The organism is Clostridium sp. AM54-37XD (assembly GCF_003478225.1).
GTDB lineage: Bacteria > Bacillota > Clostridia > Lachnospirales > Lachnospiraceae > Coprococcus > Coprococcus ammoniilyticus.
The window spans coordinates 1-115,343 of sequence record NZ_QUEV01000005.1; the positions used below are offsets into that span (position 1 = coordinate 1).

88 protein-coding genes, 1 tRNA gene, 4 pseudogenes and 1 other annotated feature (1 of these 94 running past the window's edge) are annotated in these 115,343 nt (G+C 42.1%); of the genes and pseudogenes, 14 read left to right on the forward strand and 79 right to left on the reverse strand.

The features are described from left to right. Nucleotides 1-333 precede the first annotated feature (333 nt). The 6 genes and pseudogenes from radA to purM all read right to left on the reverse strand — a co-directional run bounded on the left by radA (nucleotide 334) and on the right by purM (nucleotide 7,757). Nucleotides 334-1,684, reverse strand: a pseudogene (gene radA / locus DXA07_RS05790) (DNA repair protein RadA). A gap of 8 nt (nucleotides 1,685-1,692) precedes the next feature. Beyond that, the gene (locus tag DXA07_RS05795) at nucleotides 1,693-2,109 is read right to left on the reverse strand and encodes a hypothetical protein (RefSeq protein ID WP_021944051.1); all 417 of its coding nucleotides are present in this window, start codon (nucleotides 2,107-2,109) and stop codon (nucleotides 1,693-1,695) included. A gap of 128 nt (nucleotides 2,110-2,237) precedes the next feature. After that, nucleotides 2,238-4,691 (reverse strand): ATP-dependent Clp protease ATP-binding subunit, encoded by a 2,454-nt coding sequence (locus DXA07_RS05800; protein WP_117808362.1) that lies wholly within the window; start codon nucleotides 4,689-4,691, stop codon nucleotides 2,238-2,240. A 134-nt stretch (nucleotides 4,692-4,825) separates the two neighbouring features. Further along, on the reverse strand, nucleotides 4,826-6,097 hold the full coding sequence (gene purD / locus DXA07_RS05805; RefSeq protein WP_117808363.1) for a phosphoribosylamine--glycine ligase: 1,272 nt from the start codon (nucleotides 6,095-6,097) through the stop codon (nucleotides 4,826-4,828). A 14-nt stretch (nucleotides 6,098-6,111) separates the two neighbouring features. Then, nucleotides 6,112-6,738 (reverse strand): phosphoribosylglycinamide formyltransferase, encoded by a 627-nt coding sequence (purN, locus tag DXA07_RS05810; RefSeq protein ID WP_021944048.1) that lies wholly within the window; start codon nucleotides 6,736-6,738, stop codon nucleotides 6,112-6,114. Further along, nucleotides 6,732-7,757 (reverse strand): phosphoribosylformylglycinamidine cyclo-ligase, encoded by a 1,026-nt coding sequence (purM, locus tag DXA07_RS05815; RefSeq protein ID WP_021944047.1) that lies wholly within the window; start codon nucleotides 7,755-7,757, stop codon nucleotides 6,732-6,734. The genes purN and purM overlap by 7 nt, the downstream gene beginning before the upstream one ends. A gap of 284 nt (nucleotides 7,758-8,041) precedes the next feature. On the opposite strand from purM, the gene DXA07_RS05820 reads away from it, so the two are divergent. Then, a complete protein-coding gene (locus tag DXA07_RS05820; RefSeq protein ID WP_118483828.1) occupies nucleotides 8,042-10,342 on the forward strand; it encodes a GGDEF domain-containing protein in 2,301 nt (766 codons plus the stop codon). A 134-nt stretch (nucleotides 10,343-10,476) separates the two neighbouring features. Here DXA07_RS05820 and DXA07_RS05825 read toward each other — a convergent pair whose 3' ends face one another. The 15 genes from DXA07_RS05825 to DXA07_RS05895 form a co-directional block, all read right to left on the reverse strand. After that, on the reverse strand, nucleotides 10,477-12,603 hold the full coding sequence (locus tag DXA07_RS05825; RefSeq protein ID WP_117808365.1) for an aminopeptidase: 2,127 nt from the start codon (nucleotides 12,601-12,603) through the stop codon (nucleotides 10,477-10,479). Then, entirely contained in the window at nucleotides 12,600-13,196 is a 597-nt protein-coding gene (locus DXA07_RS05830; protein WP_021944044.1) for an HD domain-containing protein, read from the reverse strand. Before DXA07_RS05830 ends, DXA07_RS05825 begins: the two co-directional genes overlap by 4 nt. 4 nt (nucleotides 13,197-13,200) lie before the next feature. Beyond that, nucleotides 13,201-13,512, reverse strand: coding sequence for a hypothetical protein (locus DXA07_RS05835; RefSeq protein WP_021944043.1), 312 nt, complete (start codon nucleotides 13,510-13,512; stop codon nucleotides 13,201-13,203). After that, nucleotides 13,499-13,975 (reverse strand): VanZ family protein, encoded by a 477-nt coding sequence (locus DXA07_RS05840; RefSeq protein ID WP_242996126.1) that lies wholly within the window; start codon nucleotides 13,973-13,975, stop codon nucleotides 13,499-13,501. The genes DXA07_RS05835 and DXA07_RS05840 overlap by 14 nt, the downstream gene beginning before the upstream one ends. A gap of 20 nt (nucleotides 13,976-13,995) precedes the next feature. Further along, complete coding sequence (coaBC, locus tag DXA07_RS05845) at nucleotides 13,996-15,222, reverse strand: bifunctional phosphopantothenoylcysteine decarboxylase/phosphopantothenate--cysteine ligase CoaBC (RefSeq protein ID WP_021944041.1); 1,227 nt, start codon at nucleotides 15,220-15,222, stop codon at nucleotides 13,996-13,998. A 66-nt stretch (nucleotides 15,223-15,288) separates the two neighbouring features. Continuing rightward, entirely contained in the window at nucleotides 15,289-16,140 is an 852-nt protein-coding gene (gene panC / locus DXA07_RS05850; RefSeq protein ID WP_117808366.1) for a pantoate--beta-alanine ligase, read from the reverse strand. A gap of 66 nt (nucleotides 16,141-16,206) precedes the next feature. Continuing rightward, complete coding sequence (gene panB, locus DXA07_RS05855) at nucleotides 16,207-17,034, reverse strand: 3-methyl-2-oxobutanoate hydroxymethyltransferase (protein WP_117808367.1); 828 nt, start codon at nucleotides 17,032-17,034, stop codon at nucleotides 16,207-16,209. Between the two features lie 116 nt (nucleotides 17,035-17,150). Continuing rightward, nucleotides 17,151-18,035 (reverse strand): Rossmann-like and DUF2520 domain-containing protein, encoded by an 885-nt coding sequence (locus tag DXA07_RS05860; RefSeq protein WP_118483829.1) that lies wholly within the window; start codon nucleotides 18,033-18,035, stop codon nucleotides 17,151-17,153. 216 nt (nucleotides 18,036-18,251) lie between these two features. Further along, nucleotides 18,252-18,740: a 5-(carboxyamino)imidazole ribonucleotide mutase gene (gene purE, locus DXA07_RS05865; RefSeq protein WP_021944038.1), complete on the reverse strand. Its 489-nt coding sequence runs from the start codon at nucleotides 18,738-18,740 to the stop codon at nucleotides 18,252-18,254. A gap of 78 nt (nucleotides 18,741-18,818) precedes the next feature. Beyond that, nucleotides 18,819-23,030, reverse strand: coding sequence for a hybrid sensor histidine kinase/response regulator (locus DXA07_RS05870; protein ID WP_242996128.1), 4,212 nt, complete (start codon nucleotides 23,028-23,030; stop codon nucleotides 18,819-18,821). 7 nt (nucleotides 23,031-23,037) lie between these two features. Next, a complete protein-coding gene (locus DXA07_RS05875; protein WP_021944036.1) occupies nucleotides 23,038-24,417 on the reverse strand; it encodes an aminopeptidase in 1,380 nt (459 codons plus the stop codon). A gap of 11 nt (nucleotides 24,418-24,428) precedes the next feature. After that, on the reverse strand, nucleotides 24,429-26,093 hold the full coding sequence (locus tag DXA07_RS05880) for a hypothetical protein (protein ID WP_226801091.1): 1,665 nt from the start codon (nucleotides 26,091-26,093) through the stop codon (nucleotides 24,429-24,431). Between the two features lie 7 nt (nucleotides 26,094-26,100). Then, nucleotides 26,101-26,823, reverse strand: coding sequence for an ABC transporter ATP-binding protein (locus tag DXA07_RS05885; protein WP_117808372.1), 723 nt, complete (start codon nucleotides 26,821-26,823; stop codon nucleotides 26,101-26,103). A gap of 206 nt (nucleotides 26,824-27,029) precedes the next feature. After that, a complete protein-coding gene (addA, locus tag DXA07_RS05890; protein WP_118483831.1) occupies nucleotides 27,030-30,734 on the reverse strand; it encodes a helicase-exonuclease AddAB subunit AddA in 3,705 nt (1,234 codons plus the stop codon). 5 nt (nucleotides 30,735-30,739) lie between these two features. After that, the gene (locus DXA07_RS05895) at nucleotides 30,740-34,132 is read right to left on the reverse strand and encodes a PD-(D/E)XK nuclease family protein (protein ID WP_117808374.1); all 3,393 of its coding nucleotides are present in this window, start codon (nucleotides 34,130-34,132) and stop codon (nucleotides 30,740-30,742) included. Between the two features lie 164 nt (nucleotides 34,133-34,296). Here DXA07_RS05895 and DXA07_RS05900 point away from each other — a divergent pair, with 164 nt between their 5' ends. Next, nucleotides 34,297-34,752, forward strand: coding sequence for a hypothetical protein (locus DXA07_RS05900; protein WP_118483833.1), 456 nt, complete (start codon nucleotides 34,297-34,299; stop codon nucleotides 34,750-34,752). 672 nt (nucleotides 34,753-35,424) lie between these two features. Here DXA07_RS05900 and DXA07_RS05905 read toward each other — a convergent pair. From DXA07_RS05905 to DXA07_RS05940, 8 genes and pseudogenes are all read right to left on the reverse strand, one after another. Next, complete coding sequence (locus DXA07_RS05905) at nucleotides 35,425-36,105, reverse strand: UDP-N-acetylglucosamine pyrophosphorylase (protein WP_008403088.1); 681 nt, start codon at nucleotides 36,103-36,105, stop codon at nucleotides 35,425-35,427. Between the two features lie 135 nt (nucleotides 36,106-36,240). After that, nucleotides 36,241-38,211, reverse strand: coding sequence for a DNA topoisomerase (locus DXA07_RS05910; RefSeq protein WP_118483835.1), 1,971 nt, complete (start codon nucleotides 38,209-38,211; stop codon nucleotides 36,241-36,243). Nucleotides 38,212-38,400: 189 nt separating this feature from the next. Continuing rightward, nucleotides 38,401-40,509: a glutamine synthetase III gene (locus tag DXA07_RS05915; RefSeq protein ID WP_118483837.1), complete on the reverse strand. Its 2,109-nt coding sequence runs from the start codon at nucleotides 40,507-40,509 to the stop codon at nucleotides 38,401-38,403. A gap of 590 nt (nucleotides 40,510-41,099) precedes the next feature. Then, on the reverse strand, nucleotides 41,100-42,269 hold the full coding sequence (locus DXA07_RS05920) for a YARHG domain-containing protein (protein ID WP_118483839.1): 1,170 nt from the start codon (nucleotides 42,267-42,269) through the stop codon (nucleotides 41,100-41,102). A gap of 77 nt (nucleotides 42,270-42,346) precedes the next feature. Beyond that, complete coding sequence (locus tag DXA07_RS05925) at nucleotides 42,347-43,120, reverse strand: hypothetical protein (protein WP_147352430.1); 774 nt, start codon at nucleotides 43,118-43,120, stop codon at nucleotides 42,347-42,349. Between the two features lie 53 nt (nucleotides 43,121-43,173). Further along, entirely contained in the window at nucleotides 43,174-43,713 is a 540-nt protein-coding gene (locus tag DXA07_RS05930) for a CinA family protein (RefSeq protein WP_118483843.1), read from the reverse strand. A gap of 99 nt (nucleotides 43,714-43,812) precedes the next feature. Beyond that, nucleotides 43,813-45,920 (reverse strand): annotated as a pseudogene (locus DXA07_RS05935) (glucose PTS transporter subunit IIA). A gap of 76 nt (nucleotides 45,921-45,996) precedes the next feature. Continuing rightward, on the reverse strand, nucleotides 45,997-46,677 hold the full coding sequence (locus DXA07_RS05940; protein ID WP_117808394.1) for a LytTR family DNA-binding domain-containing protein: 681 nt from the start codon (nucleotides 46,675-46,677) through the stop codon (nucleotides 45,997-45,999). Nucleotides 46,678-46,840: 163 nt separating this feature from the next. Here DXA07_RS05940 and DXA07_RS05945 point away from each other — a divergent pair, with 163 nt between their 5' ends. Then, nucleotides 46,841-47,164 carry a helix-turn-helix transcriptional regulator gene (locus DXA07_RS05945; protein WP_117808395.1) on the forward strand — a complete coding sequence of 108 codons (324 nt, stop codon included), beginning with the start codon at nucleotides 46,841-46,843 and terminating at the stop codon, nucleotides 47,162-47,164. Nucleotides 47,165-47,386: 222 nt separating this feature from the next. Here the strand turns inward: DXA07_RS05945 and tyrS are convergent. From tyrS to DXA07_RS06000, 11 genes and pseudogenes are all read right to left on the reverse strand, one after another. Beyond that, a pseudogene (gene tyrS, locus DXA07_RS05950) lies at nucleotides 47,387-48,627 on the reverse strand (tyrosine--tRNA ligase). Nucleotides 48,628-48,847: 220 nt separating this feature from the next. Then, nucleotides 48,848-50,449, reverse strand: a complete 1,602-nt coding sequence (locus tag DXA07_RS05955) for an O-antigen ligase family protein (RefSeq protein WP_117808397.1) — start codon at nucleotides 50,447-50,449, stop codon at nucleotides 48,848-48,850. 21 nt (nucleotides 50,450-50,470) lie between these two features. Further along, on the reverse strand, nucleotides 50,471-52,000 hold the full coding sequence (cls, locus tag DXA07_RS05960) for a cardiolipin synthase (protein WP_117808398.1): 1,530 nt from the start codon (nucleotides 51,998-52,000) through the stop codon (nucleotides 50,471-50,473). An 82-nt stretch (nucleotides 52,001-52,082) separates the two neighbouring features. Next, nucleotides 52,083-54,707 (reverse strand): heavy metal translocating P-type ATPase, encoded by a 2,625-nt coding sequence (locus DXA07_RS05965; RefSeq protein WP_173783955.1) that lies wholly within the window; start codon nucleotides 54,705-54,707, stop codon nucleotides 52,083-52,085. A gap of 149 nt (nucleotides 54,708-54,856) precedes the next feature. Further along, the gene (locus DXA07_RS05970) at nucleotides 54,857-55,159 is read right to left on the reverse strand and encodes a metal-sensing transcriptional repressor (RefSeq protein WP_008401532.1); all 303 of its coding nucleotides are present in this window, start codon (nucleotides 55,157-55,159) and stop codon (nucleotides 54,857-54,859) included. A 236-nt stretch (nucleotides 55,160-55,395) separates the two neighbouring features. Further along, a complete protein-coding gene (locus DXA07_RS05975) occupies nucleotides 55,396-57,030 on the reverse strand; it encodes a DUF6034 family protein (protein ID WP_117808399.1) in 1,635 nt (544 codons plus the stop codon). 150 nt (nucleotides 57,031-57,180) lie between these two features. Continuing rightward, nucleotides 57,181-58,365: an ABC transporter ATP-binding protein gene (locus tag DXA07_RS05980; protein WP_347470678.1), complete on the reverse strand. Its 1,185-nt coding sequence runs from the start codon at nucleotides 58,363-58,365 to the stop codon at nucleotides 57,181-57,183. Beyond that, nucleotides 58,343-59,020, reverse strand: coding sequence for an ABC transporter ATP-binding protein (locus DXA07_RS05985; RefSeq protein ID WP_117785052.1), 678 nt, complete (start codon nucleotides 59,018-59,020; stop codon nucleotides 58,343-58,345). The genes DXA07_RS05980 and DXA07_RS05985 overlap by 23 nt, the downstream gene beginning before the upstream one ends. 3 nt (nucleotides 59,021-59,023) lie before the next feature. Beyond that, nucleotides 59,024-61,843 (reverse strand): ABC transporter permease, encoded by a 2,820-nt coding sequence (locus DXA07_RS05990; protein WP_117808400.1) that lies wholly within the window; start codon nucleotides 61,841-61,843, stop codon nucleotides 59,024-59,026. Between the two features lie 14 nt (nucleotides 61,844-61,857). After that, nucleotides 61,858-64,329, reverse strand: a complete 2,472-nt coding sequence (locus DXA07_RS05995; RefSeq protein ID WP_118483845.1) for a biotin/lipoyl-binding protein — start codon at nucleotides 64,327-64,329, stop codon at nucleotides 61,858-61,860. Beyond that, on the reverse strand, nucleotides 64,326-65,351 hold the full coding sequence (locus DXA07_RS06000; protein ID WP_118483847.1) for a biotin/lipoyl-binding protein: 1,026 nt from the start codon (nucleotides 65,349-65,351) through the stop codon (nucleotides 64,326-64,328). The genes DXA07_RS05995 and DXA07_RS06000 overlap by 4 nt, the downstream gene beginning before the upstream one ends. A gap of 412 nt (nucleotides 65,352-65,763) precedes the next feature. Between DXA07_RS06000 and DXA07_RS06005 the strand changes: the two genes are divergently transcribed. Beyond that, nucleotides 65,764-65,847, forward strand: a tRNA-Leu gene (locus DXA07_RS06005). Nucleotides 65,848-66,168: 321 nt separating this feature from the next. Here the strand turns inward: DXA07_RS06005 and DXA07_RS06010 are convergent. The 12 genes from DXA07_RS06010 to DXA07_RS06065 all read right to left on the reverse strand — a co-directional run bounded on the left by DXA07_RS06010 (nucleotide 66,169) and on the right by DXA07_RS06065 (nucleotide 77,299). Next, nucleotides 66,169-66,474 (reverse strand): hypothetical protein, encoded by a 306-nt coding sequence (locus tag DXA07_RS06010; protein ID WP_008401521.1) that lies wholly within the window; start codon nucleotides 66,472-66,474, stop codon nucleotides 66,169-66,171. A gap of 223 nt (nucleotides 66,475-66,697) precedes the next feature. Next, nucleotides 66,698-67,054, reverse strand: coding sequence for a 50S ribosomal protein L20 (gene rplT / locus DXA07_RS06015; RefSeq protein ID WP_008401519.1), 357 nt, complete (start codon nucleotides 67,052-67,054; stop codon nucleotides 66,698-66,700). A 21-nt stretch (nucleotides 67,055-67,075) separates the two neighbouring features. Continuing rightward, the gene (gene rpmI, locus DXA07_RS06020; RefSeq protein WP_008401518.1) at nucleotides 67,076-67,273 is read right to left on the reverse strand and encodes a 50S ribosomal protein L35; all 198 of its coding nucleotides are present in this window, start codon (nucleotides 67,271-67,273) and stop codon (nucleotides 67,076-67,078) included. Between the two features lie 37 nt (nucleotides 67,274-67,310). Next, entirely contained in the window at nucleotides 67,311-67,805 is a 495-nt protein-coding gene (gene infC / locus DXA07_RS06025; RefSeq protein WP_008401517.1) for a translation initiation factor IF-3, read from the reverse strand. Nucleotides 67,806-67,832: 27 nt separating this feature from the next. Continuing rightward, nucleotides 67,833-67,962 (reverse strand) — a sequence feature (ribosomal protein L20 leader region). A gap of 104 nt (nucleotides 67,963-68,066) precedes the next feature. Further along, nucleotides 68,067-70,196, reverse strand: coding sequence for an RNA degradosome polyphosphate kinase (locus tag DXA07_RS06030; RefSeq protein WP_117823522.1), 2,130 nt, complete (start codon nucleotides 70,194-70,196; stop codon nucleotides 68,067-68,069). Beyond that, a complete protein-coding gene (locus tag DXA07_RS06035; protein WP_117823520.1) occupies nucleotides 70,197-71,732 on the reverse strand; it encodes an HD domain-containing protein in 1,536 nt (511 codons plus the stop codon). Nucleotides 71,733-71,764: 32 nt separating this feature from the next. Then, nucleotides 71,765-72,754, reverse strand: a complete 990-nt coding sequence (locus DXA07_RS06040; protein ID WP_226801090.1) for a prephenate dehydratase — start codon at nucleotides 72,752-72,754, stop codon at nucleotides 71,765-71,767. 112 nt (nucleotides 72,755-72,866) lie between these two features. Then, a complete protein-coding gene (gene folK / locus DXA07_RS06045) occupies nucleotides 72,867-73,691 on the reverse strand; it encodes a 2-amino-4-hydroxy-6-hydroxymethyldihydropteridine diphosphokinase (protein ID WP_117823518.1) in 825 nt (274 codons plus the stop codon). 126 nt (nucleotides 73,692-73,817) lie between these two features. Then, nucleotides 73,818-74,624: a dihydropteroate synthase gene (gene folP, locus DXA07_RS06050; protein WP_021943710.1), complete on the reverse strand. Its 807-nt coding sequence runs from the start codon at nucleotides 74,622-74,624 to the stop codon at nucleotides 73,818-73,820. Then, nucleotides 74,624-75,103: an HD domain-containing protein gene (locus tag DXA07_RS06055; protein ID WP_226801089.1), complete on the reverse strand. Its 480-nt coding sequence runs from the start codon at nucleotides 75,101-75,103 to the stop codon at nucleotides 74,624-74,626. The genes folP and DXA07_RS06055 overlap by 1 nt, the downstream gene beginning before the upstream one ends. 39 nt (nucleotides 75,104-75,142) lie before the next feature. Continuing rightward, nucleotides 75,143-76,417: a folylpolyglutamate synthase/dihydrofolate synthase family protein gene (locus DXA07_RS06060; protein WP_117823514.1), complete on the reverse strand. Its 1,275-nt coding sequence runs from the start codon at nucleotides 76,415-76,417 to the stop codon at nucleotides 75,143-75,145. Nucleotides 76,418-76,468: 51 nt separating this feature from the next. Beyond that, entirely contained in the window at nucleotides 76,469-77,299 is an 831-nt protein-coding gene (locus tag DXA07_RS06065) for a polysaccharide deacetylase family protein (protein WP_117808407.1), read from the reverse strand. Between the two features lie 117 nt (nucleotides 77,300-77,416). Here DXA07_RS06065 and DXA07_RS06070 point away from each other — a divergent pair, with 117 nt between their 5' ends. Further along, nucleotides 77,417-77,932, forward strand: a complete 516-nt coding sequence (locus DXA07_RS06070) for a ubiquinone biosynthesis protein (RefSeq protein ID WP_117823512.1) — start codon at nucleotides 77,417-77,419, stop codon at nucleotides 77,930-77,932. 341 nt (nucleotides 77,933-78,273) lie between these two features. On the opposite strand, the gene DXA07_RS06075 is transcribed toward DXA07_RS06070, so the two are convergent. The 5 genes from DXA07_RS06075 to DXA07_RS06095 form a co-directional block, all read right to left on the reverse strand. Further along, nucleotides 78,274-78,552 carry a DUF308 domain-containing protein gene (locus DXA07_RS06075; RefSeq protein WP_117785061.1) on the reverse strand — a complete coding sequence of 93 codons (279 nt, stop codon included), beginning with the start codon at nucleotides 78,550-78,552 and terminating at the stop codon, nucleotides 78,274-78,276. After that, the gene (locus DXA07_RS06080; RefSeq protein WP_117823510.1) at nucleotides 78,553-78,915 is read right to left on the reverse strand and encodes a hypothetical protein; all 363 of its coding nucleotides are present in this window, start codon (nucleotides 78,913-78,915) and stop codon (nucleotides 78,553-78,555) included. Nucleotides 78,916-78,925: 10 nt separating this feature from the next. After that, a complete protein-coding gene (locus DXA07_RS06085; RefSeq protein WP_117823508.1) occupies nucleotides 78,926-79,537 on the reverse strand; it encodes a hypothetical protein in 612 nt (203 codons plus the stop codon). A 123-nt stretch (nucleotides 79,538-79,660) separates the two neighbouring features. After that, nucleotides 79,661-80,008 carry a P-II family nitrogen regulator gene (locus DXA07_RS06090; RefSeq protein WP_008401503.1) on the reverse strand — a complete coding sequence of 116 codons (348 nt, stop codon included), beginning with the start codon at nucleotides 80,006-80,008 and terminating at the stop codon, nucleotides 79,661-79,663. A gap of 25 nt (nucleotides 80,009-80,033) precedes the next feature. Further along, on the reverse strand, nucleotides 80,034-81,278 hold the full coding sequence (locus DXA07_RS06095; protein WP_117808410.1) for an ammonium transporter: 1,245 nt from the start codon (nucleotides 81,276-81,278) through the stop codon (nucleotides 80,034-80,036). A gap of 385 nt (nucleotides 81,279-81,663) precedes the next feature. Here DXA07_RS06095 and DXA07_RS06100 point away from each other — a divergent pair, with 385 nt between their 5' ends. Further along, on the forward strand, nucleotides 81,664-83,199 hold the full coding sequence (locus tag DXA07_RS06100; RefSeq protein ID WP_117823506.1) for a sodium/proline symporter: 1,536 nt from the start codon (nucleotides 81,664-81,666) through the stop codon (nucleotides 83,197-83,199). Between the two features lie 545 nt (nucleotides 83,200-83,744). Continuing rightward, nucleotides 83,745-84,281 (forward strand): hypothetical protein, encoded by a 537-nt coding sequence (locus tag DXA07_RS06105; protein WP_117823504.1) that lies wholly within the window; start codon nucleotides 83,745-83,747, stop codon nucleotides 84,279-84,281. 3 nt (nucleotides 84,282-84,284) lie between these two features. Here the strand turns inward: DXA07_RS06105 and DXA07_RS06110 are convergent, their stop codons facing one another. From DXA07_RS06110 to DXA07_RS06125, 4 genes are read right to left on the reverse strand one after another with little or no spacing between them, the layout of a single operon-like run. Beyond that, a complete protein-coding gene (locus DXA07_RS06110; protein WP_117785066.1) occupies nucleotides 84,285-85,679 on the reverse strand; it encodes a nucleobase:cation symporter-2 family protein in 1,395 nt (464 codons plus the stop codon). A 19-nt stretch (nucleotides 85,680-85,698) separates the two neighbouring features. Further along, nucleotides 85,699-87,999 (reverse strand): molybdopterin cofactor-binding domain-containing protein, encoded by a 2,301-nt coding sequence (locus tag DXA07_RS06115; RefSeq protein ID WP_118483851.1) that lies wholly within the window; start codon nucleotides 87,997-87,999, stop codon nucleotides 85,699-85,701. Next, the gene (locus DXA07_RS06120; protein WP_118483853.1) at nucleotides 87,980-88,465 is read right to left on the reverse strand and encodes a 2Fe-2S iron-sulfur cluster-binding protein; all 486 of its coding nucleotides are present in this window, start codon (nucleotides 88,463-88,465) and stop codon (nucleotides 87,980-87,982) included. Before DXA07_RS06120 ends, DXA07_RS06115 begins: the two co-directional genes overlap by 20 nt. Beyond that, nucleotides 88,456-89,256, reverse strand: coding sequence for an FAD binding domain-containing protein (locus tag DXA07_RS06125; protein WP_117823498.1), 801 nt, complete (start codon nucleotides 89,254-89,256; stop codon nucleotides 88,456-88,458). The genes DXA07_RS06120 and DXA07_RS06125 overlap by 10 nt, the downstream gene beginning before the upstream one ends. Before the next feature lie 130 nt (nucleotides 89,257-89,386). On the opposite strand from DXA07_RS06125, the gene DXA07_RS06130 reads away from it, so the two are divergent. From DXA07_RS06130 to DXA07_RS06155, 7 genes are all read left to right on the forward strand, one after another. Continuing rightward, nucleotides 89,387-90,484, forward strand: coding sequence for an ABC transporter substrate-binding protein (locus DXA07_RS06130; protein ID WP_118483855.1), 1,098 nt, complete (start codon nucleotides 89,387-89,389; stop codon nucleotides 90,482-90,484). Then, a complete protein-coding gene (locus DXA07_RS06135; RefSeq protein ID WP_118483960.1) occupies nucleotides 90,468-91,445 on the forward strand; it encodes an iron ABC transporter permease in 978 nt (325 codons plus the stop codon). The genes DXA07_RS06130 and DXA07_RS06135 overlap by 17 nt, the downstream gene beginning before the upstream one ends. Then, nucleotides 91,442-92,020 (forward strand): ABC transporter ATP-binding protein, encoded by a 579-nt coding sequence (locus DXA07_RS06140; RefSeq protein ID WP_243013911.1) that lies wholly within the window; start codon nucleotides 91,442-91,444, stop codon nucleotides 92,018-92,020. Before DXA07_RS06135 ends, DXA07_RS06140 begins: the two co-directional genes overlap by 4 nt. Before the next feature lie 68 nt (nucleotides 92,021-92,088). Further along, nucleotides 92,089-92,238, forward strand: coding sequence for a hypothetical protein (locus tag DXA07_RS13420; protein ID WP_243013913.1), 150 nt, complete (start codon nucleotides 92,089-92,091; stop codon nucleotides 92,236-92,238). Next, a complete protein-coding gene (locus DXA07_RS06145) occupies nucleotides 92,235-92,570 on the forward strand; it encodes a LysR family transcriptional regulator (protein ID WP_008401492.1) in 336 nt (111 codons plus the stop codon). The genes DXA07_RS13420 and DXA07_RS06145 overlap by 4 nt, the downstream gene beginning before the upstream one ends. After that, entirely contained in the window at nucleotides 92,503-93,600 is a 1,098-nt protein-coding gene (locus DXA07_RS06150; RefSeq protein WP_243015421.1) for an NTP transferase domain-containing protein, read from the forward strand. The genes DXA07_RS06145 and DXA07_RS06150 overlap by 68 nt, the downstream gene beginning before the upstream one ends. A gap of 72 nt (nucleotides 93,601-93,672) precedes the next feature. Next, entirely contained in the window at nucleotides 93,673-95,016 is a 1,344-nt protein-coding gene (locus DXA07_RS06155; protein ID WP_118483859.1) for an MATE family efflux transporter, read from the forward strand. A 26-nt stretch (nucleotides 95,017-95,042) separates the two neighbouring features. On the opposite strand, the gene DXA07_RS06160 is transcribed toward DXA07_RS06155, so the two are convergent. From DXA07_RS06160 to DXA07_RS06240, 18 genes and pseudogenes are all read right to left on the reverse strand, one after another. Beyond that, on the reverse strand, nucleotides 95,043-96,389 hold the full coding sequence (locus tag DXA07_RS06160) for an MATE family efflux transporter (RefSeq protein ID WP_117823494.1): 1,347 nt from the start codon (nucleotides 96,387-96,389) through the stop codon (nucleotides 95,043-95,045). Beyond that, nucleotides 96,382-96,831: a MarR family transcriptional regulator gene (locus tag DXA07_RS06165; RefSeq protein ID WP_021944748.1), complete on the reverse strand. Its 450-nt coding sequence runs from the start codon at nucleotides 96,829-96,831 to the stop codon at nucleotides 96,382-96,384. The genes DXA07_RS06160 and DXA07_RS06165 overlap by 8 nt, the downstream gene beginning before the upstream one ends. Before the next feature lie 283 nt (nucleotides 96,832-97,114). Continuing rightward, nucleotides 97,115-98,490, reverse strand: a pseudogene (locus DXA07_RS06170) (sodium-dependent transporter). A 105-nt stretch (nucleotides 98,491-98,595) separates the two neighbouring features. Then, complete coding sequence (locus DXA07_RS06175; RefSeq protein WP_118483861.1) at nucleotides 98,596-99,681, reverse strand: SpoIVB peptidase S55 domain-containing protein; 1,086 nt, start codon at nucleotides 99,679-99,681, stop codon at nucleotides 98,596-98,598. 144 nt (nucleotides 99,682-99,825) lie between these two features. Then, nucleotides 99,826-101,511, reverse strand: coding sequence for a DNA repair protein RecN (recN, locus tag DXA07_RS06180; RefSeq protein ID WP_243013914.1), 1,686 nt, complete (start codon nucleotides 101,509-101,511; stop codon nucleotides 99,826-99,828). A 38-nt stretch (nucleotides 101,512-101,549) separates the two neighbouring features. Beyond that, on the reverse strand, nucleotides 101,550-101,642 hold the full coding sequence (locus DXA07_RS14025) for a hypothetical protein (protein ID WP_348980759.1): 93 nt from the start codon (nucleotides 101,640-101,642) through the stop codon (nucleotides 101,550-101,552). Beyond that, a complete protein-coding gene (locus DXA07_RS06185) occupies nucleotides 101,642-101,992 on the reverse strand; it encodes an arginine repressor (protein ID WP_348980760.1) in 351 nt (116 codons plus the stop codon). The genes DXA07_RS14025 and DXA07_RS06185 overlap by 1 nt, the downstream gene beginning before the upstream one ends. A gap of 1 nt (nucleotide 101,993) precedes the next feature. After that, complete coding sequence (locus DXA07_RS06190; protein WP_226801086.1) at nucleotides 101,994-102,842, reverse strand: NAD(+)/NADH kinase; 849 nt, start codon at nucleotides 102,840-102,842, stop codon at nucleotides 101,994-101,996. 16 nt (nucleotides 102,843-102,858) lie between these two features. Beyond that, a complete protein-coding gene (locus DXA07_RS06195) occupies nucleotides 102,859-103,653 on the reverse strand; it encodes a TlyA family RNA methyltransferase (protein WP_021944754.1) in 795 nt (264 codons plus the stop codon). Between the two features lie 2 nt (nucleotides 103,654-103,655). Further along, nucleotides 103,656-105,518 (reverse strand): 1-deoxy-D-xylulose-5-phosphate synthase, encoded by a 1,863-nt coding sequence (gene dxs / locus DXA07_RS06200; protein ID WP_181983931.1) that lies wholly within the window; start codon nucleotides 105,516-105,518, stop codon nucleotides 103,656-103,658. A gap of 14 nt (nucleotides 105,519-105,532) precedes the next feature. Beyond that, on the reverse strand, nucleotides 105,533-106,417 hold the full coding sequence (locus tag DXA07_RS06205) for a polyprenyl synthetase family protein (RefSeq protein ID WP_242997365.1): 885 nt from the start codon (nucleotides 106,415-106,417) through the stop codon (nucleotides 105,533-105,535). Continuing rightward, on the reverse strand, nucleotides 106,404-106,622 hold the full coding sequence (gene xseB, locus DXA07_RS06210) for an exodeoxyribonuclease VII small subunit (RefSeq protein ID WP_117823484.1): 219 nt from the start codon (nucleotides 106,620-106,622) through the stop codon (nucleotides 106,404-106,406). Before xseB ends, DXA07_RS06205 begins: the two co-directional genes overlap by 14 nt. Nucleotides 106,623-106,624: 2 nt before the next feature. Next, nucleotides 106,625-107,830, reverse strand: a complete 1,206-nt coding sequence (gene xseA, locus DXA07_RS06215; RefSeq protein WP_118483865.1) for an exodeoxyribonuclease VII large subunit — start codon at nucleotides 107,828-107,830, stop codon at nucleotides 106,625-106,627. An 8-nt stretch (nucleotides 107,831-107,838) separates the two neighbouring features. Then, nucleotides 107,839-108,273 (reverse strand): transcription antitermination factor NusB, encoded by a 435-nt coding sequence (gene nusB / locus DXA07_RS06220; RefSeq protein WP_021944759.1) that lies wholly within the window; start codon nucleotides 108,271-108,273, stop codon nucleotides 107,839-107,841. A 10-nt stretch (nucleotides 108,274-108,283) separates the two neighbouring features. After that, nucleotides 108,284-108,670, reverse strand: coding sequence for an Asp23/Gls24 family envelope stress response protein (locus DXA07_RS06225; RefSeq protein ID WP_008401476.1), 387 nt, complete (start codon nucleotides 108,668-108,670; stop codon nucleotides 108,284-108,286). Between the two features lie 624 nt (nucleotides 108,671-109,294). Continuing rightward, a complete protein-coding gene (locus tag DXA07_RS06230; RefSeq protein ID WP_118483867.1) occupies nucleotides 109,295-111,376 on the reverse strand; it encodes an Ig-like domain-containing protein in 2,082 nt (693 codons plus the stop codon). A gap of 58 nt (nucleotides 111,377-111,434) precedes the next feature. Continuing rightward, complete coding sequence (locus DXA07_RS06235; RefSeq protein WP_118483869.1) at nucleotides 111,435-113,516, reverse strand: Ig-like domain-containing protein; 2,082 nt, start codon at nucleotides 113,514-113,516, stop codon at nucleotides 111,435-111,437. 20 nt (nucleotides 113,517-113,536) lie between these two features. Beyond that, nucleotides 113,537-115,343 carry the 3' portion of an Ig-like domain-containing protein gene (locus DXA07_RS06240; RefSeq protein WP_118483871.1) on the reverse strand. The gene runs 269 nt beyond the window's last position, so the window shows 1,807 of its 2,076 coding nt (coding positions 270-2,076); the start codon falls outside the window, past its right edge; the stop codon is at nucleotides 113,537-113,539.

Genomic DNA, 115,343 nt, shown 5'->3' on the forward strand with positions numbered 1-115,343 from the left:
TTTGTATCAGACTTGCGTCTGTTACGTTCTTTTTGAAATTCTTTATTTGGAATTTCAGGGTTGTCATGTTGTTAATTTTTCAAGGTTCTTTGTTGTCGAACTCATCAGCGACAACTTCTATATGTTATCACATTCAGTGTTCTTTGTCAACAACTTTTTTACTTTCTTTTTTGATGTTCTGCATGCTTTCCAGATGAGAATCATCATGAAATATGTAAGTTGTGATCTTTGTTCGTTCGGTGTTTCGTACCGCGAACAGTTGATATAATACTAAATCAGACGTCAGATGTCAACACTTTTTTTGACAAAAATTGTATTAAAATAAATACAATCTTATATATACTCTAACGCCTGACTGATATTCGATACTCCTACTACTTTTATGCCCTCTATACTCTTAAGATGCTCTGCATTTGTCTTTGGCATAATACATGTCCGGAAACCCATTTTCACAGCTTCTCTTACACGCTGCTCTGCTGCGGATACGCCACGAACTTCTCCTGAAAGTCCTACTTCACCGAATACGACCATACTCTCATCCAATGGACGATTACGAAAACTGGAAACAAGTGCAAATACAATTCCAAGATCTGCTGCCGGATCATCAAGCCGCATACCACCGGCTATATTGACATATGCATCACTTCCTGATAACACCATCCCCGCTCTCTTTTCAAGTACCGCAAGAAGAAGGTTCACACGATTATAGTCCAAACCAACTGTTGTACGTCTCGGTAGATTAAAGCTGGTCTGGCAGACCAGTGCCTGGATCTCCAACAGGATCGGTCTGGTTCCTTCTAAAGAACATACCACAACCGAACCGGATGTCTGAAGCGGTCTGCCTGCCAGCATAACCTCGATGGATTATTCACCTCTGATAAGCCGGTTTCAAGCATTTCAAATACACCGATCTCATTCGTTGATCCAAATCGGTTCTTTACCGCACGAAGAATACGGAAGCCTGCATTACGATCGCCTTCAAAATACAACACCGTATCTACCATATGTTCCAGATTTCTCGGGCCTGCTACCGTTCCTTCCTTCGTAACATGTCCAACGATAAAGATCGCTATATCCATCTGTTTTGCCATCTGCATCAAACGTGCTGTTACTTCTTTTACCTGAGATACACTTCCCGGTGCCGAAGCAATATCTTCTACTACTATTGTCTGGATCGAGTCGATAACAATAACCTTCGGTCTGTCCTTCTTAACATATTCTTCTACATCTTCCAGATATTTACGCACAAAAGCAGCATATTCTTCTGAAATGTACCAATTCGTTCCGCGCGCATCTTGATCTGTGACAAAGATTCCTCGCCTGAAACATAGAGGATCTTATGACCGTCCGCTGATAGATTTCTGCACATCTGAAGCAGGATTGTCGACTTACCGATACCGGGATCTCCCCCTACCAAAACAAGAGAACCGTTTACGATTCCTCCTCCAAGTACTCTGTTCAATTCTTCCAGTCCTGTGGAAAATCTTGTCTCATCAGCCGTTTTTACTTCTAAAATACTTGTAGGCACCACAGCAGTCCGTCCTCCGGACTGTTTTCTGGCGCCTACCGTTACTTTTTCTTCACAGAACGTATTCCAGGATCTGCATCCCGGACACTGTCCCATCCATTTTGCTGACTCAAATCCACATTCCCGGCAAAAAAAGATCTGTTTTTCTTTTGCCATATAAACTCCTAGTCAAATGCTTTTCTGACGTCTACCTTTACTTCTCTGCCCGGTTCAAGATCTACACTGATGCTTAACTTGCCACCGAGATTTGTTTTATTCTTTCCTACATATATATCATCAATATGAATCTTGTAATCTGTTTCCGGTTCCAGCTCCAGTGTAATAGATGAGGTCTCTGTTCCTTCTACTATAAATGATACATCTTCTTCTGATGAACGGAAGCCATGTACTGCTGTACCCGGTACTGATTCATATACAAACATACCATTCTTCTCAAGCTTGGTGATCTCATTGAAAGTCTTGATCTTATAGATATCACCTTTATATTCAATACCATCTTTCTTTGTCTTTGTTGCTAATTCATAATTTCCGAAATCCAGTGAATCGGACTCTATGTTAATTAAATCGTTGATTACTGACATTTTTATCCTCCTGTACATTATACTCATGCCTTACCCGGCACTTTTATAATCTGATTATACAATAATGCTCCGGCTTTTGCCACACCAAATATAATCAGTTCACAATTATTTTATAGAATTGGAAGCAACTACTTTTCAGGTTCATTTTTTACTGCAAACTTCACCTTATCGTTGCGCACAGTCACCTGAACGGTATCTCCCCGTTTAATCTCACCTTTTAAGACTGCTTCTGCAAGCACATCTTCTATATTCGTCTGAATCGCACGTTTCAACGGTCTTGCTCCGTATTTCTTATCGTAGCCTTTCTCAAAGATCAGTTTCTTAACTGCATCTCCAAACTTCAACTGAATCTCCATCTGCGATGCAACACGCTGCTTTAATTCTTTTAATAGAAGATTTGAAATATTTCTTACATCATCCTCTGTCAGTGCTCGGAATACGATAATGTCGTCAATACGGTTCAAGAACTCCGGCTTGAAGTTCTGTTTTACCTCATCCATAACATTCTTCTTCATATCTTCGTGCTCTGTATCTGCATTTGACGCAGTAACAAATCCAAGCTTCTTCGGATCAATAATCCTCTGTGCGCCAGTATTCGATGTCATGATAATGATCGTGTTCTTAAAATCTACTTTTCTGCCCTGAGAATCTGTAATATGTCCATCATCCAGTACCTGCAATAATATATTAAACACATCACTGTGTGCCTTTTCTATCTCATCAAACAATATAACAGAGTACGGATTGGAACGAACCTTCTCACTAAGCTGTCCACCTTCCTCAAAGCCAACATAGCCCGGAGGTGACCCGATCAGCTTCGACACACTGTGTTTCTCCATATACTCCGACATATCGACACGGATCAGCGCGTCCTCGCTGCCGAATACCGCTTCTGCAAGAGCCTTCGACAATTCAGTCTTACCTACGCCGGTAGGCCCAAGGAATAAGAACGAACCAACCGGACGTTTTGGATCTTTTAAGCCTACACGACTTCTCTTAATCGCCTTTGCTACCGCATCAACTGCTTCATTCTGACCGACAACTCTCTTATGCAGCTCCTCTTCCAGACGTTCCAGACGTTTGGATTCCTGTTCGGTCAGTTTATTTACCGGAATCTTCGTCCATACAGATACAACATCCGCAATATCCTCTGCATCTACTACAACACTTTTCGCATTTTTATTCTGCTTCATTTTATCGAGCTTTGTTTCCAGTTTTCTCTGTTTCTTTAACAGTTCTGCCGCTTCATCGATATCTCCAGCCTCTAAAAGGTTCTCAATATCATCGGAAAACGCCTGTATCTCAAGCTCCAATGGCAGAGTCTTCTTTGCTTTCTTTCCAAATCCCAGACGTTTTCTGGAACATGCTTCATCCATCAGATCAATGGCTTTATCCGGCAGGAAACGGTCACTGATATATCGAACCGATAATGATACCGCTGCTTCCAGTGCCTGATCACTGATCTCTACATGATGATGTTCCTCGTATGCAGAGCGAAGTCCCTTTAAGATCTCTACTGTTTCTTCATTGGTCGGCTCTTCCACATAGACCGGCTGAAATCTTCGCTCCAACGCTGCATCCTTTTCTATATATTTTCTGTATTCTGCACGTGTCGTCGCTCCGATCATCTGGATCTCTCCGCGCGATAAGGATGGTTTTAAGATATTAGATGCATCGATTGCTCCCTCTGCTCCACCGGCTCCGATGATCGTATGAAGCTCATCCACAAACAGAATGACGTTTCCGGCATTTTTTACCTCTGCGATCACCTTCTTGATCCGTTCCTCAAATTCTCCACGGTACTTGGAACCCGCTACCATACTGGATAAATCTAGCGACAACAGTCGCTTATCCCGTACTGTATCCGGCACATCTCCTGCAGCGATCAGGTAAGCAATCCCCTCTGCTACCGCAGTCTTACCTACACCCGGTTCTCCAACCATACATGGGTTGTTCTTCATACGTCTGCTTAAAATCTGAAGCACACGCTCTATCTCTTTCTCTCTGCCTATAACCGGATCTAGATTTCCCATACGGGCATCCATCGTCATATCTCTGGAGAACTGATCCAACGTCGGTGTTGCCGATGCCTTGGATTTATTCTTTCCCTTTTTCAGACTTACAAATTCTTTTTTTGCCGTACTGCCATCCACTCCACATGCAGACATGATGTCTACATATATTTTCTGTATATTTGCCTTTAATGACAGTATGATTTTTACCGCCGTACAATCCAGATGCTTCAAAATGGCAATCAGAAGATGCTCGCTTCCTACCTCTGTACTTTCCAGACGTTTTGCTTCATTTCCCGCAAGCTCCAGGATCGACTCTGCGGATTTTGTATATTTGCTTTTCTCTGCGCCAAAGGTTCCTCCGGCTAATGGTATCTGGCTTAAGATATTAATGATCGACTGTATCGTTACTCCATTTTCCTGTAAAACAACAAACGGTGCCGTATCACTGACAAAGGTAAGTGCCATCAACAGATGTTCACTTCCTATATAGTTCTGCCCCAGCTTCTTGGATATCCGTTTGGCTTCTTTTAATATTTCCTGTAATTTTTCACTGTTTGGAAGTTTCAAATTATGTCACCTCTTTTTTCATAGTATATGACATTTTCTGCCTACTATCTTCTGTTATGATACAAAAGTCCCCGGCTCCCATATATTAGTATGTTCCCCAGAGACTTTTTCTTTCGTATATCTTTCAATAATAATTAACACTCATCAATCGCTTTACCGATATCATGGCGCATATATTTATTCTCAAATGTGATCCACCCGGTTGCCTTGTATGCATTTGCACGGGCTTCATGAAGATCCTTTCCTGTAGCTGTTACTCCAAGTACACGACCGCCATTTGTTACAACCTTGCCGTTTTCAAACTTGGTTCCGGCATGGAATACATAGTATCCTTCCTTGTCTTTGAACGTCTCAAGGCCTGAGATCGGATAGCCTTTCTTATAGGAAACCGGATAACCGTCAGATGCAAGTACTACACATACAGCAGCGTTGTCTTCAAATTCAAGTTCTACCTGATCCAGTGTTCCGTCAATACAAGCCTCAAATACATCAATGATATCATTCTTCATTCTAGGAAGAACAACCTGCGCCTCCGGATCTCCAAATCTTGCATTATATTCCAGTACCTTTACGCCCTGTGGCGTGATCATAAGTCCGCAGAATAACACGCCTTTGAATTCTCTTTTCTCTGCCTTCATGGCTGCCATTGTAGGCTTGTATATATTCTCCATGCAGTAATCTGCAATCTCATCTGTATAGAATGGGCTTGGTGAAAATGTTCCCATTCCACCGGTATTCAATCCTTGATCACCGTCCTGTGCACGCTTATGATCCTGTGCGGAGGTCATAGGTTTGATCGTTGTACCATCACAGAATGCAAGAACAGACACCTCACGTCCTGTCATGAATTCCTCGATAACCATAGTATTTCCCGCATTTCCAAAATGCTTATCCAGCATGATCTCTTTTACACCGGCTTTTGCTTCTTCCAGATCCTTACAGATCAGAACACCTTTACCAAGTGCCAGTCCATCTGCCTTTAATACGATCGGGAAGCTTGCCGTTTCAAGATATGCAAGTGCTGATTCTGCATCTGTAAAATTCTCATATGCGGCTGTAGGTATATTGTATTTTTTCATAAGATCCTTGGAAAATGCCTTTGAACCTTCGATGATCGCTGCATTTGCTCGAGGACCGAATGCACGGATGCCCGCTGCTTCAAATGCATCAACTGCGCCGGCAACCAACGGGTCATCCGGAGCTACAACTGCAAGATCAACTGCTTCCTTCTTTGCGAAATCAACCAGTTTATCAAATTCCATAACACCGATATCCACACATTCTGCCAATTCTGCAATACCTGCATTTCCCGGTGCACAATAGATTTTTGTTACTTTACTGCTCTTTGCAATACTTGTAATAATAGCATGCTCTCTTCCGCCGCCACCTACAACTAAAATCTTCATTTGTTTTCCTCCTGTCAGTCTTCTACAACTGTTATGCCGTCTTCGATCCGAACCTTTCCATGTGCAATCTTATCAATAGCAGCAGGTAGAATATTCCACTCTGCCTGCTCCATGACTCTCTGCTGAAGCACCTTCGGAGTATCTCCGTTTTGTACCGCAACCGCTTTCTGCATAATGATCGGACCGGTATCGGTTCCTTTATCTACAAAATGTACTGTAGCACCTACTACTTTTACACCTCTTTTTAACGCTGCCTCATGAACCTTGAGTCCATAATAGCCTGTACCACAAAAAGCAGGAATCAGAGAAGGATGGATATTGATAATCCGGTTCTCAAATGCATCAATCACAATCTCCGGAATAACTACAAGGTATCCCGCAAGTACGATCAGATCCGGATTCACTTCCTGTAAAATCTTCAACAGGTTCTCATTAAATACATCTCTTGTTTCAAAATCCTTTGGTGATACTACGATATCTTTTATACCTGCCTGTTTTGCACGTTCCAGTGCATAGGCATTTCTATTATTACTGATAACTGCTGCGATCTCGGTGTCTGTGATCTTTCCTGCTGCGATTGCATCAATGATCGCCTGTAAGTTCGTACCGCCACCGGAAACCAGAACTGCTATTCTTAGCATAAATCTACTCCCTTTTCACCGGCTACTACTGTACCGAGAACAAATGCCTTGTCTCCGGCACTCTCTATAGCTGCTATTGTCTTATCTGCATCTGTAGGATCTATTGCAAGGCACATACCAACTCCCATGTTATACGTATTGTACATCATATGCTCATCTATATCGCCCTTCTTTGCAAGGAGCTTGAATATAGCAGGCACTTCATATGAGTCCTTCTTCACCTGCGCACGAGCTCCGTCCGGAAGCATTCTTGGAATGTTCTCATAGAAGCCACCGCCTGTGATGTGGCTGCAACCCTTAATCATTACACCGGCATCCTTTACTGCCTTTAATGCTTTTACATAAATTCTTGTCGGAGCAAGAAGTGCTTCGCCAAGTGTTGTTCCAAGTTCATCATAATATGTATCCAGAGATTCCTTTGTCATCTCAAATACTTTACGAACCAGTGAGAAACCATTGCTGTGTACACCGCTTGAAGCGATACCGATCAATGTATCTCCGGCTTTGATATTCTCTCCTGTGATAAGTTCATCCTTCTCTACGACACCAACAGCAAATCCTGCAAGGTCATACTCATTCTCCGGCATAAGCCCCGGATGCTCAGCTGTCTCGCCGCCAACTAAAGCTGCGCCGGACTGGTTACAGCCTTCTGCAACACCACTTACGATCGTAGCGATCTTTTCCGGATAATTCTTACCACATGCTATATAATCCAGGAAGAAAAGAGGTTCTCCACCAGAACATGCAATATCATTCACACACATAGCCACAGCATCGATTCCGATCGTATCGTGCTTATCCATGATATATGCAAGCTGTACTTTTGTACCGCATCCATCTGTTCCAGACAGTAATACAGGCTCTTTCATCTCTTTGATCTTTGCAAGACTGAACGCACCAGCAAAACCTCCGATACCACCTAATACCTCTGGTCTCATGGTTGTCTTGATGTGCTTCTTCATAAGTTCTACTGACTTATATCCTGCCTCAATATCAACGCCGGCATTCTTGTAATCCATTGTAAAATCCTCCTGTTTTATCCATTATAAAGTGCATTTTCATGCCAATTGATTCTTATAAATTATACGGGATTAATTTCTGTTTGTAAAGAAGCCATTCTCACAAATATAGCAGTCCAAAACAGGGCTCTGTTCGGCACAATTTTGTTTATCAGCAAGGCGTGTTTTCTTTTTTTGAAAAATACTATATAAATATCAAATATAATTTGATAATGATTCCCATTTATGGTAGTATAATGTTATATGCAGAGTAACTGTTTTTTTCGTTAACAAGAGGTAGTTGTATGACAAATAATAGATTAAACATCGGATTATTCATATGTCATCTCGACAATGAATATGCAAATGAAATATGTAAAGGAGCTGAATACGCAGCGAAAGAGCTGGACGTGAATCTTATCGTCTTTCCGGGCATGTTTTTAAATGCTTCATTTAACGATCCTGAAAACGAAATTTATGATTATCAGTACAACTCTGTTTTTTATTATGCTAAAAAAGAAAATCTGGATGCCCTGATCGTGTCCGTTGGTACGATCGCATCTTTTATATCACAAAAAAGTATTGAAGCATTTTTGGATACTTTTAAAGATATTCCAATCCTTACTCTGGAATCTAAGGTTTCAGGTTATCCTTGTTTACAGACCGACAGTACTGCCGGTCTTCGAGATGCCATCGAACATCTGATTATTCATCACAACCGAAAGCATATCTGTTTTGTTGCCGGAAGAAAGACAAATGAAGATGCTCTGGAACGTTTGAATGTATACCGAACTACAATGAAAGCTCACAACATTCCGGTCACTGAAGATATGATCGTATACGGTGATTATTCTGAATACAGTCGTGAGATTGTCGGTAAACTGCTTGATGATAACCCAGATGCGGATGCTATTATTTTCTCTAACGATCAGATGGCTATCGGTGGCTATCAGGAATTGAAAAGCCGTAACATCCGAATCGGAGCTGATATCAGTGTAATCGGTTTTGACAACTCTCCCGGTTCCGTAACTATGGTTCCACCCCTTACAACCGTAAACGCGAACACCCCTGCATTGGGCTATCGTGCCGTTGGCAAGATCATTCAGGATATTAAGGCAGGCGAATTCTGTTCTTCTGTCTTGGATTCCCACTTTGTAAAACGATTATCATGTGGGTGCAGTCTGCATGAAAATACCGAACATATGCCGATTGACAGTTTCTCTACTGTATCAGATATTCTGGAATACTGTGACGATTCTATTTTAGGCAATATTAAAAACAGCTTTTTTGGTACGATTGTTCTTGATCAGATCAATAGCATCTGGAAGGATATAATAGAAATTGCCATTTTACCAAAGGCTAAACCATATCCAAAGAATCTGATCGTAGACAAACTGATGACATTATTGTCATCTCCTGTCACAAGTTTCTTTTCAGTAACCAATATTGCATTTTCATTCCGTTGTTTTTCCGGTGTCATCATAGCATTAATCAACGATCCGGATAAACGGTCTGAATACTATCGGCTAAATTCTCATATTACAAGTGCTATCGCACAGTTTTTGTCAACTTCTTTGTACCAACAGGAACATGACAGCAAAACGGGATCATGGTCTTCAATCTATATTACAAGAGATACTCTTACATATGGAACCGATACAGCAAAAACCTTTTCATCTATGCTTGCTAAATTAAAAGACCTTGGATTTGCAGCATCTTATTTATATGCGTATGATGAACCCGTCGCCATTCAACCGGACGGAAGCTGGAAAACGCCGGATACTTTGTATCTTCAAGCTTTTTACAATCCAAAACATACAGCTGTTTTATCAGGTGAAACACGTCGTATTGCATCTACCGATATCTTTGACAATGAATATACCGGTTTTGAAGATAGATTTACCGCTGTTATTGTTCCTATTTTTACAAATGAACAACATCATGGTCTGTTTGTATGCAATACAGATGTAGATCACTTTGGACACATTTATACAACTTCTCTTCATCTTGGGGCTTCTTTTAAATATTTATCACTTTTAAAAGAACAGATCCAGACAAAAGAACAATTAGTAATGTCCTTAAGTGAGATCCATGAAAAAAATGAGCTGTTAAATCACCTGTCTACCTCCGATGAACTGACCGGCGTCAATAACAGACGTGGATTAATGGAAAAAGTGGAATACCTGATCAATAAACCTGCCAATCATGGACGTAAGGCAATGCTACTGTTTGCAGACATGGACAGCTTAAAGATCGTAAACGATAAATTCGGACACAACGATGGAGATTTTGCTTTAAAGAATATTGCAAATATCCTGATGACAAGTTTCCGGGCGAGTGACATTGTCGGTCGAATCGGCGGTGATGAGTTTGTATGTTTTGCTTTCATTGATGATCTTGATTTTCCTAAGACTGTACAGGCAAGGATTCAGGAATTGTCCAATGAATTAAATGAAACCTGTGACAAACCATATTATATCGAAATGAGTGTCGGTGTATCGGAATTTTCCTGCGATCCGAATATCAAGATTGAGGATCTGTTAAGCCAGGCAGACAGCGCACTGTATTCAAATAAACGATATAAGCGAATGTCTGTTTTAAAATAATAAAATACGATACGAATACTAACTTCTTTATAAAAGCACAGCTAAACGCTATGAAATAAAATAAACCATATAAATGACAGCTTCTCTCCCATGTTCAGGATGATGAATCTACTCTCATTTATATGGTTTATTTTTTATTCCGCCTCTTTAAACGGCTCATTTAACATCTCGGTTCCCGGAAGAACAAATCTGCCATTTTCGATAATGGCAACTCTCGTTCCATCTGCATGAACCGAATAAATGCCTCCGATCTCATCATATGGTATCGTAATATCGGTATGGCAGTTAAAATATGCCTTGCTGATATCCGTCTTTCGAAGGATCGAGCACTCATTATCCTTTGCAACGATTTCCTTGCCGTCCGGATTATGAAGGATATTTTCTTCGCTCCAGCTATAGCAGGTATCACCGACTGCAAAATGCGGTCCCATCTTCTCTACGATCAGTATCGGCAATTTATATACCATGTTATATTTATTTGCAAGTACATATGCGGTCGTATTCGTTCCGATCGCAAACTCTCCGATCGGCAGTGTATCCCGTCCGCCCAAAAGATTATCCTTTACAAATTTTACATTATCTTCTTCTCTGTCAAAGTTCTTACAGGTGTAAGTTTTGATCTTTCCATCTTCAAAGGTCAGCTTGAGATCAACATATTTCAGATCATTCAGATAGACCTCACTCACATTTAAAACTCCATGCGTTCCGGTAAGCCTCGGCGATGTAAAAACCTCGCCAAGAGGAATATTCACATCCGCCAGACAGTTCTCAAAATTTGTCTCTATCTCCGGGTGCTCTAACACATGCAGCATTACCTTCATATCAGTCTGATTACCATTCTGTCCGATCACATGTACCCATTCTGCCTGATCCAACTCATTGATGATCATCTGGTGAATCGGACGGTATACATTACTTTCCAGATTGTTGATCCGGATGATCTGTTCAAATATATCTTCATAATCATCTCCGATCTCAGGCATTGGATATGCGATGATCGTAAAGCTGTACTCATCTCCCGGTATATATTCGTTCACAATCTGTGACAGTTCATTGGTATATTCCACACCAAGCTCCTGCTGCTTCTTGCTAAGCGTAAGCTGTCCCGGCTTGCTCACCGGTTCAAACGGTGTCTCACCAAATATCTCGATACACGCCGGTCCTGCATATACGGACGCCTCATATCTGTATTTCTCATAAGCGCCACGCATTATCTCTAATTTCCGTTCCATCAGCTTGCGATCAAGAAATAACGCCTGGTCCATCTGATGGTCGTAATCCATCTGCTTATTTACCGGAGTACCTACATAGCCGATCCGGTTCATTCTGGTCCGGTTGATGCGGTTCGTATCATAACGGAAACATAACGGTTCCAATCCCATATCACGGAACTGGAGGATCGCAGCTTTTACGATGCGCTCCATACCAATCGAATACCGGATATTTACATGCTTCTTTTTTGACATATCAATTCCGGCCGCTACAAAGCCCTGTCGAAATCCTTCTGTATAAGTCCGGGCAATCGACGCCACTTTTTCTGATGACATCCTGCGAAGAAACGCTTCCGTTTCCAATTCATTCTTTCCGATGTATTCTCCATATTCATATAAATAGCTGTTATCTCCGTCTTCACATTTCATGACAATATCTGTCGCAAAGGAAAGAATCGGATCCATCTTCTCACGCACACGATAATCCATGAAGAACTCCGCATAATCATGTTCAAAATAATAAATGGCATCTTTTACTGCTTTAACAGATGGAAAATCCTCAAAGATCCCATATACCTCCACAAACAATTCAAACCATACAGTAAGGTCTACAACTCTTCCTTCAAATGCTGCCGCGATCAGTCCATGGAATTCATAACAAAGAAATGTCAGATAGTCAGCAAATAAATATTCCCGCTTGTCTATGTCTTCAATCTCGTTCTCTGCTATTTTCTCACCAAACATCTGTCTGGTGTATTCATAGTTGCAATAACTCGTTTCGTAATTTTCAGGCATAACATCCTGATAAAGTGCTGCATTTATCTGCTGTAATTCGCCCGCTGTACAGCTCTCCGAAATGGGCATCCCACTTTTTACCTTTTCGATCACTTTATCTAACTGCAGTAAAAATTCTCCGGTTCTTACAAAATAATCCCGATACCGCATGTCCACTGTTTCTTCTTTTGTGATCGAACGGATCCGCTCAACCATCAGTTCGTAACGATCTTCGATATCTTCATATTCTGCTGTTATATCCTTATAATATGTCATTTATTGTCTCCCTTTATGTTTCCAAGTTGAATGTTCTTCCGGAACACCTCATCAATCACCTGATATAACGTCTCTGATCCCTCTGGTGTCCGCTTGTTTCTACCATACACCTGGTTCTCGAAAACGCCATGCTCTTTCCAGCTTTTTCCTCCAACGGCATCACTTAACATAACCGGCGCCAGATTATCCATTACATGTGCAAATTTGGCTTCCGGCGTCTGATACTCCTCAAATTCATCCCAGAGTCCACGAAGCTTCTTCGCCTGATCTTCCGGCAGGATATTAAATATCCGGTCAGCAGCCTTTAATTCCCGTTCTCTTTTTGTTGCATTTGCATTTTTATCATATGCATATGTATCACCTGCATCTATCTCGATCAGATCATGAACCAGCAGCATGGAAACCACTCTTAATACGTCAACCGGTTCATTTGAATATTCCGCCAGTAAGATTGCCATAAGTGCAATATGCCAGGAATGTTCTGCATCATCTTCTTTTCTGATTCCATCTGTCAGATACGTCTGTCTGACTACAAATTTGCTCTTGTCAACCTCCAGTATAAAATCCAGTTGTTTTTTCAGTCTCTCATCCACACTCTTATATTCCCTTCATAAAAAAGATGCCTGATATAATAAAAACTATGATATTCAGATAAACCGCCATTTTCTTAGATGTAACCCCACCTTCTTCTGCATGATACCCGATCACGCCGAATACAATTCCGGTAAATGCCATCAAAAAAGCACTGATCATCAATACCCCATAGATACGTTCTACCGTACCTCTTGATATAATGGATTTGATCACGGAAAGTATTATAAAGATTCCGCCCAAAATTCCCAATATATATGAAATGATCGTATCTCCTGAACTTCCGGGTGGAGAAACCCTGAAATCACTGTTTTTCAATCTTTTTACTCCTTTTTCTGTCAAATCGTGCCAGAATATAATATATGATATATCCAAGCATGCCGCCAAAGGTATTCATGATAATATCATCAACATCAAACACCCCAAGTTTTGTTATCAACTGTACCAGTTCAATACTTAACGAAAACGCAAATGCCGCCAGAGTCGCTGTAAAAAATCCGGTTTTTTTACCTCTGACCCAACGGATCAACATTCCAAATGGTACAAAAGCAAGAACATTTCCAACCAGATTCAACATCACGCTTGTGGTCGTCATATAACTTCTGTACTTTACGAAACGCTTAATCTCGAGAAACGGTGTCAGATTGTACCGCATCTCTTCATATCCATGTCCCCTTCCAAACATATCGCTGAATATCAGGAAATAAACAATGGATATACTGTATAAAATGAATAGCACCAGGCATAACACCCGCAGCTTTTTCTTATTTTCTATGCTCAACGCCAGCCTCCAGGTTAATATTATTTCCTCATTTTTATTAACTGGGTAAGAAGTCTGTCTGCACACTCCTCTTTACTCATCTGTGGCAATTCAATATCTTCATCCTGTGTGATCAATGTCAGCACATTGGTATCTGTTCCAAATCCAGCCCCCGCTGTCTTTAAGTTATTTGCTGCGACTATATCGATCTTCTTCTTTTCCAGTTTCTTTCTGGAATTCTCCAGCAGATTCTGTGTCTCCATCGAAAATCCGCATATAATCTGTCTGGCAAGTCTGCTGTCCCCATCTGTCTTTCTTGCCTCTTCTCTCTGCATTCCAAGGAATGCAAGAATATCTTTTGTTCTTGTAAGTGGAATGCTCATATCAGCATCCGATTTCTTGATCTTGTTATCTGATACTTCTGCCGGTTTGTAATCTGCAACGGCGGCAGCCTTGATAATGATATCCTGATCTGCACTGGCAGCCGTTACTGCTTCATACATATCCTGTGCAGAGGTAACCGGCACTACTGTTACGAATTCTGGCGGTGTGATCGCTACCTTTCCTGTTACAAGTGTCACATCCGCCCCACGAAGCATCGCCTGTCTGGCGATCGCATATCCCATTTTACCAGTTGAATGATTGGAAATAAAGCGAACCGGGTCGATTGCTTCCATCGTAGGACCTGCAGTAACAAGTACTTTTATTCCCTGCATATCCTTCTCTGCTGCAATATACTTTAATATATAATCAACTAACAACTGTTCATTCGGAAGCTTCCCCTTGCCTGTATCTCCACAGGCAAGGTATCCGCTTGCCGACTCTATGATCTCATAGCCGTAGGACTGTAATTTCCTGATGTTATCCTGAACGATCGGATTCTCTAACATATTCGTGTTCATTGCAGGTGCGATCAGTTTCGGACATTTTGCAGCCATGATCGTAGTACTCAACATATCATCGGCAATGCCGCCTGCGATCTTCCCAATAATATTTGCCGATGCAGGAGCAACCATAAAGATATCTGCCCGTTTTGCAAGTGCAACGTGTTCTACGTTAAACTGAAAATTACGGTCAAAGGTATCCACCAGACACTTATTTCCTGTTAAGGTCTCAAATGTGATCGGATTGATAAAATTGGTCGCATTTTCTGTCATGATGACATTTACATCTGCATGCAGTTTTACAAGCATACTGGCAACATTTGCCATCTTATATGCTGCTATACTTCCTGTTACACCTAAAACAACGGTCTTATTCTTTAACATCATTTTCTCCATTCTGCATCGTATCATTGAAAATCATTCTGTTCGGGACGAATGCTGATCCGGCTGTTATTTGTTCATATCAAGGATAAAGTTATCGATCAATCTTGCCTTGCCAAATCTGACTGCCATAGCACAAAGGACATGTCCCTCTACTATATCGATTGACTTCATGGTATCCATATCCACCATCTCAACATAATCAATATCTGCAAGTGGCTCTGATCCGATCAGGTCTTTCATTGCTGCTACAATCTTCTTCGCATCTCGCTCACCATCCGCGATCATCTGCTGTCCAAGCTTCACAGACTTGCTTAAGATCACTGCTGCCTGACGTTCTTCCGGCTTCAGATAAATATTTCTGGAACTCTTGGCAAGACCATCTGCCTCACGGATGATCGGACATCCAACAATCTCAATATCCATGTTCAGATCTATAACCATACGCATGATGATCGCAAGCTGCTGTGCATCCTTCTGACCAAAATAAGCACGATCCGGCTGAACGATATTGAATAATTTATTTACAACTGTACATACACCTTTGAAATGTACCGGACGAGTCAGTCCGCATAATGCATCCGGAAGCCCTGTCATATTGACATAAGAACAAAATCCCGGCTTATACATTTCTTCCGGTTCCGGATGAAAAATCACATCTGCACCTGTTGTCTCGCATAACTTTGCATCTGCATCAAGATCTCTTGGATAACTCTCCAGATCCTCTGTTGGTCCAAACTGCATCGGATTGACAAATACAGATACAACGGTTCTGTCATTCTGTTCTACGGATTTCCTGATCAGACTCTGATGTCCCTCATGGAGATATCCCATTGTTGGTACAAGTCCAACACTTAAGCCTTCTTTCTTCCATGCCTTAACCTGACTTCTTACTTCATCTACTGTTTTTAAAATCTTCATTTCTGATTTCCAGTCCTTTCCTGATCCTGTCTCCCGGTTTTTACCGGTTCAGGCAGCTTCTATCTCTTAGTATAATTTATCGATTACTTCATCATCAATTTTGTAGCAGTGTTCTTCTGCCGGAAATGTTCCATCGTCAATCTCTGCTATATAAGTCTTTACTGCTTCACGAATCACGTCTCCTGCATTAGCAAAATGCTTTACAAACTTCGGCTTGAAATCACTGAACATGCCAAGCATATCGTAAATTACAAGAACCTGTCCGTCGCATCCTGCTCCTGCTCCGATTCCGATCGTAGGAATGTTGATGCTCTCTGTTACAAGCTTTGCAAGCTTTGCAGGGACACACTCCAGTACCAGTAAAAACGCACCTGCTTCTTCTACTGCCTTGGCATCCTCGATCAGCTTCTTAGCTGCTGTTTCTGTCTTCCCCTGAACCTTAAAGCCACCAAAAGTATTGATCGACTGCGGAGTCAGTCCCAGATGTGCAACAACAGGGATTCCTGCTGATACGATTGCTTTAATCTGTGGACAGACTTCTTTACCACCTTCTAACTTTACAGCTCCGGCTCTGCCTTCCTTCATCAGACGACCTGCATTTACGACTGCGTCATATACACTGGTCTGATAGGACATAAATGGAAGATCAGTTACAACCAGTGCATTCTTGGCTCCTCTTGCAACGGCTGCGCTATGATGGATCATGTCTTCTACGGTTACAGAGATCGTATCCTCATATCCAAGGATTACATTTCCGAGGGAATCACCGACAAGGATCGTGTTGACTCCTGCTTCATCCAATAATCTTGCTGTCGTATAATCATACGCTGTCAGCATAGAAATCTTATGCCCGGAATTCTTCATCTGCATAATTGATGTTGTTGTGTTCTTCATACGTCTTATTCTCCTATTCTGAAATCATTTCATTTTTTGTTCATTTCAAAATCCAGCATTGCCATAACTTACTGCTTTCCCTGCCATTGTTCCAGACATTGCAGTATTCCCATTTCTCATTCCTGTCCTGAAAGAATTTTCTTCATCTCAGAATAATCACGGTCGGAATATTTCTGCTCTGCTAAAGCAAGTACAGCTTCTGATACGCTGATATAAATATGTTTCTCATTTGCATCAAGAACATTCAGATGTTTCTTTACTGTCGTTGTGTCATTTCTCTCGATCGGTCCGGTCAGACCTGCCACCGGGCCATCTTCTGCTATATGCGATGCATTTCCCATAAATAACGGAACAAGTGCCTGCTCTGCCTGTTTCTCTTCAAATCCGCAGTCTTCCAGTAATGAAACTGCCGATCCATACAGACCATTCACCAGATTGCTGGCAAATACTGCAGCCGCATGATATTTTGTTTTATTTTCTGTTGAGAGAAGTACACAGTCATTTCCTAAAAGACGAATAAAGCGGCAAAGTTTATTTCCCCACTCTTCAGCACCTTCCACGGTAAAAAAACATTTCTGCATTTCCCTGTAGGATTTTGTCGTTGAACTGATTGCATACATAGGATGAATCGAATAACCAAAAGCTCCTGCCTCTGTTATACCTGAAAAAATATTAGATGTCATTGCACCACTACAATGACAGATCAGTTTGCCCTTGATATCAAAGGCTTTTATGCTGTCCCATACTGCTTCTATCCTTCCATCCGGAACGGTAAGCATCAGGACGTCACTTGCACAAACGATCTTCTTCAGATCATCAAATGCTTCGGTATTGGTAAATGCTGCAGCTTCTTTTGCACTCTCCACCTGTCTGCTGTAATATCCGGATACGGCTACTGTCTCCGGAAGGTTCTTTTGTATCTCTTCTTTATTCAGCTTCTGTTCAAGATACTTTCCAAGTGTAAAGCCTACTTTGCCTGCACCGATAAATCCAATCCTCATATGATCACCTGCTATCGCCTGTTCTATCTGTGGTGTACAATCAGGTATAGTTTCTTTCGAATACCATCCGTCATTTACAATACCATTTACAAGATAAAAAGTAAAGCAGGAGGACTTGAATTTATCATCATTTTTTCTCCTGCTTTTCTTATGTTTTTCATTCCATACAGATCATGGATCCATATCGGAAATCATCATTTTTATAATACATAAAAATTAATTATATTTTGCAATTACCTCTGCATTCGCCTTCATGGCTGCAGCTTCCATGGACTCACGCTCTGCCAAAAGTTTCTTCCTTACTTCTGCATTGCTGTTTCCTATGATCTGAAGTGCCAGATATGCTGCATTCTTGCTTCCGTTTATTGCTACAGTTGCTACAGGGATACCGGATGGCATCTGAACGATAGAAAGAAGTGCATCCATTCCATCTAATACAGAACCGGAAATTGGTACTCCGATAACCGGGATCACTGTCTGGCTTGCTACAACACCCGGAAGTGCTGCTGCCATACCTGCGGCAGTAATGATAACCTGTGTTCCATTATTATTTGCTTCTTCAATAAACTCTGAAAGTCCTGCATGTGCTCTGTGTGCAGACAGACATCTTACATCAACTGCTACTCCATACTCCTTTAAAATGCCGATTGCAGGCTCAACCTTTGGCAGGTCACTTGTTGATCCCATAATGATCGCTACTCTCATGTTTTTATCCTTCTTTCTTCCTTTTTATGTGTCATATCCCTGTGTCATACATGGCTTCATGCATGACACAATGGTATTTTACTTACTGTTCAGATACTGATCGATAATCTCACTTGCCCCTTCATAATCCATGGCATCCACCGTCATCTTCAGTGCATTTAAGAACTCAATATCAGCATCATTATACTCGTATCGGTCGATTTCTGCCAGTATTTCTTTTACAGCTCCAACATCGGCATCCCGTAAAAATGTACGCATATCTTTGAGCTGTCCACGATCCACTGCATCCCTGACTGTCTTTTCCTGCTGTTCAACCGGATTGATCTTCGCCAGATATAGTCCGATATCCTTAAACATACGCTTCAGCATGGATACAAATTCATGCGTATTTTCCTTTGCATACTGCATATTTCCTATATTGATCGCCGACTCCAGATTTGCAGCTTTCCGTTCGATGCTGTATGCGCCGATATTTCCACTGCTGCTCTTGATATCATGAATGATATTCCGATACCGTCTGACATCATCATCAATATATTCTTCCAGACGATCTACATCCGGCTCATAGTCTTCCTTGAATGCCGCAATAAAACGGTTAAAGGTATCAAAATTGCCTCCGATCATCTTCAATGCATTTTCAACTACAATGCTGTTCTCCAGAATATAAACATCATCCTTAAATCTGGATTCGCTGATATACTGTCTGATATTGCTTGTCTTTTCCTTGATCTTGTCCTCCGGAAGGAACAGACGGAAAATCCCTTCGATTCCATCCATTTCCAACGGTTTTACAAGTACGTCACTGAAGCCCTGCTTTATGATCTCATCTCTGCTGCTGTCTATATTGTTTTCTGAAAGTGCAATGATCGGAACCCGTTTGTATTCTTCTCCATCCAGGCTCCGGATCTCACGGACGGTATCTGCACCATCCATAACCGGCATGACTGTATCAATGAAGATCATATCATATGGAGTTACCATAACCTTGTCAATCGCTTCGAATCCGGATGAAGCAGTATCACAGATCAGCTCATAGGAATCAAATATAACCTTCTGGATCTGTATACTGACATCGGAATCGTCCACAAGAAGGATCCTGACATCCGGAAGCCAGATTCTTGAATTCGAATTACGGAATGCCTGCTCCCGTCGTTTGCTTACATTATAATTAACATAGCTGTAATCAAATACCTGCTGTATAATGGAGAAGCGTATCGTGGTTCCTGCTCCATAGGTACTGTCAACCTCCGGGGTTCCACCCATACTCTCGATCAACTGTCTTGCGATTGCCAGTCCGATACTGATATCAAAATTACCGATATCAGTTCTGTCATAAGAATCGTCCAGATCAAAGAAGCTGTCCAGACGTTCTTCCTTTACTCCGGTTCCGGTATCTGATATCACGATATCCAGATAAATGCTGTCCGGTCTGTCGCACTCTTCCGGAGCGATCTTTCTCCAGTCCACTTCAATGCTGATCGAACCTTCTTTGGTGGTCTTTGCAGCCCTCTGATACAGATTCATCAGGATCTCCTTCACCTTATCACGATCACCGATCAGACCATTTGGTATATCATCCTCAATGCTTACCTTTAAGGCAACCAGATCCCGGTTGATCATTTCCTTAAACTGAACTGCAAGCTCCTCGATCATATCTGAAACCGCATATTCTTTCTCCTGCAATTCCAGTGTTCCATCCTGTAAATTCGATAGTCTGGAAATTCCATCAATTATACCAAGGATCTCGTAGCTGGAACCATATACCGTGGATAACTGTTTTACCTCTTCTTCCGTCTTTGCCTCATCATTCCGCAAAAGCATCTCGCTGATCGCAAGGATTGAATTTAACGGTACACGGATCTCATGATTCAGATAGTTCACATAATCGTTCTTTGCACGGTTAGAACGCTCTGCCTGTTCATTTTTCTTGCTGAGTTCTTCTACCTGCTCCGTCTTTTTGCCAAGCAGATGTATCACATACCGGGCTACAAATATCACTGCCACGCAGATTGCTATGATCAATACCACGATCAGAACTCTGGAAAATGGAGTCTCCCAGAATTTCAACTGTTTTACAATAACAAAAGACAGCGGTTCTTCACAGGCAACACCATCAGAATTCTCTGCCGAAAGCACAAATGTATAATTTCCGCCCTCCAGATTTGTATACTCTGCTTCCAGATTATCCGTACCCGAAACAACACGGTCTTTATCGTCAAATCCATCAAGATAATATTTTACCTGAATATCCCCACGATTTACATAACTCAGAACAGAGAACTTGATCACGATTCGGTTCGTATCACCCGGAACGGTCATCTTACCATCCAGATCCGAGAACGCATACTCTTTATCATCTATCGTAACAGAAGCTATCCGTACCTTCGGTGGAACTTCATTTGTAAATACCTGATTCTGATCCAGCATACTGAAGCCGGTATCACAACAAACATAGACAACTCCATCTTCACTGATATAATTCGTTGAATTATCCGTAATATCAGAGATCAGTCCATCATTTTTCGTATATATCTCGCATTTCGGATCTGCCGAGCTTAACAGATCTCCTTCGTAATATTTCTGGATGCCACGGGAACCGAAGATCCAGAGGTCTCCTGCCTGATCCAATATCAGATTTGCCACAGAATTCGATGGATCAACTGCACTGATCTGACGGATCACGCCCTCCTGATAATAAAGTCCATTATCTGTTCCGATCCAGATACCATTGCTTCCACCAACAATGGAAGAAACAACATTCGAATTCAGTCCCTCTGACATAGATATCTTTTTCAGATTAGATTCCATGTCTATCGTATAAAGACCGGAACCATTGGACCCTGCATATAAGGTTCCATCCTCCGCCTGATACAGGGATATGATATCTGCATTTTCCATACCGGAAAATCTGCCGTAGCTGACTGTTACCTGTTCATCCTTCAATATGGAAATACCGCTCTCGGTTCCGATCGCCATGCTGCCATCCTTTAATTCAATGATACAGTTGACAGCATTACTGGTCAACAACGCGCCACTCTTATTATAGAATTTGTATTTACCCTTACTGTTCACCTTGATAACACCATAAATTCGGTAGGAACAGATCCACAGATTATTCTTTGAATCCACACAGAAATCACGGATACTTTTTCCATTTAACATTGTGACAAGATCAGAGTCACGGTCAAGAGTTCCGTCTGCATTTATGATCCGCAGGCCATCATCTGTACCGATATATAACTTTCCGCAATACTCCGTAATGCAGTTGACGATTGTCTCATCCAGACCATATTTCATGCTTCCATTCTGGAATTTACTTCTGGATAACAGCATCAGTCCTTTTCGATATGAGGTCATCCAGTAGTTCCCTTCAAAATCCTGGATTATGTCACTCATCGACTCATTAAATTCCAGACCGGTGACATACTTCATTTTTTTATTTTTGTTAATATAACCAACACCATCATCCGCAAGGACCCACAATTTATTATCAATCCGCTGGATCTTATTGATACCACTCAGTGCCGCTGTTGATAATAATTCAAAATCTTTGTTCGTCGTAAGATGTATAATTGTATGACCTACCGTACCAATATACCGTTCCCCATTCTCATCTACAAAAAGGCTGTTCAGATCTTCTTCTGTGTATTCCATCTTACTGATCTTGCTTACGATCTGATCATCCTTGATATTTACGATCGTATCGTTATTCACGATCGCATATACATAAGAACGATATCCACTGATTGCTGTTACATCCGGTGCAACAACATCATCATCCGCAACCAGCGTCATTTCACCGGATTCGTAATAATAAATACCGGATGAAGTAGCAAGCCATATTTTTCCTTCTTCATCTTCATACAGTCCACGGACGGTCGTAATCTCATCCTCTGTTGAATTCGATATACGATTAAAGCGTCCGTCTTTGTAAATAAATAAGCCATAGTTTTCCGTTCCTACATACAGATCCCCATTCGATGCCGCAAGAATACTGTTGATCATATAGGAACTGCTGTCGCTGTCTTCTCCCAGTGAAAATTTCCGAAACTGACTTCCATCATAACGGTACAGTCCGCTGTCCGTGCCGACCCATATGTATCCACTGGCAGACTGGCTGATGCAGTTTGCTTCCCCACTTTCAAAACCGTCATCTTCTGTGTACTTGGTCTGACTGTAATCTGATGTAAAATTCTCCTGTGCAAACACAGCAAGCCGTGGTGAAAAAAGTATCATCACGGCTACTGCTATTAATATGATCATTCTGATTTTTGAATGTAACTGCTTCATAGTTTTCTTATGCACCTAATAAAAATGCTACATATCCTTTTTTAGTTTCATAAATATCTGCTTTGGAAGTGATCTCCCATGGAGCATGCATGTTTAATACGGCCACACCACAGTCCACAACTTCCATTCCATATAATGATAAAATATAAGCGATCGTACCGCCACCGCCAACATCTACTTTACCAAGCTCTGCAGTCTGATAGTATACTCCGGCATCATCCATTACCTTACGGATAGCTGCAAGATACTCTGCATTTGCATCATTGGAACCGGATTTGCCTCTTGCTCCTGTAAACTTGTTAAATACCATGCCTTCACCAAAGATAGCTGCATTCTTCTTGTCAAATGCACTTGCAAAGGTTGGATCATAACCTGCGGATACGTCAGAGGATAACATTCTGGAGGATGCCAGACATCTTCTGAGGGCCAGTTCATTATAACAGCCCATCGCATTCATGATCTCAGCAACTGTATTCTCAAAGAAATGAGACTGCATTCCGGTTGCACCCACGCTTCCGATCTCCTCTTTATCTGTCAACAGACAGCAGGTCGTCTTTTCTACATCTTCTGCTTCCAGCATCGCAACCATAGATGTATATGCACATACCCTGTCATCCTGTCCGTATGCCATGATCATACTCTCATCAATTCCGCAGTTTCTTGCCTTTCCTGCCGGAACGATCTCAAGCTCTGCTGAAATGAAATCTTCTTCCTTTATTCCATATTTCTTCTTCAGAAGTGCAAGCACCTGTTCCTTTACGGCTTCTTTTTCTTTTCCCTTTAACGGCTTACTTGCAAATAAGATATCCAGTTCTTCTCCCTCGATAACTTTATTTGCCTTTTTTTCCATCTGAGCACCGGCAAGATGGATCAGCAGATCGGTAACACAAAATACCGGATCATTCTTGTCTTCCCCAATGTTTACTTCTACAACTTCTCCGTCTGTCTTAGCAACTACACCATGAATAGCAAGTGGTAAGGTTACCCACTGATACTTCTTGATTCCTCCATAATAATGCGTATCCAGATAAGCAAATCCCTCTTTCTCGTATAATGGGATCTGTTTGATATCCATACGTGGGGAATCGATATGTGCGCCAAGAATGTTCATACCCTTTTCGATATTCTTCTTACCGATATTGAACAGCGCTACGGTCTTATTCATCCATACTGCATATACCTTTGAACCTTTTGTCAGCTTCTTTCCTTCTTTGATAACATCCTGAATATCTTCATATCCGGCTTTCTTCACCTGTTTTACGATCTCTTTTACACATTCCCGCTCCGTCTTTCCTGTATCCAGGAATTCACGGTAGGATTTACATAATTTTTCCAGCTTTGCAAGTTCTTCCTTGTCATAACTGTTCCATGCATTTTTATCTTTCATTTTTATGCCTCCTAAACATATAAGTCATTGCTTATACTCTTTTTTATATATATAATGGCACTTCTGCGGATCCTGTATGTCACAAGGCCGAGAATTACCAGATAGATTGCAAAGATCATAAGAGAATCCATCTTTGTAAACTTAAATAAACAAAAACCGACTCCACAAAGGATCATGGATACCAGAATAGCAATCGCCATATTAAAGAATGCATTCAGATTGCCCCTGAGCGCTCCGTATTCATCTTCCCAGTTCAGCTTCGGATGTGTTGCATCCAGCCAGAGTCCGATATAGGTGCAGCATACAACCGATAAGAACCCGATCACAATAAAGTAAATGGCCGCAGGCACATTGATATGCATACAGATGCACAACACAATGATCGTTACTGCAACTGTGATGCCGCTGTATACCAGACTGACACCTGCCTTGATCCCGATCTGCGTCCGATAGCTGACCGGTGCATATTTGATAAAGCTGAAATGATCTCCCTCTCTTGTAAACGAGGTCGATGCAATACTGTTCATTGCTGTTGCAAAGAAGGAAATGATCAGTACCAGCAATAATACGATCAGATCGGATGCTACAAAACCTTTGGAAAGCAGCTTCTCAAATGAAGTCATAAAATTCTTCGTCGCAGGCAGAACAAACAATGCCACCGCAAGAACCGGCCATATAATATTTACCATTACACAATATTTGCGATATGCCGGTGTCCGGTATAGTATCTTACATTCCTTCAGAAAATATGCTTTGCGAATACTTTTTTTCACATAAGCTGCATCAGAAACCACATCTTCTTTCTTCTCTGCTTTTCCGACAGATGAAACCAGATATACGCCACGCAGATACAACTTACTTCCAAGGAAAAACAACAGACCTGCCATAACCACATTTAACAGGATGAACAGCAGGAAATATGCAATGTTGTTCGTTTCAAGTGCTTTTAAGAATACAGGAACCGTAAAGAATATCTTTCCCATGATTGCTGTAAACATATTGTTATGATTCATCAGACCATCAATATAATTGTTAATATTGATGCTGTCCATCTGAATAAACGATAATAAAAAAAGTCCGAGGAAAATAACGGTTACCAGTCCTGTCACGGCATCCACATTCCGAAACAGTTTTATCCGGCTTAAAAATGCCATACATAGCAGGGCAAAAATTCCACAATATACAAGTGGAAGGATCGGAAGCAGTGCAACTCCGACCAATGCAGTCAGTGCAGATACCGACTTAAATCCGGCAGCTATGAAGTAACCTATAAAGCCACTGAATAAAACCATAAACTCCATAACACTCTCTGCAATATATGCATTTACAAATTTGGCTGCTACGATCTCACCCGGCTTTACCGGAAGCGGAAGCAGATGATCCAGATCCGATGAAAAAAACAATACATTAAACAGTACCATTACCGAAAAGATCATGCCAAATACGGACATCAACTGTATGATCAGCTCTACACCTTCCGTCATTCCTCCGGCTTCTATCAGTGCTTCTGTCATAATATATACAATAAATCCAACGACCAGACAACAGGGAACCATGATACAGAACATGGCAAGTGAACCAAGTGTCTTATATGCCTTCGCTTTTTCTCCGGTGTCCGGCATCGTCATCTCTGTATCCTTTGCCATTACTCTGGTCAAATACAAAAAATTCTTCATAAGCACTCTATTCCTCATGTGTCATTTCTATAAATATATCTTCCAGTGACTTATTCTTATGTGCGGCAACCAGATCATCCAGCGTTCCCTGATAGATATCATGACCTTTCTTGATCATGATGATATTATCACACAATTTCTCTGCAACTTCCAGAACATGCGTTGAGAAAAATACGCAGTTACCTTCATCCGCATGCTCCCGCATCATCTTCTTTAATTCATATGCCGCATTCGGATCCAATCCGGTCATCGGTTCATCTAAGATCCAGACCGGTGGTTTATGTACTAATGCGCCTATTACCATCATTTTCTGGCGCATACCATGCGAATAGCTGACCATTTGTTTATTTAAGCTGTCTTCCATACCAAAACGCCCAACCATTTCCTCTAACCGCTTCTTACGGTCAGTCTCTGATACACCATAAATATCTGCAATGAAATTTACATATTCCAGTCCTGTTAACCGTAAAAAGATATCAGGATTATCTGCAATATATCCAATCGACTGTTTTGCCTCAAGCGGCTCTTTCCGGATATCATGACCATTGATCTGAACGCTGCCCTCTGTCGGTTTTAAAATACCGGTCAGCATCTTGATCGTTGTTGTCTTCCCCGCACCATTCTGCCCTACGAATCCGACGATCTCACCTTTCTTAATATGAAAGCTTAAATTGTTTACGGACACAAAATCTTTACCGTAAATTTTCTTTAAGTTATTGGCTATTATCATTCTTTATCTTCTCCCGGTTCTTATCTGTCACACCATCGTTTCTATCTGGTCTGTCATTTATCAAAATACTTCTTTCCATTTGGTTTTAATTATACCAAGCCCCTAATCTCTTTACAATATAAATATACCAAAGGCAGCCTGAAAATACTCTGCATAGTAACAGGCTGCCATCTTCTTTATATGATTGTCCGCGGACATTTTACTGTTTATAAGTTGATACTGTCATCAAAATGAAAGGCATAGATGATCTTCTCTGTTACCATTCTTCCGGTAAGCTGATGTATCGTCTTTGCATACATATCAAGCTGTACATGATAACGGCTGACCAGATCCGATATCTGATCCACCCGGTCTGTCTTGTAGTCCATTAAAACCACCTGATCTCCTTCCAGAAAATAGGCATCGATCACTCCCTGAACTACGACCATATCCTTGCTGCCTTTATACTCCGGTGATATATCTTCCGGCTTCATGCCGATATAAAACTGCTGCTCCCGGTATAAGGTATGGTTCTTCTGTGCTTCTGCCATACGGATTCCGAGTGGGCTGTTGACCATGTTATAAATCTTATCTGCACGAACATGCTCTCTGTACCGTTCTTCCAGATATCCATGATCAAAAAATGACCGGATCTGCTCTCTGATCTCATCCATGCTGTTTCTTGTAAAATCAATAAGCTCCATGATCTTATGGATCACAGTACCCATCTCATTTCCTTTTACAGGCTCCTCCTTCATGCGGGAATGAAGCACCGGTATTGTAAGCTCTGCTTCTGTCACAGGCGGCTGATACAGGTCAGATCCCGGATTCTCCTCTCCGCGGTGTGCAAGTCGTTTGATCTCTGTAACGGACATCTTATTTTTTACTGCCTGCTCTGTTTTATATGGGTAGGTATAATCTAAAAGTTCCTTATACTTTTCATATAACTGCAGTTCATCCTCTGTCTGTACAGCTTTTTTTTCTGACATATCTATATTTGTCCCGGCAGGTATCTGATTCTGATAGCCGGTCTTTGCAAGTACCCAGGTTGCATAAGTATCCTTTCTGCATACAATATCTTCTGATACGATATGCATAGATAACGCCGATAAGATCCAGTCCATAAAACAGCCGGCTTCCATTCTGGTGATATATGGAAGCTCCATCCGCATCTGTCCGGACGCTTCAATAAGAAAATCAGTCTGCAGCGGATAATCAAAGACTGCCTTTTCCGCTCCGGGGCCTTTTACCGCCGCTGTCATATATAACTTTTCTTTTGCTCTTGACAGGGCAACATATAAGATACGGATCTCCTCCGCCAGCTTCTCTGCATTCATGACACTGAGCATAGCCGCTCTTGCAAATGTTTTCTTCTTCGCACGGTTCTTCCGGTCAATCGCATAACCTGCCAGATAGCTGTCTGCATTTACCGTCACCGGAGATAAGGCATCCAGATTCGAAAAACGATTTGCCAGTCCACTGACAAATACAACCGGAAATTCCAGTCCCTTGCTCTTATGCATCGTCATCATCACAACAGAATCGTCATCATCTCCAAGCACCGACGCTTCTGCAAAATCCAGATCATTCGTCTTCAGCCGGTCCATGTAACGCAGGAAATTAAACAATCCACGAAAACTGCTGTCCTCATAGGTATCCGCTTTCTGGATCAGCATATCGATATTTGCCTGTCTTCGTTTTCCCGACTGCATCGCGCCAACAAACCAATAATATCCTGTCTGCTCCAATATCGAATGAAGCAGTTCACTGATACTCATATAGTTTTTATCTGCCTTCCAGCTATCCAGCATACGAAGAAACTGTCGAAGCTCCTCTGAAGCTTCTGAGTCCGGCTTTTCTGCATAATAACAGACCTTCTGATAAAAACTCGCCGTCCGCACCAGATTCTTCTCATGATCCTTGAAGTCCCGGTCATAGATACCTACAATCTCTGCAAGCTCCTGTTCCTTTACACCTGCAAGCGGTGAACGAAGGACTGCTGCAAGTGCATAATCCTGATGGGAATTATCGATTACCGCCAGCATATCAAGCAGGGTACTGATCTCGATCGCATCAAAATATCCACTCTCGCTCTCTACAAATAATGGAATCCCACGCTCCGCAAATGCTTCCTCAAAGGCTTTCGCATTCTTCTTCACACTTCGCATCAATACCGCAATATCCCGGTAAGAAACCCTTCTGGTCTCTCCGTTATCTCCATCCGGAATATAAAGTGGTTTATCACCCTTCACTAACTCATAGATCTCATCTGCGATCATCCGTGCCTCTATATCCACATTTGTTAACGACCGTATCTCTTCCGGCTGGGATTTCTCCGGATCTGCGCAATCATTCCTTACGATCAGGATCTCGGATCCATACCCCATATTATTCTTGTCCTGTCTTCCGATATGCAGCTTTGCCGATTCATCATAATCGATCCCGCCCAGATTCTCTGACATCAACGGTTCAAAGATCTGGTTGATCGTATCAATCACCTTTCCTGCACTTCGGAAATTATTCGAAAGCAGGATCTTCTGATCTTCTGCATCTTCCCGGTCAGAATATGTATTATATTTATTCAGGAACAGATCCGGTCTTGCCATACGAAAACGGTAGATACTCTGCTTGATATCCCCCACCATAAACATATTCTTCCGATCTTCTCCGTGACCTGTCACACAATTTAAGATATCCTCCTGTAAAAAGTTGCTGTCCTGATATTCATCGATCAGGATCTCACGATACCGTCTGGCAACCGTCTTTCCTGCTTCCGATGGAATCACACAGCCATTCTCATCCGTTCCTGCACACAGGATGTCATAGGCAAATTCTGAAATGTCCCGGAATTCATACAGATTCCTGTCGAGCTTCTCTTCCTTTAACCGATCCATATAGGAACGTGTCAGGGATAATAACGCTGACAATGGTCCCTTCATCATCGCACATTCTGCAAGTATGACATCTGTCGGACGAAACAATGCCATCATGTCCTTTACACTTCCACGATAGGTCTGCATAGTCGTCTTTACATACTGCTGTTTCTCCGGATCACAGGCTGCGATACGCTTCAGATTGAAAAATTTGGAAACCCGTTTATATGCCTCATCCATATCCTCGGCCTGTCTCAGATTCCGCAGTAATTCCAGATCTGAACGTATAATAGGATCATAACCTGCAGGGCCATCTGCTTCGTCTGCAATCTCTAAGCACTGTTCTGCCTGACCGATCGCTGAATCAAGCGTGTCTGCTACGATCTGCATATAATCCCGATACCATTTTAAGGTATATAATTCTTCCTTTGTTGATACTTCAAGTGCCGCTTCTGCTTCATTTATCCAACGTTCCGGCTTCGGATAACCGGAAGCGACCCGGTAGATCTGATAGACCAGCTCCCGGATCTTCTCATCCGATTCTTTTCTCGCAAAGCTGTCTACCAGTCCGATAAATTCATCGGATGCTTCCTGATATTTCTGTTCTAATACTTCATCCAATATATCATTCTTGATCAGATCCATCTCTGCATTATCTGCTATATCAAAAGAGGAATCGATCCCGATCATCTGAAAATAGTCTTTTACGATTCCAAGGCAGAAACTGTCGATCGTCATAATATCTGCCCGTGGCAGCAGGGATAACTGCTTAACGATATGCTCATCCTCCGGATGATCTTCGGCTGCCTGCTCAAGCTTATCCGCAATCTTCTCTTTCATCTGGGCTGCCGCAGCTCTGGTAAATGTTACAACCAGAACCTCATCAATATCGATTTTCTCCTCTGCCTTATTGCCATCTGCATCAACTCCCATGACCATCTCAAGAATCCGTTCTACAAGGACAGCCGTCTTACCGGAGCCTGCCGCAGCAGATACCAGAAGATTACCATGTCTGGAATTAATGACTGATTTCTGTTCATCTGTCCATGAAATACCCATCTCTGCTACTCCTCCCTGTACCGCTTAAGCTTCTCGTTATCCGGTCTGCGATATTGATTTCCGCCATTCTTGACATCAAAATGACAGATATTCTTAAACTCACAATAATCACAGCCTGTATTGCTCTTATTCTTATATGGCTCGATCGCGATCTTTCCCTCTGCGATCTGACTTCCAAGTTCTTCTATATTCTCTCTCGTCAATTCCATGATCGTCCGGATCTGGTCTGCCGATACCACATTCTCACTTTTCTTGATGTCACCATTTTTATCAAGTTTTACCGGAAGTGACTGATTGCAGGTATGATCCATCTTCTGTATCACGGCAGGTGATTCATTGACAAATCCCTGCAGCTTCATTTTCTCCATTCTCTCAGCGTCTAATTTCTCCTGATCCGAGAATTCCGGCTGCTCTGTATCGGTATCAATCTCCGAAGATTCAATCTCGATCACCGGATCATCAAAGCTGTAATATAATAAACCGGCGATCTGAATATTCTTATCGGGATAGATCATTTTTTCAATCTCATATGCGATCGCAGAATAGGTCACAAGCTGAAGCTGTTCTCCATTCAGGACTTCCTCCAGACTGAGTTTTCTGGTGGATGATTTGTAGTCGATCACCTTGATATAAACCGTTCCATCCTCTTCTTCCACATCCACACGGTCAATCTTACCATTGATGCTCATCCGGATCTGATTTGGAAGCTCAAACAGATAAGAACCGACTTCATCCTTTGCGGAATCAAAGGTCTTTTCCAGCATTCCAGGCTTCATGCTGCCAAGTCTTATATGCTTCTGTAACATACCAGCGGATGTCTGTGCCATACGTTCGATCATCTGAAGCATGTAGGCATTTCTTGCATTATCTTCAAAGAAATCTCCTGCCGATTCCTCTGCTGCACGATTTACAAGCTCCGTGACCATCAGCATTCTCTCATCTTCCGGAAAATTCTCCCAGTCATTATTTCTGGTGTCTCTTACCTGCTTAAACAGTCCTTCCATTACACTGTGAAGGATAACTCCGACATTTCTGACATCGACCTGATACATTTCCCGCTCTTTTAAACGCAGACCATATTTTAAGAAATATGCAAATCCGCATCTGGCATATAATTCAAGCTTCGATACTGATGCATGCAGATATCTGCCATATAACAGGGCGATCGTCTCCGGTGGCAGCTGTTCTGCCACGTTTCTGTATGTTCTGCCTTTATAAATGGCTGTCAATTCTCTGGCCAATCCTTTTTCCGTCAAAATTCTTGTCAGAATCCGGCTCTCTGCATCTTCGCTATCATCTTCCTCTGTCCGGAGTATCCGTCTTAATGAACGGTTGACGGTATCCGGCATACAGGAAGCAGCATCATACTCCTCTGCCTGAAGGGATGGAAAAATACTGCTGATCCTTCCAAGCAGATAAGACGGACGCATGCTTTCAAGTGATGCGCTTAATTTATGATACGATATATACAGATGATCGGATGGTTTCGTCAATATCGTATAGATATAAAACTGCTCGATATAGCTGTTCTGTTTGTCGGATGGAGCAAGCTCCAGGCCGCAGCCTGACAAAATATCCCGGTCTCTGTCACTTAGGATTCTTCCCTTTTTCGGTGCTTTTGGCACGATTCCATCATTGACCGATGTAAAGAATAACACCTTTATGTGATTTAATCTTGACCTTGTGATATCTCCGATCAACACCCGGTCAACCGTAGGCGGTACAACACCGACTTCAATATCTGAAAGTCCGGTATCCACGATCTCATAGAACTCTTTCACGCTCATCTTCGTATCGCCTAAGAGTTCCGCAATCTTATCAAATAACCGGACCGTTTTCTCAAAGATCTGACCATAAGCATCTCCTTCATTGATCCGGTTTTCTTCATATAATTCATTCTTTCTGGCTTCTAACTTCTCATACATATGGATCTGAAGCAGAAAGTCATAAAGGGCTTCCACATAATCTTTTGTGACTGCCTTTTTATCTGCAAAGGCCTTACGGATATCCCCCAACATCTTCATAAATGCCTGACGGATCTCTTCTACATTTACCGGAGAGGTCTTCTCATAGTTTTCAGATACTGCCCGGTTCCATCTGCTGTAGCCACGGACACCACGCTTTAATGCATAATTTTCCAGAAGCTCTATATCCTCAAAGGTCAGATCTGTCATACCCGCTTTTAAGAACCGGAACACACTGTCATAGGAGAAATCATCTGCCAGAACCGCCAGTACACTTCGGATCGTTTCCGCACATGGATTTGCTTTCAGACAGGCATTTGCATCGATAAATACAGGGATCTCATATTCATCCATCACCCGTTCATAGATGTGGGATGCCTGTTCCAGATCTCCCGCTACGATCGCGATATCCTTATAACGGTATCCTTCCTCCCGTACGAGCCTCCTTATCGTAGATGCGACAAATACGATCTCGTCCTGCGCATCTCCTGTCGCTGTCAGATGGATCCGCTCCAATGGCTGCTTCCATTTCTGATACGGACTACGGAACAAATTCCGCTCCAGGAAAAACAGTTCCCGGTTCTCCCCAAGACGATAGTTGATTGTTCCAGGCAGAACGACCGGAGACTCAATCTCCACACCAGCGGCTGCTGCCGCTTCTGTTAATTTCTTTATCGTAGTCTTTGTCAGATAGAATAATTCGTAGTCTTTTATATGCTCATACTTCTGATCTCTGTCATCTAATGTAAAGGAAAAGGTCAGATCATCCGCACAGGTCATCAACTTCTCAACAAGTTCAAGCTGTACCGGCGTAAATCCAGTAAACCCATCAAAATACAGCGAACTGCCACACACAAGTTTAGACTGGCCAACATGTCTGGTCAACAGTTCCACCAACTGTTCTGCCACAATATAGCGTTCACCTGCAAATGCTTCAAATTCTTCGTAAATGTGTCTGATATCCTGCATTTTACCTGCAACAACGCTGTCCTCCGGAATCTGCTCCATGATCTCATCGATCGTATCCTGCTTGATATTATACTGGAAGATCTCCGACATCATGGATTTCATCTCATCTACAAATCCAAGCTTGTCGTAATAGCTTCCATATACCTGTAAGGTGTCCTGCTGTTCACATAAGATCTTCTTGATCAGCATACTTTTTCCAAAGTCTTCCAGCACCTGTCCGGTGCTGATCCCCAGTTCATCAAATACACGATATGCCAGCCGGTTCATGCCGATCGCATCAATATTCATCATGCCTCCGGCCGGATGCATGGTAACCAGTTCTCTCTGTGCTTCCATCGTATACTGTTCCGGCACGATCAGATAAAAGTTCCGCTCCGGTTCTTTTATCGATGCCTGAATGATTTCATTGTAAATCTGTCTGGATTTCCCTGAGCCGGATGCTCCAAGTAAGAATCGAACTGACATAACGGTCTCCTTTCACTCATCTGTCAAGCAATACTCTTTTTCTGGCTTTCTCTTTGCTAAGCCATATTTACTTCAATATTGTTTTACTAACCATCTGTTCTTTGGTTATATTTTATTTTCTCTGTGAATACAATATAGTAATAATAAATGAGGGGAATATTTATATGGCATCCACAAAGCTTATCGTTTTAAAATCTAAAGAAATCATATACACGGTTATTTTTCTCGGACTTGTCGCCCTGTTTATCATCATACTGACGATCATGTTCAAAAAACCTGCCACCGTTTCAGAAACTGCTTCTTCGAATACCGCTTCTGAAACAACGGAGCCTTCTTATAACCCCGGTACATATGATTCAACTATCACGCTCGGCGAATCTACTCTGTCTGTTATGGTTACGGTTGATGATCATTCTATCCAGGATGTTGCGCTCTCCAATCTGGACGAAAGTGTCACCACCATGTATCCGCTCCTGTCGTCTTCTTTAGAGGCGATCAACACTGACCTGCAGTATGTGTCATCGATTGACGACCTCACTGTTTCCGGCGATACCAAGTATACCTCGATGCTGCTGATCAACGCTATCAAAGAGGCACTCGCCAAGGCTGTGGCTCAATGATGCCACCGTACGGTATATGCCGGTCAACTGACTATTGTTACGCAAAACGTTTCCACTCTATCCTCGACGTAGCGGTACATAAGGCTGCAAAAGACGCAGCCTAAGTACCGACGCGAGTAACTGAGACCTTAGCGAGGCTTACCGAGGTTAGTTCGAAGTTACACAGAAGTGGACAGGTTTGCTGCACAATATCAGTTGTCCGGCATATATCTGTTTATTGACATAACACCGTTTCCAGCCTTGGCTATTGTTACTGTACAATCACCTAAGTAGTCTGCTACATAAGGACATTCTACTCAGGTGATTTGTGTTTCTATACCAAGATGCGTTATGTAACATTCCTGTACGTCAGATTTTTGTGCGCTGAGCCAGTATTCTTCCCAGCCTTGTCTGCGCTGCCTTTCAATCATAAATCGCATAGTCAAATATTTCTTTGTATGCTTACCACAATACAGAAGGATGGTAGGTGTGGCCGGTACGCAGCTTTGATATCAAAGACAGAGAATGTGTGTAGATATTTTTATTTGACGGCCTTTTCTCACGTCGGTACTTAACGAATCGCATAAGCGATGAGTTTAGAACCGCTACGTGAGAATAGAGTGAAAACGCCCGAAAAATAAAAGATATCTACATCACATTCTCGTCCTTATACCATAACGTAAAGGCTAGCGTCTAATGCTTGGTTACGATGTCGTTCCGGTCTTTGTAGATGCTGTTTGATGGCACATAGCCTCTGACACGGGACAATGGGTAGATGTTTGAATGTGAGCCGATCACGGTTCCCGGATTTAAAACGCTGTTACAACCGACCTCTACATAATCGCCGAGCATTGCGCCAAATTTCTTCATACCGGTTGCAATATCGAAGTCCGCGCCTTTGACATGCACCAGTGTTTTGTCTGACTTGACATTAGAGGTAATGCTACCTGCTCCCATATGAGAATGGAAGCCAAGGATCGAATCACCTACATAGTTATAATGTGGAACCTGCACATTATTAAAGATAATGACATTCTTTAACTCTGTGGAGTTACCAACAACGCAGTTATCTCCCACTAAAGCACTTCCACGAATAAATGCACACTGTCTGACTTCTGTATCTTTTCCAATAATACATGGGCCTGCGATATAAGCAGAATCAAATACGGTTGCTGATTTATGAATCCAGATATTTTCACCACGTTTCTCATACTCTTCCGGATCTAAGCTGTTTCCAAGTTCAATGATAAAGTCCTTGATCTTCGGAAGCGCTTCCCACGGATATGTAACGCTTTCAAGCAATGGCTTTGCTGCTGTTTCTGTCAGATCATATAATTCTTTGATCGTTACCTGTTTTACTGTTTCATTATTCATTTTCTTATACCTCACTATCTTTTTCAGAATTTAATAGAAAACAATCATTTATCCGCAAAGGACAATTTTTATCCAAAAAGCAATCATTTATCCACAAAGGATATTTTTTTATTTAATAAGCAACTATATTCAAGGTTATTTTTTATAATATACCCTTGTTCTGTCAAATACTGTTGTAATCTGGTTCTGATTGCTGATTCCCTTTACCAGATTTGTATATTTGATCACAAAGGTGTTCATCTTGTCTGTATATTCTTCTTTCGTGATCGAACCATCAGCGACACCACACAAGCCTTTTTCCCAGCTTGCTGTCAGATCCGCCCGAAGCAGTCCATTGATCGAATAATAAACAACATCATAAATGATCTCGCCGAGAAATGTCGGTGTTACAATCTGCGTTTTCTTATTCAGAGCAATGTATTTGTTATTTACAAGCTTGGTGATGATTCCATCTCTGGTCGCACTGGTTCCGATACCTGCGCCCTTGATCTGCTCACGAAGCTCCTCGTCCTCGATAAACTGTCCGGCATTTTCCATCGTCAGGATAAGCGTACCGGAATTGTAGCGTTTCGGAGGTGACGTCTCACCCTCTTTGATCTCGAATTTGTCAAGTGAAAGGATATCTCCCTTTTTCAAATGTCCGATTGTCTCGATGAATTCGGGGCTGTATTTGGTATCATCCTTTTTCCTTGCAAAGCGGTTCGTGGCAACCTTCAGGTAACCTTCTTCTAACATATATTTAAAATTGGCAAATAAGAATTCATCCTGCTTTGCCAGTGTCATTGCAAGCTTCTGATATTCTGCTGCCGGATAAAAGATGCTTAAGAATCGTCTGCAAATGATCTCATACACATTTGCCGCGATCTCCGACAATCCCCTTAACGCACCCATGCCCTGTCCGGTCGGAATGATCGCATAATGGTCTGTGATCTGTTTGTCATTTACATACTTGGTCTTTGCGATCGTCTTATAGCTTCCCATATTCAATACTTCATCTGCAAATGCCGTCATCGGCGTATATCGTTTCAAGCCTGAAATATTCTTATAAATCTCCTTGGCAACTGCTGTTGACAATACTCTGGCATCTGTTCTTGGATACGTCACCAGCTTCTTCTCATATAACTCCTGCACGATCTTTAAGGTGTCGGACGGACTGATCTTAAAAAGTGAAGAACAGTCATTCTGAAGCTCGGCAAGATTATACAGCATTGGCGGGGCCTTCTTTTCTTTCTTCTTCTCACTTGCAACAAGCGTGGCTTCCATCCCATTTGCCGACAGCTTTTTTACCAGATCTTCTGCATCCTTCTTCTGCTTGAAGCCATTTTCTTTATACAGAAGCGGTGAATTAAAATACGGTGTATCCTTTACTGCTTTCCATTCTGCCTCAAATGTCTGCCCTGCAACATTCACCATACCAACAACACGGTAAAATGGTGTCTTTACAAATTCACGAATCTCCCGCTCCCGCTTCACGATAATGCCAAGAACACAAGTCATAACACGTCCAACCGCAATCACGCATTTATCCAGTTTCAGATAATTTCTTATCACATAGCTGTATTTTAACGATAAGGCTCTGGAGAAATTAATACCCATCAAATAATCTTCTTTTGCACGAAGATATGCGGCATCGCTGAGCGAATCATATTCTGAAAGCGGCTTGGCTTCCCGGATCCCACGCAGGATTTCTTCCTCTGTCTGGGAGTCGATCCAGACTCTCCGCTTCTCTTTATTTCCAACCTTTGCCATCTGATCCACCAGACGGTAGATGTATTCTCCCTCACGTCCTGAGTCAGTGCAGACATAGATACAGCCTACATCATCCCGGTTCAACAGCCCTGCTACGATCTTGAACTGCTTGCTGACATCCGGTATCACTTCGTATTTGAATTCTGTCGGAATAAAAGGAATCGTAGCCAGATCCCACTTTTTTAATTTCTCGTCATAGGCATCCGGATAGCTCATCGTGATCAGGTGCCCCACACACCAGGTCACAACAGAGTCCTCTGATTCCAGATAGCCTGCTCCGGCATTTCCTTTTACCCCAAGCACATCTGCAAACTGTCTTGCTACACTTGGTTTTTCTGCTATATATAAATTCTTCAAATCAAACTCCTGATTCTTTTATATTTGATCAATATTACACATCACATCTTTTTATAATACCAGAAAAACAAGGTTTCGACCATAGCTTTTGTGATATCCGCACAGTAAAAAAGCACCCCGCCTTCGATTCAGAAAACGAGATGCCCTTTGACTATTTTAGGTTGTAATAAACATTTACTGTATTTGATCTTACTGTTCGAATAATAACTGCTCGTATGTTGGGAATGGCCATGCTGTCTTTGGAAGTTCTTTTTCCAGTTCGTCAGCAGGTGTTCTTACAGAATCAAATGCTGCAAATACTACGTTGTGATAGTATTTTGCCCATGCTTCGATATCATCTTCATAATCAGCAGCTTTTGCAACAAGCTCTTCTAGTTTTACAGTTGCTGTCTTCAGCTCTGCAAGCTTATCAGAGATTGTATTCAACAGAGATACCTGTACGCTTGGCTCGATACCAAGAGCTTTGATCTCAGCAGCACCCTTTGCAAGCTCTGCCTGATATTCCATAACTGCTGGGATGATCTCTTCATTTGACATCTCAATCATTGTGAGTGCCTCAATGTTGATCTTCTTTGCGTAATTCTCAAGCATAACTTCTGCTCTGGCTGATAACTCTGCTTTATCCATAACGCCAAGGCCTTCAAAGATCTTAACGCTCTTATCTGCTGCCAGATATGGAACTGCATCTACCATACATTTGATATTTGGAAGTCCACGTTTCTCAGCTTCTGCGATCCATTCATCTGAATAACCATTTCCGTTGAAAATGATCTTCTGATGCTCTGTCAGAGTCTTTCTGATCAATGCCTTACATGCTGCCTCGAAATCTTCTGCACCTTCCAATTCGTCAGTCATCTTCTTTAACTGATCTGCAACGATCGTATTTAATACCATCATTGGGAATGCAATGGACTGTGTAGAACCTACCATACGGAACTCGAATTTGTTACCTGTAAATGCAAATGGTGATGTTCTGTTTCTATCTGTAGCATCCATTGTAAATGTAGGAAGTGTGGATGCACCGGATACATAAGTCTTGCCCTTTGGTGATTCTGTAGCTTCACCCTTCTCAATGATCTGCTTAACGATGGATTCAAGCTGTTCACCAAGGAATGCCGAAATAATTGCTGGAGGTGCTTCATTTGCTCCAAGTCTGTGGTCATTTCCTGCGGATGATGCGGACAGTCTTAACAGCTCTGCATTGTTATCAACGGCTGCAAGAACGGCTGCAAGGAAGAACTGGAACTGAAGGTTTGTCTCCGGATGTTTACCAGGATCGATCAGGTTCTCGCCCTCATCTGTTGAGATTGACCAGTTGTTATGTTTACCGGAACCATTGACACCTGCAAATGGTTTCTCATGAAGAACACATTCCAGATCATGCTTTGCTGCGATCTTCTTCATAGTTGCCATAACCAGATGGTTCTGATCGGTTGCAATATTGGTTGTTGAGAAAATAGGTGCTAACTCATGCTGAGCAGGAGCAACTTCGTTGTGCTGTGTCTTAGCAAGAATACCGTATTTCCATAATTCTTCATTTAACTCGGTCATGTATGATGCAACCTTATCTTTGATCGCTGCAAAATACTGATCGTCAAGCTCCTGTCCTTTTGGAGGCATCGCACCGAATAAGGTACGTCCACAAAGCTTCAGATCTGTTCTCTTGGCGAATTTCTTCTTATCGATCAGGAAGTATTCCTGCTCAGGACCAACAGAAGCTGTAACCTTCTTTGCTGATGTATTTCCAAATAATGCAAGTGCCTTTAAGGCTTCCTTGCTAATCGCATCCATGGAACGAAGAAGTGGTGTCTTGTAGTCAAGTGACTCACCTGTATATGATGTGAATGCTGCAGGGATACAAAGGATACAGGTTCCTGCATCTGTTGTTTTTACAAATGCCGGTGAGGTACAATCCCATGCTGTATATCCTCTGGCTGCGCATGTCTCACGAAGTCCACCAGAAGGGAAGGATGAAGCATCCGGCTCGGATTTGATCAGCTCTTTACCTGTGAACTGAAGAATAACTCCGCCATCACCTACTGTACTTACGAATGAATCATGCTTCTCGGCTGTTGTCTCTGTCAGTGGCTGGAACCAGTGAGTATAGTGTGTTGCGCCAAGTTCCATTGCCCATTCCTTCATTGCTGCTGCAACAGAATCTGCAATAGATGTATCAAGAGGTTCGCCCTTATCGATTGTGTTCTTCAAGGATTTATAAACTGCTTTTGGAAGACGCTCTCTCATAACCTGATCGGAGAAAACGTGTGAACCGAATACGGCTGAAATTTTGTTCATCATAATTTTGTACTTCCTTTCTTCTGATAAAACAAAAAAAGAAAGGTGTCCCAATGATTTGGAACACCTTTGTTCATTTCGTCTATTTATTTGATACAATATATATACTCCTTTTGATTTGAAAAATCAAGAGGAAAAATAAAAATTTTGAGGGAAAATTTTTTACAGACTCATGACAATCATTAATATAATTTGCTCAATATAACGATGAATTTTAGCAACAAGAGTACTGACCAGGTGGAACGTACCCTCTTATCTCTTGAACTCTAAATAATTTTCAAAATAAATAAATTGGTTCCATTTAGCATTTTGTCATAACAAAATAATCAATAAATAAGTTTGAAAAAGAATAATAAAAATCCACCTCATCACTATAAGTTATATGCAATATTATCATAAATAAGACCTCATAACCGTTTCATGCAAAACTGACATTTTACGTTGCATTTTCGACAAAAAACAAAACAGCCGACATCCCTCCATCCAATTGACAGAGTTCATATCGAGCTGCCTCACGTTTTATATTATTTTGTTACTTAATTCAATAACTATATATCATTTCTCTTTAATGAGATACCTTTTCGTTCGTTTTCCTACTTATACCCTTTCTCCTTCTCATACTCTATAATGAAATCCCGGTTTGCAAGCTCATATTGATTAAATACTGCTGTGTCGTCAAAATCATCCGGCTCAACCGTTCCATGATACCAGCTTTTGGAATTGAAATATGCCTGATAATCGGCGTCTTTGAACTTTCTTCCATGACGGGCATACAGTTCGTTACATGCCAGACGGATCTCATCCGGTGTTAATCCATCCAGATCATCCTCTGTCAGATATTCACTGTCACTATATGGAAGAATGTAGTCATCGGAAGAATCATCTTCTGATGTTGGATTATAATAAAACGACTCATACGCTCTACCGCTATATTCACATTCATCCTCCAGATTGTCCACACTTAACTGACGTGGATAATAGGATGGTCCTGCAACAGAATATATCTTGCCAACTACGCACAACTCGCCATCCTCATCTACATATGGTACCGCATCCCGCACATTGGATAAAGCAATCGTCCAGTTATAAGTTTCTTTCAGAAAAGAATCCGTTCCTTCCATATCCTTATATGTATTGGTAAAACAACTATCCATTGCATCCTGAACGTTTTTTTCATATGAATTTTCATCAATATCCAGATAAGCCAACACATCATCCTTTGAAAGAAGTACATCTTTACGAAGATCGATCGTATATACATAAAAATCTGTATATTCATTTGCATCAAAATCCACCCGCACAACTACCGACAACAAATCCTGATAAACAGACCACTCATATCCAATAGCAATACAATCTGTATATTCGGCTCCCGCTTTTGCCATATAATCATTTCCGAGCTTCTCTATCTGTGTATTTACATTTTCACAGGCGGTACTGTCATAATCTATGTATGGTAAATGGTATACAACCTCACCATCTTTCGTCTGCACTTTTCCGGACATTTTCGAATCAGCAACCATGTTATCTGAATATGCTTCCGGCATTTCACCGGTTCCAAATCCCACTTCTTTTTCTTCCGGAAGTGCGGCTGCCTTGCCATCTGATCCTGCTGCAGAAGAAGCCTCCTCTGATGTTTCCGTGTCAGAACCTATATCCATACCGGTTGTTTCATCCGTTTTTCCGGTTTCTTCTGTCACGGTTGTTTCGGCCTTTTTGCTGCTGCCATCTGCATCTTTTTTTAAGGAAAAACTGCATCCCATTAGCTGCCTGCCAATACTATACTTAATACTATAAATCCCGCTTTTTTTCTCATCCTTTTTACCCTCGTTTCTTTATCTTATAACTGCCAGTTTATATTTTCAGCATTTTTTGCTACCAGCAGTTTGGTTCTGAGTTCTGTATCATCCAGGTCTATAAAATCACCATTTGAATAATACTTCCACTGTGCTACTTCCTGATTTCCCGACCAGTTCATTTCACTGATCACATAAAACTGCATCGAAGCCAACGGTCCCTCACGATATTTCATATATCCATAACAATCGTTAAAATGTTCTCTATGTACCAGTTCCTTTATTTCCATAAATTCCTGTTCATTCTTTACCTGCCATATGGATAGTCTGCAGTCCTTTTTAGGCTTTCGTATTATTTTTTCAACAGATCGGTTGAACAAGATGGATATACAAATATAGAATACCGCATATTCTAATATATACACTCCAATATGTACAGAATCTCCCATCGTTGTATAAAAGCGTTCCTGCTGCAACTGATTGCGGTAATATATAATTACCTCCGTAATATACAACGATAAAATGACATCTGTTACAAACTGTCCTATTGTGATTGCCGACTGCATACATTTTGAGTTAGCAAAAAAACGAATAACCGCCAGCACAATTGCTGTTATTACAGCAACGATCAATAGCACAATTCCTATATTCCCAATTGAGGAAAATATCCAGTCCTTTTTATCTTTTATGCTTGGATTAACTACTTTTCGCGTACATTCTTCTAGGGACCGCACAGCCTCATTGGAATACAGTAAGGACAGAAAGCCCATTCCAAATCCTATTAAACATACAATCAACCCCATTAATTTCTTTTTCATATCTTCATCCCCCATATCTTATATATTTCTCCAACAATATATTCGTCACACCATCAGGCAAAAACCGCTTCCATTTCAACCCCAAGCACATCCCCAAGCGTTTCTGCCACCTTCTCCGCGGCATAAAGTTTATAATACAGTCTGGAATCCTGTTCTCCCATCTGGAAATAGCCATCGATGATCGTATCAGAAACAGCCACTGCATAATATACTTCTCCCGGTACGCTGTCCTGATTGTTTGGATCAATATTTCCCGTTGTACCGGTAATACCAATTCCGATGTCTGCACGATATGCCTGTTTACAGGCTTCTGCCATTGCCCGCGCTGTTTCTTTGGAATAGACACCACAAGTTTCTATCACCGCTTCCGGAACACCCTGCATGATCTTTGCTTCGTTGGAGTAGGTTACAAATGCTCCTTTTAATATTGCAGATGCCCCTTCAGTATCTGTGATTAGGGAAGCAATCTGCCCGCAGGTGATACTTTCCATGGTTGTGATCGTCATTTTCCGGTCGATCAGACAGCCTGTCAATCGTCTGTAATTATTCCGTATTGTCTTTTCCATCTGTTCATCCAGTTTTTTTCCTGCCATTTATCCTTCCGCCTTTGTTGCCTTTAATCTATTTATTATTATAATATATTCACAAAAGGATTTCCACAAGTGGAAATCCTTCTGTCATTTCTATTTATCCTATCCCTTCTCCACCACCAGGAGCTCCTCGTCGTTCTTCACCTTTCCGGTCTTTACCGGACGCAGTTTATAGCCATCCGGGAGTTCTGTTATAATGACAGGGGATATTAAGGATGGCGCATGCTTCTTCAGATAAGGAAGATCAAGCCGCATGACCGGCTGTCCGGCAGACACTGTCTGTCCGGTCTCAACCAGTACGTCAAAGCCTTTGCCATTTAGCTTTACCGTATCGATTCCGATATGAATCATCACACCGATTCCCTGTTCCGTTACCAGCCCTATGGCATGCTTCGTATCAAAGACAAAGGCAATCGTTCCGGCAACAGGCGCGGTTATTTCAGGATCCGTTGGCAATACAGCGATTCCATCGCCCATCATTCCACTGGAAAATGCCTCATCCGGCACACTTGATAATTCAAAAACCTCTCCTGTAACCGGACTCAATATAGATACTGCAATAACCGCTTTCTCATCATACCCCTCCAGATAATCTTCCAGATTGGATTTGATCACAGACACCTTCGGGCCATAGATGATCTGTACGCCATATCCTTTTTTCACCACACCGGATGCTCCGCTTGCCCGGAGAACATCTTCTTTTACAAGAGCTGCATCATATACCGTACAACGAAGTCTGGTTGCGCAGCAGTCAACATCCGATATATTGGCCTTGCCGCCGAGTCCTTCACAGATCAGTCTGGAAGTCTCCATCTGTGGGCTGTGATTCCGGAAAACATCCGTATTCCGGCCATTGCCTGATCCCTGCTCTCCGGCATTTTCTCCATGCTTTCTGGCATCCACATCACTTCGACGATATAATTTCACTTCGTCATTGTTATCTCTGCCCGGTGTTTTCAGATCAAACCGCCGGATCAGATAATAGAATAATACATAATATACGATAAAATAACCGATACCGACAATAACGATCCAGATCCAGTTCGTCTTTGCATTTCCCTGCATGATGCCGAACAGGGTAAGATCGATCAGACCGCCGGAGAAGGTCATTCCCACACCGACTTCAAATACATGCATCAGCATATAGCAAAGCCTGCCAGAATACAATGGATTCCATACAGAGCCGGTGCAACAAATAAAAATGTGAATTCCAGCGGCTCTGTAATACCTGTGATCATGGCTGTAAGGGCTGCGGAAAGAAGCAGTCCGCCTGCTGCCTTCCGTTTCTCCGGTGCTGCTGTTTTATACATGGCAAGAGCCGCTCCCGGCAGACCAAATATCATAAGCGGGAATTTACCGGACATAAACCGGGTGGCTGATACCGCATACTTTGTAACGGATGGATCCGCAAGCTGTGCAAAGAAGATATTCTGCGCTCCTTCTACAACACGCCCACCAACCTCCAGCGTTCCTCCGACCGCAGTCTGCCAGAATGGCAGATAGAACACATGATGCAGGCCAAATGGTATCAGAAGACGTTCCATAAATCCATATACCCAGGTTCCTGCATAGCCGGAATTTAAAACCAGATCACCTACGGTATAGATGCCTTTCTGGATTGCCGGCCAGATAAAGAACATCAAAATACCAACTCCGGTATATACCAATGCTGATATGATCGGAACGAATCTGGAACCACCAAAGAAAGACAACACCTGCGGCAGTTCAATCTTATAAAAGCGGTTATGCAGGGCAGCCACACCAAGTCCTACCAGGATACCGCCAAATACACCCATTTGCAAAGATGTGATACCGCAGACAGAAATAACCGCCCCTGCAAGCATTGCTTCCGTACCACCACTTATCGTGATCAATGCACTGATCGATGCATGCATGATAAAGAATGCAATAGCTGCTGACAGCGCAGCGACCTCTTTCTCCTTTTTTGCCATACCGATTGCCACACCCATGGCAAACAGGATCGGCAGATTGGCAAATACCACATTTCCTGCCTCGCTCATTACTTCAAATACCGCAGCAAATATCGTTCCCGGTCCAAGGATCCGCATCAGCCCATATGTTTCAAGCATGGTTTCATTGGTAAATGAGCTTCCGATTCCAAGCAGCAGTCCTGCCACCGGCAGGATCGCGATTGGAAGCATAAACGACCTTCCAACCCGTTGTAATATTCCAAATATTTTATCTCTCATAAAAAATCTCCCTGTTTCATAGATACATATTCATACGAACTAGTATCTGCAAAACAGGGAGAATCATTCCATTTTCTTATGAAAATACTTCTTCTTTGTATGGTCTTCCGATCTTTACAACTTCTCCATTATCCAGAGTTACGGTTGATCTGGAATAATGCTTGACGTGCTGACGGTTGATAATACAATTACTGTTTACACGGACAAATATCTTCGGAAGATTTTTCAAAGCATTTGTCAGCGTAATATACTGCACATAATCACCTCTTGTTGTACAGTATCTGGTGAGACGATCATCTCTGTGAATACAGATGATCTCCGAAGCTGAAAAAATATTGATCGTTTTCCCATAGCAGACCCGGATAAAATTACTTTTGCTCATATTCAGGCGCTTGATCGCCGTATCAACGGCATGCACCAGCTTGATATCCCGGTTTCGCTTCATAACACAATTGCAGTGCTCCACGTCATAGATATCCCAGCCATCCGGAATATGGTCTGCATAAAATATAATCTTGCAATTTGGAACAGAACGATTGATGGCTCTGGCCAGACAGATCCCATTATAATGCAGATTGTCAAATACGATCTCCGTAATAAATATATCACAGGAAAAGGTACTTTCTTCTACATCTATAGACGCTTCTTCCGGCAGATACAATTCAAACTCTACATTATCCAGATCCATACGGGATTCTATAAAATCCTTCACAGCTTCCACTTCATGCATAGATGAATCACATATACCAATTTTCATTTGTATAACACTTCCCTCTCATTTGAATGCCACTTGTAAATTTTAGTATATTTCTTAGATATATGCAGTATTATTGTTAGTTTTTACATATAATAGAAGTGTCACTATCTGTTTCTTTTTTGATATTTATTAGAAAATACTTAAAAAGAAAAGGAATACCATCATGACACTGAATTATAAAATTATAGGATCACGCATAAAAATACGCAGAAAAATGAAAGATGTCACCCAGGAACAGATGGCGGAAGACCTTAATCTGTCTGTAGGTTTTATCAGTCAACTTGAACGTGGTATCTGCAAAGTGAGTCTGGATACACTTGCAAATATCACCGAATATCTGGATTGTACTTTTTCTGATATTCTTGAATACAATCAACATTCTGAAAGCTATAATCAATCGAAACTGAATGCTCTTTATTCATCCTTATCCCTTGAAGACCAGCATGTTATGCTCAGTCTGATGGAGGCTTACACAAAACACCGCTAATATCCGGAAATTAGAATACCATAAAACAGACTAAAAAAAACGTAGATTGTCAATTCTACGTTTTATCATGCATAAATGACATGTACAACTGACATTTCTGCTTTTTTTCTGCATAATTTACATCATAATAACAATAACAAAACTCCGATCATCAAAATTAGAATCCTAATTCCAGATAACCGGAGTTTTTATTATGTTTATTTTATTATTCTTTCGAATCTGTTATTTACTTATCTTACGGAAATTCTTCTTACCACGTCTTACAACGATTCCGTCTCCATCAAACTTCTCTTCCGGAATTGTAACTGAGATATCAGGTATCTTATCACCATCAACTGCAACTCCGCCCTGCTCTACCGCACGTCTTCCTTCATTTCTGGAGGATACCAGACCGGACTTTACAAGTACGGATACGATATCAATCGCACCATCCTTGAAATCATCGTCTGATAATGTAACAGATGGCATATCAGCAGCGACACCCTTGGAGAATAATGCTCTTGCACTCTCCTGTGCCTTTACTGCTTCTTCTTCGCCATGAACCAGCTTTGTAAGTTCAAATGCAAGGATCTCTTTTGCTGTATTTAACTGGCTTCCTTCCCAGCTGTCCATCTTGTCGATCTCTTCCAGTGGAAGGAAGGTCAGCATACGGATACATTTTAATACATCGGCATCTGCAACATTTCTCCAGTACTGGTAGAACTCAAATGGTGATGTCTTGTTTGGATCCAGCCATACAGCACCCTTCTGCGTCTTACCCATCTTCTTGCCCTCTGAGTTCAGAAGCAGGGTGATCGTCATGGCATATGCATCCTTGCCAAGCTTTCTACGGATCAGTTCTGTACCACCAAGCATGTTGCTCCACTGGTCATCACCACCGAACTGCATATTACAGCCGTATTTCTGGAATAACTCATAGAAATCGTAGCTCTGCATGATCATGTAGTTGAACTCTAAGAAGCTTAAGCCCTTCTCCATTCTCTGCTTGTAGCACTCTGCACGAAGCATATTGTTGACTGAGAAATGAGGACCAACCTCACGAAGAACATCTATATAGTTCAGATCCAGTAACCAGTCTGCATTATTTACAAGCAATGCCTTGCCTTCTGAGAAATCGATAAAACGGCTCATCTGCTTCTTGAAGCATTCTACATTATGAGCGATCGTTTCTGTTGTCATCATCTGTCTCATATCGGTACGTCCGGACGGATCACCGATCATAGCTGTACCGCCACCAATCAGGCGATCGGCTTATTACCTGCCATCTGTAAACGCTTCATCAGACAAAGTGCCATGAAATGACCGACATGAAGACTGTCTGCAGTTGGGTCAAATCCTATATAAAAAACAGCTTTTCCATTATTTACCAGCTCTTTGATCTCTTCTTCATCTGTTGTCTGGGCAATTAATCCTCTTGCCACTAACTCGTCATAAACCTCATTTTTTTCCTCCTGTAGCAGCATCCATTTAGATGCTGACCTTTTATATCATAATTATTATCTACTTATTTATTCTGTATCCAGATGGCATACCAGCCGAATATTATATCAGTCAGATGTCATACGCTAAAATTAAAATATCTCCGATCAATTTCCAGCCATTGCTTCATCTACACACACTTTGTGATTATACAACGAAACTATCTGCTTTGACAAGTCCGGACTTTTATAATCCCACCATCCACTATTTCTTTGTTCTGCTCCCGTCTTTTTTCAGACTGTTTCTGCGGATTCCTGCTGCTATCGCCACAAATAAAAACAGGAACGGTGTCGTGATCGGCTGCTCTACATTAACGAACGCCTGTGTGATATAAGAAACGATAAGCATCAGAACCGCAAGCATCACCGGTTCATCCTTCCAGGTTTTCACACAGTTACGGATCGAAGTAATGATCAGCCCTACATAAGTGATCAGGCCAAAAGCTCCCATCGTGACCAGATACTGCAGATATTCATTATGCGCACTGTCATAAACCGTTCCGGTTACTGCCAGCATCTCATCATAATACCGGGCAGACATCAGCGCATAGATGCTTTCATTTCCATTTCCAAACACCTGATCAACAAATGGCAGATCCTGATAGATCCGGCATAATCTTGACCAGATAAAGCCTCTGTAATCTCCCCAGAAATCATCAAATACGAAGATCTCCCAGTGGTTGGTACAGCCAATAACTGTCACGGTGATTCCTGCTATGAGCAATATTCCTGCTATGAACAAGCGGGATAATGCGGATCTTCCTGTATTATATTTCTTCTTTGATAACCATATCGCACACAAGATACCGATCACACAACAGACAGTCAATATTTCTCTTACATCCACCAGCTTCGCCAGACCGGACAACTTCTCATATCCCCTTCCGGTTCCTGTCGTGATCCACGCCATGATTGTATAACCGGAAAGAAAGGTGGTGCAAACAGTTACAAATTCTGCAAACAGGCTTCGTTTTAATGAGAAAAAGAGTAATATCACCCATGCTGCAGCAAGTCCCATATAGGCACTATCACTATTTGCCGCGATCAAGGCGGCTCCGCCCAACAAAAGGGCTGCCATATAGCAGATCCGGAATGCCCGCTTTTCTTCAATCAGATACATACCGGAAAAGAATGCAACACTGGTACAGACAAAGCCAGCAAATATATTAATATTTCCAAAGGTGGACAGGAACATCGCCTGCTGATCCTCTCTGATATGTGACAACAGATGAAACACATCAATATCCAGGTGTTGTAAGCTTCCCATCAAAAATGCAAGTCCACTGATAACAGAAAACACCGGTGCCAGGATCTGCTGCCATTTATATCCGCTTCCAATGCCAATATAAAGCACAAGCACAAGCACCAGAAATTCCAGTCCGCAACGTCTTCCCATAGATCCGGTGTAGGCTGCCATTTTATCATCTGCCATGATCCATGCAAGTGTGCCTGACAGCACAAAGGCTCCCATCCAGATATCCGCCGCCAGAAAATTTCTGCCTCTTCCCGTTTTTTTTGCAGCATCCGTATGCTCTTCCATATGATCCGTAAATCCGAATATAAATGTCAGACACATCAATATCCCATAGATCAATACTCCATTTTTAAAGAAATTGTATTTTGTGATCGTAATATCCTTATATCCATCATGAAGAACCAATGGAAAAACAACAAACATGTACAGTAGGAATGCCGTTGTAATGCTTTCTTTAAAAATATGAAATGCCGCTTCTTTTTTAAAATCGTTCATTTTTGAAAAAGCCGGCTTTTGATCTCCGGCTTTTTGTTTCTTATTTGTTTTTGTCATTTTCTCTCTTTACCTTTATTCCTATAGCAATGGTGACAGGAGTCTGAGGAAGGCATCCACCAGTGTAATTCTGGACATATGCTCCTTACACCAGTCCAGCGTGATCTCCTCTGATTCCTTCATCGTTGAAAGCATATCATACTTCACTTCTGCAATGATACTGGAATCATATACCAATACACCGCATTCAAAATGATGATAAAAACTTCGGTTATCCATATTGATAGAACCGATTGATGTCAGATTATCATCCGTCAGGATACATTTGGAATGGATAAATCCCGGTGTGTACTGATAGATCTTCACGCCGGCACGAAGCAGCTCTTTGTAACTCGACTGTGTCATACGAAAGATCATCTTCTTATCCGGGATCGCCGGTGTTACGATTCGGATATCGATGCCTCTCTTTGCCGCAAGCTTTAATGCTGTCATCATCTCATTGCATACGATCAGATATGGAGTAAAGATGTATACATACTCCTTTGCATCATTGATCATCTGCATATATATGTTCTCACCAAGCGGCTCCTTCTTGAGCGGATTGGTCGTATATGGCTGAAGATATCCATCATTCAAATGCTTCTTCTGCTCTGCCGGACGATAGCTTAAGATATGCTTATCTTCATTCCGGATGCTGTTCCATAACTGAAGGAACAGGATCGTGAACCGCCATGCAGCATCTCCATCCATACGGATACCGTTATCCTTCCATCTGCCATAAGGGGATTTCTTATTAATGTATTCATCGGACAGATTAAAACCGCCGGTATAAGCGACCGTACCATCCATAACCGCAATCTTCCGATGATCCCTGTTATTAAAGATCGTTGCCAGAAATGGAACCACCTGATTAAATGCCATACATTTAATCCCAAGGCTCTCCATCTCACGCCAGTAATACTTAGGCACATAAAAGACTGAGCCGATGTCATCATAGATCAGACGGACTTCCACGCCCTCTTTTACTTTCTTTTTTAGGATGTCAAGAACCGTATCCCACATTTCACCCGGATTAATAATAAAGTATTCAAGGAAAATATACTTCTTTGCCGCTTTCAGATCATCAACAAAATCCGGCCAGACATCTTCCCCCATCGGATAATACCGGACATCCGTATTCTGATATACAAGCGAACCTGCATAATCTTCTGTATATTTGAACAACCGGTATGGCGGCTGCCCCTTTATCACATCACTGAAATATGCCATATTTGCATACAGATCCGTCTCGTAGTCCCATTCTGCCGCATGCTTCATGTATTTCTCTAACTTCTTCGGCATAATGATATGTCCATAGAGCAGATAAAGCAGACCACCGAGGACCGGAAACATCAGGATCGGAACGATCCATGCCAGTTTAATTGACGGATTCACATCCTTTAATAACAGATGCATCACAGCTATAAAACTTAACAAATGCAGAATAGCCGCCACCAATACATAGTATTGCTGCAGCTTTAATACTTCTACCATAAAGAAGATCAACTGTGCCGCTACCAGCAGACATGTAATTACCATTCGACTAAATAACCTGTTCAATAGTTTCTTCATAGACAATTTCCTTCTTATTAATTTATGACAGGACACCATAAACCGTGCCCTGCCATTTTATCTTTTATCCCGTATTTCTATTTTACTTGATCGAAGTTACCTTATATCCGGCTTCCTTCACTGTATTCTTAATCTCTTTATCGGATAACTCGCCACTTAAAGTAAGCACCGCCTGCTTCTTCTCATGGCTGACCTCCGCTTCTGTTACCTGTGGAAGTGCCTCAAATGCTTTCTTCACTCTTGCCTCGCAGTGTCCGCACATCATTCCTTCTATATACACCGTCTTATTCATCGTACCAGTCTCCTTTTCTATCTTATTATTTCCCTCAACATTTTTTGATACCATTTTTTGGTGTATTCTGTATTTACTATTATTAACATATATCTTCACGAAATTCAACCGTAATGCATTCATTACTACACAAAAACTGGAAAGGCTCATGGCAAATGCTCCAAACATCGGGTTTAATTTCCAGCCAAACATCGGATACCAGACACCTGCGGCAAGCGGTATTCCGATAATGTTATAAATAAATGCCCAGAACAGGTTCTCTTTGATATTTCGTATCGTTGCCATACTTAACCGGATTGCTGCAGGAACGGTTCGAAGACCTTCCCGCATCAGTACCACATCTGCCGCATCGATTGCAACATCGGTTCCGGCTCCGATCGCCATACCAATATCCGCACGGGTTAATGCAGGGGCATCATTAATGCCGTCACCAACCATGATCACACGGTGCTCCTTCATCAGTTCTCTTACTACCGCTTCTTTTCCATCCGGCAGTACATCAGCGATCACGCGGTCAACACCTGCCTGTTTACCGATTGCTTCTGCTGTCTTTGCATTATCTCCGGTTAACATAACAACTGAATAATTCATCTCTTTTAATTCTTTGATCGCAAGGATTCCATCCTCTTTGATCGTATCTGCAACTGCAAGGATACCAATCAGTTTATTCTCATCGATTGCCAGATAGATCGGGGTCTTGCCCTGTGAAGCTAATTCTTCTGCCAGTGTCTTATCCGCCTCGGATAAGGTTACATACTGGCTGATAAATTTTCCATTTCCACCAAGCAAAATATGATCTGATATCTGAGAATGGTTCTGTCCTGCACAAAATCCTCTTTCATTCTGTGAAACCGCCTCACTGCTTAATCTACAGCGGAGTCCATTTCCCGGAAGCACCTGAAAATCTTCAATCTTCTGTGGCTTGATCCCTTTCTGTCCGACATATTCCATAATGGCTTTGCCTATCGGGTGCTCACTGTATTGTTCCAAACTTGCTGCAAAGGTAAGCAGGTCTGTCTCACTGTATCCATTTCCCGGAACTACATCTACCACTTCCGGCGTTCCATTTGTGATCGTTCCTGTCTTATCCAGTACAACCACATCTGTTTTTCCTGTCATCTCAAGTGCTGCCGCATTCTTAAATAGGATACCCTGCTTGGCTCCGACACCGTTACCTACCATAACGGCAACCGGTGTTGCAAGTCCAAGTGCACATGGACAACTGATCACAAGCACCGATATACCTCTGGCAAGTACAAAGCCTGTGCTCTCTCCTGCAATGATCCATACAATAATAGTGATCAAGGAACAGATCAGGACAGCCGGAACAAAGATACCAGATACCTTATCTGCAATCTTTGCGATAGGTGCTTTTGTTGCTGCTGCATCACTGACCATCTCTATGATCTGGGATAAAGTCGTATCTGTACCGACTCTGGTTGCCCGACATTTCAGATAACCGGATTTATTGATCGTTGCGGCAGATACCTTATCTCCTTCTGCTTTATCGACCGGAAGACTCTCACCGGATAAAGCAGACTCATCAACCGCACTGTTTCCTTCTATAACCACACCATCTACCGGAACACTGGATCCCGGACGGACGATAAATACCTCTCCAACTACCACATCCTCAGCAGCAACTTCCTGTTCTTCTCCATCACGAAGAACAAGGGCTGTTTTGGGTGCAAGCTTCATTAATCCCTTTAAGGCATCTGTCGTACGACCTTTGGAATATTCCTCGAGTGTCTTACCAACCGTTATAAGTGCAAGAATCATCGCTGCCGATTCAAAATAAAAATCATGCATCAAGGTCATAACACGGTCATTATCCTGCCGCATCACGGCATCTGTCATTGCAAATAATACATATGTGCTGTAAATAAAGGATGCGCCTGAGCCAAGTGCTACTAATGTATCCATACCCGGTGCTCCATGGATCACACCCTTAAATCCATTAATAAAAAACTTCTGGTTTACAACCATGATCGCAATTGCAAATAACATCTGGATCAGTCCCATAGCGACATGGTTATCACTGATAATCGCCGGCAGTGGCCATCCCCACATCATATGTCCCATGGAAATGTACATCAGCGGAATTAACAGAACGATAGATGCGATCAGCCGGACCTTCATCTTGTGCAGGGCTGCATGATTATCCAATTCATCTGCATCCGCTGCCTGCTTCTTCCCGACATCCTTCCGGTCTTCTCCTGTCATCAGACTGGCTCCATATCCTGCTTTTTCTACTGCTTCAATAACTGCCTTAGGGTCAGCATGTCCTTCTACTGTCATCGAATTTGTAAGCAGGCTGACGGTACAACTGTCAATTCCTTTTACTTTCTTCACTGCCTTTTCTACGCTTGCGCTGCAGGCACTGCAGCTCATTCCTGTTACGTTATATTTATCCAATTCATTCACCCTCTTATCAAGCTTTTATCATGTGCTTCGCACATTCTATGCCTTCATTATATCTTAAACACATTTTTATTATGTTTCATATCCAAAGCAATCATACGAATATATTCATACTGTGTTTCGGATAGAAAATCCTTCTTTGCTTATTTCATCAGTTTTTTTATCGTATCAACCAGATCATCCACCGTATCTTCCTTTCCTGCTTTGATATCCTCGATCACACAGGTTCGGATATGCTCTGCAAGAAGTTCCTTATTAAAGCTGTTCAATGCAGAATTGACAGCGGCAACCTGTACTAATATGTCCGTACAATATGCATCCTTTTCCAGCATTCCCTTGATTCCCCGGATCTGTCCCTCGATGCGGTTCAGCCGGTTCATCAGCTTCTTATATTCACCTTCTGTTCTCTGTTTTGTTTTATGACAATGGCAACATGGTTCTTCCATTCTTGTCCGCTCCCTTCTGTCTGTTTCCTGAATTTTTTCATCCATCTGTATCTGTACATTTATTTTTTGTATCCAATTTTAATGATCCCGGATACGATATTATATATACCCCATAGGGGTATTTTTGTCAATACCAAAACCAATAAAAAACGCAGGGCAAATGATAAAAAATATCACTCGTCCTGCATCTTTATAGTCTGGCGTCGTATGACACCTTATTTTCCTGTAGGATTGTATTATTCTACAACATCATCCTCTAACAGACCTTCGTCGTCAATGATCCCTTCATCGGATCCATCCTCTATCTCATCTGATGAATCATCGGATCCGTCATCACTGCCATCTGATGAATCACCGGATCCGTCATCACTGCCATCTGAATCTATACTCTCCATATCACTGTCATCATATTCGTATCCATCGATCATATCACCCTGATCATCGTAATAATCACTGTATGGGATCGAACCGGCCTCCAGAACATCTTTCAGATTGTAGATTGTTCCATCGGTTGCATTTACCATAAGTGCCTGTACCGGATAGTCAAAATCATATGTTCCATCATTTTCGTCTGCCTGTGCAAATATCCATACAGGAACATAATTATATACATCATCCTGAGAATCATCCTTAATACAGTAATATGTTAATCTGACATCGTTAAATTCAATATCGCTGTAGGAAGTCTTATTATCTGTATAATACTGTGCAACATTCTTATCCAGTTCCTTTAAAAGCTCCTTCCAGCTCAAAAGATCTACATTTTTTTGATCCTCACCGGTTGAAACTAACAATGGATAACAGCTTGCGTTGATCACGCCATTGGAGTCGATCTGAATGGAGAACGTCTCTGTTGGAGCATCATACCAGGTATCATCCTCATCGCTTGAAAGAGTGTCAACCATAGACAGATCCGCACTGTATGGAGCAGTTCCATTGACAGAACGTCCAAAGTTTACGATATAGCCTTCATACTCTGTTGCAATCACATTATAAGAGCTGTCATAATACTCCCATAATAACGGAGATTTATCTGTAACGATCACATCATCAATTCCACATCCGGCAAGAAATTCCTGTGCCAGTGATACGGCTTCATCTTCAGAAAATGTACAAGTATTTACAATGCTGTCATCAATCCCCTCTTCTCCATACTTTGCGTCATAAGCATATACAAAGGATGCACCCTCATATGGTCTGTAATTGATCATGCCTTCGGATGGATAATAAGAAAGATCAAAGCTTGCATTTAACCCTTCTGTTCCCTCTGAAAATGAGAGCATGAACTGATTATCGCCAATCTGTCCGATATAATCCGATGCACTGTAATCACCGGCTCCTTCTCTCTCATCCGTTGCCGTTGCCATTTCATTTTCCAGATAGGATATGTATTCCTTACAATAATCCTCTGTATCTGTATCTCCAGCTTCCTTCGCATCGGCTAACATCGTCTGATATGAATCAATCTGAGTCTGCAGATCACTCTTGGTCTGGTGCTCAAAGTCATATACATAGATACCCTTTGACTTATCAAAGATTGCCTCACAGACCTTCTGCCTGTATGCATTATCAAAGGAATTCTTCTTATAAGACACAATAGACATACTGTCGGAATCTGGTGTTATGATATCATCATCTTTAATGGTAATCTCTTTGATACCGGAATCACCGGTATCCAGCTTGCCCTCATAAGACTCCGGAACACCGAGACGGGACGATAATTCGCCGCCTTCTCCTGCACTTCCTTCTTTCTGCGTTCCATCACCCATATCGTAATCAACCTTCTTATTACATCCTGAAAAAACAGTTGCTGCAGACAATGCTGTTGCCAGTAACACTGCCGACATTTTTGTTAATTTTCTCTTCTTCATGGTTTCCTCCTCGAAATTCCAAATCAGCTAAACAAAGTTATTATAATCGAACCAACGCACGATAGCAAGAAAAAGCAAGAAAGAAAATGTGAAAATATTGCGAACGGCCCTGAATGCATATGCATCCAGAGCCGTTTTCTGAACTGATATTTATTCTTTTGAAATAACAACCTTGCCATCCACTACCTGAATCTTTACCTTGTTTGTATCAATTCCGGCAGCCTCCAGAATATCATCACTGATCTGTACACGGTGTGCCTTATCCATAATGGAATATTCTTCATGGGAATCGGTTCCATTAAAGCTCTCGCTTTCCATGTCATTGATCCGTTTTCTGTAATCCTCTTTCATGATCTTTTCTGTACTGATCTTACCATCTGCGATCATAACCACACGTCCAACCTTATTTGCAAGACTGATATCATGCGTTACGATGATAACTGTAATACCCATTTCCTCATTCAGTTTCCGGAACAGATCCTGGATCATATCTGAGGTTTTGGAATCGACTGCACCGGTCGGCTCATCTGCCAGCAGGATTTTTGGATTGTTAGCAAGTGCGATCGCAATTGCAACTCTCTGCTGCTCACCACCGGACATCTGTGCCGGATAGGAATTTACCTTTTCCTTTAAACCAACCTTGCACAAAAGATCATAGGCTCTGGCTTCCCGGTCTTCCTTATTGTCTTTATCAAAATACATCGGCACCTGGACATTTTCCAGAGCTGTCATATACGGAAGCAGGTTTCTGGAATTCTTCTGCCATACAAAGCCAACGGTATGTTTCCGATATTCTACCAGTTCTTTGTCTGTCATTGCAAAAAGGTCTTTTCCATCTACATATAATTTTCCTGCTGTCGGACGTTCCAGTCCACCGATCATATTCAGAAGCGTTGACTTACCACTACCGGATTTACCGATAACTGCCATCAGCTCACCCTTTTTGATCGTAAGCTCCAGCCCCTGAAGTGCCATTACTTCAACTTCATCTGTTTTATAGATCTTAACCAGACTGTCGCAGTCAATGATATTGCCGGTTTCTTCATATTCTTCCGCAGCCTGACTGTTTCTGTCTGTATCGTCCAAATCTTCTGATGTTTCTGTATCATCATCTGCTATATCTGCTTCATCAACAGCGTTCCCAGCATCCACTGCAGTCTCCTGCACACCGATATCGTTCATGTCTGTATCTGCGATATCGGCGTCTTCCTGAACAGGATCCTGATCCATTGGTTCTTCCATCATCTGTGCAACATTTTCCTGCATATCAGTTTCCGGAATCGTATTTTTATCTTTTTTCTTAAAAAATCCACTATGCTTTGCCAATGATCTCACCATCCTCTATCTCAAATACTACGTCTCCGAGTTCCATCAGGTTTGGATCATGTGTCGTCATAACGATCGTGATTCCTTCTTTTGCCACCAGATCCTTGAACAGCTTCATAACATTCAGTCCGGATGCTGTATCCAAAGCTCCTGTCGGCTCATCTGCAAAGATTACCCTTGGCTTATGGGCAACCGCTCTTGCAATCGCTACCCTCTGCTGCTCACCACCGGACATCTGGTTCGGCATATGGAACATTCTGGAACTAAGTCCAACCATCTCCAGAACCTCGCGGATACGGGAATCCCGGTTTCCTTCATATTCCGCAAGTCTTAAACCAAAATCTACATTCTCATATGCATTCATGATCGGAATCAACGCTACCGACTGGAATACAAATCCGATATCGTACCGTCTGAGTTTTTCTCTTTCCGGTACAGCCATCTCCGACAGGTCGTGATCCTCTATGATCACCTGCCCCTCCGTTGCTTCATCCAGCGCACTTAAAATATTTAAAAGGGTTGTTTTACCGGAACCGGATCTTCCCTTCAGGATCGCAAGCTTTCCTTCCGGGATATCCAGATCTATTCCTTTAAGAGCATAAAATGGTTCGCCATTTCCAACTGTAAAACACCGCTTTATTCCTCTTGCAGTAATCATATTCATTGTTTAGTCCTCCCCCAGTTTTAATGCCTGTGTGATGTTCATCTTCTTTAAGATTGTCCGGAGAACAATGAAGCAGATAATAAACATTACCACAACTACGATCGTCAGTTTCAATATATCAAATGGGTTGACCGCTATGCTGATCGCTATGTTATGCGACTCCGGCAGATATACGATCGCTACCAGCTTTACAAACAACGCAGTAGCCGCCGCTCCAACTCCATATCCTGCCAGACTGGCAAGAACGGAACTGAACATCTGCTCGTTGATCAGCATCTTGTTAATCTCCTTCATGCTCATACCCATCGCACGGTAGATACCAAACAGAAGCTCCCGTTGCTTGATCGATGTGATCCAGTAGATGAGGAATCCTACTGTACAGAGGATAACTGCTACCAGGAAGCTCAGTGAGAATAACCCATTTGTGATCAGTACAAGCGGAGATTCCAGCATGTTCTGTACTTCCTGATCTACACTCTGATAACTCTTTAATAAAATACCCTGCTTTTCAACCGTATCCAGGACCTCCTGATAATCATGTCCATCTGCAAGCTGTCCCCATATCTGATATGGAGTAAGACCAAATGCACTGACAACATATGCGTAATTAGCAACAACCAGATAACGTTCCTTCTCAACAACTTTTCCACTGTTGTCCTTCTCATATGTGTACTGGTTAAATCCAGGCCATGCATCTACAATTGCACAGATTGTTCCGGACGGTGATGCGATCTCAACCGGCTCCTTTGTCTTCATCGGGCTGTATCTTGCATATGTAATGCTGTCACCAACAGACAGATCATATTTCTTTGCCAGATTTGATGAAATGATAACACCATTGGAAACAGTTGCAATACTGTTCAGGTAATTATACCAGTGTTCATCATTCAAACCTGACTTTAATTCGGCTGTCTCACCAAATTCCTTTGTATTAATTCCCATCAGAACAGAGTCCGGAAGTTCAGAACCTCCAACCTTGATCGTTGTATTGTCATCATAGATCACACGGGTCAGATGTTTGCATGAATTGGAAAGATTCTCTGTATACCGTTCAAAATCCGGTTCTTCATAGTACCAGTGACTCTTCTTATCTTTATCCAGATACGCACCCATCTTCCACTGTTCACTCAGAACGATATCTGTTCCAAGATTATATTCGATACGCTCCTGATTGTTCTCATTGATCGTTCTTGCCATATTGGAATTAAACATACCCATGGCGATCGTCATAACCAGAAATACAGAGATAAAGCCCTGCTTCTTCACTGTTCTGGTGATCTGAAGGAAGGAAGCATATACCGCAGGTGACCATCTCTTCTTACCAATGAAATAAATGAACTTGATCAGATATTTGATCAGTCGCAGGATCAGCAGCCCAACTGCAAATATAAACAGGGAGGAATTCAAAAAGATCAATGGATCCGGTTTGTTTCCAGCCAGAATGCTTAATGCAATATCACTCTTCTGTTTATTGTAGTTGTACAGAAGGTAAATGGAAACTGCCACCAGGATCACATCCAGAAATGCCTTCTCCCAGATTGGCTTTGTATTCACCTTTCCAAGTTTACTCTTCTGCTCTACTATCGAATTCTTCGCGTATTTCAATACCGGAAGTGTTATAAACAGGATTGCGATAACTGCAGCAATTAGACTGTATAATAACATTCCCCATGTCAGTTTATAAAAGTGTGTATCACCAAAGCTGAATTTCAGGAAGGAGGTTGCACTTGCACATAATTTACACAACAGATATCCGACCGGAATACCAATAACGATCGCGATCAAAGAAAGGATCGCAGATTCTCCAAAATAGATGCCAAGAATCTGTTTCGTACTGGTACCACGACTCTTTAGCATCGCAATCTCACCGTCCTCCATTTCCAGGATCTGACTGGATACCATATAGATAAATGCCAGAAGCAATACCAGGATTGGAAGCTCCAGTACCCAGATAATGATCATGATCGATGTTGCATCGTCCTGATAATCAGCAAGTATGCTGCTGAAATTCTGAATAAAGTTACCATCTGCTTTTGAAAATGCACTCAGATAATAACGGATATCTGATGCATTTGTATGATCGATATATGCATAATCCAGCATATTATATGTTGCATAATATATTGTCAAAACACCATAATTTGCAACGGTTTCATCAAAGGATGCCTGATCTGTAAATATCATCTTATCAAAATCTACCGGTGTCTCTTTCCAGTAAATATCAGTGGTATCCTTTGGTTCAAAGATTCCGACAACCGTAAATGTAACCGGCTTTCCATCCTTGTCTACCAATTTATCAATTGATACGGTTTCACCTACAACCAGATCATATGTATCCGCATTCTGCTGATTGATAATCACCGGATAAGTACCTTCAACCGGTTTCCCGGTATCAAGTCCCTCTCCAAACGTAATATTGATATGTTCGCTCATATCCTGCATATAGTTTACACTGAAAAATCTCCTGGAACCGAGCCCGGTCATTGCATAAGTACCTTCTATAAACAATCTGTTCTGTCTGCTTAATACCGGTACGTCAATGTAACTCATCCACTTCTTTTCATATGCATTGATACGGTCAAGTACGGATGCAGAATCCGGGAAATTGTCTGTTGAGCAGGAGCCCTGTCTTCCGACCACGGCTGAATATGTGTTGTTATCTTCTATTGCTGAATCAAACTTGGATGCCAGCGTCATATCCATTGCACCGTTTTTGAACATCGGATTACAGGATGCTACAGCAACCAGAAGCACAATACCAAGAAGAAGGCAGGCATTCAGCCACTTTTTATTCAGTAATTTATTTCTTAAGAATTTAAACATTCCTCTTCTCCCTTCTATTCTTCTGAGCTGCTATCGGCTTTTTTCTTTGTATTGTCACCACTGCCGGAAGAACCGGATTCTTTCAGAATCACATCTCCTTCTGACAATCCGGTAAGTACACATGCATTTGACGACTTTGTATCTGTGCTTGTTGTTACATACTGTTTTACAATCTCATCCTTTGAAAGCTTCCACACATATTCATAGGATTTACCGGATGTCTTATCCGTCTCTGTATAAATAATATTCATTGGAACTGTTACTACATTTTCCAGTGACATTTTTGCAAAGCTTACAAAATATCCCTTTGGTGAATCATAGAAGCTCTTATCATCCACCTGTATATAATATCTGGTATCTTCGGATCCGGCGCTGCTTGTTATATATACCTGACCATCGATCGTTGTTACATAAGCCTTCTTGGAATCCGCTGTTGCTCCGATACATCTTCCGGTCAGCTTCTTGCTGTCATCCTTCTGATCAATTAAAGTAACCTCCTGATTGACCAGAAGTGTTGCATTGCTGTTATCACTTCCGGTATCGTCACTTCCGCTATATCCGTTACGTCTGGAGCTTCCACCGTTATCTGTCAGGGATAAGGACATCATCTTGGATTCATTGCTTCCTATGCTGACAACCTTGTCACCCTCTTTGATCTGTTTTCCCTGACTGGCATATACACTCTGTACAACGCCGTCGCTTTCTGCATATACGCTGATATTACCTTTTCCATCATTATTTTTGTTCAGCTTATCACGCTTTGCGATCAATGGATTCACAGTCGTATTATAATTGATCTTTGCCAGCTCTTCATTGTATTTTGCAATCTCAATCTGGCAGGTAAGCTGCTCAACCATGTATAATGTATTGCCATTATTATCATCTGGATCCGGGATATCGTAATCACCGTCTTCTTCATCCCCGTCATCTGTTGTAGTATCCGTTGTATCATCTGCCGGATCAGCATCTCCCGGTGTTGCCACCTGCTGTTTCTTCCTGCCGGAACGGTAATCTTCAATCTCGGCTCTCAGATCCTTGATCTGCTCTTCATAGCCCGCTACTGTCGAATCATAATCACTCTTTGCATCTGATATCTGGGAGTTTAACTCCAGCAGCTCTGCGCTACCACCACCACTGTCAACAATATACAACAGATCGCCTTTTTTCACTTCCTGACCTTCCGCCAGATCAAGCTGTGTAAAATAGCCTTCTACAGGAGCTTTATAGGTTATCTGATTGGTATCTACCATCTTATAGGATTTGCTGGTTCCTGTTGTCTTAAAGGTTCCCAGCTTGATCTCATATGTTGTATAGTCACTTGGAATCGTTGAATCAGAATCATAATAAACCAGATCTCCCTCTGAAAGGCCGCTCTTTACTTCCGTGTAGTTATCATCCTGTGCACCGATCTTGATCTCACGCTTTTCCTTATCACTGCTGTCTGTCTTCACATATACAAAATACTTATCTCCTTCTTCGTATAAGGAATCATTTCCGACTACAAGAACATTTGCAGCAGTTGATGTACTGAAATACAACGGTGTCAGTGTTCCTGTCTTTAAGATCTTGCTGTTATCCACATCCTTCAGTTTAAAACGGACATATGGCAGCTTGGATGCACTCTGTGCTGCTGCGATCTCCTGATTGGAATATTTGTATTCTTCCAGCTCATACCGTTTGCCATCGATCATCGTGTACATGGTATTAAAATTTGCATATCCATCTCTTGTAATCTGCTCACCGGTGATCTCAATATACGGTGTGTTGTAATCAGATATAATAACAACATTCTCACCACTGGAGATTGATCCGCCGCCTTCATCTGATGAATCTGTATCCGTCAGGCTCTTGGCATATGTAACATAGCCATCCTGTTCTGCTACGAGCTTGTTATCGGTTTCCAGAGATTCCTTCTCGTCAATCTGCCGCTGGAGCTTCTTGACCTTATAATTGTACAACATGTTATCATACCGGTTATTCTCGGCATTGACTGCTTTTGTGCTCTGGTTTTCTTTCGCACCGGCAGAATCTCCAGCCTCATTACATGCTTTAATCTTATAATCCAGTTCCTTCTGTTTCTGTTCGTATATCTTTTCGTTTACATTATGGGTCTGCTGCTCACTGGAAAGAGAGGCTTTCAGGTCTTCAATTCCTGAAGTCGTATCATCGCTATCTGCCTCTGCAAGAACCGTGCCCTTTTTAACATAATCACCTACATTGACATAAACCTTTGAGAGTGTCGCTGAGGTTTTAAAGAAATAACAATAATCCGTTGGTACAATCGCACCATTCTTGATAATCTTCTTACCAACATCGCTCTTTTCGACCGGACGGTACGCCTCATTCGTTGTAACCGGTTCTAACAGCTCCGGTGCTTTTTCTTCTTTTTTTCCACAGCCTGTTAAACCAAGCATCATTGCCACAGCGATTGCTGTCATTCTGACTGCATACGATTTTTTATTGATCATTATTCTCTTCTTTATCAATTTACCGTCACCTGCTCTCCAGCCTTCAATCCAGACTTAATAATCGTATATCCGTCTACCGTTTCACCAATTGTTACATCAACTGCTGTCCGGAAGCCATCATCATTGATCGTGAATACATAATAATTATCTTCTGACTTCTCATTGATCGCTTTTTCATCGACATAGACAACATTGCTGATCACCGGCTTATGGATCGTCATGGTCAGCACATCTTCTTCTGAAATTCCTGCCATACTGTCTACCGGCTCAAATAAGATTTTCTGCATCTGCTTACCGGTTGCCTTATCTTCATACTGACTGACATCAATAACCTTCATATCGTAGGATGCCACTTCATAATCTGCCTGATAGACATCCCCTTTTTTAAATTCATAATCATCATCTGTCGTTGCTGTATAATTAGAGGATCCGGATGCTACGGTCACCAGATTATCGGATGAACTTGCATATCCATATCCCAACCACTCATTGACATAGGTTACAGTTCCATCCTTTTCTGCAATCAGACAATACTCCTTCATCTTCTCGTTCTGTTCTTTAATATATGTATCTGCGATCTGGATATCCTCTTTCAGACTTGCAATATCATCAGAATAATCCTCTGATCCATCAATCTGCATCAGTTTCTGATAATGTTCAATCAGCAGTTCATTCTCTGCCTTCTGCTCTGTATATTGCTTGATCGTATCCTGAATATCATCTGCCTTAAACTGAACCATGATATCTCCGGCTTTCACCCGATCTCCCTTTGATACATTAACCTTTTCTACTTCGTAATCGTCCTGTGAAACTTTATAATTTTTCGTTTCAAATTCATCCGGGGAAAGTTTTAAATTCAAGATTGGTGAAATATCTCCTGACTGAACGGTCACCGTATCATATCCCACCTTTGTATATGATTCAATATGAATAGAAGGTTTGCTGCTTTCTGCATTTTTGCTGCTGCATCCACCCAGAAGGGCAGCTACCATGCTGGCACATAATACACATGCCACACCCTTTTTGATTCGTTTCCGCATCGTTGCCTCCTTGCTTGCGCTGTTTTATTTTTATGTGTATCTGAAAATGCTATATTTTCCAAATTAAATCATTGTAATTTTACTCTCTCTGTCTGGCATAATCAAGCAATCCTTATTTTATTAAACAATCTTAAGGATTCCTGTATTATTTCTGTTACATATCATTTTCTGACAAATGTCCTGATCTTATGCCAGTATAAAATACAAATGTATCATATTTGCATCTTTTCGTTTTACATACATACTTCGTTATAAGTTTATCATGTAAATGTGTCCATTTTATGATGAAAATCTCTATCATAATGCGTGCATTGGATTTTTTCAAAAAAAAGTAAAAAAACTTGTTGACATTTATATAGCACAGTGGTATTATCTTACTTGCGTCGGCGGTAAGCCGTACGGAATAAGACATGCGGGAGTGCTGGAATTGGCAGACAGGCTAGACTAAGGATCTAGTGCTGGAAACGGCGTGTGGGTTCAAGTCCCATCTCCCGCATCTTTATTTTTTAGAAAACCTTTGAGGTTTTCTTTTTTTATGCACAAAATCCCTGATACAAAGTATTTATATAATTATAATAAAACACTTACATGTATATATCTTTATGAAGCAGACCTTTTTACTCTGTATAACTTCGAACTAACCTCGGCGAGCCTCGCTAAGGTCTCAGTTACGAACGTCGGTTCTTAACGATTCATCGCAAGATGAAGAGTTTAGTACCGCTACGTTTGAAATAGAACGAAAGTGTTCTGCGGAATAAATGGTATATACCTGTAAGTGTTTTGTTGTTAATATACTTGTATCAGGGATTTTACTTTCTCAGATTTTTATCATATTGGTAAGCTTCTTTTCTACGTCTTCTAACAGATGTGCCTTAAATGCACTGTAGTACTCATGTGTAAACTGTGTATAAAGGAATTTGTTCCACAGGTTACTGCAATATGTACTGTCAAAATCATAGTAAGAGTCTGTGTACATCATTCCGTTACTGTATCTGGTTACATCCAGATATGGCTCTTTTCCTGCGTAATTTAATCTCATTACAAGATTCTTCTGTTCGCTGCAGCATGCAAATGTCTCCAAGAACATCTTCATCTGCTCTCTTGTTACTCGTTCTACAAACATAATATGTCACCCTCCATGTCCCATAAATTAGCTCAATGTACAGTTCTATTATAGTATGAACAGGACAACTCTGTAAAGGCAATTATGTCAATGTCCGCCTTTTATTTATGATCTTTAAAATAACGGATCACTTGGCCGGGCAAACGTTCCGATAACGCAAAAACAGACCATAACCATCTTCTTCCGAAAATCATCATGATCTGTTTTTTCTGCTTATCTTAAATTAAGCAAGCTTTTCCTTTGCAACAGCAACAAGCTTAGCAAATCCTTCCGGATCACTGATAGCCATCTCTGAAAGCATCTTTCTGTTGATGTCTACACCTGCAAGCTTTAAGCCGTGCATTAATTTGCTGTATGAAATATCATTCATTCTTGCAGCAGCATTAATACGAGCGATCCATAACTGTCTGAATTCTCTCTTTCTCTGCTTTCTGCCAGCATATGAACTTGTTAAAGCTCTCATAACTGACTGCTTTGCTACTCTATACTGCTTTGATCTGGCTCCTCTGTAACCCTTAGCCAGCTTAAGTGTTCTGTTATGTTTTTTCTTAGCGCCAACGCCGCCTTTTACTCTTGCCATTCTCTAGTTCCTCCTGATTTATTAGATATAAGGTAAAATCTTCTTCATTACCTTTTCATTTGTTGAATCCGTCATTGTTAACTTTCTAAGATTTCTCTTTCTCTTAGTTGTCTTCTTTGTTAAGATATGACTCTTGTAAGCCTTGCTTCTCTTAAGGCCGCCGTTAGCTGTTTTCTTGAAACGCTTAGCTGCTGCTCTTTTTGTCTTTAATTTAGCCATGTGTGTATTTCCTCCTTAATATATGTCATATTGTAAATTAACGTTTTTCAGTTAAAAACATTATCATACTTCTTCCTTCAAACTTGGCAGGCTTATCAATGACTGCGATGTCTGAAAGCTTCTCAGCAAATTCATCAAGAATGCCCTTTGTCTGTTCTACATGGGCAAGCTCTCTACCTCTGAATCGAAGCGTAACCTTTACTTTATCGCCATGTGTCAGGAACTTTCTTGCCTGATTTACTTTTGTATTCAAGTCGTTAGTATCAATGTTTGGAGATAAACGAACTTCCTTGATCTCCATTGTCTTCTGTTTCTTTCTGGCTTCTTTCTCCTTACGAGCAAGCTCATAACGGTACTTACCATAATCAATAATCTTGCATACAGGTGGTTTTGCCTGTGGAGCGATCTTAACCAGATCAAGCTCTGCTTCCTTTGCAAGCTTCAGTGCATCTCTGGAGGACATAATTCCGATCACCTGACCATCCTCGCCGATCACGCGCACTTCTCTGTCTCTAATCTGTTCGTTAATCATTAATTCGCTAATGACTTTTTACCTCCATTGCATAAAAAATAGTGGACAGCGCAAACCATCCACTATTATATATAAGTACATATTATAATCTACTTAGATATGAACCCGAGTCACTATTCTTCGTGCTAAGGTGAGAGTGGATACTCTGCTTTCTTGTCTGTCTCTGCTAAACAGCTTCTATAGGTTAGCACATACATGTGCAAATGTCAAGAATTTTTTTACTGTATCCAGCAACTTTTTTTCGTTATATTTAGCAACTTTTTAATGCTCGCTCTCTTCCGCTTCGATCGGGATAAATACCCGGTCATGAGAGATTGCCGCATCTGCATCCTCCGGTTTTGCAGAACGCTTACGGGCTTCTTCCGCGAAGTACATCTGGGAATCCAGTTTTACCTTACCGCGAAGGTCCTGCTTCTCGTAACTGCCATCCGGCTGCATGATGTGCGCCTTTAAAGTATCAGCAAGCTGGATCTTTAAGATGTCCTTGATTCGTTTCTTCAGATCAGGATCTTCTACCGGGAAGGTGATCTCGACACGCTTGTCAAGGTTTCTCGGCATCCAGTCTGCACTGCCCATATAGATATCTTCAAATCCATCATTATAGAAATAGAAGATTCTGGAATGTTCCAGAAAATTACCAACGATTGAACGAACCGATATGTTCTCACTGAGTCCCGGCACACCTGCTTTGATACAGCAGATGCCACGGACGATCAGGTCGATCTTAACACCGGCAGCCGATGCATCATATAAGGCTTCCATCACCTTCGGATCACAAAGCGAATTCATCTTGGCAATGATCCGTGCCTTCTTGCCCTGTCTGGCATTTTCCGCTTCACGGTTAATGAGCATCAGAAATTTATCCTTTAACCAGATAGGTGCAACTGCCAGTTTGTTCCATTTTCCTGGTTCTGAATATCCGGACAGCATATTAAATACTGCTGTCGCATCCTCACCGATCGGATCCGAACAGGTCAGAAGTCCCATATCTGTATATAACTTTGCTGTCTGATCGTTATAGTTACCGGTACCAAGATGTACATAGCGCTTGATACCATCTTCTTCTCTTCTGACAACCAACGCGATCTTGGAATGTGTCTTAAGTCCGACCAGACCATAGATAACATGACAGCCGGCTTTCTCGAGCTTTTTCGCCCATGCAATATTGTTTTCCTCATCGAATCTTGCCTTTAACTCAACCAGAACAGTTACCTGCTTGCCATTCTCCGCAGCCTGCTCTAACGCTGCTATGATCGGCGAATTGCCGCTGACACGATATAAGGTCTGCTTGATTGCAAGTACATTTGGATCGACTGCTGCCTGACGAATAAATTCAACAACCGGCGTGAACTCATAATATGGATGAAACAGCAAACGGTCATGCTTCTTGATCTTATCAAATATATTACTGTAGTCGCCATTTGAAAATGCCGGCTGCGGAACATATTTCTCATATTTCAGATGATCAAAGCCCGGCAGACCATTTACTTTCATAAGGAAGGTAAGGTCAAGCGGTCCGTTGATCTTATATACGACACGATCAACCACATCCAGATGCTTCTTTAATTCTTTTAACAGCTTTTTATCCATCGTATCTTCTACTTCCAAACGGATAACCTCGCCCCACTGGCGCTGCTTTAACTGCTTCTCGATCTCCTTTAACAGATCGGCTGTCTCTTCCTCATCAATTGAGAAATCCGCATTACGCATAATACGATATGGATGCGCACATACGATATCATAGCTTAAGAACAGCTTATCCAGATTCTTCTCAATTACTTCTTCAAGCAGGATGATCTCTGTCATGCCCTGTCGCTCGGATGGCAGGATGATCACTCTTGGAAGTACAGATGGAACCTGAACGGTCGCGATATCTGTAACGCCTTTCTTCTTATCATAGATCAGCGCACCAATATTTAAAGATTTATTTCTTACAAGAGGAAACGGTCTGGAAGAATCCACTGCCATTGGTGTTAATACCGGATAGATATCCCGTTCGAATAATTTATCTACATATCTGGACTGTTCCGGCGTCAGATCTTCATAATGTCTGACAATCTTCAGTCCATTTGCCTCTAATAACGGAACCAGGGAACGATTATAAGTCTGATACTGATTCTTCATGAATTCCTTCGTTGCAGGAATCAGCTCATCAAGCTGTTCTTCCGGCGTCATTCCTGCAATATCCTTCTTCGTATATCCCGCATTCTTCATATCCTTTAAAGAAGCAATACGCACCATAAAAAACTCATCCAGATTGGATGCTGTGATACTTAGGAACTTGATCCGTTCAAATATCGGAATATTCTTATCCTTCGCTTCACTCAGGCATCTTTTATCAAATTCCAGCCAGGACAGTTCCCGGTTGTAAAATAAATTCTTATCACTCATTTATATACCCCTCCTTTGTTTCAATACTACTTTTACACCATAGACCTTTTCAAATAAGATATTATTCGTTTTAAACATGCCTGCTTCAAGTGTAATATCCTCCAGCGTATCTGTATAGATCACCAGTGTATTGTCATGTAATGAAATCCTAAGATTTGTAATCTTCTGTTTATAGCTCTTATCAAGCACATCAGCCAGTCGAAGGATAGCGGTAAGCTTGGCCACTTTCATATAATCTGCCGATCCGATCCGCCCGGATGCCCTTAATTCCGACGGAAGGTAAAATCCATTATAATAAACCGCATTTGCGATCTCCTCTCTCTCTTTATGAGAAAGTCCAAGAATCTCTGTCGCCATCACGATATGATAAGAGATCAGGGATACATCCTTCATATTTACAAATTTACCACAATTATGCAGGATCGCCGCGATCTGTAACTGCAGCCGTTCCCGTTTACCAAGTCCGTGTAATTTCCGAATGCTGTCAAATATTGCAAGTGCATTATCCGATACATTCTGGACATGCGCACGGTTTACTTTATATTTCTTTGCAATTGTATTCACAGATGCAAGAATATCCTGATCAAAATTCTTGTCCATCAGGAAGGTCCCCTGCTTATCCATATAGTCGGCAATAATACCATCACAGAAGATCACATTCGGAGTCAGGATCTCCTCTGCCCTGGAATTATCCAGAAATGACTGATAAATAATCGCCATCGGAAGCATCAGGGTGGCACGCTCATATGGAATACCATACCGTTCCGCCAGATCTTCCGGTTTTATGTCAACTACCCGTTTATAGAGAATGCGGAATTGTTCTCTCGATATACTGTTCGCAATCGAAAGCTCCGGACCAACTTTTTTCAGGTTGTTGATACCATCACCGATTGCAATAATGCTTTTAATATCTTTATCATTTAAAAACAGATTTCTAAATTCTATGATCGCATTTGATGCATACTCTTCCATCAGTGTTTCAAGATCTACCGTATCGGAACCGAACCGGGTCAGATAATCACGGATTCGGACTGCACCGATTGGAAGATTCTGCGTCTGCACCAGATTTCTTCTGTCAAATATCGAGATCTGTAAGCTTCCGGCTCCGATATCAAGCAATGCATTATTCTTATGGGTTGCCACATCCACATCCAGCCCGGTTGCCACAAATGCTTTATAATTCATAAAACGTTGTTCTGAATTACTGAGTATCTGCACATCAAAATCCGTACACATCTTAATTCTCTCAATGATCATAGAAGCATTCTCCGCTTCTCTGACTGCACTGGATGCGTATGCTCTGTAATCAGATACATCATATTCCTTCATCTTTCTCCGGAATTTTAGCAACGTGTCACACAGTTTATTCAAATTATTTTCTTCGATATATCCTTTATTATAGGTATCACTTCCAAGCTCAATAATCGTTTTTACGGTATCAAGCTCCCTCGCACCCTTTCTTGGTGTGATCTCGCAGATCTTCATTGATATCTCATTAGAACCTACATTGATCGCGGCAAATGTCTTTCCTGCCATACTTTCATACACCTCACTTCTTTTTTACACCCCTAATATGTACCGATCAGACGGAAATCCATCGCATCTTCACAGATTCCCTGTAATGCATGTCTTGTTCTTGAATCTAACAGACTGCCCTCCATTGTAACAAAAAAGGCATATTCCCATTTTCTACCGGTAAGCGGTCTCGATTCGATGCTTGTCATATTAATTCCATTCAGATTTATATGGCTCAATATATTGTAAAGTGTACCACTTTCATCCGGCAAGGAAAAGCGGATACTTATATTTTCAGCCTTTTCTACAAAGATTTTCTGTTTTGACAAGATTATAAAACGTGTCGTATTGTTGTCATTGTTCACAATGTCCTTTGCAAGGATCTGAAGTCCATAAAGCTCTGCTGCAAGCTCACTTGCAATCGCTGCCTGTGTCTTATCTCCTTCTTCAATGACCTTGACCGCCGCTACTGCCGTATTTGCAACACTGCACTGCTTCCACGGTTTCCGGCTCAGATAATTCGTGCACTGAAGCAAACCCTGTGTGTGTGAATATACAGTTTTGATCCGGGAAAGGTCACTGCCCGGAACACCCATTAATGCATGTGCTACATGAACCTCTTCTTCGCCGACGATGGTCACATCATTATTTCCCACCATATCATAGATTCCGTTTACAAATCCGGCTGAAGAATTCTCGATTGGAAGTACACCATAGTCTGCCTTGCCATTCTTCACCATCTCAATCACATCTCCGAAATCCGGCACATTGATATTCTGAATCTCTTTTCCGAAAAAACTGAACATTGCCTGTTGGCTGTATGCTCCCGGAACACCCTGATAACAGACAACAGTGTCCTTGTCTACTTCTAATTTCTTCACACAGGTAAAATTCTTCATTCCATCGCAAACAGCAAGCGAGCTGTCATTCGTAAGCTTCTTATTCTCATCTGCCATACCTGCCAGGATCTTATCTCTTGTCTTTACAAGTGAAGCAATCTGTGCTTCTACTGTCCGTAAATCTTCCATATTATATTTATCCATTGTTTTATCTGCTCCAAATACAAGACATTCCGCCTGCAGTCTTTCTATAATATTAATGTTGTCTTTAAAACTATGCCAATACGATCAAATGCGCATGCTCATTTTCCCCGGTTTATTCTTCGTTCCGTTCCAGCTCGTCAAGAAGCTCCCGGATCGTCCTGCCATTGACCGGATGTCTCTTATAGCCTGCTATATTTGACAACGGCTCTAATACAAATTCCCGCTTGCACATCTCTATATGTGGGATATGGAGATTCTCCTCATCACAGATCAGATCATCATATAAAAGGATATCGATATCCAAAGTTCTTGGTCCCCAGTGGATAAGGCGTTCCCTGCCGGCGTCCCTCTCGATCGCATTGATCAGATGTAACAGTTCATCCGGCGAATGAAGTGTCTCTACCTCGATACAGCCATTTAAAAAATCATCCTGTTCCACGCCACCATACGGCTCTGTCTCGATGAAATCTGAAACCTTAGTCACCTTGGTATATTCATCTTTATTTAATTCATCAATCGCAAAATCGAGATAGGATTCCCGGTCGCCCATATTCGAACCAAGTCCCAGATAAGCAATGTGTCTCTTCCTTCGTATCTTTACTGACACTGTCTGAAGCGGCATTAATACCGGTGCCCATGGTTTCTCAACCTCTACTTCAACCTCTGACATCGTCGGATATGACAGAAGGATATTCGCCGCTACTTTCTCCGCAACTGCTTCGATCAGCTTATAAGTATGCTCTTTCATCGTCTTTTCAACCAGATTACAGATGGCTCCATAATCAATAGACAGCTTCAGATCATCCCGGATCCCTGCCGCCCTTGTCGATGTATACATATCAATATTAATTACAAATTTCTGTCCAAGCACATTTTCTTCTTTAAAAACTCCGTGATTGGCAAATATTTCCAGTCCTTTTATGCTGATTCTATCCATACGACACCTCCTGTCTGTTCTCCCTTTTACCAGATCAAACCTCATCTTTTTTATTTATGATTCAATGAAATTTTCTTCTGTTCATTAAATCATTAAGTACTGCTTCATTTTCTCTTATTGACTGTATTAACTATGCATGATCGCCCATGCCATCTGAAGTGCACGCGCATTTCCTTTTACATTATGCACACGGAAGAACTGACAGCCCTTCATAAGCCCCATGACCGATGTCGCGATCGTACCTTCTTCCCTCTCTGTAACAGGAAGATCGAGAGTCAGACCGATCATAGATTTTCTGGAAGTACCCAGCAGTATCGGGAAATCCCATTTATGCAAAAGCTCCAGATGATTCATTAAAGCGAGATTCTGTTCTAAGTTCTTTGCAAATCCGATTCCCGGATCTACCATGATCTTCTCCTTCTTCACACCTGCATTAAGTGCCATCTGAACGGATTCGTCCAGATCTTTAACAACGTCGTTTAAATAATCGGTATAATCCATTACCCTTCTGTTATGCATCAGACAACATGCCACATCATGTGCAGCAACGATATCAGCCATCCTTCCATCCCATTTGAAGCCCCAGATATCATTGATCAGATCTGCACCTGCCCGGATTCCGGCTTCCGCCACGCCAGCCTTATAGGTATCCAGTGAAATTACGGTATCAAATCGTTCCCTGATTGCCTCGATCACAGGAACAACACGACCAATCTCCTCCTCATCTGAAATTAATGTATAACCGGGTCTGGTCGATTCTCCGCCTACATCTATAATATCTGCGCCATCATTTATCATCTGCTCTGTGGCATACAATGCATCATCGAACTTGTTATGTGTTCCTCCATCGGAAAATGAATCCGGTGTCACATTCAAGATTCCCATTACATACGGTTTTTCATTCAGTTTAAATTCTTTGTTCCCTATAATCATCAGTAGACCACTCCTTTGTTCTTTTCGTCTTCCTTCCAGTAACACTCGTCATAGACCTCACAGTCAAAACAGCGTCTGGAAAGCTTGTCTGCCCTGTATATTACATAGGAAAGCCCCTCTGCTTCCTTCCCTGTCGTATTATGTTTGCTGATTGCTTCTAAGATCAGCTCTGTTTCCTTACCGGAAAATCCGGTTGCCAGCAAAATACTCCGGCTGTTACGAACACTTGCCAGATGATGTTCTTCGCTGGTCTGATAGCTGACCGCCCGTCCGATATCATGTAATAATGCTGCCGCATAGATAAGCTCCGGTTCCAGTCCTAACTTCTCCTCCAGATTCATCAGCATTCCGATCCTTGCTACATCCAGACAATGATCGATCCCATGACAGCAGAATCTTCGTTCTTTCTCGGATGTTCGGATCTGCTCCATCCAGTCTTTATATTCTTCATTTGCTAATATTGCGTTGACTCTGTCCATCGTCATTTCTTCTCTGTAGTCCTCTCCTGGTTTATCGTACTACTTTATTCGCGGTATCAGCGGTCCTATAAAAGATAATGAACCAAATACCACAATCACCGGCTCCGTCATTTCTTGTGCCAGTGTTTCCGCCTGTCTCTGTGCAGTAAACACATCCCCTGCCGTATCCACCGACTTTCCGTATGAACGATAGCAGTCTGCCAGAATCTCCTTATCAAGCGCCCGTGGATTATCCGGTGTTACCGTTATGATAAAGCTTGCAAACGGTGCCATGATATCCACCATTTTCTCATACTCTTTATCTGCAAGAACACCACAGATATAGATCAACGGCCGCCCTGTAAAATATGCCCGGATATTCTCTCTGAGACTTCTCCATCCGCCTTCATTATGCGCTCCATCGATATAAGTCAAAGGCACATCCTTAATCTTCTGGAATCTGCCCTCCCACACCGTCTCTTTTAATCCGTTCTTTATATTCACATTTTTTAAATCATACTGTTTTTTTAAACAATTACAGACCTCAATTGCGGTTATACTGTTATAGATCTGATAGATTCCGGGAATCCCCAGCTCATACTCCTGTCCTTTATAACAAAACCTGCTTCCATGCAGATTTTCTGCTATGACCTGCAGTTGGTCGGTATCTGCCATGATCGGTTCTATCTGCATTTTATCACATTTATCCAGCCATATCTGTCTTATCTCATCCTGCATCGGATATGCCACACACGGAACCTGTTCCCGAAGGATCCCCATCTTCTGTTCCAGAATCTCCTGCAATGTATCACCAAGAAACTGCATATGATCTCTGCTGATACTTGCAAGCACGGTACAAAGCGGCTGTTTCACCACATTTGTCGCATCGTTCTTTCCTCCCATTCCGGTTTCCAGTAACACGATATCGACCTTTTTCTGCACAAAATACAGAAATGCTACCGCAGTCTCAAGCTCAAATGCAGTCGGAATCGGAAGCCCGGCTTCCTCCATATCCTCGCAAACCGGGATCACGGTCTCCATGATCCGTGCAAATTCCGATTCTTTCATATAATGTTCATTTATCTGAAATCGTTCCAGATATGTAAAGATCGTTGGGGATATATAGCGTCCGACAACATACCCTGCATCCTCCAGAATATGCCCGACAAATGCGAATATAGAACCTTTTCCGTTTGTTCCGGCTATATGAACGACAGGAACCCGATCCTGTGGATTTCCCAGTCTTAAAAGTAGTTCTTTCACTGTCTCCGTTCCGTAGACACTGCCTCTTTTTCCCGCTTCTTTCATATATAGATATGCTTCTTCGTATGTCATTCTTTAGCCTCTTTACTTGATTATGTATAGATAAAATATAATGAACTATTTCTAATGTGTTCTATGTTGGATATGCGGTGTATCATCATCAATCGGAAGGATCTCATATCCATGTTCCTCTAATTGTTCAATCAGTGACGGCAGAGATTCCACTGTTTCATGACAGCAATCCAGATCATGCATCAATATGATCGTGTCATCATAATTTAATGCATCCTTCAATATATTCTTTACAAGCTGATCCGGTGTCTGTCCGGCAATCACCGCATCATTATTCAATGCATTCCAGTCAAAATACGTCAATCCTGCTGAGTCCAGATAGTCGATCAGGTCATTCACCGGTACCTGCGTAACACGGTTTGAACTTCCACCCGGGAACCTGTAATACCGGCAGTCCACTCCTGTAACATCATACAATAATTTTCTTAATTCCTCAACATCATTCACGAAATTGTCATAGCTTGCATAGATCGTACTATATTCATGGGAATATGAATGGATCGCCAGTGTATGCCCTTCCTCCACGATCCGTTTGTACATGGGATAGTATCGTTCATTTCTTCCTATTACAAAGAACGTAGCTTTAACATTATGCTCTTTTAAAATATCAAGGATCTCTCCGGTCTGATCGGATGGACCGTCGTCAAAGGTCAGATATGCCCGTTTTCGTGTCACTGTTTTTGATGACATGGCAACCACGCTGTCTGAATCCGGAAATTTATCTTTCTGATCGATAATGAATTTTCCTGTAAACAATAAAAATACGATCAGTGCAGCAACCAGAATTATATTTTGCCAATAAGCTGCAAAAAATCGGTCACACTCTTTTAACGCTTCGTTGTCATTTATGTGGGATAAAACTGTTTTTATTTTTTTCCTCATTTTTATAAGATTTTCCGTTTTTTATACATCTATACTCCTGATCTGATATTTTTATTCGAATAAAAAACAGGAAATGTCAGATACTATTTTTATCAAATGGAAAAGGAGAATAAAAAAATGAAAAAATCATTTCTTTTATGTGCATGTCTGGTTGTCATGGCATTTACCCTGACCGCATGCGGCGAGAAAAATAACCCTGAAACAACCGGTACAACAACCGGGAGCAGTACAGAGGACAGCAGTTCCACAGAAAACGGGAATAATTCAAACGGTACAGGTTCTGTAGGTAAGGATCTCGGTAACATGATCGACGATGCCGGAGATGTTGTAGATGATGCAGCAAAGGATGTATCCGATGCTCTGACCGGAAACTATGATACTTATGACCATGCTTATAAGTATTTTATGGATCAGATTCCCGGCGACTCCAAGAACTATGAAGTTCGCAATAACGACAAGGATCTTACTGATTATAACTCCGGCAGCATGGGCTACCACTTTGAGCTTCATGACACCAGAAAATCTGACAACTCTAAGGTTGGTGACTTCTATGTAGATTCTACCTCCGGCAAGGTCTACAAGGCAGGCTCCGGCTCCGGCGTGTCCGAATTTGACTTCTCGACCTTGAAGTAGAGCACCTTTAAAAAATGGAAGACAGGGTTACCTATTATTACGCAAGACGCTTTCGCTCTACCTTCGACGCAGTGGTACGTAAGGCTGCAAAGTACGTAGCCTAAGTACCAGCGCTCAGGCAGGCTTGCTTTATAACAATAACCCTGTCTTCCATTTTTCCTACGGTATCAAAATTCAACAATCCTATTTTTTTAATATCTGTTGTTTTTATTTATATTTATTTTTTGAGAATGCAATGGTGAACTTGCTCTATCAAAAAAGGACGATAAACATATTCAGACAAACAGAGCTGGTCGCTGGTTACGTAATAATAGGTATAACCATCGACCAGTTCGTCCGTTTTAAGATTTATCGTCCTCTTTTTTGACAATCTCATGGGTGATGGGATTTACAACTACGCCCATCTCCTCTGCCATTTTGAGGTAGACATCCATCTCATGGTCTTTTCTCTGCTGTTCGCGTTTGCGGATAGCTTTTGACCGGATGATCTCCACGATACCGAATACAATCATACAGCATCCAAAAAAGATCATCACTGGACTTAAGGTTCCTACACAGCCTTTTACCAGACAGATTGTTCCGATCCCGATCATGACGATTCCCATTACCAGATTAAACATTTAACTTTCCTTTCCTGTATAAAATGCATCTTTTCCTGCTTTTTCCATCATTTTGTCATACTGATCGTACATTTTCTGCACGCTGTTTTCAAGTAAATAATAATGCCTGATATATGGGATCAGTAAAACAAACAAAGCTGCCGCTAACAGTAAGATCTGTATTTTTTCCGTTACCACAAAGGTCACACAACAGCCTACCGTAAGGATCGCAAACAGGATCGTTACAAGAAGATGGATCAGACGCTCATGCATGAAAAATTCAATCTGCACCAGATGTCTCCGCATCTCCTCATCAAAATCAACATCATCCCTTGCAAGCAGCTTATCTACATATACCAGATATTCTTTGATTCGTTTTGCCATATTCGATCACCTAACCCATATTTGCCTTATTTAGGAAATGATTCCATCCGGCAATTACCTTATCATAATAAAAGCTTACTATATAAGAATCTTCGTCAACATCAACGATCATCTGATAACACTTTTTATCTGCTTCCGGCTTGCCACCATAGAAGATATAATTCTCTTTGAACTTTCCAAATATCTTCTCATACTCATCTTCCGCAAGCTTCTGATCCGGAACTTCTTCTACCAGATTATCATTTGCATCGTAATACTTATGCCCCTCCAACAATACCGCTTCGATGACCGGATTCTTAAACCGGATCTCCATCTGATCGGCATATTTGTCTGCGTAATATTCATTCTGTGAATTGTTATCCTTTACAACTGCGCCTTCTACATAGAGTTCCAGCCATCTTGCCCGAAGTCCTTTAGGGGAAGCTGCTTCATCTTTTTTTGCTTGTCCGGCAGCCTCTGCTACGTCTGCTTTCACTTCACTGACAATCTCTGCTGTTCCGTCTGTTTTTTCTTCACCGGAAGCCTCAGCTTCCACTTCTCCGACTCCGACAAGCTTCATTTCTTTGATCTGTGCATCCCGTAACTGAATGGTTTCTATCTCATTTGTACTCTTAAATTTCATATTGTATACACCGTCCTGAACAATTTTAACTGCCTATAACTATAAACTGTTTTTCATGGCTTGTAAATGGAATTTAAGACAGAAAAATAAGAGGAACCTGTCTTACAGGCTCCTCCTGTTTATCTAATTCAGCGCATCATAGCCGCTTTCCTTCGTACGGATCTTCATAGCGGTGCGGATCTCATAACTGAAGATCTTGCCGTCTCCAACTTCTCCGGTGTATGCTGCCTTCTGGATTGCATCGATCGTCTTCTTCTCCCATTCTTCCGAAGAAACTACGATCTCAAATTTGATCTTCGGCTGCATAACGACATCAACCTCTGTACCACGTACCAGCTTCTTATATCCTCGCTGTGCACCGCATCCCATTACCTGAGATACTGTAATACCATTTACATCAATCGCATTCAGTGCTTCTTTTACATCTTCAAATACTTCTTCTCGCACGATTGCTTCTATCTTGATCATCATATTCTCATACTCCTTTCCGCAACTTCTATGAATCCAATCCGTTAAATGTCGGATATGCACTTTCTCCCTGTTCTGCAAGATCCAGACCGATCTTTTCTTCCTTATCTGATACACGAAGCGGCGTGATCAGTCTTACAAGTCCAAGACAGATAAACGTTCCGACCGCTGCAACTGCTATCGTCACAACGATACCGATCAACTGTGCAACAAAGAGGTGATAGTCTCCGAAGAACAGTCCATCCCATCTGGCAACGCTGTTGATCGAACTCTTACCAAATAATCCGGTCGCGATGCCACCCCAGACACCACCGATACCATGACATCCAAAAGCATCGAGTGCATCATCTATTTTCAATTTCTTCTTTAATAAAGTAATCATACCACAACAAATCGGACTTACAAGTGCACCGATAATAAATGCAGACCAGATTGGAACAAAGCCTGCTCCCGGTGTGATTGCAACCAGCCCAACAACAAGACCGGTCGAAGCACCAACCAAGGTTGGCTTTCCGTCTTTTATCACATCGATCAGCATCCATGACATCATGGCGCTTGCACTTGCGATTGCTGAGGTTAAGAATGCATGAGCTGCAAGACCATTTGCTCCGAGGGCACTTCCTGCATTGAAGCCGAACCATCCGAACCAAAGGATAAATGCACCAAGAGCAACGAATGGAATGTTATGAACACGATAAGCAGTATTCTCATAACCTTTTCGTCTGCCAAGGATGATCGCAAATATCAATGCGCTTACACCGGAGCTAATATGTACGACATTTCCGCCCGCAAAATCAACCGAACCGATCTCTGCAAGGAAACCGCCCTGTCCCCATACCATGTGTGCCATCGGATAGTAAACCAGAATCGACCAGAACATGATAAAGAAGAATAAAGCCTTAAACTTTACACGTCCGACTAATGATCCTGTAATCAGTGCCGGCGTAATCATTGCAAACATCATCTGGAATGCAATATATACAAAATGCGGAATATTGTCTGCATACGGTCCGGCCTCATTCATGGATATGCCATTTAACGCAAACCATCTAAGATCACCAATGATTCCTCCGTGATTTCCCCCAAAGGAAAGGGAGTAACCAAATAATATCCACATCACAACCGAAAGTCCCATAATAAAAGTACATGCCATCATCGTATTAACGACATTTTTCCTTCGCACCATTCCACCATAAAAGAAAGCAAGTCCCGGTGTCATAAAAAATACCAACGCTGTACAGATCAGCATAAAACCAGTATCACCAGTATTCATAACTATTTCCTCCATTTTTCTGAAATTCTTTTTGAAATCTACGGCAGGTGCGCATCCCCCGACAGGTTTCGCTTCACTTTTTTACAAAATTCCATGGTACTTTTTTTGTAAAACAGAAAAGACGCCAATCGAACGTATCTCGTTCAACTGACGTCTTTGTCTGAAGACATACTAGCAGACCTGATTTATTTTTTCAAGTATTTTTTACAAATCCTTTACCATTCTTTAGCCGGGACATAATTTTACCTGTTTTTCTAAAGCAGATCGTATTTGTTTGACTTTTTTCTCATATTACGCTATGATTTTTTAGTTATGTATTCTATTACGAAATTTAACGATTTTGTCCATGTTATGCATACGCAATAAAAAATTGGAGGATATTTAAATGTTTATGACAACTAACTTTTTCATCATGCTTGCAATCGTTGTCTACCTGGCGATCATGCTTGTGATCGGCTTTGTTTACAGCAAGCGTAACAACAGTACAGAAGATTTCTATCTTGGCGGCCGTAAGATGGGACCTCTCGTAACAGCCATGAGTGCTGAAGCAAGTGATATGTCAAGCTGGCTCCTGATGGGACTTCCGGGCGTTGCATATCTGTCCGGTATCTGCGATGCCGCATGGACTGCCATCGGTCTTGCCGTTGGTACATGGTTGAACTGGTTCTTCGTGTCCAGAAAACTCAGACGTTATTCAAATAATATCGGCGCGATCACTGTGCCTGATTTCTTTGCAAAACGATTCCATGATAAGAATAATGTTATCACAGCACTTTCCGCTCTCGTTATCATTATCTTCTTCATCCCTTACACAGCATCCGGTTTTGCTGCCTGTGGTAAGCTGTTCAACAGCTTATTCGGTATCAATTATCAGGTTGCCATGATGTTGTCCGCCCTGTTGATTGTTGGTTACACTATCACCGGTGGGTTCAATGCCGTATGTGTTACAGACCTTGTTCAGAGTATCGTTATGACCGGTGCACTTGCGATCGTTCTGATCTATGGAATCTCAAGAGCAGGTGGTTGGACAGCCGTTATGGACAACGCAGCCGCCCTTCCGGGTTATCTGTCTCTGACATCTACCTTTGATGTTGCCTCCGGTTCTGAAGTCAAATATAACTTTTTGACAATTTTCTCAACTGCTGCATGGGGACTCGGTTACTTTGGTATGCCTCATATTCTTGTCCGTTTCATGGCAATCGAGGATGAGAAAAAACTGGTACTTTCCCGCCGTATTGCCTCTGTATGGGTAGTGATCGCTATGACCGCAGGTGTTCTGATCGGTATTGTCGGTCTTGGTATGACCAAAGCCGGTGCACTCGACACTCTGACCGGTTCAAACAGTGAAACTATTATCGTTCGTATCGCAGGTATCATCAGCCAGCATAATGCATTAACTGCTCTTATCGCAGGTATCATCCTTGCCGGTATCCTTGCCGCTACGATGTCTACCGCAGACAGTCAGATGCTTGCTGCTGCATCCGGTGTTTCACAGAATATCGTACATGATTTCTTAAAGATCAAGATTTCCGAGAAGACAAATCTTCTGATCGCACGTTTAACAATTGTTGGTATTGCGATCGTAAGTATCTTCCTTGCAAGAAATCCTGACTCCAGTGTATTCAAGATCGTTTCCTTCGCATGGGCAGGCTTCGGCGGTGCATTTGGTGCTGTTGTGCTTTGTTCTTTATTCTGGAAACGTTGTAATCTTGCAGGTGCGATCGCCGGTATCATATCCGGTGGTGCTACCGTGTTTATCTGGAAGTACCTGGTTCGTCCACTTGGCGGAATTCTTGATATCTACGAACTGCTTCCTGCATTTATCGTATCCCTGATCTTCATTATTGTGGTCAGCCTGCTTACAAAAGCTCCTGATGAAGAAATCGTCCGGGAGTTTGAAGCAGCCGGCAAGAAGGCGTAGGAATCCCTACGAAAAAGGAAACCGATATACATATTATTACGCAAGTCGTTTGCACTCTATTTCAACGCAACGGTGCTAAGTTTCTCGCCTATAAGGCGACTCACTAAGTACCGGCGTTGAAAAAGGCTTGCTTTATAATAGTATATCGGTTTCCTTTTTCTTATGTATATTTTGAAATAACTTACATTTCCAAAATTACGGCTCTGTTATAGTTCACATATTATTACGCAAGTCGCTCTCGCTCTACCCTCATGTAGCGGTTCTAAGCTCACTGCTTACAGCAGTTCACTAAGTACCGACATTCGGGCAGGCTTGCTTCATAATAGTGAATCTATAACAGAGCCATAATTTTTATCTATATTAACTTTGCTCCAAAAAATATTTTTATATAATGAGAATGATTTGTAATATTTTACTATCAATTCTCTTCTTAATTATCTCCGATTATCTTTTAACGCTTTCTTTCCACACATAAATAAGTTGATTTTATCTGCTTTTGTTATATATCAGTGAGAAATAACTATTTTCGACAGGATGATTTTTATATGGCTGATTATATTACAACTTATACCGGGGATCATTTTGATCCAACTCTGCCGGAGGCAGAACATCTTCATATCGAGGACATCGCACACGCATTATCACTAATTTGTCGTGGAAATGGTCATGTAAAGACCTTCTTTTCCGTCGGCAGTCATTGTATCAACTGTGCAAAGGAAGCGGCTGCCCGTGGGTATTCCGGCCGACTGGTGCTTGCCTGTCTGCTTCACGATGCAAGCGAAGCCTACCTGTCAGATGTTCCAAGACCTTTTAAAAAACATCTTCCCGCATACAAGAAACTGGAACAAAATCTGTTAGATGTGATCTATACAAAATATCTGGGGTCTCCTCTGACAGAGGAAGAAGAACGCAGGATCAAATGTATCGACGACGACATGCTCTATTTCGATCTTCTCACTCTGCTAAATGAGCCCTCGGACAGACCGGAGCCTGAGCTTCACATCAACCTTTCTTATGAGGTCCGTTCGTTTGAGGATGTCGAACAGGAATATCTGCAGTTGTTTCATATGCTGTATAAATAGTATTTATTTTTCCTCTTTCGGCAAAATGATATTTAAAAGAATTGCTACCATTGCTGCCGGTACAATTCCAGATCCGCCAAACACCAACTGTACCACCTCCGGTGTATGTACCAGAATTCCGGGATTAGCTCCCATTCCATATCCAACGCCCAGTGCTACTGATACAATGGAAAGATTTCTGGCATTCAACGGATTCTTCGTGATCAACTGAATACCACTGATTACAATTGACGAAAACATCATGACTGCTGCGCCACCAAGTACAGACTGTGGCATGATTGATACCAACGCAGCAAGCTTTGGACACAAGCCGCAAAGGACAAGGAAAATGGCTCCGGTTGCAAGAGCAAACCGGTTTACAACCTTTGTCATGGCTACCAATCCAACGTTCTGACTGAATGATGTATTTGGCAGGACACCAAATATCGCTGCAAATGAAGAACCCAGTCCGTCACACATAACACCGCCTGCAAGTTCTTTATCTGTTGCTTCTCTGTCCAATCCGCCTTCCATAACACCTGAAATATCTCCAACCGTCTCAACTGCAGTTACAATGAACATAATAAGAACCGGAAGAATCGCCCGCAGATCGAAAACAGGTTTTACAGGCAAAAGCTTCGGAACCGCAAACCAGGAGGCTTCCGCAACTTTATCCCAGTTCAACACCCATGCCTTTGTATATTCTACACCATCTGCCGTCACTCCGGTTTTCGGCAAAACAAAGCCCATGATCATTGCTGCAATGTATCCGAAAATAATGCCAAATAAAATAGATGACGAACTCAAAAAGCCTTTTGTCGCATGTTTGAAAAACAAGATTACAATAAGCACAAACAACGCAAGTAACAGATTCTCAATGGAGCCAAAATCTTCTGCTTTATTTCCTCCACCAAAAGAATTGATACCTACCGAAATCAGGCTTAATCCGATCGACATTACCACGGTACCGGTTACAACCGATGGAAAGAACTTACGAAGGGGCTTTAAGAAAAAGCCAAGCACTGTTTCAAAAAGACCACCTATAATAGATGCTCCCATGATCGCACCATATGCCAGTATACCACCACCCATGGTTGCTGCTACACTGTTAAAGACACCTATAAATCCGGAAGATGTTCCCATTATGATCGGTACCCGGCCTCCTACCGGACCAATTCCGAACAACTGTACCAATGTCACAATTCCTGCGATCAGCATCGCATTCTGAAGCAAAGAAAGCTGTAGATCTGCGAACTCACCGCCTGCCAGACCACATGCTCCTGTGATGATCAGAAGTGGGGTCAGGTTTCCTACAAACATTGCCAAAACATGTTGTAATCCTAACGGAATCGCCTGCGAAAGCGGCATCTTTCCATCCATCTGAAATGCTGTCTCAGACAGTTTAAATATTTTTTTCATTTGTGAATTCTCCTCATCTTTATTCTTTTTCATCCAACATGGACATCAATATCTTTTCCGGAGTGATCGGAAGTTCTCTGTGCCATACGCCTGTTGCACGATAGATTGCATGTGCAATTGCAGGTGCAGGTGTATTGATCACTATCTCTCCTATAGACTTGGCTCCAAATGGGCCTGTCGGTTCATAACTGTGTTCAAATTCTACCTGAAGATGTCCCATATCAAGGCGGGTTGGAATCTTATACTGCATGAAACTGGATTCAATCGGACATCCTCTTTCATTGTAGGTGACATTCTCAAACAGTGTATGCCCGATTCCCTGTACGATGCCGCCTTCTGCCTGAATACGTGCCAATGCCGGATTGATAGGAATTCCACAGTCAACAACAGCTACATAATCTAGGATCTTTACCTCTCCTGTATATCGGTCTAACTCAATCTCAACCATACCAACCATATAAGGTGGAGGCGATACAGGTGAAGAATGGGAAACCGTTGCTACTGCTGCGATATCATTTGCAATCTGGTCTTTTACACTAATCTCGGCAAGTGACACACTTTGATCTGTATTGACCCGACATGCCCTTCCATTTTCAAAGATCATTTCCTCCGGACTGCAGGAAAGCATACCGGCCGCTATCGCACAAAGCTTTTTTTTCAGTTTCTCACAGGCAAGTTCTACGGCCTTACCCGTAACATATGTTGTAGATGATGCGTACGAACCGGAATCATATGGTGATGCATCTGTATCTGCCCCAAATACAGCTACATCATCCACGGAACAATCCATACATTCTGCCACCATCTGAGCCAGGATCGTGTCACATCCGGTTCCCATATCTGCCGCACCGATGATCAGATTAAATGTTCCGTCATCGGCCAGCTTTACCGTTGCCGATCCGACATCCAGATTGGAGATACAGGAGCCTTGCATCGCCATAGCTACTCCGGCTGTTCTTACCTTCCCATCTCCTATCTCACGAACAGGATATTTCTCGTCCCAATGAAATAATTCTTTGCATTTTGCCATACATTTATCAAGTGCACAGGCATTTGCTGTCTCTCCATAATATGCCGGCATCTTCATTCCTTCACGGATCATGTTGTTTTCACGGATTACAGTCGGATCAATTCCAAGTCTTTCTGCAAGTTCATTTACAGCACTTTCCAGTGCAAATATACCCTGTGTCGCACCATATCCCCGGTAAGCACCGGCTGCCATCGTATTGGTATATACTACATCATAATTAAACCGATATGCTTCAAGTCCACCTGTATAAAGGGGAATCGATTTATGTCCGCTCAGACCAACTGTTGTAGGTCCGTGTTCTCCATATGCTCCTGTATTTGAAAGTGTATACAGATCCAGTCCGCGGATATGTCCGTTCCGGTCTGCTCCCAGACGTACACGGACTTCCATCTCATGCCGCGGAGAACCGGCAATCTGACTCTCTTCTCTTGTAAATATAAGTTTGGCGGGTTGTCCGGTCTTCAGTGTGACAAACGCCGGATATACTTCACTGACTGCTGTCTGTTTTGCTCCAAAACCCCCACCGATTCTTGGTTTCTCAACACGTATCCTGCTCTTTGGAATGCCCAGTGCTCTGGAAAGGATACGACGCACATGAAATACAATCTGTGTAGATGAAATCACATGAAGCCTTCCATATCGGTCAAAACAGGTATATGTGCGGAAAGTTTCCATCATTGCCTGGTTAAACGCCCGCATATGATATGTGTGTTCGAACACCTCATCACAATCCGCTATTACAGCATCCACATCACCATCTCCGTTTTTTTCACTTGCAACCAGATTTCGTCCGGGATCTCCTCCAACTTCCATAGGTGGAAACCAGTCCTCCTCCGGGTGTACAAGGACAGCACTATCCTTTGCCTGATGAAAATCAAGAACCGGTTCGAGGATATCATATTTCACTTTTATCAGCTTCATTGCTTTTAAAGCAGCTTTCTCATCCGTAGCCGCAATAATAGCAACAACATCCCCTACAAAACGTACATGCCGGTCTATGATCAGCCGATCATAGGGAGATGGTTCCGGATATGTCTGTCCTGCAATCGCAAACCTCTGCTTTGGAACATCCTTCCATGTATAAACATCTACAACTCCCGGAACTTTTTTTGCTATTGCTACGTTGATATCTTCTACAATAGCATTGGCATATGGGCTTCTTAAAAGCTTTACCGTCAAAGCATCTGATGATGTAATATCATCAACATAAACCGGTTTTCCCAAAAGGAGCTGCATTGCATCTTTTTTACGAACCGAATGATTGACTGAATTATACTTCTTTTCTTCCATGAATGCCCTCCTTTGATCTCTTATGTTCCAGATAATTTCGAATTCCCCGCAACTGACCTTCATATCCGGAACATCTGCAAAGATTTCCTGCCAGATAAGCACGGATCTCATCATCTGTAGGATCCGGATTCTCTCGCAATAATGCAATCGTGTTCATGACAAATCCGGGATTGCAAAATCCGCACTGATCAGCTCCCTGATCTGCAATAAATCCGACAAATTCAGAAGCTTCCTCCTGAAGTCCCTCTAATGTCTGTACCTCATGACCATCTGCCCTTGCTGCCGGCACTGAGCAGGAAAGCACAGGAATGCTGTCCAAAAAGACTGTACACAATCCGCAATTTGCAGTTTCACAGCCTCGCTTTACACTGTAGCATCCATGCTTTCTCAGAAAATCGATCAGAAGCAGATCCGGTTCAATAAAATCCACCAGTTTTTTTCCATTTACAATTACTGTTATCTCCATTTCTGCTCCTCTCTCAATTTATTTAATAATCTCTGACTTAATACACGAACCAATCTGGAACGATACTTTGCTCCGGCTCGATGATTACTCCCTGTCGAAATATGTTTCTCTGCCCACATAGCAAAGGCCTCTATAGAGTCTTCTGTCAGTCCCTCTGACAGAAGCCCTTCTTCATCCAGAAGAAGCATCGCTCGTCCCGGTCTTGCTCCCACTGATAAACGATATTCTCCACCTACAACAGAAGCCGCACATGCGATCACCGGAAAATCAGTACTTTGATTTCTTACCGATGCATAAGAGAAGCACCCGGATGTCTTCTTTATGATCAGGCGAACCAGAATATCCTGATCCGGCTTCTGCCTCGCAAATTCTCTAAGTGGTATTCTCCCACCCTGATATAATTCCACATATGTATCCATGGCAAGAAATACCGTCAGCACATCAGAGAAACCAAAACGTCCCCAGATACTTCCACCTACCGTTGCCAAATTACGAAACTGTACACCGACAATATCTTTTACAGCATCTCTGACAGAATTTTGTGTATAATTATTTAAGCCTCTATGCAATTCAAGCTGTCGCAAAGATACCATTGAACCGATAATGATCTCACTCTCCGTCTCCTCGATCTGATCCAGTTTCAGATCACACAGATCAATTGCTGTCAATATCGTCCGGTTCTGCATCTTTGTCCATAGCATTCCACCGATTATACAGCTGCCTTTTTTTTGATTTAACTGATAAGCCTCTTCCAGACTTTTAACACGTATATAATTCTGAATTGTTACCATAAAAAGCTCCTTTAAATGTTGCCTTAGCCGCACTATATCATAATATATTATAGTAAAAATACTTGTTTTTGAAAAGATGCTTTGCTACAATACCGTTGTATTATTTAAAGTATAACGAAAAGGAGTTATTATGAAAAACACACTAAAAAAATGCTTATCCTTATTATTAATCTGTTCCCTGCTTTTATCTCTGGCAGGCTGTAATCCTTCATCAAAGCCTGCAGGCACGGGGACAACCGCCTCATCAGAAGCGACCTCAGAATTATCATCAGAAGCTTCTTCAGATGATGCATCTACAAAAGCTGCCGAAAACGAAACCTCTTATCCGGTCACAATAACGGATCAGGCAGACCGCACCGTTACCATTGAAAAAGAGCCGGCTAAGATTGTAAGCGGATATTACATTCCTTCCAGCCTTCTGATCGCACTTGGATTATCGGACAAGATGGTAGGTATTGAAGCAAAGGCAGACAAAAGACCAATCTACAAACTGGCTGCTCCGGAGCTTCTGAAACTTCCAAATGTCGGAACAGCAAAGGAATTCGATCTGGAAACCTGTGCTTCTCTTTCACCGGATCTTGTAATTTTACCGTTAAAGCTAAAAGATGCCGCAAAGAGTCTGACAGAGCTTGGTATTCCTGTGCTGCTGGTAAATCCAGAAAGTCCGGATCAGTTATCCGATATGATCAGTCTTATTGCCACAGCTACAAATACCCAGGATAAAGCAGACAAGCTGCTTGACTTCATTCATCAGGAAAAAGAAATGCTTACTACTTCTCTTGCAACCGCAGACGGCACTCCGAATATTTACCTTGCAGGTAATTCTTCTCTCCTGTCAACTGCCGGTCCAGCTATGTACCAATCAGGTATTATCGAACTTGCAGGCGGTAAAAATGTAGCATCTGATATCTCTGATACCTATTGGGCCGAGATTAGCTATGAACAGCTTCTCTCCTGGAATCCTGATTATATTATTCTTGCTTCCGATGCAGAATATACAGCAGATGATGTATTAAGCGATCCGAACCTGAAAGACTGCACAGCAGTAAAAAATAACCACGTTTATGCCATTCCGGGGGATATCGAAGCACTGGACAGTCCTGTACCTGCAAGTATCCTGGCTTCCATCTGGCTTGCCGGAATCCTGCATCCTGATCAGGTTTCAACTGATACTTATACGAAAGAGATGAATTCTTTCTATGAAACATTCTATGGAATCAAAAAATAAAGCGAATTTATATCTTATTGCCGGAAGCATAGGTCTGATTCTTCTGACAGCAGCTTCCCTGTTTATCGGAAAATACAGGATCACCCTGACCGGTCTGATAGCCGGAGACTCCATGCAATGGCGAGTATTTCTTACGCTCCGCGCCAGCCGCGCTGTTATCGGTGCTATCGGAGGATTTGTCCTTGGCATGGCAGGTTTTGTCTATCAGACCGTTTTTCGGAATCCTCTGGCCTCCCCTGATATCATTGGCGTATCTTCGGGAGCCAGTGCCGGTGCAGCATTTGGAATTCTGTTCTTATCCGGTTCTATGGCGATCACAGTCTCTGCTTTTGCAGGGGCTGATTGTTCTGTTATCCTTGCACTGGTATTATCTTCCTTAACCGCAGACCGGGATGGTCACAGCATTGTACTTGCCGGAATCGCTGTTCACAGTCTCGCACAGACGGCACTGGTTTGTCTGAAATTAATCGCAGATCCGGAAAAACAACTGGCATCGATTGAATATTGGATCATGGGAAGTCTAAATGGAATCAGCATCTACTCCATAAAAGGAAATATTATCCTATGTCTTTTCTGTTCAGTCATTCTATTCTTATTATATCGACAGATCATCCTTCTCTCTTTAGATGATAATGAGGGAAAAATGCTCGGTGTAAATGTACAGCAGATTCGTCTGATTGTTTTGTTGATTGCGACACTGGCTGTTTCCGGTGTGATCAGTATGACCGGACTGATCAGCTTCGTATCTCTTCTGGCACCACACGGAGCACGTTTATTACTAAAAAACAACCGGCTATCCACCATGCTGCTAAGCGGACTGATCGGTGGATGTCTGCTAACCATGGGAGATATATTTGCTCGTAGTATAGCATCCACAGAACTGCCTGTAAGTATCTTTACAAGTCTTTTAGGAGTCCCATTCTTAATCTATCTATGTATAAGGAGAAGTGATCGGATATGAAATTACTGACTGTAAACAATCTGTCTGCCGGATATAATGGAACAAACATTATCAAAAATATCAGTTTTTCCGTCGACTCCGGTCAGATTATTGGTATACTGGGGGCAAACGGTTGCGGAAAAACCACCTTGATCAAGTCTCTGGCAAATCTGCTTCCCCATACGGGGAACTGTCAAATTGATACAATTACCGTAGAATCAGTTTCCCCAAAGGAACTGGCAAGGCTTTGTGGATATATACCACAAAATAACAGTATCTCTTTAGATCTCACGCTTTTTGATGTAGTTATGATGGGGTTCAACCCTGAACTGAAACTGTTGCAGACTCCAACCCGGCAAATGAAAGAAACAGCTATACAGGCACTTATCGATGTTGGTCTTGGCAACCGGATGTATGATAATTTTCAAAGTCTGAGTGCCGGTCAGAAACAGTTATGTATATTAGCACGTACATTTGCAGGCAAACGAAAACTTCTTCTTTTGGATGAACCGGAAAGTGCCTTAGATTTTCGACTACGTTATCAGGCAATGGAGCTTTTACAGGATTATATCCAACAAAATCATGCTTCTGCCTGATCACACTACATGATTCAGCTCTGGCGCTAAATTATTGTGATTCACTTCTGATCCTGTCAGACGGCAGATTGATCGGTACGATCATTCCATCCGAAACATCAATTTCCGATATGGAACAGCTTCTTTCCAAAATATATGGTACAATCAGTCTGTCAAAGCTTAACGATCGTCTTGGAAATAGCAGGCTTGTTATGATGAAGGAGGCTGAAACATCTTGAAAGCAATAACAAAAATTTACTTTGTAAATGATAATAACGAAAAATTTTTTGGAGCCGGACCATGCCAACTGCTTCATATGATCGAAGAAACCGGCTCTCTCCGTTCTGCATCAATCTCTATGGGACTTGCCTATACAAAGGCACTCCGTATGATCAATAAGGCAGAAAAAGAACTAGGATTTTCTCTGACAAAACGTAGCACCGGCGGCAGATCCGGTGGTGGAAGTACTCTGACTCCAGAGGGAAAGGAATGGCTGAAAAAATATGAAACCTACCGGAATGCCTGTAACGAGGCCAACAGCAAACTCTATATGGAGATCTTTTCAGACTAGTGGAAAAAAACATCTGGTTCTGACAGGAGCATCCGGAAGTGGAAAAACAACACTTCTGGCATCTCTCTTTTCCTCCCCGATGCCCGGTGTTACCTCCTGGGTAGTACCGGAAAAAGGAGTCTACCTGAAAAACAACTTGTCAAAAGAAATAATCCAGATTGGACGTTATCATCCGGATCCAACCCATAAGAGAAATCAGATGCTTGCTATTCCCGAATGCTTTGATGAAAAAGGAACCGCATTCTTACATTCCTGTCTGCATGCAACTTCCGAATGGATCACGATTGATGAAATCGGCTTTCTGGAAAGTAATTCCTGCAAATACCGGCAAGCTATACGAACCTTAATGAAGCACAAACAGCTTCTCATGGTCGTGCGAAAACAAAAGCTTCCGTTTCTGGAGGAACTGCGTAACCATAAGGATGTTTTCCTTTTGGATCTCGATCAACCATATGGAAATGCAGGCTGTATCATCATGGCATCCGGTCAGGGTACCCGCTTTGGTGGAAATAAGCTGCTTGCTGATTTCAATGGACAACCATTGATCGATTTCTCTCTTAACATTATTAAGAATCTGTTTACAACATCTGTCGTGGTAACCATTCACAAGGAAATTCAGAGCTTATGTATAAAACAAAATATTCCGGTACTGCTTCATACCTTTCCGCATCGAAACGATATGATTCGCCTCGGTCTGGAAACCATTGGTGATCATATCGATCGCTGCGTCTTTCTCCCCGCCGACCAGCCTTTGCTTCAAAAAGAATCCATGATCTCGCTGCTTCTTTGTGCGGAAAATGACAGAAACTCAATCTGGCGAACCTGTTATGGAGATATAGTTGGTTCTCCTGTTATCTTTCCGGCTGAATTTTTTGAGGAACTTCAGAATCTTCCTTTAAGAAAAGGCGGCAGTCTGGTAATAAATAATCATCCTGATCGTATCCGTACCATTTCAGTTTCAGATATAAACGAACTAAGGGATATTGATACACCTGATGATTTAACCCAATTACTCCACGGGAGCCTTTAATCATTCTTGACATTTTATTTTATCGTTCTATAATTCATCATGTCATAAAAAAAGAAATGAGGACGAATAAAAATGAACAAGGATCTGACCGTAGGAAAACCGGAATCTGTGCTGTGGCGTTTCTGTCTGCCACTCTTTGGAAGTGTGATCTTCCAGCAGCTCTATAACATTGCCGACAGTCTGGTTGCCGGAAAATTCATCAATGAAAGTGCTCTTGCCGCTGTTGGCAACAGTTACGAGATCACATTGATCTTTATCGCATTTGCATTTGGATGCAATATGGGATGCTCGGTTATCGTATCCAGATTATTTGGAGCAAAAGAATATCGGAATATGAAGACGGCTGTATCGACCACTTTTATCTTTACGGCTGTTTTACTGGCTGTTATGGTGATCGCCGGTCTGCTCACCAGCCGGGAACTGCTTGCTCTGATCCACACTCCGGACGATATCATGGATGCTTCCCTGCTGTATCTGAACATCTATATCTATGGTCTTCCATTTATGTTCTTTTACAACATTGCAACCGGAATTTTCTCCGCTCTCGGTGATTCCAGAACTCCATTCATCTTCCTTGCAATATCATCCGTTTCCAATATATTTGTCGATATCTTATTTGTAAAATCCTTTCAGATGGGAATCGCAGGTGTTGCCTGGGCAACCTTCCTCTGTCAGGGTGTCAGTGCCGTTCTGGCTGTAGCTGTTGTGATTCGCCGTCTTATCGGTATCAAGACAGAAGGCCGTTTCCGGTTCTTTGATGGCAGCATCTTAAAACAGATCTTGGTCGTTGCTATCCCAAGCACCCTACAGCAGAGCTTTATATCCATCGGAAATATTATCATCCAGAGTGTTATCAACGACTTCGGAACCAGCGTTATCGCCGGATATTCTGCAGCTGTCAAGCTGAACAATCTGGTCATCACCTCTCTTACCACACTGGGAAACGGTATCTCAAACTATACCGCCCAGAATATCGGTGCAGGCAAGATCGACCGTATCCGTTCCGGCTTCAAGGCTTCCTTAAAGCTGGTCTGGCTGTTATGTATTCCGTTTGCGTTGTTGTACTTCACCTGCGGAAGATGGCTGTTGCTGCTCTTTCTTGATAACCCGACTGCAACTGCGATCAAGACAGGTATCGTTTTCCTGTGTATCCTTACACCATTTTATTTCATCGTTTCCATCAAATTAATGGCAGACGGAATCCTGCGTGGCGCAGGTATCATGAACAAATTCATGATCTCCACCTTTACCGATCTGATCCTTCGAGTAGTCTTATCCATCATCTTTTCAAAGATGTTCGGTTCTGTCGGTATCTGGTGCTCCTGGCCGGTCGGCTGGTGCTGCGGAACTGCAGTCTCCGTCCTCTTTTACCGCGGTGAACAGAAACGGAATTTTAAAAACGCATTTGAAGCATAGAGAAGCTATAACTTCTTTTAGCAGCTTTAAAGCGACTTGTCTCTCATCTTCTTATTCATATGAATATAGAAGATGATATTGATCACAATACCAAATATCGTTGCAACCGGTGCTGCAAGTCCGATCTTCGTCAGGCTGGCATCCGGCTGGATACTCATATAATAGGCCAGCGGCAGGCGGACAAGCAGGGTCTGGATCAATCCCTGTATCATAACCCACAGCGTCTTGTCATGTCCATTGAAATATCCGATCATGCTAAACAACACCGCTGTTACGATGGTCTCCAATGCGAAGCCCCGCAGATAATCATATCCTTTCTGAACAACGATTCTATCAGTTGTAAAGATTCCTGTCAGAAGATCTCCTTTAAACATTACAAAGATAAATACGATACATCCGATCACGAGGCCAACACCAATTCCGGAATACATTGCTTTCTTCGCCCGCTTCTCATTTCCGGCTCCCACATTCTGCGAAACAAAGGATGCCATCGACTGCATCAGGGAGCTTGGTATCAGCATGGCAAAATTTACAACCTTACAGGCTACACCATAACCCGATGATGCTTCCAGTCCCAGACGATTCACGAACGCACATAATGCTAGAAAGGATCCCTGGGTCAGGCACTCCTGAAGTGCCAGTGGCAGTCCTGTTTTCAGTGCTTTTCTACAATGCTCATTCAATCTGAAATCTGCCTTCGTGATCGTAAATGAAAGCTGCTTCTTTATAAGCAGACAGATCGCAAATACCACGCTCACTGCCTGTGCTGCTACAGTTGCGATCGCAGCTCCTGTCGCATCCATATGACAGCCTGCTACCAGGATCAGATCCCCAATGACATTTACCACACAGGCAACTGCCACAAAGATCAATGGGGATTTACTGTCTCCGAGTCCACGAAATATCGCCGCCAACAGGTTATATGCAACAATAAAGAAAATGCCTGCTCCACAGATACGGACATAACTTGCGGTAAGTCCTACTGCCTTTTCCGGCGCCTGCATCAGTATCGCGATTGGCCGCGAAAAGGCAATCATCACAACAAACAGCACGGCTGAGATCACCGCAAATACGACGGCAGATCCACCGATCAATGCTCCGATCTGTTCCGGCTTCTTCTCACCGATATATCTCGCGATCAATACTGTAATTCCCATAGCAAGCTGTGTGATCACAAATGTAACCAGATTTAAAACCTGACTTCCGGTCGATACCGCAGACAGACCGGAGGTACTGCCAAATCGTCCAACCACCAGAAGGTCAACTGCTCCATATGCCGCCTGTAATACAAGTGCACCAAGCACCGGCATCATAAACGGAATTAACTTCCCAAGTATACTTCCCTGTGTAAAATCTGACTTTGAACTATTCAATGGTAACCCTCCTCTCACTCATGACCTTATAGAATTTACTGATCGTATCGATCATACAGTCCGCTTCATCATCTGAAATGTCATCCATATATCGAACTAAACGACTGTAATAATTCTTATCATATTTATCTGACAGCAATTCACCTTTCTCTGTGATCTGAATATAAGTGATCCTGCCGTCCTCCTCTGAAGCATATTTGCTGAGATACCCTTTGCTTTCCATCTCTTTTACCGTCCTTGTCACGCCCGGTCTTGGCAGCTTCAGATAGTCACTGATATCGGAAATCTTTACATGCTCCTGCTGCTCCTTAATGATATGTATGACATCCATGTACTGAATATATGCTGGTGTAACACCCTCTGGCAGCTCCGGAAGCAATTCCCGGATACGTTTTGCCAGATAACAGGCATCTAACATCCGTTTGATCTTATCTGCATTCATGCTCTGATACTCCCTTCTGATCTTAATTTGTTGAAAAAATCTCTCATAAAAACTGCTCTTTCCCTGCAAATAATGATATAAATTTACTTTCATTTGATAATTACCTTTGTTAATTACCATAGGTAATTATATGGGTGTGTACATAAAATGTCAATACAAAATTCTTGAAGACAAAAAATCTCCCTTTGACTGCGATATATTTTCCACAGTCAACAACTGCGGTCATAATACAGACAATGGGGAGATTTTATTTATATTTTTAAATGAAGTTTTGCTTTTTATCCTACATCGAGATCCAGCCAAGTGCATTTGCAACCGAGCTTGCAAGAATGATCAGGCGAAGACCGGACATATGTATTTGATCATCACAACAAAGATCTTCTTTCTGCGGAATGCACCCTCGCCATGACGAATCTCTTCTTCTATCTTATCGATTCCCACAACTCTTGAAACCAGTAAGCAGGTCATAAGTGCTGCGATCGGCATCATAACCGAATTCGTCAGAAAATCAAACAGATCTAAGAACTGCATACCGATGATCTTTACACAGGCGAGCGGTCCATATCCAAGTGATGACAGACTTCCAAGGATCAGCATGATCACACCTACATAAACAGTTGCTTTCTTTCTGCTCCAACCGATCTCATCCTCAAATGTGGATACTGCACTCTCAGTCAGTGCGATTGAGCTGGTTACTGCTGCAAATAAAACCAACAGGAAGAACAGAATACCGACTATTGTTCCAAGTCCCATATTCTGAAATACCTTAGGGATCGTTATAAACATCAATGAAGGACCTGCCTGTAAGGTGTCAGGATTACCGCCTGAAAATGCGAATACCGCAGGAATGATCATAAGTCCTGCCATGATCGCAATCGCCGTATCAAACACCTCAACATTCCTTGTAGCATCCTCGATCGCCGTATCCTTTTTCATATAAGAACCAAATGTGATCAGAATACCCATTGCGATCGACAGGGAATAAAACATCTGCCCCATCGCCGCTACCACAGTCATCCATGAGAAATTATCAAAATTCGGAACAAGAAAATACCTCACGCCCTTTAATGCCCCCGGTCTTGTCACTGAATATACAGCAATAAGGATCGATAACACGATCAGTACCGGCATCATGATCTTTGATACACGCTCAATACCATTCTGAACACCTGCAAAGATGATCCCCAGCGTAAACAGACAAAATACGATGAAACAAAGCTCTGTCGAAACGCCATTCGAGATAAAGTCTGTAAAATATCCATCCTTTGCCAGATTCTTTCCATTTCCTTTGACATATTCCACCAGATATTTGATAACCCAGCCACCAATCACCGAATAATACGGTACGATCAGCACCGGTATGATCGCATTGATCCAGCCGCCAAAGGACAACCATTTCTTCTTGCCAAATGACCGAAACGCTCCGACCGAACTCTTTCTTGTCATACGACCGATCGCAGACTCAGCAACAATCATCGTATATCCAAATGTGAGTGCCAGCAGAATATAGATCAGAAGAAAGATTCCTCCTCCGTACTTTGCCGCCAAATACGGGAACCGCCATATATTTCCAAGACCGACCGACGCTCCTGCCGCCGACAGCACATATCCTATCTTCCCCGAAAATGAACTTCTGTTGTTATTGTTTTGTGTATCCATCGTACTCTATCTTCTGCTCCATGTACCCTGAAGCAAAATATCCCTTCTCTTTTTTCTTTTAACAGTGTACAGCTTCGATTCTAACATGAATAATCAATTAAGTCACTACTTTATCATATTTTCAATAAATACAGCATACCCTTCCGTAGGATCATCCACAAGCACATGTGTAACCGCACCGATCAGCTTGCCATTCTGTACGATCGGGCTTCCGCTCATGCCCTGACAGACACCGCCGGTAAGTGCGATCAGATCCTCGTCCTCTACCTTAAATTCCATATTTTTATTGGCAGTATCGGTATGAACCGCCAGAATGTTGATCTTGTATTTTTTCAGATTCCCATCCAATCTGGAATAAATATATGCCTCTCCGGTCTGAACTTCATCAGGATCTGCGATATACATGGCTTCTGCAGCTTTGTAATGCTTCGCCACATATTCTTCATCGAGATATCCGCCGATTCCGTTATCATAATTACCTTCTACAATTCCGATCAGATCCTTCTTGTAAAGGATCGTTCCCTGAAGCTGCCCCGGCATCGACACAAAGGATCGGTTGATCTTCGTTATATGTGTAGTATAGATACCCCCACCGGTGCTGCTGATCTTAAGCCCGGTATCATTATCCGATACGCTGTGTCCAAGTGCCATAAACTGATTGCCACATAGGAAGGTCACTGTTCCGATACCCGATATATCATCCTTCACCCACAGTCCTAACATATAAGCATTCTTATTTGTTTTCACAGGTGTAACCTCTGCTACCTGTAACTTTCCGTCCCGCAGAAATGTAAGTCTCACAGTTCCAGTATTATTCCCGGATAAAGCCTGCATCAGTTCCTTTTTTGTTGATATGGCTGTTTCATTTACAGCTGTGATGTAATCTCCTGTCTGAAGCAGGCCGTTACAGGGAGAGCAAATCTCTCCCTGTGCAGTTTCCACCTCGTCACAATCTACGACCATAACGCCATCTGTTTTCAGATAGATCCCGACCGGTTCGCCGGACGGTATCACTTTCTGTCCGGACAGATCATCGAATACAAGCTCCGCATCTTCATACTTGATCTCCTGATCTCCGATATCTCCGTTCCAGAAATAAGCGACTGCCAGCAGTGTAAATGCGATCAGATCCAAGATCAAAAATCCGATCAGCAGCGAACGGTAACGACTTGAAGTTTTACTTTCTTCCATCCTAACTTCTCCTTTCCATTTACAGGCTGCTCTCAGAAAATCCACCGCACAGACTTTGGCTCATCATATGCGCAAAAAAACTAAAAAAGAGCAGCAATTGTTTTATTGCTACTCTTAGTATTGGTTTTTTTGTTCTGTTTTTAATTAGTGTATTTTTGCTTTGTCTGCCAGTTCTTTCATATCCCTGGCATTTTCAACCGCGGCATTTGTGATCTCTGCACCGCCAAGCAGCCTGGCAATCTCAAGCACAGATTCTTCCCGGTCTAACTTGGAGATCTGCGTGATCGTCTTGCCATCCTTTACCACTTTTTCAATTCTGTAATGACTGTCCGCCATTGCTGCAATCTGTGGCAGATGCGTAATACTGATCACCTGATGCGCTTTTGATATAACCGCAAGCTTTGCTGCCACACTTGATGCTGCTCTGCCGCTGATACCAACATCAATCTCATCAAATATCAGAGTATCAATGTTATCTTCCGATGCCATGCAGGATTTGATCGCCAGCATGATCCTCGAAAGCTCACCGCCGGATGCAACCTCATAAAGCGGACGTTCCTTTTCTCCGACATTTGTCGATACAACAAAGTAACAGTCGTCGATACCGGAAGTTCCCGGATGTGTCAGACGATCAAAATGCATATCGAACCGGATCTGATTAAAACTCAGATCTTCCAGTGCCTCTGATACCCGCTTACATAATTCTTTTGCCTGAATCTTTCGTTCTGCACTTAAAGCTTCCGCCGCCTGATCCAGTTCTTTTTTTGCTGTTTTCACTTTCTGTTGCAATTCTTCCGCATATTCCTCATACTGCACAAGCTTTGCTTCATCCTGCTTCAGCTGCTCCAGATAAGCAAGTACATCATCTAGGGTTCTTCCATATTTTCCTTTTAAATTATTAATGGTATTCAGCCGATCTTCAACCTCATGGAATTCAGACTCATCGAATTCCATACTCTGCATATAATCACTGACCGATACATTAAAATCATTTAACAGCGAATCAATATTTGTAAGCTCACTGAAGATGCTCTCTATCTCCTCATCCAGACCTTTTATCGCTTTTAAGCTTGCAAGCGCACGTCCGATCTCATTTCCGGCAGATGCGTTCCGGTTATACCCTGTGATCGAATAAACCTCAGAAACTGCTTCTACAATATCCTTGGCATTCACCATCTTACGGTACTGCTTCTCCAGTTCTTCATCTTCACCCGGAACCAGCCTGGCCCCTTCGATCTCTCCTGCTTCAAACCGGATATATTCCAGTTTCCGTTTCCGCTCGCCTTCATCCATCTGTCCTTCTTCCAGTTCTTTTCGAAGATCTTCAAATGTTTTATAGCAGTCTTCATATTTCTGTTTTAATGAAGCAAGCGGTCTTTTTGCAAATTTATCCATAATATTCAAATGCTCTGCCTTCTTCAACAGGATCTGCTGCTCATGCTGTGCATGCATATCCACAAGAAGTGCCGAAACATCTTTTAACTTTGCTGCTGTTACTGTCTGGTCATTAATAGTATTCATGGTTCTGCCATTTACTATTCGTCTGGTTATGATGATCTCTCCATCCTCTGACGGTGTAACCCCAAGCTCCTGCAGCTGCTTCACCAGTGATTCATCATCAATAAAAAATAATAACTGACAGAAGCCTTCTTTTTCCGGATCTCTCAGCATATCTTTGGGAAGCTTGCCTCCCATACCAATCTTTAAAGCTCCCATAATAATAGACTTACCTGCACCGGTCTCACCGGTTAAGATATTCAGTCCATCTGTAAAATTGATATTTGCATCTTCAATCAATGCAATATTTTTTATGTGTACATTTAAAAGCATATGTCCTCCTGTGTATTCCATGCACAAAATAACAGAATTTACATCTTTTCAATCTGCGCCTTGATCGACATCGTCAGGTTCTTATCCTTCACAGCAAGGAAGATCGTATCATCTCCTGCTATACAGCCCATCAGCCATCAATAGCCATATGATCCAGTGCAGCCGCTACAGCCATGGCAACACCGGAGATTGTCTTGATCACGATCAGGTTCTCTGCTGCATCTACAGAAATAATTCCTGTGCTCAGAACCTTCTTATAGGAATCCAGCGTCTCATAACGATTGTTCTTCTCAACGGCATACTTCTGTCTGGCTCCCGGTACGGATACCTTGGTCAGATTCATTTCCCGAATATCTCTGGAAACAGTTGCCTGTGTTGCCTGAAATCCCTCTTCCTTCAGTTTCCCCAGAAGATCATCCTGTGTTTCAATATCATATTTTTCAACAAGCTCCAGTATCTTTGCCTGTCTTTGATATTTCATCTCAGTTTCCTCCTAATTTATTTCTAAGTATCTCATAAAAATTTACATTACTTGCTTTGATCAGTCTGGTTATCTTCTCCGCCTTGCGGATATCTACCCGGTCACCAACAGATAATTCCACATCATTACCACCATCAAAAGAACAGATCGCCTCTGTATCCTGTGTCTTACGCTTCTTGGTGATCTCTATCGTAATCTCCTCTTTACCGGATAATACGATACTCTTTGCAGTCAATGAATGTGGTGATACCGGCGTGATCACTAATAGCTCTGCATCCGGGCTGACGATTGGCCCTCCCGCTGACAGATTATAGCCGGTTGAGCCTGTCGGTGTCGATATCACAACACCATCTGCCTCATATGTATCAAGCACCTGTCCATCAACAGACACATTAAGTCCGATCAGTCTGGAAAATCCTGCCCGGCTGATCACGATATCATTTAAAGCACTCTTGCGATACGTTGTTCCATCCGCTTTCGTAACCGTACCTGTGACCATCATTCTTTCTTCAATCGTAAAATCATCCGTCAGCAGCCGATCCAGTATCTCTTCGATATTTGCAACTTCCCCTTCTGTCAGAAAGCCTACCGTACCCAGATTAATGCCAAATAACGGTATATCGATATCTTCCGTCTCACCAGCCATGCGTAACAGTGTTCCATCACCACCAAGAACCAGTACACAGTCAAACTGCTCTTTCTTTAAAGCTTCCCAGTCCGAAGACTCCAGATGGAATACATCCCGCACCATACAGGCTGCTCCATGCGCTTCCAGATAACTCTGTATTCTGTTTGTAACTGTCGAATCGGTGTCCTTATCGGGATTCACCACGATCATAAAACGATTCATCGGATCTTTACTCCTCTTACAGGCATCTGTGTGATTCTTCCACCATAGCCTTTATATCAAATTCTTTATTTTCCTTCGTCTGATCCTTTGTTATGTACAAAAGATACTCGATATTTCCTTCCGGTCCCTTGATCGGTGAATAGCTTAAGTCAAGTGTTTTAAATCCGATCTGTCTTGCGAAGTCAACGATCATTTCAACCACTTCTACATGCACCTTCTGATCTCTGACAACGCCCTTCTTACCGACCTTTTCTCTGCCGGCTTCAAACTGCGGCTTGATCAGACACACGATCTCTCCATCGTCTGTCAGAAGCTCTTTTACCGGAGGAAGCACCTTTGTCAAAGAAATAAAGGATACATCGATCGATGCAAATGCAATCCTGTCTTCGATATCATCCGGTGTCACATAACGGATATTTGTTTTCTCCATACAGACAACCCGCTCATCGTTTCGAAGCTTCCATGCAAGCTGTCCATGTCCGACATCCACCGAATACACCTTAACTGCACCATTTTGCAGCATACAGTCCGTAAATCCACCGGTTGAAGATCCAACATCCATTGCCACTTTTCCTGCAAGGCTTACTCCGAAGCAATCCATTGCCTTTTCAAGCTTTAAACCACCACGACTCACATATTTTAATGTGTTGCCTCTTACTTCTATCTGTGCTTTCTCATCAAATGTCGATCCTGCCTTGTCTTCCTTTATGTTATCTACATAGACAATGCCCGACATGATGATCGCCTTTGCTTTTTCTCTGGACTCTGCAAGTCCACGATTTACCATCATTACATCCAGTCGTTCTTTCATCTCTACTCCATTATGTCCCGAATCCGTCTGTATATGGATTCAGCATCTATCTTCAACATCTTTCTCAGTTCTTCTACACTTCCATGACGGACAAAGGTATCTTCGATTGCGATCGGAAGCACCTTCACATCACTTGCCTTTGATTCCAGATATTCCTCAACCAGAGCACCATAACCGCCATGCAGAATACCTTCCTCGATCGTTACGATCAGCTTATGTGTCTCTGCCAGATGGTCGATCATCTCTTTATCTAATGGCTTGATAAATCTTGCATTGACAAAGGTCACCTGTCTGCCTTCCTGTAGGAACCGGTTATATAATTTCTCGGTTTCTTCCACCATATTTCCAACCGCTACTAATGCGATCTCACTTCCCTCACGGAGGATCTCGCTCTTTCCGTATTCGACCGGCTCATTATAATCTTTCAAACCGTAATATGCCTGTCCTCTGGCGTATTTGATCGCAACCGGTCCGTCATAGGCTACTGCCCATTCCATCGCTCTGGTCAGCTCATAGCGGTTCTTCGGAGCCATAATGACCAGATTCGGAATATGCGATAAAAATGCTGTATCAAAGATTCCCTGATGTGTCTCACCGTCTGCCCCGACCAGCCCTGACCGGTCGATTGCAAATATAACATGCAGATTCTGCATACAGACATCATGCAGGATCTGATCGTAAGCCCGCTGTAAGAAGGAAGAATATACCGCTACCACAGGGATCATGCCCTCCGCAGCAAGTCCTGCCGCAAATGTTACCGCATGTTCTTCTGCAATTCCCACATCAAAGGTTCGATCCGGGAATTCCTCTGCAAATTTATTGACTCCGGTTCCCTTGCTCATTGCTGCCGTGATCGCAACGATTCGATTATTTTCTGTTCCAAGTTCTATCAGTTTTCTCGCAAATACAGCAGTATAAGATAAACCTTTTTCTACATTTTTCACTTTTCCGGTTGCAACATCAAAAGAACTGATCCCATGGAAATAGCATGGATGCTTCTCCGCATATTTATACCCTTTTCCTTTGATCGTTTTCACATGAACCAGAATCGGTTTATTTAACTTAAATGCACGCCGGAAGGTTTCTTCCATCATGCGTATATTATGACCATCGATCGGTCCGATATAAGTAACACCCATTTCTTCAAAGAACATTCCGGGAACGAATATCTGCTTTAAAGAGTCCTTTGACCGCTTCAATCCTTTCGCAAGCTTCTCACCTGCTACCGGTATATGCATCAGCGCTTTCTCGATTCCGTTTTTCAGATCATTATATGGCTGACCGACACGAAGCTTACTCAGGTAGCTTGACATTCCACCTACATTGTGGTCAATCGACATCTCATTGTCATTCAGCACGACCAGACATCCGGTCTTGACCTCTGCCATGTTATTTAGCGCTTCATAAACCATACCACCAGTGAAAGAACCGTCACCAACAACGGCTGCGATCTTCTCCTGTGTTCCTTTGATTCCTCTTGCACATGCCATACCAAGTGCTGCTGACATCGCAGTCGAACTGTGTCCTGTATTAAAAGCATCACAATCACTCTCACTGGTCTTGGGAAATCCGCTTAAACCGCCAAACTTCCGTAACGTTGTCATCTGATCTTTTCGTCCGGTCAGGATCTTATGCACATAGGACTGATGTCCTACATCCCATACCAGCTTATCAGCCGGGAAATCCATCGCACGGTGAAGTGCGATTGTAAGTTCCACGCACCCAAGGTTTGACGCCAAATGCCCACCCGTCTCGCTGACATTTGCAATCAGAAACTCTCGGATATCCTGTGCCAGCTCCGGCAGATCTTTCTCATCTATTTTCTTTATGTCATTTGGTTCTTGTATTCGATCCAGTATACTCATATCTTTCATCTCTGTTATTTCTTTCTGTTGACCAGTTCCAGAATCAATTCATCCAGAAATTCATTCTTATACGGAAGCTGATCCAGTCTTGTAACCGCACGCCTGGATATCTCCGCGACATCCTTCTTGGACTCCTCAAGTCCGTGGACCGTGACATAAGTTACTTTACCATTTTCTTCATCTGAGCAGACAGGTTTTCCAAGCACTGCGCTGTCACCCAAAATATCCAGAAGATCATCCTGGATTTGGAATGCCAGTCCGATATCCGATGCGATCATCTCAACCTGCTTCAATTCGTCTTCCGTTGCTCCGGCAAGAACTGCACCGATCATCATGGATGCTTCGATCAACGCACCGGTCTTATTCTCATACACAAAATGAAGCTGATCACCACTCATCTGCTTCCCTGTCATCTCTACATCTACAACCTGGCCACCGATCATTCCGTTTACACCTGCTTTTTTTGCAAGGATCGTGAATGCTCTGGCAACAGTCTGATCACCCGGTTCCAGCTCAAATGCCTTACAGGCTGTCTCAAATGCATAATTTAAAAGCGCATCACCAGCAAGGATCGCCATTGCCTCACCAAATACCACATGCGAAGTCTTTCTTCCTCTGCGGTATTCATCATTATCCAATGCCGGCAGATCATCATGGATCAGGGAATAGGTATGTATCATCTCGATTGCTGCCATAAACGGCTCTACAACTTTTCCTGTTCCGCCAAACAAGCGGTAGGTTTCCTGCATTAATAACGGACGTAGTCTCTTTCCGCCTGCCTGAAAGGAATAATTCATTGCCGTAAAGATAGTTTTCTGAAACCCTTCTTCTGCCGGTGCATATGTGTATATAATATCCTGTACTTCTTTTGTCCGAAGTTCTAATTTATTCTTTTCCACTGTTCTCTCCACTCAATACGATCATTTCTTTTTCTACATCACACAGATTGTCCTTACATGCCTGAACAAGCTGTACGCCCTCTGCATAGGCTGCCAGACTGTCCTTTAACGATGTCGCAGGATTCTCTAAGACAGCCGTGATCGCTTCTATTTTCTTCAGGGATTCCTCGATCGAGAAATCCTCCTTTTCCATCTTCTCTGCCATTTCTAATCTTCCTCTTTCACATCCGTTACTCTTGTCTCGATCAGACCATCATGAACACGGATGGTAATGTGGTCGTCTTTTTCTATCTCTTTTATCGTTGTTACCGGCATTCCGGTCTTTTCGATATATCCAAATCCGTTTATAAGCTTCGCCGATGGTGACAGACCATGCAGACGTTCTGCAAGAAGCATCACCCGGTGTTCGTATCTGTCATATTTGTTCTTCATAGCACGGTTTAAACGATCTGACAGATCATCCAGATAGATCTGCTGCTGTGCCAGTCGTTGTTTTGGATTCAGTATACGAAGATGCCGTTCTGCTACCTGTAACTTCTCCTGATATGCTGCAAGTCTCCGTTTCATCAGATAATCCATCTGTCTGCCCTGATTTATGACCTGATGAACCGTGGACATCACATCCGGTATTGCCTGCTCACAGGCGGCTGATGGTGTCGGAGCTCGAAGATCTGCCGCATAATCTGCGATGGTATTATCAATCTCATGACCTGTACCGGAAATGATCGGCGTCTTTGCATGATAGATTGCCCATGCAACGACCTCCTCATTAAATGCCCAGAGATCTTCGATCGAACCGCCGCCACGACCGATAATGATCGTATCTACGCCCAAAGTATCCAACACTTCGATTCCATGTGCAATATCCTCTGCTGCCCCATCTCCCTGTACCTTTGCCGGATACAGGATAAGCTGGACATATGGATTTCTTCTCTTTGCGATGTTTCTGATATCCTGGATCGCCGCACCTGTCTGTGCTGTCACGATGCCTACCCGCTTCGGATATGCCGGTATCGGCTTCTTGATATCGAATTCAAACAGTCCCTGTTCATACAGCTTCTGTTTCAACTGTTCATACCGCTCATAGAGATTTCCAATCCCATCCAGCTTGATCTCTTTTACATATAACTGATATCTGCCATCCCGTTCGTAGATATTCACACTTCCGTGGCAGACTACCTGCTGCCCGTTTTCCAGTTTGAAATCAAGACCGGAATATGCATAACTTTTAAACATAACAGCCATGATCGAACCGGTCTCATCCTTCAATGAAAAATAGATATGCCCGGAACTGTGATATTTGCAGTTAGAGACTTCTCCCTTCACATAAATATCACCAAGCAGATAATCACTGCTGATCAGATTCTTGATATATCCATTTACCTGTCCGACGGTATAGCTTTTCTTTGCCATATTCTCACCTAATCTGCAAGCTTTGCAAGAAGTGCATTAATGAAGCTCTTTGCTTCTACATCGCAGTATGTCTTTGCAAGCTCTACTGCTTCATTGATCGCTACCTTTACAGGAATATCTTCATCAAATTTGATCTCGTATACAGCCAGTCTTAAGATAGCAAGCTCTGCTTTTCCGATTCTGCCAAGCTTCCATCCCTGTGAAATACCACTGATCGTTTCATCGATCTCTGTAATATGGGCTACGACTGCCTCTACTCGATCTATAACATAGGCTTTTTCTTCCTCTGTCATGGCTACTGCATCCATCTTGTTATCGTCTTCATCATAAAGGCTGGCATGCTCCAGTTCGAGTTCTGCTTCTTCTCTGATCTCTGAAATGTCATTGAATTCCAGACTGAATAAAATTTTAAATACGGTTTCTCTTATCTCTCGTCTTGTCATATGTTCCTCTCTAGTTTGCGTCTGCCATGCGAACGCCGGCTACACGTATATTTACCTTGGTTACATTAAGACCTGTCATAGTCTCGATTGCCTGCTTTACTTTATCCTGAACTTGTGTTGTCACAGTTGGAATGCTGTACTCATATAATACGTCAATTGCCAGATCTACCTTTACTTCGCCCGGCAGTAATTCTACTTTCACGCCCTTTGCCGGATTCTTCTTGCCAAGACGGCTTGCGAGTTCATTTGATAGTGAGCCGGCAAGTCTTGATACACCGTCTACTTCAGTTGCTGCCAGACCTGCAATGATCGCGATTACCTCGCCTGCGATCTGTACATGACCGATGGAATTTTCTTCTTCTATATTTTCATACGTGCTTGTATTTTCTTCACTCATTCTGTATACCTCCAGACTTCCTATATTTGTACATATTGATTCAATATTATACCGCAATTATGAAAAACATTCAACACCCGGAATTGGCGGGGATAATTCAGAATTAGCCACTAGTTTTGTGAGGTATATGCAGGTATGTTGTGTCGGCTGGTGCTTGTATCCTATAACAACACACTTCTCTTCCTATGAACTGCACATGTCTTATCCGCACATACTCCTGTGCAAACTCGCCTGCGGCTCAAACATGCACCCGTATGTGCTGACAATGTGCACTTCATAACGGAGCTTCGCTAATGTTGTTATAGGATACAAGCACCAGCCGACACAGCATACCTGCATATCCATTCACTTTTGTACAATAACTAATTCTGAATATTAAACATATATTTTTACAGCTAATCACACATAAATTTATAGTTTCTATTGTAGTATCTGCATTGTTGGTGATGTTTATTTATATTTTGGCATAATATAATTAAAACGTATATCTGTTTCGACATCTTCATCTCTGACAATAATACAATTTTTCACATAAAAAAACGAATACCCATTATAATATGACATATTCATCAAATCATTATAACAGGTATCCGTCTTATAATTATAAATTGTTATTCTTTTGTTTTATTTCGCCACTACATGTGCGGTCACTGTTGCAGACCGTGTAGTATTCGTAACTGATATCTTGAGAGTTGCCTGATAGGTTACCCCAGCTTTCTCTGCAGTACTGGTTAATGTATAATTACCAACCGGCAGATACAGATACTCACCTTTTCCTCTCAAAGTACCATCTGCTTCTTCCCATTCTCCAAAAGATGAAGCACCTAATGCTGTATTATCTGATGCAACCGTAATCTGATATAACGGAAGCACAATCTGGTAATTATTGCTTGTTGATGCACTTACCGTATAATTTTCAAGATATTTTTCTACCCCTCCGGTTTTATTTACCACTCTTATGTCGTAATTGCCTTCCGGGACATCAAAATATACCGTTCCGGTACTACTATTGTACTTTCCGATCTCTTTTTTCAGATCAATGGAGTATGCCCGATCCGTCCACCTGGACTTGATATAACACCAAAAGGTATCTGAAACTGTATTCTTGATCTTATGACCATCCAGATCCACAAATGTTCCTTTCACACGAATTCCCTTTGTAATGACAAATGTCACTGTACAGTATGTAAAGATAGCAGAATCTTTCTTGTCTGTGATCTTTACTTTCATAGAATAAGTTCCCGCCTGCCTGGTATCTATCGTACCATAAGCATAAAATCCATCCGGTGTCAGTTCCATGCAGTCTGCCTTCGAAACAACTTCATATGTGTAAGTACTGCTTCCGCCTCGTGGTAAAATTTGTGCATCAGATTTGGATGTATACGCACCATCCGGTTTACCGGCTGCTGCATCCGGATTCTGTAAATAGCCATATTGTATAATGTCTTCTGCAACGATCGTCTGAGCATCCCATATCTTCCAGGTGATCGTATGATGTATCTTATTACCAAGTTCATCTACTACATCGATCTTTGTTGTATAGATCCCGCTCGCAGTAAATACGCCTGTAAATTCAAGATAATTTGAATTACTGCCTATCTGTACCTCTTTATAAGAAACGCCCGGCGGCAATTCTCCAACTGTAATAACAGCAAGTCCTGATATATCCGGTTTATAATAGGTTACATCCTTCTTTGTGTTAAATCCGTCACCCTTTGCAAATATCTTTACTTCGCTGGTCGTTATTGTACTGGCAGCTTTTCGATATACCGCTTCTTTACTGGTCTTCAATTTTGAAACAGATACCTGAACCATATTACTGTTAAAGAGCACATCCTGTCTGTTCAAATGAATCCGATATGTGATCTGATCTGTTGTTGTCACACTGTCAAGTACACATTTTCTTACATATTTACCATATCCATTCACTTTACTGGAAACTGTAAAATCCGATGCCTTTAATGCCTGTTTGGCACTTAACACCACCTGAATATCTGCATTTCCAAGGATTGTCAGACTCTTGATCACGACCGGTTCGACCGGCGTCGGTGTTATAGGTGCAGGATTCACTGTTTTTTTCTTTACTGTAACCTTACAGGTTGCTTTCTTACCGGAGCCATCCTTAGCAGTTGCTGTGATCGTAACCGTTCCAGCTTTCTTTGCCTTTACAACACCTTTGCTCGTAACCGTTGCAACCTTTGTGTTGGATGACTTCCACACAACTGCCTTGCTGCTTGCTTTCTTCGGTGTGACCGTTGCCTTTAAGGTCTGCTTTTTCCCGACTGTCATTGTCGACTTGGTCTTGTTCAGCTTCACCTTGGTAACCGGTGTTCCGACCGTTACTGTGATCGTGCATTTTTTCTTCTTATCTGCCTTTGAGATCACATAGATCTTTGCTGTTCCTTTTTTCTTTGCTGTGATCTTACCTTTTGCATTCACTGCCACAACCTTTTTGTTGCTTGTCTTATAAGTAACCTTCTTTGAAATTTTTCCGGTTACTGTTACCTTTGGCTTTAAAGTAAATGTTTTCCCTTTTTTCAGTGTCAGCTGCTTTGCCGGAAGATTGGATACCGCTACCTTTGTTACCTTACCCCCTGCCGCATAACTTTCTGTCTGTGGAATGGTAAGAATGGATACTGCCACTGCAGCTGCGATCACCCATGCAAGTATTCTCCCTACCGTCGAATTCTTTCGTCTTTCTTTCATTTATACTCTTGTCTCCTTCCATGTTTCTCATGACTCATGTAACATCCATTCCCATATCTTATTCTTTTACATAAGCATATGCTGTTTTATTGCTGCCATTCACGGTTATATCCACATAAAAGACATATTTTGTGCCATTCACCGTACCGGTACAGCTCAGATGATAAGTTCCGTTTGGAAGGTATTGTGTTGTTCCTTCATTGTAATATTTCGATCCGGCTACATCGCGCCAGGTAGCGAATTTCGTAAATCCCTGTACTTCTTCCGGCGCATTTGGGTCCATCTCAATCTTGATCTTATAAACAGGAAGTGTGACATCAAACATCATCTTCAGATCCGTATCCGTCGATGTCTGCCCTTCCTTTCTTGGTAATGCTGTCAGATTATAAATGCTCTGACTTACAGACCCGCTTCGATCGGATATCGTGATATCATATGTGCCGCTTTCCAGACCTTCATCGTAAAACGTACCATCATATTTTTTGGTACTGAGATTATAGGTGCTATACCTTACTCCGCTTATCGTATTTGAATATTCCGCATATCTATTCTTATTAATTATTGAATAACGGTACTGCTCTATCGGATCTCCATTCGCATCTCTTACAATTCCCTTGATATAATAGGAATCTACAATTGTAAAAGTAAGTGTTCCCGTTCCTGTCTTTGTACCATCCTTCTGATCTATGACACGGATACGGATCTTATATACTCCTGATGCAATCCCTTTTGCATTGATATTGATCTTATCTAAATCATCTACAATCTTACAGTTATTCAGAATCGCACTGTCACTTTCTGCTCTTATGATCTCATATGTATAAGAACCGCTTCCTCCATATGCATACACCGGTGTAAATAAACTACTCCAATTAGTATTTAATGCCCCTTCTTCTTTATCACATACGATCAGATTGTCCGCGTCATATATGATCCAACGGATTGTCAAACGATATTTACTGCCAATCTCATCTTCGTAAACCAGAACGCTGTCATACACCCCAGCCTTTCTCGGTGATCCTGAAAATTCCATCACCCGTTTCGTTGCCTCTGTTGTGACCTCATATTGAATACCGGCAGGAAGCCCGCTGATCGAATAATTCGCATAACCTGTTCCCAGTCTTTGTCTTATATCTTTTACTGTAGCTCCTACTTTATATGATAATGTTACAGAATTTTCGACATTGTATGTATCTTCCATATACACACACTCTTTTGACAACTTTAACTTTGGTACCTCTACCTTGATATAAAGCCCTTTGCCAAATACCATATCTCCCGTGATATACACCTTGTAAGTAATGGAATCCGTTGTCGTTACCTGACTTACTGTATATTTCTTCAGATAATCTGCATTTTCATATCGTTTTGCCCATACATTAAAATCTGCTGCCGTAAGTGCTGTTGCCTTTGTAAAGGTAACCTCCATCATATCATCCTGTACGATTTTCACACTCTTGATACCAAGCGGCGTTACTGGAACTGGATTGTCCGGTTTCGCTGCAGACACTTTCTTTACTGTTACCTTGCAGGATGCCTTCTTACCGGAGCCGTCCTTTGCTGTTGCTGTAATCTTAACCGTTCCGGCTTTCTTTGCCTTTACGACACCCTTGCTGGTTACAGTTGCAACCTTCTTATTGGATGACTGCCATACGACTGCCTTGCTACTTGCTTTCTTCGGTGTAACCGTTGCCTTTAAGGTCTGCTTCTTGCCGACTGTCATTGTAGACTTGGTCTTATTCAGCTTCACTTTGGTAACCGGTGTTCCGACGGTTACTGTGATCGTGCATTTTTTCTTCTTATCTGCCTTTGAGATCACATAGATCTTAGCGGTTCCTTTTTTCTTTGCTGTAATCTTACCTTTTGCATTTACCGTTGCAATCTTTTTATTGCTTGTCTTATATGTAACCTTCTTTGAAGCCTTTCCGGTTACTGTTACCTTTGATTTTAAGGTAAATGTTTTCCCTTTTTTGAGTGTCAGTTGTTTTGCCGGCAGGTTTGTAACCGCTACAGATTTTACTTTACCGGTTGCCGCACTTACTTCCACATCCGGAACCGTAAGTATGGAAACCGCTACTGCTGCTGCGATCACAATTGCCAGGATACGTTTTAGCATTGACATTTTCGTATGTTTTTTCATAAAATAGTCTCCCCTTTTATTTATTGAGCCACTACATGGGCGGTTACCATATTGGCCCGTGTAGTATTTGTAACTGATATCTTAAGAGTTGCCTGATAAGTCACACCATCTTTCTCCGCGGTACCGGTCAGTGTATAATTACCAACCGCCAGATAGAGGTATCCGCCTTTGCCCTGTACAACTCCATTCTCATCCTTCCACTCTCCCATCTGGCTAAGATCTGCAAAATCCGTATTATCCGATACGACAGTCTGCTGATATACAGGAAGAGCAAACGTAACTTCATTCGTAGCTGCAGCACTTACATAGTAATCACTTGCATAGACTCCTGTTCCGCCTCTTTCATCCTCAATCGAGATATCATAGACTCCTTCCGGTACATAGCTGTATATTGCCATTCCATCTTCAATCTCCCCGACCTCTCGTGCATAGCTGATCTCACTGTATGAATTATCCTTCCACTGGGATTTAAGTCTGCACAAATAAGTATCTATACCGGTATATTTGATCTTATTTCCATCCAGATCGGTAGCTGTAATCTGGAGCAGGACTCCCGGTTTTATAATAAAAGTCACTGTGCAGTATGTGAAAACTGCAGCATCTCTGCTGTCAGAGATCTTTATCTTCATGGTATATTCACCAGCCTGATCTGTATCAATCGAACAATACTGTACTCCGGTTGTTGACATCACCAAATCCAGACAATCTGCTTTTGACACAACTTCATATTTGTAACTGCCATTACCACCAATAGGACTTATCTGTGCTCCATACTTTACTGTATAAGTTCCATTTGGTTTGTTTGGAGCTGGAAAACTCAGGCATCCATATTTTGTAATATCCTGTGCTATGACTGCCCTTTCATCATATACTTTCCATACCTTGATATAATGAATCTTATTTCCAAATTCATCTACGACATCAACCTTTGTCTCCCAGATTCCTGTCTCTTTCAAGGTACCATAAAACTGCAGATAACCGGATTGGTCTGCGTCATCTACCACCTTATACGAAAGACCGGTTGGAAGATTGCTTACTGTATATACAGCATAGCCCTGTACATCCGGATCATAAACGCCTGAAGTATCTAAGGAACTGGTCCCTACCACTGTTCCTTTCTTACGTCGTACTTCCGATCTTATTGTTATCTCTGTCGGCTTTGTCCGATATGTCAGTTCTTTTGTACTGTTTAATGTCGGAACAGATACCTGAACAATATCTCCATTATAAAAAATATCCTGTTTGTCCAGATAAAGCTTATATGTAATGTTATTTGTTGTTTCCAGATGATCAATCACACACTTTCTTACAAAGTTCCCGTATCCATATACCTTACTGGATACTGCAAAATCCGATGTCTGTAATATTTTTGCCTTATTTAATGTCACCTGGATCACTGCTTTATTCACAATACTCACGTTCCGGATCACAACCGGTACTTCCGGAACAACCGGAGTCACCGCTGCTTTCTTTACAGTGATCTTACAGGCTGCTTTCTTACCGGAACCATCCTTTGCTGTCGCTGTGATCGTAACGGTTCCCGCTTTCTTTGCCTTTACGACACCTTTGCTGGTTACAGTTGCAACCTTGGTATTTGAACTTTTCCAAATGATTCCTTTATTGCTTGGTTTCTTCGGTGAAAGGGTTGTCTTTAAGGTCAGTGATTTACCGACATTTAAGTTTGCCTTTGTCTTATTTAACTTCACCTTGGTAACCGGGGTACCAACTGTCACCTTGATCTTACAGGTCTTTTTCTTATCTGCTTTGGAGTAAACGGTGATCGTAGCGGTTCCCTTCTTCTTTGCCGTGATCTTACCCTTTGCATTT

What these genes read in the sequence shown, in the direction of transcription:
- purE (WP_021944038.1), bottom strand. Translation starts at nt 18,740, where the DNA reads ATGAGAGTAGCGATCATTATGGGATCAACAAGTGACCTGCCAAAGGTT.
- nusB (WP_021944759.1), bottom strand. Translation starts at nt 108,273, where the DNA reads ATGACAAGACGAGAGATAAGAGAAACCGTATTTAAAATTTTATTCAGT.
- DXA07_RS06195 (WP_021944754.1), bottom strand. Translation starts at nt 103,653, where the DNA reads ATGAAAGAACGACTGGATGTAATGATGGTAAATCGTGGACTTGCAGAG.
- panB (WP_117808367.1), bottom strand. Translation starts at nt 17,034, where the DNA reads ATGAAGAACACAACAACATCAATTATGCAGATGAAGAATTCCGGGCAT.
- DXA07_RS06055 (WP_226801089.1), bottom strand. Translation starts at nt 75,103, where the DNA reads ATGGACAGAGTCAACGCAATATTAGCAAATGAAGAATATAAAGACTGG.
- DXA07_RS06105 (WP_117823504.1), top strand. Translation starts at nt 83,745, where the DNA reads ATGGCTGATTATATTACAACTTATACCGGGGATCATTTTGATCCAACT.
- coaBC (WP_021944041.1), bottom strand. Translation starts at nt 15,222, where the DNA reads ATGTTAAAGAATAAGACCGTTGTTTTAGGTGTAACAGGAAGTATAGCA.
- DXA07_RS14025 (WP_348980759.1), bottom strand. Translation starts at nt 101,642, where the DNA reads ATGGGCTGTATAGCAGGAGATGATACGATCTTCCTTGCTGTGAAGGAT.
- DXA07_RS05900 (WP_118483833.1), top strand. Translation starts at nt 34,297, where the DNA reads ATGGCATCCACAAAGCTTATCGTTTTAAAATCTAAAGAAATCATATAC.
- DXA07_RS06130 (WP_118483855.1), top strand. Translation starts at nt 89,387, where the DNA reads ATGAAAAACACACTAAAAAAATGCTTATCCTTATTATTAATCTGTTCC.
- DXA07_RS05920 (WP_118483839.1), bottom strand. Translation starts at nt 42,269, where the DNA reads ATGGGATGCAGTTTTTCCTTAAAAAAAGATGCAGATGGCAGCAGCAAA.
- DXA07_RS05945 (WP_117808395.1), top strand. Translation starts at nt 46,841, where the DNA reads ATGACACTGAATTATAAAATTATAGGATCACGCATAAAAATACGCAGA.
- DXA07_RS06090 (WP_008401503.1), bottom strand. Translation starts at nt 80,008, where the DNA reads ATGATGATCAAGATAGAAGCAATCGTGCGAGAAGAAGTATTTGAAGAT.
- DXA07_RS05915 (WP_118483837.1), bottom strand. Translation starts at nt 40,509, where the DNA reads ATGATGAACAAAATTTCAGCCGTATTCGGTTCACACGTTTTCTCCGAT.
- cls (WP_117808398.1), bottom strand. Translation starts at nt 52,000, where the DNA reads ATGAAGAAACTATTGAACAGGTTATTTAGTCGAATGGTAATTACATGT.
- DXA07_RS06165 (WP_021944748.1), bottom strand. Translation starts at nt 96,831, where the DNA reads ATGAATGCAGATAAGATCAAACGGATGTTAGATGCCTGTTATCTGGCA.
- DXA07_RS06230 (WP_118483867.1), bottom strand. Translation starts at nt 111,376, where the DNA reads ATGAAAGAAAGACGAAAGAATTCGACGGTAGGGAGAATACTTGCATGG.
- DXA07_RS06175 (WP_118483861.1), bottom strand. Translation starts at nt 99,681, where the DNA reads ATGGAAGAAAGTAAAACTTCAAGTCGTTACCGTTCGCTGCTGATCGGA.
- DXA07_RS05955 (WP_117808397.1), bottom strand. Translation starts at nt 50,449, where the DNA reads ATGACAAAAACAAATAAGAAACAAAAAGCCGGAGATCAAAAGCCGGCT.
- DXA07_RS06080 (WP_117823510.1), bottom strand. Translation starts at nt 78,915, where the DNA reads ATGGCAAAACGAATCAAAGAATATCTGGTATATGTAGATAAGCTGCTT.
- DXA07_RS05930 (WP_118483843.1), bottom strand. Translation starts at nt 43,713, where the DNA reads ATGGCAGGAAAAAAACTGGATGAACAGATGGAAAAGACAATACGGAAT.
- DXA07_RS06155 (WP_118483859.1), top strand. Translation starts at nt 93,673, where the DNA reads ATGAACAAGGATCTGACCGTAGGAAAACCGGAATCTGTGCTGTGGCGT.
- folP (WP_021943710.1), bottom strand. Translation starts at nt 74,624, where the DNA reads ATGATTATAGGGAACAAAGAATTTAAACTGAATGAAAAACCGTATGTA.
- DXA07_RS06110 (WP_117785066.1), bottom strand. Translation starts at nt 85,679, where the DNA reads ATGAAAAAAATATTTAAACTGTCTGAGACAGCATTTCAGATGGATGGA.
- DXA07_RS06190 (WP_226801086.1), bottom strand. Translation starts at nt 102,842, where the DNA reads ATGAATCGTTTTATGATCGTGGTGAATCCCGATAAGGACACCGATTCG.
- rpmI (WP_008401518.1), bottom strand. Translation starts at nt 67,273, where the DNA reads ATGGCTAAATTAAAGACAAAAAGAGCAGCAGCTAAGCGTTTCAAGAAA.
- DXA07_RS06070 (WP_117823512.1), top strand. Translation starts at nt 77,417, where the DNA reads ATGAAAAAATCATTTCTTTTATGTGCATGTCTGGTTGTCATGGCATTT.
- DXA07_RS06225 (WP_008401476.1), bottom strand. Translation starts at nt 108,670, where the DNA reads ATGAGTGAAGAAAATACAAGCACGTATGAAAATATAGAAGAAGAAAAT.
- DXA07_RS05970 (WP_008401532.1), bottom strand. Translation starts at nt 55,159, where the DNA reads ATGGAAGAACCATGTTGCCATTGTCATAAAACAAAACAGAGAACAGAA.
- DXA07_RS05940 (WP_117808394.1), bottom strand. Translation starts at nt 46,677, where the DNA reads ATGAAAATTGGTATATGTGATTCATCTATGCATGAAGTGGAAGCTGTG.
- DXA07_RS06095 (WP_117808410.1), bottom strand. Translation starts at nt 81,278, where the DNA reads ATGAATACTGGTGATACTGGTTTTATGCTGATCTGTACAGCGTTGGTA.
- DXA07_RS05975 (WP_117808399.1), bottom strand. Translation starts at nt 57,030, where the DNA reads ATGAAGAAGAGAAAATTAACAAAAATGTCGGCAGTGTTACTGGCAACA.
- DXA07_RS05885 (WP_117808372.1), bottom strand. Translation starts at nt 26,823, where the DNA reads ATGATAATAGCCAATAACTTAAAGAAAATTTACGGTAAAGATTTTGTG.
- purM (WP_021944047.1), bottom strand. Translation starts at nt 7,757, where the DNA reads ATGGATTACAAGAATGCCGGCGTTGATATTGAGGCAGGATATAAGTCA.
- DXA07_RS05875 (WP_021944036.1), bottom strand. Translation starts at nt 24,417, where the DNA reads ATGAAAGATAAAAATGCATGGAACAGTTATGACAAGGAAGAACTTGCA.
- DXA07_RS05990 (WP_117808400.1), bottom strand. Translation starts at nt 61,843, where the DNA reads ATGTTTAAATTCTTAAGAAATAAATTACTGAATAAAAAGTGGCTGAAT.
- DXA07_RS05870 (WP_242996128.1), bottom strand. Translation starts at nt 23,030, where the DNA reads ATGAAGCAGTTACATTCAAAAATCAGAATGATCATATTAATAGCAGTA.
- DXA07_RS06030 (WP_117823522.1), bottom strand. Translation starts at nt 70,196, where the DNA reads ATGAGTGATAAGAATTTATTTTACAACCGGGAACTGTCCTGGCTGGAA.
- DXA07_RS06115 (WP_118483851.1), bottom strand. Translation starts at nt 87,999, where the DNA reads ATGGAAGAAAAGAAGTATAATTCAGTCAATCATTCGGTTCGTAAAAAA.
- DXA07_RS06125 (WP_117823498.1), bottom strand. Translation starts at nt 89,256, where the DNA reads ATGGTAACAATTCAGAATTATATACGTGTTAAAAGTCTGGAAGAGGCT.
- DXA07_RS06135 (WP_118483960.1), top strand. Translation starts at nt 90,468, where the DNA reads ATGGAATCAAAAAATAAAGCGAATTTATATCTTATTGCCGGAAGCATA.
- DXA07_RS06100 (WP_117823506.1), top strand. Translation starts at nt 81,664, where the DNA reads ATGTTTATGACAACTAACTTTTTCATCATGCTTGCAATCGTTGTCTAC.
- purN (WP_021944048.1), bottom strand. Translation starts at nt 6,738, where the DNA reads ATGCTAAGAATAGCAGTTCTGGTTTCCGGTGGCGGTACGAACTTACAG.
- recN (WP_243013914.1), bottom strand. Translation starts at nt 101,511, where the DNA reads ATGCTTTTAAATGTACACATAAAAAATATTGCATTGATTGAAGATGCA.
- DXA07_RS06040 (WP_226801090.1), bottom strand. Translation starts at nt 72,754, where the DNA reads ATGGATAAATATAATATGGAAGATTTACGGACAGTAGAAGCACAGATT.
- DXA07_RS06185 (WP_348980760.1), bottom strand. Translation starts at nt 101,992, where the DNA reads ATGAAATATCAAAGACAGGCAAAGATACTGGAGCTTGTTGAAAAATAT.
- DXA07_RS06000 (WP_118483847.1), bottom strand. Translation starts at nt 65,351, where the DNA reads ATGCGGAAACGAATCAAAAAGGGTGTGGCATGTGTATTATGTGCCAGC.
- DXA07_RS05825 (WP_117808365.1), bottom strand. Translation starts at nt 12,603, where the DNA reads ATGACATATTATAAGGATATAACAGCAGAATATGAAGATATCGAAGAT.
- DXA07_RS06075 (WP_117785061.1), bottom strand. Translation starts at nt 78,552, where the DNA reads ATGTTTAATCTGGTAATGGGAATCGTCATGATCGGGATCGGAACAATC.
- DXA07_RS05795 (WP_021944051.1), bottom strand. Translation starts at nt 2,109, where the DNA reads ATGTCAGTAATCAACGATTTAATTAACATAGAGTCCGATTCACTGGAT.
- DXA07_RS05895 (WP_117808374.1), bottom strand. Translation starts at nt 34,132, where the DNA reads ATGTCAGTTCGATTCTTACTTGGAGCATCCGGCTCAGGGAAATCCAGA.
- DXA07_RS05985 (WP_117785052.1), bottom strand. Translation starts at nt 59,020, where the DNA reads ATGAATATGATTACTGCAAGAGGAATAAAGCGGTGTTTTACAGTTGGA.
- rplT (WP_008401519.1), bottom strand. Translation starts at nt 67,054, where the DNA reads ATGGCAAGAGTAAAAGGCGGCGTTGGCGCTAAGAAAAAACATAACAGA.
- DXA07_RS05880 (WP_226801091.1), bottom strand. Translation starts at nt 26,093, where the DNA reads ATGAAGAATTTTTTGTATTTGACCAGAGTAATGGCAAAGGATACAGAG.
- folK (WP_117823518.1), bottom strand. Translation starts at nt 73,691, where the DNA reads ATGGATAGAATCAGCATAAAAGGACTGGAAATATTTGCCAATCACGGA.
- DXA07_RS06065 (WP_117808407.1), bottom strand. Translation starts at nt 77,299, where the DNA reads ATGAGGAAAAAAATAAAAACAGTTTTATCCCACATAAATGACAACGAA.
- xseA (WP_118483865.1), bottom strand. Translation starts at nt 107,830, where the DNA reads ATGGCAAAGAAAAGCTATACCGTCGGACAGGTAAATGGATATATCAAG.
- DXA07_RS05905 (WP_008403088.1), bottom strand. Translation starts at nt 36,105, where the DNA reads ATGAATAATGAAACAGTAAAACAGGTAACGATCAAAGAATTATATGAT.
- infC (WP_008401517.1), bottom strand. Translation starts at nt 67,805, where the DNA reads ATGATTAACGAACAGATTAGAGACAGAGAAGTGCGCGTGATCGGCGAG.
- DXA07_RS06035 (WP_117823520.1), bottom strand. Translation starts at nt 71,732, where the DNA reads ATGGCAGGAAAGACATTTGCCGCGATCAATGTAGGTTCTAATGAGATA.
- DXA07_RS06085 (WP_117823508.1), bottom strand. Translation starts at nt 79,537, where the DNA reads ATGAAATTTAAGAGTACAAATGAGATAGAAACCATTCAGTTACGGGAT.
- DXA07_RS05860 (WP_118483829.1), bottom strand. Translation starts at nt 18,035, where the DNA reads ATGAGGATTGGATTTATCGGTGCAGGCAAAGTAGGCTTTACACTTGGA.
- DXA07_RS06120 (WP_118483853.1), bottom strand. Translation starts at nt 88,465, where the DNA reads ATGGAGATAACAGTAATTGTAAATGGAAAAAAACTGGTGGATTTTATT.
- panC (WP_117808366.1), bottom strand. Translation starts at nt 16,140, where the DNA reads ATGAAGATTTTAAAAACAGTAGATGAAGTAAGAAGTCAGGTTAAGGCA.
- DXA07_RS06060 (WP_117823514.1), bottom strand. Translation starts at nt 76,417, where the DNA reads ATGACATACGAAGAAGCATATCTATATATGAAAGAAGCGGGAAAAAGA.
- DXA07_RS06150 (WP_243015421.1), top strand. Translation starts at nt 92,503, where the DNA reads ATGAAACCTACCGGAATGCCTGTAACGAGGCCAACAGCAAACTCTATA.
- DXA07_RS06010 (WP_008401521.1), bottom strand. Translation starts at nt 66,474, where the DNA reads ATGTTTGTAGAACGAGTAACAAGAGAGCAGATGAAGATGTTCTTGGAG.
- xseB (WP_117823484.1), bottom strand. Translation starts at nt 106,622, where the DNA reads ATGGCAGAGAAGATGGAAAAGGAGGATTTCTCGATCGAGGAATCCCTG.
- DXA07_RS05820 (WP_118483828.1), top strand. Translation starts at nt 8,042, where the DNA reads ATGACAAATAATAGATTAAACATCGGATTATTCATATGTCATCTCGAC.
- dxs (WP_181983931.1), bottom strand. Translation starts at nt 105,518, where the DNA reads ATGAGTATACTGGATCGAATACAAGAACCAAATGACATAAAGAAAATA.
- DXA07_RS05925 (WP_147352430.1), bottom strand. Translation starts at nt 43,120, where the DNA reads ATGAAAAAGAAATTAATGGGGTTGATTGTATGTTTAATAGGATTTGGA.
- addA (WP_118483831.1), bottom strand. Translation starts at nt 30,734, where the DNA reads ATGGGTATTTCATGGACAGATGAACAGAAATCAGTCATTAATTCCAGA.
- purD (WP_117808363.1), bottom strand. Translation starts at nt 6,097, where the DNA reads ATGAAGATTTTAGTTGTAGGTGGCGGCGGAAGAGAGCATGCTATTATT.
- DXA07_RS06140 (WP_243013911.1), top strand. Translation starts at nt 91,442, where the DNA reads ATGAAATTACTGACTGTAAACAATCTGTCTGCCGGATATAATGGAACA.
- DXA07_RS06235 (WP_118483869.1), bottom strand. Translation starts at nt 113,516, where the DNA reads ATGAAAAAACATACGAAAATGTCAATGCTAAAACGTATCCTGGCAATT.